This is a genomic window from Nocardioides sp. NPDC006273, assembly GCF_040613495.1.
In the GTDB taxonomy this organism is placed as follows: Bacteria; Actinomycetota; Actinomycetes; order Propionibacteriales; family Nocardioidaceae; genus Nocardioides.
Genome location: NZ_JBEXSD010000015.1, coordinates 1 through 93,626, shown reverse-complemented (window position 1 = coordinate 93,626; position 93,626 = coordinate 1). Strand labels below are relative to the sequence as shown.

Below are 93,626 nucleotides of genomic sequence, written 5' to 3'. Positions count from 1 at the left end.
ACTTCGGACTGCGTGGCACCGGCGAGCACTGCGGTGATGACCAGACGACGCTTCGACATGGCTGAGCCTTGGCCATCTCGCCCATGCCGATGTCGCGCGACACGCTATGCCGATGTCTCGAGACACCCCATTCCGATGTCCTGAGACTGGACACTGTCAACCCGACAGCGAGTTCAGGCTCGGAGATCATCAGATCTTCGAGCCTGAACCTGTTTTTGGCCGAGTAGTGTCGACCACATGAGCTTCGACACTCGCAACGGCACCCGCGGCGCCAGGCAGCCCACCGCCAACCCCCTCCTGAAGCTGGGTAACAGGCTGATGATGCTCCGGGCCCGCAAGAGCACCGGCACCACCGCCGGGATGCGGCTGCTCGTGCTCACCACGATCGGCAAGAAGAGCGGCGAGCCCCGCTCGTCGCCGCTCGCCTGGTTCCCCGGCGACGACGGCACCTGGCTGGTGGTCGCCTCGGCAGGCGGCGCGGTGAAGAACCCGGCGTGGTATTACAACCTCGCCGCCCACCCGGACCGCGTCACCATCCAGCTCGGCGGTGAGACGATCCCCGTGGTCGCCGAACAGCTCCACGGCGAGGAGCGCGCACGAGCCTGGGCGGAGATCGTCGACTCGGCCGCCAACTTCGGGAGCTATGAGGAGAAGACCGACCGCGAGATCCCGGTCATCCGCCTGACCCGCGTCTGAGTTCGATCCTCCTGGGTTCAATTGTGGCGTACGGCATGCGAAACTGCCCCTCATGACCAACGACCCCGCCGACAAGCTCGCCGCGCCGTCGTTCGGCTTCAGGAAGAAGCGTGGGGGGACGAAGCCGACCGCCGCCAAACCCGAGAAGTCTTCGGCTCAGCAGAGTTCTGCGGAGAAGACCCAGGTGCTGGAGAAGACGGCGCCGACCGTCGTCGCGCCCGAGCCGTCGGCGAAGGAGGCTGTCGAGAAGTCCGCGCAGAAGCAGAAGGCTTCAAAGTCTCAGAAGCCTCCGAAGCCGGTGCGGGAAACGAAGGCCAAGACCCCTCCAGCGCCCAAGGCGACCAAGGACCCGAAAGCGCCGAAGGCCCCGAGCCAGCGGCGGCTGAAGCTCGCCACCCCGACCGGCATGTCGGCGGCGGTCATGATCGGCGCCATCGTCGGGGCGTTCATGACCCTGGCCATCTGGTTCAGCGGCACCGTGAGCCAATGGACGCGCGGCACCTCGTCGCTCGGCGACACGGGCGCGATCGTCCTCATCACCGTCTTCGTCCTCGCGGTCGTCGTCGGCGGCTACCTCCTCCGCCTGGCCGGCGCCCGCTCCCCCTTCACGATCAGCTTCCTCGGCTCAGCGCTAGTCGCCGTGGTCTCGATGCTCTTCCTCACCGAGCTCTTCGACAACGCCTGGGCCGTGATCATCGCCGTGACCCTCACCGCCGCCGCGTACGCCCTGTCCTACTGGGTCACCACGACCTACATCGACTGACAACCCCCACGCCGAGGCGTCACCCGCGTCGGCCGAGGCGTCACTCCCGTCGGCCGAGCCGGCACCGTGATGCCATCTCGGCCGACGTACGTGACGTCTCGTCAGAGGCTGGCGGCTACGAGCTCGGCGATCTGGACGGTGTTGAGCGCAGCGCCCTTGCGGAGGTTGTCGTTGGAGATGAACAGGGCGAGGCCACGGTTGTCCGGGACACCCTCGTCCTGACGGATGCGACCGACGTAGGAGGGGTCTTTGCCGGCGGCGTGCAGAGGCGTGGGTACGTCGCGGAGCTCGACACCGGGGGCGTTCGCCAGGATCTCGGTGGCGCGCTCGGGGGTCAGCGGCGAGGAGAACTCGGCGTTGACCGCGAGCGAGTGGCCGGTGACGACCGGGACGCGGACACAGATCCCCGAGACCCGCAGGTCGGGCAGGGCGAGGATCTTGCGGGACTCGTTGCGGAGCTTCTGCTCCTCGTCGGTCTCGTTCAGACCGTCCTCCACCAGCGAGCCGGCGTAGGGAAGGACGTTGTAGGCGATCGTCTCGACGTACTTGTCCGGCTCCGGGAACGCGATGGCGGACCCGTCGTAGGCGAGCTCACGGGCCTTGTCGCCGGCCGCCACGATGCCGTTGACGAGCTCCTCGACGCCGGCGACGCCGGAGCCGGAGACGGCCTGGTAGGTCGACACGATGAGGCGCTCGAGCCCGGCTTCGTCATGGAGCGCCTTGAGCGCCGGCATCGCCGCCATCGTGGTGCAGTTGGGGTTGGCGATGATGCCCTGGCGGGCCTCGATGACCCCGTCCATGGCAGACGGGTTGACCTCGGAGACGACCAGCGGGATCGACGGGTCCTTGCGCCAGGCAGAGGAGTTGTCGATGACGATCACTCCGGCGTCGGCGAACTTCGGCGCCAGCGCCTTCGAGGTGGCGCCGCCGGCGGAGAAGATCGCGATGTCGAGGCCCGACGGGTCGGCGGTGGCAGCGTCCTCGACGACGACCGAGCGGTCACCGAACTCGATGGTCTTGCCGGCCGAGCGCGCCGAGGCGAAGAGCCGAACCTCGCCGAGCGGGAAGTTCCGCTCGAGCAGGATCTGACGCACGGCGACGCCCACCTGCCCGGTGGCTCCCACGATTCCAAGATTGATGCTCATCGGCCGGTCCCTCCGTAGACGATGGCCTCTACGTCGCTGTCGAGGCCGAATGCTCTGTGTGTGGCGCGCACTGCGCGGTCGAGGTCGTCGGTGCTGACGAGCACCGAGACGCGGATCTCCGAGGTCGACACCATCCTGATGAAGACTCCCTCGGCGGCGAGCGCGGCGAAGAACCGCGACGTGATCCCCGGATGCGTACGCATTCCCTCCCCGACGATGGAGAGCTTGCCGATCTGCTCGTCGGTGATCGGGTCGGCGAAGCCGACCTTGCCCTGGATGTCGCTCAGCGCCGCCCGGGCCAGCTTGACGTCCGTGCGCGGGAGCGTGAACGAGATGTCCGTACGCCGCGTCTCCTCGGCCGACACGTTCTGCACGATCATGTCGATGTTGATGCCGGCTTCGGCGAGGGTGTCGAAGACGCGGGCCGCCTCGCCCGGCTCGTCGATGACCCCCACCAGGGTGATCTTGGCTTCGCTGCGGTCGTGGGCGATGCCGACGATGTCCGGGACGTCGGCGCCGGTCTCGGCCCCGTAGGAGACCTTCTCGACGTCTACATCGCTGAACTTCTCCGCCGCGGCCTGCACCGCCCGGTCGACCTCGTCGTCGGCGACGACGACCGAGACCCGCACCTCGGAGGTGGAGATCATCTGGATGTTGACCCCGGCCTGGGCGATCGCGGAGAAGAAGTCGGCGATCTTCTTCGGCTGGGTGCGCAGCCCGGCCCCGATCAACGAGACCTTGCCCATCCTCGGCTCCGTGCTGACCCGCACGAAGCCGACCTCGGCCTGCGCCAGCTCCAGCGCCTTCACGGCGCGCTCGACGTCGTCTCGGGGCAGAGTGAAGGTGATGTCGGTGCGCTCGGTGCCGGCCGCGGAGGCGTCCTGGACGACCATGTCGACGTTGATCCCGACCCCGGCGATGATGTCGAAGACCTTCGCGGCGGCGCCGACCTGGTCGGGCGCGTCGACGACGGTGATCTTCGCCTGGCTGCGGTCGTAGGCGATGGCCGCGACGATCGGAGCCTCCATGCCGGCATCCTCGAGAGCCTGCGGGTCGCCATGGGGCGAGACCGCGTCGATGCTGCCCTTGACCACGGTGCCGTTGAGGGTGGAGAAGGAGGAGCGTACGTGGATCGGCAGGCTGTGACGCCGGGCGAACTCGACGGACCGCAGGTGGAGAACTTTGGCTCCGGAAGCGGCCAGCTCGAGCATCTCCTCGAAGGCGACCACGCTCAGCTTGCGTGCCGTCGGGACGATCCGCGGGTCGGCGGTGAAGACGCCGTCGACATCGGTGTAAATCTCGCAGACGTCGGCGTTCAGCGCCACCGCCAACGCGACGGCGGTGGTGTCGGTGCCGCCCCGGCCCAGCGTGGTGATGTCCTTGGTGTCCCTGGAGACGCCCTGGAAGCCGGCCACGATCGCGATCGCACCGTCGTCGATCGCTGCCTGGATCCGCTCCGGGGTGATGCTGAGGATCTTGGCGCGCCCGTGCTGCGCGTCAGTGATCAGGCCGGCTTGCGACCCGGTGAACGACCGGGCCTCGTACGCCAGCCCGCGCTCGTTCGCGACGTCGTTGATCGCCATCGCGAGCAGGGCCATCGACTGCCGCTCGCCGGAGGTGAGCAGCATGTCGAACTCACGCGCATGCGCGGTTGCGTCGGGCGAGACCTTGTTGGCCAGATCGATCAGCTCATCGGTGGTATCGCCCATGGCGGAGACGGCCACGACAACGTCGTGGCCTTGTTCTTTGGTTGCGACCACCCGTTGAGCCACGCGCTTTATGCCCGCAGCATCCGCGACCGAACTGCCACCGTACTTCTGAACGACGATTCCCACGCCGGGAGAGTCTACGTTGCCGGTGCTGACGTCTTCTCCAGCATCTCATCTGCGGCAGCCAGGTCCTCGTCCTCACCGGTGAACGGCTCGGAGTCGAGACGGTCGTGGGCGACCACGGTGAGCAGCGCGTTGAGCACCGCCCCGGCCAGGTTTCCCCAGTTGTTGACGTAGCTGAACTGCCACCACCACAGCGCCTCGTCGACGTCACCGAGCCGGTAGTGACGCAGGCCGTACTCCAGATCGGTCACCAGGCTGGCGACGTCGTCGGAGATCTGGCTGTCGACCACGTCGGGGCTGTAGGGGTCGAAGACGAAGCTGTAGGTGTCGATGTCCCCGAACATCCCGGCCAGCCCCATCCGGAGCTCGTCGACATCTGCTTCCATGCCCACGTCGGGCTGGAACTCCTCGCGAGGCTCGAAGTCCTGCTGGGCGCCCAGCCGCGCGCCCGCCAGCAGGATCTGGCTCACCTCCAGCAGCAGCATCGAGACAGCGCTGCCACCATCGCCGTCGGCAGCGATCGCGCGCACCGAGAGCAGAAAACTCTCCACCGAGTCGGCGATGCTGGTGGCGAAGTCCTTGTCGGTCAAGTCGTTCGTCATGACGGCCCCTTTCCGGAGGTCCATTGAATCGTCAGGCTACCTCCGAAGTCGCGGCCTGACGAGGGTAAAGAGTCGGCTCTTATCAGGGCTTAAGGGTCTACTCGGCGGCTCTGCGCCCGGCGAACGCGCGCCCGAGAGTGACCTCGTCGGCGTACTCCAGATCGCCACCGACCGGAAGACCGCTGGCCAGACGGGTGACCTTCAGGCCGAGCGGGCTCAGCTGACGGGTGAGGTACGTCGCCGTCGCCTCGCCCTCGAGGTTGGGATCCGTGGCGAGGATCACCTCGGTGATCCCCGGATCGTTCAGCCGCTGGACCAGCTCGCGGATGCGCAGCTGGTCGGGACCGATCCCGTCGATCGGACTGATCGCACCGCCGAGCACGTGATAGCGCCCGCGGAACTCACGGGTGCGCTCGATCGCGACGACGTCCTTGTATTCCTCGACCACGCACAGCACGGACTGCTCGCGACGCGGGTCGCGACAGATCCGGCACGTCTCCTCCTCGGAGACGTTGAAACAGACCGAGCAGAACTTCACCTTCGCCTTGACCTCGTTGAGGATCGCGGCCAACCGATGTACGTCGGCAGGATCAGCCTGGAGCAGATGGAAAGCGATCCGCTGGGCGCTCTTCGGGCCTACGCCCGGCAACCGTCCCAGCTCGTCGATGAGGTCTTGGACCACACCCTCGTACAACTTGGTTATCGCCTGTCTCTAGCAGTGCTTGATTCAGCTGTGTCTATTTCAGAAGCCGAGCTTGAACGGCGGCTCTCCGCCGGCGCCACCGCCGAGGCCACCCGCGAGCGGGCCCATCGCCTCACCGGCGAGATCGTCGGCCTTGCTCTTCGCGTCGCGGTAGGCGGCGACGATCACTGCGCCGAGGTCCTCCAGGTCATCGGGGCTGCTGCCGTCGAACTCGCCCTGCTTGATCTCCACGCCGACCAGCTCGCCGGTGCCGGTGAGCTTGACGGTCACCGCGCCGCCGGCGACGGTGCCGTCGACGATCGTCTCGGCGAGCTTCTCCTGGGCGTCGACGATCTGGCCTTGCAGGGCCTGGGCCTGCTGCATGATCGCGTTGAGGTCGAAGCCGCCTTCGCCGCCGAGGCCTTCGAGTGGGTTCGTCATCTGTGCCGTCCTAGTTGTGTGGGATCTCTTCGATCATCGTTGCACCCAGCTCCTGAGCGAGCAGCGCTTCTGCGCCCATCGCGGCCGGGCCGTCGTAGGCCTGATCGTTGGGGTTCACCGCAGCGTCGGCCTCCGCGAGGCGAGCCGCGGTGTCGTCGACCGGAGGCTCGTAGTCGGCCGCACGCGTCGGCCGGATGGCCTCCCGAGCCAGCGCGATCGCTCCTGGGTCGGCCGGCTGCGCCGCGGACTGCTCCGGCGGCGCCGGCGGCTGGTCCGGAGGCGGCGCCGGCGGCTGGTCCGGAGGCGGCGGCTCGGCGGCCCAGTCGGGCGGTGGCGCCTGCTCGTTCCAGGACGCCTCCTGGGGCTGCTGAGGCTGCGCTGGCTCCCGGGGCTGGCTCGGCTGCGGCGGCGGGGCCTGGCGCTGCGGAGCGCTCTGGCCGCCACCGGCGACGATCGCCTCGATCTTCGGCTGGATGCCGATCACGTTGACCAGCGCCTGCCCGAGAACCGGTTCGTGGCCGCCGGTCGCGAACCGGTCACGCAGGCCCGGCGACGCGAACCCGAGAGTGAGCACGCCGTCGCGGAAGTCGACGACCTGGGCGTTCTGGCCCACGAGCGACCACGTCGCCCGACGCAGACCCTTGGTCTGGGCGATCACGTCGTCCCACAGGCGCCGGATGTCTATGCTGCGCATAGTCACTCCCTCGCTCGGCTCGAGACCAACACGGTCGCTCGGGGAAGGGGGCTGTGTTGGTCTCGACACGCCTCCGCCGCCCTCGCTTCGCTCGGGGGCTCCCTCGCTCGGCGCGTCCGGACGAGCAAGCTCGCCGGACGACCTCACTCGGTCGCCTAGCGGCTCCGGCGGCTCGACCGACGCAGGAGCGGGCGCAGGGGTTGGCTCGGGGGCCGGTTCAGGAGTCGGGGCGTACGTCGGGGCGGGTTCGGGCTGCGAGGGAGTGACCGGCTCGTGCCCCGGCGCGCCGACGGACGGCTTGAGCACCGGCCGGTCCTGGGCTGGCGCGGCCGCTGCCGGAGGCGCGGTCACCGTCGGCGTACCGCTGATCTCGATCCGCCTCTCCAAGCGGTCCAGCCGGGCCGCGAGGCCGTCGGCACCGTCGGCCGCGGGGAGCAGCACCCGGGCACAGATCAGCTCGAGCAGAAGTCGGGGCGCGGTGGCGCCGCGCATCTCGGTCAGGCCGGTCGCAACCGCGTCGGCCGCTCGAGACAGATCGTGCGGCCCGAAGCGACCGGCCTGGGCGACCAGCCGCTCGCCGCCGTCCTCGGAGACGTCGATGAGGCCGGTCGCGGGCGCGTCCGGGACCGCCTTGACGATGACCAGGTCACGCAGCCGACGCAGCAGATCCTCGGTGAACCGCCGCGGGTCCTGACCGGTCTCGATGATCTTGTCGATCACGCCGAACACGGCAGCGCCGTCGTGGGCGGCGAAGGCGTCGACGACCTCGTCCAGCAGCGAGTCGGGGGTGTAACCGAGCAGCCCGGCGGCCATCTCGTACGTGACCCCGCCCTGCCCAGAGCCACCCAGCAACTGGTCCATGACCGAAAGGGTGTCGCGCATCGACCCACCGCCCGCGCGAACGACCAGCGGCAATGCTGCCGCATCGACGGCGATCTTCTCCTCCTCGCACAGGCGCGCGACGTATTCGCTGACCACCTTGGGCGGGTAGAGACGGAACGGATAGTGGTGCGTACGCGACCGGATCGTCGCGATCACCTTCTCCGGCTCGGTGGTCGCGAAGATGAAGCGGAGGTGCTCCGGCGGCTCCTCGACCAGCTTGAGCAGGGCGTTGAAGCCCTGCGTCGAGACCATGTGCGCCTCGTCGATGATGTAGATCTTGTAGCGCGACCTCACCGGAGCGAAGAACGCCTTCTCCCGCAGGTCACGGGCGTCATCGACGCCACCGTGCGAGGCCGCGTCGATCTCGATCACGTCGATGCTTCCCGGGCCCCCGCGCGCCAGGTCACGACAGGACTCGCACTCCCCGCACGGATCCGCGATCGGCGCCCGTTCGCAGTTGATCGCGCGGGCCATGATCCGCGCCGCCGTCGTCTTCCCGCACCCCCGCGGCCCCGAGAAGAGGTATGCATGGTTGACCCGGTCTGCCGCGAGCGCATTGCGCAACGGACCGGTCACATGCTCCTGTCCGATGAAATCGGCGAAGCTGTCCGGCCGATAGCGGCGGTAGAGAGCCAACGGTGCGTCCACCCCATGAACCCTAACGACCGTCACCGACAGTCGGTAGCCGCCGGGCGGCCCTGCAGCGGACGAAGCCCGCGAAGTGGACACTTTGGGCCCTCGGTCCTGCGCCTACCGAGCCCATATCGACCACTTCCCGTCGGATGCGAAAGAGCCCGTCGGAAGGGGAAAGGGCATGAAAAGGCCCCCCACGTACCCGACAGAGCTCGCTTATCCTTGCTGCCTTCCGGCCCTGGGGAGATTCGACAAGATGTCGCCACATGGGGGGTTGTCGGAGAGTCTAGACGAGTCGCCGCGCGGATCCCAAAGCGGTGTCCCGAGCTTGTCGAGGAGGTGACACGCCCACTTCCGCCGATTTCCCCCGGCTCCCACAGCCGCGTAGGATCCCTCACGGATCTGTCGCCTAGTGGCCTATGGCGCACGGCTGGAATCCGTGTTGGGTGCAAGCCCTCGGGGGTTCGAATCCCCCCAGATCCGCCAGCAGGAAACCTAGGTTGACCTGCAAGAACGCCGGCCGAAGCGCGAGCTTCGGCCGGCGTTCTTCATTCGGCGAGCGACTCAGTCCAAGATGGCGTACGCCTCGACCTCGACGAGAAGCGGCGCGCGAAGCCTTCGACAGCGAGCCGTGACCGGCTACATCGAACCCTTGCGCCGCGAGAACAACGGCCGCAGGACCAAACCGAGACCGAGCGCCCCGCCGCCCGCGATCCCCCACCAGATCGCGTTCTCGCGGACGGCGGCGAGCGGGTCGACCTTCTCCCGAGCCATCGGCGCCTGCTCGGTCTCCGGCGCCGTGGCGGCTTCCTCGACGGGCGGCCGGGTGAGCGCGGCGTAGGCGTTGACCACACCGGCGCCCCAGTAGCGCCCGCCCTGACCCTGACGGCCAGACGTGGTGCTGTAGAGCCGGTCGATGACCTGCTCCGCGCTCCAGCCCGGGTTGGTCGACCAGATCAGTGCGAGCACGGCCGAGACCTCGGCGGCGGCGAAGGAGGTCGTGATCGAGTCGACCCAGCACGGTTGACCGAAGAGAGTCGTCGACGGGGCACCGTAGGTCGGAGCGGTGACATCCGTCCTGGAGTTCGGTAGCACCTTGAAGTCCGGGTCGGAGGCCCACGTGCCGGACGCGCTGACCGTCACGATCGAGTCGTTGGCGTTGGGGAACGCCTTGGACGCGACGTCCAGCGGGTCCGAGTCGGTGACGACCTCGGACCAGTCCGAGGCCATCACCACGATGGCCCCCTTCTTGACGAGCGCGTCGACGGCGGTGTCCAGCCCGGGCGCCCCCTGCGTCGCGGGCAGACCGATGTCGACGATCAGCCCCTTCGCGTTGCCCTTGGCCAGCGAGCCCAGCTCGGCCACCATCTTCTTGGCCTCGATCGTCGACTTCTCCTGGCCGACCCTGAGGACCGGGTGGTCGCTGAGCCTCGCCTTGGGCGCGATCTGGGAGATCAGACCCGCCGCCACGGTGCCGTGGTATTCCGGCGCGTTGCGGCCGAAACCGGAGTCGACCACCGCGACGCGGATCCCCTGGCCCTGCTTGCTCACCTTCTGCGCCTCCGCGATCCGCATGATCGCGAACGGGGCGACCTGCTCCGGCACCGGCGCGGTCCGCGTCTCCGCCTTCTGCGGGGTGCCACCCCCGGTGTTCTTCGCATAGGCGGAGCATTCCGCCCGCTCCTCCGCCGCGTACGCGGGCCCCGGGCTGCCCAGAAGCGTCAGCCCGCCGGCGATCGCGGCCAGGGCGACCCCGCGACGTACGAGCGTCACTGGGTCACGCACTGGTCCGCCTTGACCTCATCGCTGTTGGGCGGGCACAGCGCCAGCTCGGTCGAGAGCGCAGCACCGCTGGGGAGCAGCCGCAGCCACGTGCCGGGGACGATCGGACCGGAGTCGAAGCTCAGGCCGAGCCGACCGACCGTGGTCGGACCGTCCAACGTGTTGGCGGTGCCGCGGGCATCGATCAGATAGGGCGTCCCGCTCTTCTTGTCGAGCTTCTCGCTGTTGGCGGCGTAGACGAAGGCACCCTTTCCGGGATCGACCCTTGCCTCTGTGAGGCTGTCCGCCCCGGGCGGCGTTGCCGGCCACGCCCTCTCACCTGGCTCGATGCCGAGCCGCACCGTCGTGTCGGCGCCGGTCTCGAGCAGGGCGCAGGCCGCGCCCGTCGCCGGGTCGACCGTCGACCTCGGCCAGAATGTGGTCGCTTCCAGACGGTCACCGTCGATGTTCGGCTGCGAGTCCAGCTGCTGAAGGTTGACCTTGTCACCGAAAGCGATGTCGTAGACCTCGCTGGCGAAGTCCTCTAGACGGATCCAACCGGTCTCCGTCATCAGATAGTCCTTGGCCAGGTAATTGCCCTTCGTCCCGATCGGGTAGTCCTCGCCCTCGACCGTCTGTCCCGACTTGGTGAAGGCGCTCCCGAAGGAATCACCGGTGAGGGCACCGCCCGCCGGGAAGAGATTCACCCAGGACTGAGGCACCCTGGGAGCAGAGATCGGCCCCGTGAAGATGCGGTCTGCGTACGTCTCGGCGTCGCCTTCGATCTTGTAGCTGTAGGCCTGCGTGCCGCCGTCGACGTCCGTGCTTTCCGCGACGAGATAGGTGCCTTCTGCGGTCTGCACCAAGAAGCCGGATTGAGCGGCCTGCCGCACGTCGGGTTTGGCTGAGATGTTCAGGAATGTGCCTGCATCGTCAGCCGTGCACGCGGTCCAACCGGTGTTGATGAAGTCGGACGTCAGCGGCAGCTCCTCCGGAACGTTGGGCCCGCCGAGGCCGATCGTGCCCTTGGGGAACTCCTTGTCGATCTCCTCCTGGTCGATGACCTTGGACTTCTCCTCCAGGTCGAGACCGAGGATGAGCTGGGCGCTGGCGAGGTTGACGACCGGGTACAGCTTCCTGTCGTTCTCTGGGCCGGTGACGACGTACCGCGCCCCGCCCTTGGTCACGATCAGACCGGGCTGGTCTGCCCAGCCCGTCGCGGGCCGGGGAGAGAGGAAGTGGGCGACGGCGCCGCCGGCGATGAGCAGCACCGCGAGGATGACACCGCCGAAGACCGAGCGCCCCGGCCGGGCCGGCTCCACCTCGCGCCCACCAGGGGCGCCGGAGAGGAACGCGGAGACCAGCCGGCGGCGGCTGAAGGCATGCGCCTCTACGAGGTCCTTCTTGCTGGCCATCAGAAACCAGCCACCGCGGCGCCGAAGAGGCCCGAGGCGAGCACCATCAGCGGCAGCATCGCGAGCAGGCAGATCGTCTCGGCGAGATCGGCCAGCCGGCCACGCCGGATGGACCCGACATCAGGAACCAGCGTCAGCACCAGGAGTACGCCGCCCGCCGCCGCGAGCACGACTGCGGTCGTCGGCCGCCACGACTCGTGGTAGACCAGCAGCGCGGCCCCGATCGAGAGCAGACCGGCGATCCCGGAGGAGAGGCCGACGAGCACCTCGGAGCCGGTCCGGTACTGCCGAGTGCGCAGCATCAGCACCACGCACGCAGCCAGCGCCACCAGCGTGCCGGCGAGCCCGAGCTGAACCACGACCGGCGTGGTCAGCACGACCAGGACGCCGACGGAGAGCGCGATCGCGACCAAGATCTCGTGGGCGACCTTGGCGTCGACCCGGACCTGATCCTTTCTGATCTCGTCGGGGTCGAGGTTGATGTCCTCGTCGGAGTAGAGCTGAGGGACGTCGGTCTTGGTCGTGCTCAGCGCGAGCCACGGGAAGAAACTGCCGGCCAGCACCACGACCACCAGGACGATCCCGAGCACCACGCCGGCGCTCCAGCCGGTCGCACTCAGCAGCAGACCGGCGACCAGGAAGACACCACCGACGAGCGCGCCCGGCATCGCCAGTATCCGGGACTCGCCCAGGCCGAGGAAGCCGATCGCGGAGGCGAGCATCGCGCCCGCTCCGGCGATGGCAAGCGGCACCCCGACGCCGTCGCTCGGGCCGAAGGCGGCCGAGCCGATCAGGAAGCCGGCGACCGCGCCGTAGATCTCACCGATCCACACCGCGGCGATCGCGGCGTCGTTCTCGGCCTCGAGCCGGGAGAGCACGATCGCGCCGCCGGCGAGGACGATGCCGATCACGGCGGCGGCGACGCCGGCGAGCATGGACGGCGACTGGGTCCACAGCGCGCCGGCACCGAGCAGCAGCAGCAGCGCGGCGGCCAGCAGGGACGTACGACGCCCGGCCTCCGGCTTCCACGGAGCCATCTCGCTCTCGACGACGTCCGTCATCGCCTCGACCACGTCGTCGTAGACCCGCGGCGGCTTGTCGTCGATCCCGGCGCTCACGGTGAGGACGCCGCCGTCCTCGACACCCTGTGGGATCAGACCGAGGTCACCGGTCAGCTTGCGACCGTCGGCCAGCACGACGCGGTAGCCGGCATACGCCGTCTGCGGGTCGAGCAACCCGACGCTTCGCGCGAGCTCGGGGACGAGCTCAGCGACCGGCACCGAGCCCGGCAGCACCAGATCCATCCGACGGGTGCCGGAGGCGACAGTGACCCGTACCAACCCCGTGGGCGCCACCTGCGCCTGCGTCATTTCACGAACTCCTCGCGTCGTGCCTGTACCCGGGACGAACCGACCGAATGTCCCGAGCGCTAGGGCTACATCGCGCCCGCTGAGTCAGACAGCGAGCATCAGCGCTGACTTTGCCATAAAACCAGCGACGAGGGGACCGGTGCCCTGCACCGATCCCCTCGTGTTGCGTGTGTTGACGGACTCAGCCGCCGAAGCCAGCCGCGCCACGGCGGTCGGCGTCGTGCATGTCCTGCTGCGACTGGCCAACGAACGCCGCGCTCTGTGCGAGCGACTGCTGGATCTCGGCAACCGCACGGTCCCACTTGGCCTGAGCCTCGGCGTAGGCGTTGGCCGCCTCACCGGTGAACTCGGCCTTGAGCTTGTTGATGCGGTTCTCGAGGCCGGAGAGCTCGGCATCCATCCTCTTCACGCCGTTACTGAGCGTGTCGATGATGTTGGCCATGTCTCCGTGATTGACCTTGATCTCTTCACCCATGTCAGTTCCTCTCAGAGTCTTGTGAAATGCGGGATCTGACCGGGTGGTCAGCCACCCATCTTGAACGAGATGCTGTCCATGCTGGAGCTGACCGACTGGGTCGCGCCGGCAACATCCTCGTCAGCCCGGGTACCAGCCTTGCGCGCCTCGGTGAGACCGTTCGTGAGCTCGTCGAGAGCGTTCGTGATGTCCCGCGACTTCCGCTCCCACGTGTCGATGAGCTTGCCGAACGCGTTGCCGCCCGCTCCGTGCCATCCCTTGCCCTGACCGGCCTTGGCCTCGCTGGCGGTCGACGCACTGATGCTCTGCAGCTTGCCCTTGGTCTCAGCGATGTCGTTGACGGCGACGTTGATCGCCTGGCCTTGCTTCATCTCACTGCTCATGGTGCTGTCCTTCCACCGGCGGAACCGGTTTCCTAGGTTGATACCTGATGGAGCCCGGCTCCCGATGGGCTCCCCCGAGGTCCGGACACTGTGTTCATACCCCGTCTCCGGAGTTCTAAACAGAAAACTCTGAACTTTTTTGGCGACCGCGCTGTCTAACCGCGGAACCCCGACTCCCACAGGTGCCGGAAGAACCCGGAGGAGACCACGAACGCGGCGATCACGGCCGCCCCGCACAGTGACTCCGCCCAGTCTGCCCGCGCCGCCCACTTCGCCGAGCGCCAGCCCCGGCCGGTCGCGATCGCCGCGACGATCACCGCAAGACCGATCAGCACGACGCCCAGACCGAACCAGGAGACCAGCTCCGGGTCGGCCCAGCGTACGAAGGCATGGACTCCGACCGCCAGCGCAATAACGCCAGCGATCCGCAGTACGCCACGAGGCAGCCAGTAGCGATAGCTGCGAGCCGAGAGCAGGATCACGAAGGCGCCCGCCAGCATGATCACCCAGGCGCCGACCCGGTCCACGTCGGCGGTGGCGGTCGCGACCAGGCCTGGCCCGCTCACCGCCACCACTGCGAGGATCGCCCACGAGGCTGCTGCCAGCGTCCGGGTGCCGCGCTCGGCCACCTGGGTGACCTCGCCGAACGGGACGGTCGCCGTGCTCGAGCTGGTCTTGGCTCGCGCCGACCAGGCGGTCACCGACAGCTTGGAGACGTCGAGGAGATAGGAGTCGGGCACGTCCACGGCGTACGAGGGCACGATCCGCGCCGCGAGCGCCGCCGCAGCGAACAGGATCGACCACGGCACCTGCGGGGAGGTGCCGAGCAGTGCACACAACGCGGTCACGACGAAGACCGCAGATCCGGTGAGGGTCCAGACCTTGAGCGGAGCATCGACGTCGTTCACGAGCGACCGCGAGATCGTCGCGACGATCGCGGCGCTCAGTCCGGCAACGCCGACGGCCATCGGCAGCGTCTCGGGCGCGGGGTCGATGGTGATGACGAAGGCAGCACCGGCAGCGAAGGCGGGGGCGACGATCGACCGGCGCGCTGCGTACGGCCCGGTGGGGAGGATGCCGATCAGTGCCCCGAGCCCGAGCAGGGCGGCGGTGGCCGGCTGCTGCCAGCCGTCGGCCTGGGCACCGAACCCGGCGGCGGCCACGGCCAGCAGGGTGGCCAGCCCGACCCAGTAGAACGAGAAGCTGCCCGCGCGTCTCGGGGCGACCGACTCCACGATCTCGGGACGCGAATAGGCCTGCGTCGGCGGCGAGTCGGCGGCCAGCAAGGCACCCGAGGTGATGCCGCGTGAAGCGAGCGAGGCGTCCGGGACGAGCACGTCTCCACGCCGGTCGCGCAGCACCGGCGGCGCGGGAAGACCGACCGCTGTGGCGTACTCCCGGGCCAGGTCCGAGGCGTGCGCGTCAGAGGGGACGACGATGTCGACCACACCGGCCGTGCCGTGGACCGTGACCGCCAGACCGCCGGCTGCGAGCGCCGGCGGGGCGGCATCGGCCGTCTGAGTGGGCATGACACCTCCCGGATACGTGAAGACCCTGTGACAGAGTTCCACATCGGAAGCTCCACCGCCCGTTTTACCCGACCGGCACGGTTAAAGGTAGTGGCCGGGGTGTGGGCACTCTAAGATCCAGACCACCTGCGGCATCCGGGCCCGCGGGCCGCTGAACCACTCCCAGGGGGACATGTGACTATCGCTGCGACAGCCGGCGGTACCCGCACCGAAGAGCCAGAGGTCCCCGAGGGGGAGCTCGCGCTCAACCCGCCGCCGGCTATCGAAGAGGGCGAGGGCGTCGGCGGCATCCTGATGAACGCCATCCCCATGCTCGGTGGTCTCGGGTCGATCGTGCTCATCGCGACGATGCAGTCCGGAGCGGGCGGCTCCCCGCCGATCCAGCGCTACATCGCGGCCGGCATGTTCCTGTTCGCGACCCTCGGCTTCATCTTCGTGCAGATCGACCGTCAGCGGAAGCAGAAGCAGAAGCAGGTCGGCGGGCAGCGTACGGACTACCTGCGCTACTTGGCCGGGGTCCGGCAGTCGGCGCGCAAGGCCGGCGAGCAGCAGCGCAAGGCACTGACCTGGCACTACCCCGCACCGTCCTCGTTGCCCGCGATCGCCGAGGAGCGCAGCCGGCTGTGGGAGCGCTCGAACACCCACAAGCGCTATCTCGACGTCCGCTACGGCGTCGCGCACCAGCCCCTCGCGCTGACCCTGGTGCCGCCGCAGCAGACCCCGATCGACCAGGTCGACCCGGCCTCGGCGAGCGCGCTGCACCGGCTGCTGACGGTCCACCGGGTCCAGCCCGACCTGCCCGCGGCGACCAACCTTCGCGGGTTCGACAAGATGGAGATCTGCGGCAACGAGGACCAGGCCCGGGCGCTGGCTCGCGCCCTGATCTGCGGGATGACGGCCTTCCACTCCCCGGAGCAGCTGATCGTCGCAGTGCTCACCTCCGAGCGCAACCTCGCCGAGTGGGACTGGGTCAAGTGGCTCCCGCACGCGCAGAGCGGCCGCGAGGTCGACGCCGTCGGTCCGCGCCGGATGGTGGTCACCAACATCAACGACCTCGGCGCCCTCCTCCCGACCGAGGTCGGCGAGCGCGCCCGCTGGGGCACCGACGACCGGATCCCTGTTCCGCAGGTCGTGGTCATCGTCGACGGCGGCTCGGTCCCGCCCGGCAACCACGTGCTCCCCGACGACGGCATCCAGGGCGTCACCGTCATCGACCTGCCGACCCACTGGGACGAGCTCTTCGACTCCAGCCGGGTGCGGTTCCTGATCGATGACGAGGAGCCCGACGAGAACAACACCGTCCCCGGCTACCAGGTGCGCGTACGCATGGACCCGGTCCGGCTGCGCGTGGACCAGATGACCATGGCCGACGCCGAAGCCTACGCCCGTCGCCTCACCGCGCTCTACACCGTGGCTCCGGAGGGATCCGACGCCGCCGCGGAGACGCCGCAGGACACGGAGATCGCGGCGCCGAAGGACTACATGGCGCTGCTCGGCCTGGGGGACGTACGCTCCTTCGACCCCGACGTCGCCTGGCGCCCTCGCGCCAACCGCGACCGCCTGCGCGTGCCGGTCGGTGTCGGCGACGCCGGCCAGCAGATCCACATGGACATCAAGGAGTCTGCCCAGCAGGGGATGGGGCCGCACGGCCTTGTCATCGGTGCGACCGGTTCCGGTAAGTCGGAGTTCCTCCGCACCCTCGTCCTCGGTCTGGTGCTCACCCACCCTCCCGAGGTGCTCAACCTGGTGCTGGTCGACTTCAAGGGTGGTGCGACGTTCGCCGGCATGGCGGGCATGCCGCACGTCTCCGCGGTGATCACCAACCTCGAGGGCGAGCTCACCCTGGTCGACCGTATGCAGGACGCGCTCTCCGGCGAGATGACCCGCCGCCAGGAGCTGCTGCGCGAGGCCGGCAACTTCTCCTCGCTGAAGGACTACGAGAAGGCGCGTACGCAGGACCCGTCGATGGACCCGCTGCCGTCGCTGTTCATCGTGGTCGACGAGTTCTCCGAGATGCTCTCGGCCAAGCCCGAATTCATCGACCTGTTCGTCGCGATCGGTCGACTGGGCCGATCCCTCGGCATCCACCTGCTGCTCGCCTCGCAGCGCCTCGAGGAGGGCCGCCTGCGCGGTCTCGACTCCCACCTCTCCTACCGCGTCGGCCTGCGTACGTTCTCCGCGCAGGAGTCGCGGACCGTGCTCGGCGTGCCGGACGCCTACGAGCTCCCCGCGATCCCCGGCCTCGGCTACCTGAAGCCCGACCCGACCAATATGCAGCGGTTCCGGGCGGCGTACGTCTCCGGGCCTCCTGCTGCGGGCTCGCGGGTCCGCCGCGACGAGGGCGGCAAGCTGCAGGGCATCTACCCCTTCTCGATCGCCGAGGTGAAACAGCTGGCGATGCCGGCCGAGGAGGAGGACGAGCGCCCGGCCGCCCCGGTCGTGGGAGCGGACGGCGTCGAGAAGTCGATGCTCGACATCGCCGTCGACCGGATGACCGGACACGGCACCCCGGCCCACCAGGTCTGGCTGCCGCCGCTCGACATCCCCGACACGCTCGACACGCTGATGCCCGACCTGACCACCTCGCCCGAGCTCGGCCTGCACTCGCCGGCCTGGAAGCGGCTCGGCGGTCTGGTCGTGCCGCTCGGCATCGTCGACAAGCCGCGTGAGCAGCTGCGGGACACGCTCACCCTCGACCTGCGCGGGGCCGCCGGTCACGTCGCGGTCATCGGTGCGCCGCGCACCGGCAAGTCCACGACGCTCCGCACCATCGTCACCTCGATGTCGTTGACCATGACGCCGCAAGAGGTGCAGTTCTTCGTGCTCGACTTCGGCGGCGGTACGTTCGCACCGCTGGCCAAGCTCCCGCACGTCTCCGGTGTCGGCACCCGTTCCGAGCCCGACATCGTACGTCGAGTCCTGGCCGAGGTCTCCGGCATCATCGACCGCCGCGAGGCCTACTTCCGGGCGCAGGGCATCGACTCGATCGAGACCTACCGCACCCGTCGTGCTCGCGGCCAGGCCGATGACGGCTGGGGCGACGTGTTCCTCGTCATCGACGGTTGGGGCACCCTGCGCGCCGACTTCGACGACCTCGAGTACGCCATCCAGGAGATCGCTCCGCGTGGCCTGACCTTCGGTGTCCACATCGTTGCCGCGGCCGGCCGCTGGGCCGAGTTCCGCTCCTCGATGCGCGACATCTTCGGCACCAAGCTCGAGCTGCGTCTGGGCGACCCGATGGACTCCGAGCTCGACCGCAAGATCGCCGCCTTGGTGCCGACCGGGCGTCCGGGTCGAGGCATCGTGAAGGAGAAGCTCCACTTCCTCAGCGCGCTGCCCCGGATGGACGGCGACGGCTCCCCGACGACGCTGGGCGACGGCGTCGACGACCTGATCTCCCGGGTCTCCGCCGCCTGGCAGGGACCCGCCGGGCCTAAGCTGCGGCTGCTGCCGGAGCGGATCACGATCGAGCAGATCCGCGAGCAGGCCGGGGTCACCGAGGAGAAACCCGGCAAGCGACTGCTTCTGGGCATCAACGAGAAGGAGCTGGCACCGGTCGGCCTCAATTCCGAAACCGAGCCCCATCTGCTCGTCTTCGGCGACGGCCAGTCCGGCAAGTCCTCGATGCTGCGCAGCATCGCCCGCGAGATCATGCGGACGCACACCCCCAAGGAGGCGCAGATCGCGGTCGTCGACTACCGGCGGTCGCTGCTCGGCGAGATCCCCGAGGACTACCTGGTCGGCTACCTCACCTCGGCAACGCAGGCGAACCCGACGCTGAACGACCTAGCGGCATACCTGACGAAGCGGATCCCGGGCCCCGACGTCACCCCTGAGGAGCTGCGCAACCGGTCGTGGTGGTCGGGCGCGGAGCTGTTCGTGCTCGTCGACGACTACGACCTCGTCTCGACTCAGCAGGGCTCGCCCCTGGCTCCGCTGCAGCCACTGATGGCTCAAGCCGGCGACGTCGGTCTGCACGTCATCCTGGCCCGCCGCTCGGGTGGCGCTTCGCGCTCCCTCTACGAGTCGGTCATCCAGTCCATGCGTGACCTGGCGATGCCAGGCCTGCTGCTCTCCGGCAACCCGGACGAGGGGCCGCTCGTCGGCAACCTGAAGCCGGTCCCGACGCTCCCGGGCCGTGGCCGGCTCGTCACCCGCGACCGCGGCGTCGAGGTCATCCAGCTGGCATGGAGCGAGTCCTCGATCTGATCTGTTTCGGCGAACGCCCGCACTTCGTCGGCTTGAAGAACGGCCCGCGACCCTCGCGCCGGGTCGCGGGCCGTTCTTCGTTGGCGTCACTCATTTGCTCCTGAGGTGGCCAAGCTGTTGACGCCGTTCTTCAGTGGCTTCAGCGCAGTGCTCTTGACTCCTTCAAGACCCGGCATCTTCCACTTCTGAACAGAGAACTCGTTCTTGCCGCCCATCATCACCAGAGCAGTTCCCTGGTGGGTGATGATCGACTCGAGGAGGCCGTTGGGGTCTGGGCCTTCATGCAGCAGGCCCCAGACAAGGTCCTCCTTTCCATCACCATTGACATCGCTGACCATCGGGCGGGAGCCCGCCCAGACGTCACTGTTGAGGGAGTGGTGGGCAATGGGGTCAGCCAACGTCCATGAGGTTGCCTGAACAAAAGTCTTCGATGACGATTCATAGTCGTACACAGCGATGGGGTCACCCTGGTCATCGCCCTGGTATTCGATCAACTCATCGCGCCCATCGCCATCCAGGTCGGCGAAGAGGGCAGAATGGGCACTGGTGTGCTCCGCAAAGACCTCCAACGTCTCAGCGGGTATCGCGACCTTTTCGAACGATTTCCCGTCGGAGATCAGCATCTGGCCCACGATGACTCCAGGTTCGCTGGGTCCGCTACCGAAGGAGATGTCTGCTCTGCCGTCTCCATTGACGTCGCCTGCCGCGAAGTAAACCCCAGTGAAGGACCCAGTCCAGTTTCCAGTCAACCAGTCCTTTGCCTTGGACCACGTTCCGTCCTTCTGGCTGAGCGACACGGTGAAGTGGTACTTGAGGTCCTTGAGTTTCGCGACCTCCTCCGGATCGGCAGGAAGTTTCTTTCCGTTACCCACGGAGACAACGGCGATGTCAGCGCGCTTGTCACCGTTGAAGTCATCGCAAAGGATCGCGAAGCGCCGTCCTGAAACCGGCACTTGTACGGATCCGTTCTTATGAGCCTCGTTGTTCGACTCAACGGTGATGTTGGACCCGCGACCAGAAACCGTGACGGCATCCTCGATGCCATCACCGTCGATGTCGCCCATCAACATCCCGTACTGGCCTTTCAACTCCTTGGCCGCACGAAAGCTCTTACTTGAGGAGGAGAATTGAACGATTGGCTCGAAAGCCAACCTTCCATTAAGTCCGCCGAACTCGCTTCCGAAGACAAGGTCACCGTTGCCGTCACCGTCGAAGTCGCCGGTGACCAGAGCCCTGGCCTTCACGGGCGTGTCCTCGGTGAGCTTCAGCGTGACGCCAGTGGCCACACCACCCGCGACGAGCACCACCGCTGCTGCGGCTGCAGCGAACCACCATCGGCGGCGGGCACGTTTGAGAGTCACCGTAGCCCCGGACGAGAAGCCCATCTGACGCCCGGCCATGGCAGCGAACCGGTCCCTGACCCTCACTGCATCGGAGGTTCGTTGGGAAGGGTCCTTCGTCAGCAGACCGCCCTCGCCAGAGAGCAGATCGTTGGCCTGCAGCGTGAAGTCATCCCGTCCGGGCAGGGTCGGGATCGACTGGGAGCCATGGGCCATCGCGGTCTCGACATCGTTCGCCCCGGCAAAGGGAACCGTCCCGGTGACCAGTTCGTAGAACAGGCAGCCCAACGAGTACAGGTCGCCCGCTGGGGTGGCCGGTGCACCCATCGTGCGCTCAGGGGAGAGGTAGTCCCATGCGCCGGAGTGTATTCCGGGCCTGGCCGTCGCAGAGTCTTCGGTAAGGGTGGCCGCAAAGCCCGAGAGATAGACGTACGGCGGGGTGTTGCCGTCTCGAAGAAGGACGTTCGAGGATCGTACGTCGCCGTGCACGACTCCGATGTCCGGCGAGTGGATCGCTGCGAGGCCGTCGGCGATCTGCGCGCAGATGTCGGCCGCCATCGAGCCGGGGAGGCGTCCACGGGCTTTCAGCAGCGATCCGACATCTCCGCCATCGGCAAACTGAGAAACCAGGAACGGGGCACCATCGTTGGTGCGCCCGTTGGTGTAGACCCCCATGATATGGGGTGAGTCGAGCTTGGCCATCAGGGTGGCCTGCTTGTCGAACCGAGTCACGAACTCGGGGTCACGGGCGCTCTGTCCGAGAAGCACCTTGATCGCGACCGCACGGTCGAGGCGAGTGTCCATCGCCTTGTAGACAACGGCGTTCTCGCTGGACGCCACCTGCCGCTCGAGCCGATAGGGCCCGATCATCCCCCGGACGTTCGCCTGTGGCGAAGGAGGTGGCGGTGGGGGCGGCGGGCTGCTGGGCCGAGCGACCCGGGGCCGGATCGTGGTCTTGTCGGAGTCGTCGATAGTCGGACGCTCGAACGACGGCGGCCGCTGCGACGAGGCGTCGGTGCCGCCGACGTCAGTCCTGTCCGGATCCGAACTCTGTCCGTCGGGCGGGTTGTTGGCGGGATCGGTCATCCGAGAGTACCTCCCATGAGGTTGCGCTTATCTACTTCGTCCGGTGATTCTTTCCACGTCGCGAAGGTGCGCACCGTGAAGTTTCCGTCCTCCCCCGCAATCGCCCCATAGAACTTGTACGGTCCGCTGGACTTATCGCGGGTGACTCCGACGACGTCGATCAGGCCGTCCCCATTCAGATCAGCCAGAGTTGCATCGAACGATGTCGGATGGTCAAACAGGTCGCTGGGGGAAGGGATACGGCCCCGGACGGCCTGCTTGAACGACGCCAAGTCTTCGTCCCAGGAGCCGACCACGATATCGCTCCCAGAATTGTCGCCAACGCCTTCTATCACCAACTCATCCCTACCGTCGCCGTTGACGTCCCCAGCCAAGAACGCGTTGGCCTGCCCCGAGCCTGTCTCCACCAGAAAGTGGTTGAACTTTCGGGTAACCGAGAACTCTTTCGCCATCGGCACCCCGGTCACCCCGTTTCCGACATAGATCCTCAACGTTGACGTGATCTCACGCTCCCGTGATGTCTCCGCCCGCAGCCCGTTTCGATTCATCAGGACCATGTCGGCCTTGTGGTCGCCATTGAAGTCCCCGACGGCAGCTCGCTGTCTATCGTCGTTGGAGTATTTGGCGAACAGCTCCGGCGCCTCAAACCCCGAGCCGTTGTTTCGGTAGTAGTAGATCCGGCCCTCGCCAGCCAAGAAACCCAGGTCGCTGCGTTGAGGATCCGGATGTCCGTAGTCCACGGACATGAACAAGTCGTCAGAGCCGTCGCCGTCGAAGTCTTCGACCCCCATGTCGTAATAGAAGTCGGAGTCTTCCATCTTGGCATTCAATGCCGCCAGGGATGGGGCATCCACGTGCCCATCGAAGGTTCCGCTGACCTTCATGCCGTCGGCATCCCGGACAAGGGTCACCATCGAGTTCTCGTCGTTTCCGTGGAAGTCGCCAACGAGTGCGAAGACATCCAACGCTGGCGCCTCCGGCGTCAACTGCGGACTGTCCACGTTCACTGGCTTTGACGGAGTTAGGCTTCTGCCGTCCGACTTCCAGGTGATGACGTCGACGCCGTTGCCACTCTTGTTGGGGATATCAGTGACCACGTCTCCGAACTTGTCGCCGTTCACATCCGCGTAAGCAGCCCCCTTGACCGTCGGCACGATGGGCTCAGGCCCGTGCTCGACCCAGGGCTGAGTGATGGCCAAGGCCCCACCGACCCCGAGGGCGGCCACGCCGAGCATCGCTGCGCCGACTCGGAGCGGGGTGATCTTGGAGGGACGCGCCTGCTCCTCGATCAGGATGGCTTCAGCCTCCGTGGGCGGACGGATGGCGGCGACGAGGATGGGCATCGGGTTCGGGTCGGTCATCGATGGAGCCGGCTGGAGCTGCGGCGGGGAGGTGATCTCCCGGAGCTTCAACAGGTCGTCCTTGAAGACATCAGCGCTCTGGTAGCGGCTGCGACGGTCCTTCGCCATCGAGAGCTGCAGGATCCGGTTGGCCGCCTTGGTCCAGTCGTCGGAGCCGACGAACTGCGGGATCGGCGCGTTCTGGTGGGCCATCGCGACCTGCACGGCCGCCCCCGAGTAGGGGATCTTGCCGGTCAGCGTGAACCACAGCATGCAACCGGCCGCGTAGATGTCTCGTGACGGCTCTGGTGAGATCGGTCGGCCCTGCGCGTCGCGCTCGTCGCGGATGTATTCGGGCGCCAGGTAGTTCCACGTGCCGGTGATCCCGCCGGCAGACGAGTCGGAGGACGAGGTCGCGATCCCGAAGTCACACAGGAAGGCGAACGGGTCGAGAGGGCTCGCCGGGTTGCGTACGAGCACGTTGGACGGCTTCACGTCCTGGTGGATGATCCCCGCCTGGTGGGCGTCGTGCAGCGCCCCGGCGACCTGGGCGTTCACCAGGCAGGCCAGGTGTGGCGCCAAGGGTCCGCTGCTGCGTACGAGTCCGGTCACATCACCGCCCTTGATGAACTGGGTGACGATGAACGGGCTGCCGTTCTGCTCGCCGATGTCGTAGATCGCGATGATGTGGGGCGACCTGATCTGCGCGAGGGTCTGACCCTCGCGGACGAACATGTCGATGAACTGCCGGTCGGCGAGGTGGGCGTGCACCATCTTCAGCGCGACCTGGCGCTCCAGCTTGGTGTCGAAGGCGTCGTAGACGACGCCCATGCCACCTTCGCCAAGAATGCGATCCAGGCGGTAGTGGCCGAACAGTGCCCCGGGATGGAGCGTCGTCATACGTGAACCTTTCGGTAGTCGTTACCGCATGACTTCTGGCTCATGCTTGCGAAGCGAGAGCGAGACAGCAACGAGAAGAACGATGGACATGGCCGTCATGATGGCCAGCGCGAGGAACCAATGGCTGGGTAGGTGATACCAGATCGGGTCGACGCGGTCAGGCTCATTTCGGTCCCGGGACAGCATGTTCATGGTCAGGGTGGTGCCGATCCCACCGAGTCCCCAGCGCGCCGGCATGAACCAGGAGAACCAGTTGGCGGGTGACCCTAGCAGCGAGAAAAGCGTGCCCCCGAACACGATCTGGAAGATCGCGTACACGACCAGCATCGACATCGTCTGCTCCGACGTCCTGACCGCGGCGGAGATCAGCAGGCCCACGATCATCGAGGTGACTCCGAGGAAGATCACCGGAATCGCCAGCTCCAGGATGGTCAGCGGGCCGAGCACGAGGCCCTTGTCGGGCAAGCCACGGATGGAGCAGGCGATGAGGGTCATCACCAGACACTGGACCGCCGTGATGGCACCGAGAACGAGGACCTTGGAGGCGAGGTACGCCGACCGGGACAGCCCGACCGCACGTTCTCGCTCGTAGATGGACCGTTCCTTGATGAGCTCGCGCATCGAGTTGGCGCAGCCGGTCAGACAAGCGCCGACGGCGAGGATCATCGCGATCACGCTCGCGGTCGTGTTCGGGATGATGTTGCCGAGCTCGTCCGGTTTCAGCGGGAGCAGGTCCTCGTCGGGCTGGATGATGAGCGACACCAGTCCGAGCACGATCGGCAGGGCGGCCATCTGGAGGACCAAGCCGCGGTCGGCGGTGATCACCGTGAGGTAGCGGCGTACCAGCGTGGTGACCTGCTGCAGCCAGGACTGGCCCTTCTGGCGCTTGGCCGCGGCGGCCACCGCGGCGTGGGCCGGCGGAACCGCATCGACATCGGCGACGTACCGCTGATACTCGGCCGACCTGTGCCACTTGCCGCCCCAGTCGGCGTCACGATGGTTCTCGAAGTCGGCGAAGACGTCGGCCCACTCGTCTCGGCCGAAGAACGGCAGCGCGCCCTCCGGGGGACCGTAGTAGCCCATCGCCCCACCGGGAGCCATGACCAGCACGCGGTCGCACAGGTGCAGCTGGGCGACGGAGTGTGTGACGACCAGGACCGTACGCCCATCGTCGGCGAGGCCACGGAGCAGCCGCATCACGTCCCGGTCCATGCCCGGGTCGAGACCGGATGTCGGCTCGTCGAGAAGGATCAGAGACGGCTTGGTGAGGAGCTCGACCGCGACCGAGACCCGCTTCCGCTGGCCGCCCGACAACGACGTGATCTTCTTGTCGGCGTGGACGTCCAGCTTGAGCTCGCGCAGGACCTCGCTGATCCGCTGCCGTTGCTCATCGTCGGAGACCTCCGCAGGAAATCGCAGCTTGGCGGCGTAGTGCAGACCCTCGTTGATCGTGAGGTCCTGGTGCAGGATGTCGTCCTGCGGCACCAGGCCGATCCGCTGGCGTAGCTCGTCGAACTCGGCGTAGAGGTTGCGGTCGTCGTACTCCACGACTCCCTCGGTCGCCGGCTGGTAGCCGGTGAGGGCCTTGAGCAGGGTGGACTTCCCCGATCCCGACGGGCCGATGACGCCGACGAGAGACTTCTGAGGAGCCCGAAAGGAGACGTCGCGCAGGATCTGCTTGCGCTTCTCGCCCTTGCCGACGACCACCGAGAGGTGACGGGCGAGGAAGTCGACCTCGCCGGTGTCCTGATGGGCGATCAACATGCCCTGATGGAGGCGGAGAGTGGTGTGGCCGACGCCGAGGATCGATCCCGGCTGCAACGGCGCGGTGTAGCCCTTCGGCATCCGGGCGCCGTTGATGAAGGTGCCGTTCCCGGCGCCGAGATCGCGCGCCATCACGGTGGCGTCAGCGTTGGTGATGATCTCGACGTGGTGCCGGGAGACGAGAAGGTCCCCCGCGATCACCAGGTCGTTGTCGGCGGAACGACCGACCCGGATCGCCTGACCCGGGACGAGCGGGCGGGGCGGGATCGGGACGGTTCCCTGGTGGGCACGACGGGCGGCCTCCGCTGCCTCGAGGACCTCGACGTCCCCGTCCCCCGCCATCATGGTGACCAGGTCGTTGCTGCCCGCTGACGGCGGCGGAGGAGGAGGAGTTGGACCTGACGGTGCGACCGCAGGTGGCGGGGGTGGCACGGGTGCGGCGACCGGAGCCGAGAGTACGTCCAACCGAACCCCTGGTTCGGCAGCGTCCTCCGCTCCGCCGAACCAGACGACCATCCCAGGGACCAGGTCGACCCGCTCTCTGGCCGGAACCCGGTCTCCGTCGACGTAGGTGCCGTTGGTGCTGCCGACATCGGTCAGGATCCACCCGCCCGAGGCGTACGCCACCTCTCCGTGACGCCACGACACCAGGCCGTCCGGCAGCGTCAGGCCCGCCTCGGGGTCGCGACCGACCGTATAGCTGCCACTGGCGAGGCGCCGCTCCTGACCCCGGACCTTCACCACGAGCTCTGTCGTCATCGGATCTATTTCTCCAGCAGCTTCGCCAGGTCGACGTCGTACTCGAACTCGGGTTTCACACCGTCGACGGAGGCGATCCGGACCGTCAGGCCGATCTCGCGGTCGGCGACCACGACCAGGGTGCAGTTGGCCTCCCCGCCCACCTCGAGTGGCATCCCACCTGGGCAGTCGACCTCCTTCGGGCGCAGGCCTATCTTGTCGGCGATCCCGTCGGAGACTGCCTCCTCGACGGTCTTCTCCGAGACGCTCGGACCGCCGCATGCGGTCAGCACGTACGCAGCCACCGACGCCACGACGAGCGCCGCCGCTCCACGTGGACGGAGCACTTGCGAGATGAACATGGTCATCGTTGACCCACCTTCCGAGATCGGACTCAACAGTAAAGCCCACTCGGCTCGAGGGTGATCAGACACGAGAAGCTGGCGTAGTCATCCTTGAACAACGGCGTGACCACCTTGCCCGGCTGGAGGCCCTTCGGGCTTCCAGCGAAGACGGCGGGATACCCGTTGAGGGAGACCGCCACGACGTCAGCGAAGTGGTCGCCGTTGACGTCGGAGGTGATGACCGAGGCCCAGGCGAAGGAGTTGACCGGCGACGCGTTCCGCTGCACGGCCTTCCACTTCTTGCCGGTCAGGCTGTAGACGTCGAACCAGCCGTACCTGCCGAGGTGGACCCACTCGTCGATGCCGTCGCCGTTCACGTCTGCGGCGATGCCGCCTAAGGCGTCGTTGTCGCCGTTCGCCGTCTGCCGTTGCTGATAGTTGATGTCGGCGGCGTCGATCCCGAGGGCCGCTCCCTCCTCGAAGCGTTTCCCGTCGGACAGCAGGGCTGTCCCCGAGTACCTCCCGACCTTGGAGGGCGCGTCCAGCCTGTAGAGCAGATCCGTCTTCTCGTCCCCGTTGAAATCACCGACGTGGAAGGCGTACTGCGGGATCGCGTCCCGGTCGGCAGGGACCTGCGTCTCATAGGCCGTGGTCGGGGTCCCCCATCGCCCGTCGTCCTCCTGGAGAGCCACGCTGACCTGGACGCTCGTCTTGTCCTCGGAGCGTACGGCGAAGGCGACATCGTTGCGGCCGTCACCGTCGAAGTCGCCGCAGTAGGCACCGTCGATGCGCTCCGAGTCGAGCTCTATCTGTTGGGACTTTCCCGTCTGAAGATGAAGTCCGTAGGTCTGCGGCCCGTCGAACGAGTATTCGTTCGGGGCTCCGATGTCCGCCTTCTCATCACCGTCGACGTCGCACATGATGCGGCCGCCGCTCGCAAACCTGTAGCCCCACGACGCCCACGCCCCGGGCTTCTGCTGCACGAACTTCTTCCCACCGTCCGAGAGGTAGAACCGCCGGTCCTTCTCGTTCACGGCGACGACGAGATCGCCCTTCCCGTCGCCGTTCACGTCGCCCATAATCGGACCCTCGACGGGGATCTTCTTCGGCTTGGGCGGGGTCTCGGCCTTCGGCGCACCGTCGTCGAAGACGACCATGGTCAGCACCAGGACCACCGCGACGACGATCGCGACGGCCGCACCGGCGAGGCCGAGGACCTGACCGCCGCGGTTCCGCTTCGTCGTGCGGACCTGCTGCCAGGACGGCACCTGCTGCGTCGCCGCCTGCGGCCCCGTCGGGGGCGCCTCCTGGGGCATCGTCGGCGGCGGCGACCACTCCGCTGCCGCGGCCCCGGCGACGTCGATCCGAACGCCGTCGTCGATGCCCCCGATCATCACGGACACGCCCGGAGCGAGGGTGACCGACGGGACCCGCTTCCCATCGACGTACGTCCCGTTCGTGCTGTTCAGATCGGTGAGCACCCAGGTGCCGTCGACGGAGGCGATGGAGGCGTGCCTGGAGGAGACCAGCTCGCTGCTCACCAAGAGGTCGACGCCTTGCTTGCGCCCGAGCGTGTAGGCGCGCCCCCGCTCGAGGCGCCACTCCCGACCTTGCGCCTTCAATACCAGATCAGTCATGGCCCCCCGGCTCTCGACGCGTCGGTCACTTCTTAGTCGGCGACCACTCGACGATGGTCGAGACGAGCGGCGCGACCTGACCGGACCGAGGACGTACGCTGTCGACCTTCTTGTCGCTCACCGTCACCGTCGGGTTCATCACGATCGGCACCACGATCGAGTCTCTGACCAGTGTCTTCTCGATCTCGACGCGAACGTCGCGGGCCTCGTAGGGGTCGGCGGTGCGGGCCAGCTCGCTGATCAACCGGTCGCGGTCGCGATCGCCGCCACCGGTCGCGTTCCGGCTGCCCTTGCTCCCCCACTGAGCCTCGATCTCCTCGGGGGTCTGCGGGATCGGGATGCGGATGAGGACGGCGTCCCACTTGTTGCCGGAGATCAGCTTGTCGGCCGAGGACACACCGCAGTCGGTGGTTGACCAGCCCTCGTCGTCGACGACGTTCGCGATGGTGTCGTAGGCACCCGAGGCGAACGGGCTCGACTTGTCGTAGGCGACACACACCCTGGCTCCGCGGGGGGCGGTCGCGTCTGCGGAGGCTCCGAACTTCGTGGAAAACCCAGAGTCCTCCGTGGCGATCTGATAGCTCTCGCCGCCCGGCGGGAAGAGCACGACGTCGGTGGCTTCGTACGCCTCGGCCCAATCGCCCGCACCGCCCTCGGCGATGTCGCCGCGGGGCACTGCTCGCAGGAAGGACGTGCGGCTGTTCTTGCGTTTGAACAGGCCACGGTCGGTGCGGAGGATCAACGCCCACATGGTGCCGTCGTTGGCGTTCGCGACGCCGTAGTCGCGGCGCTCGAGGTCGCGCACCTGCTTGCGGTTGGCCTTGGTCGGGGTGACCTGGACGACGTCGACCTTCTCGCCGAGGCTGCCCAGGGCATCGGCGCTCGCCGGGGTGAGGCGTACCTGCTCGTACGTCGGCCTGGCCTCACCCGCGTACTCCGGGTTGGCCTCCAGGTCGACCTCCTGCCCGCTCTCGCCGGCAGCGATCTTCGAGATCCGGTAGGGCCCACTGGAGAGCAGCGCCTCCTCGGACGCCTTGCCGTCCTCAGCGACCGTGAACGCGCTGTTCCACGCCTCCGCGATCTTGGTCAGCTTCGCGGTGTCGGACTCCTCGATCGCGGTCTCGACGACCTCCTTGGCCTCGATCGGGTCCTCGATCTTGAGCGCCTTCTGCCCGACGACGTGCGCCGGGACGGCGACGTCGAGAGCTGTACGCCAGTCGACCACCGGGACCACGAGCGGAACCTCGATGGCGCGCGCGCCTTCGTCTACCTCGGGGATGTAGGCGCTCTTGGTCAGCCCGGTCGACACCGCGCCGAAGTCGACCCCGCCGTCCGGGCTTCCCTCCTTCGGAGTGCGGAAGTAGCCCGAGGTCGCCGCCCAGGCGAGCATGAGGTCGGCCGTGTCGACCGGCACTCCGTCGGACCAGTTGGGCTCAGCCAGGTCGTAGCGCACCCGAGGCTGCTCGCCGCCCTCAATCGTGACCTTGCCGAAGGTCTCGTCCATCTCGACGGTGTCGGTGACCAGGGTGCCGAAGGCTCCACGGGTCAGCGAGGCGATGTCGAGATTCCCGTCGGTCGCGTTCGCCTTGCTCGCCGGATTTGTGCTCGTCAAGGACTCGGTCCACGCGACGGTGACCTCTGTGCCCTCCTCCACCGAGGCCGGGAGGTCACCCGAGCAGGCGGTTGCAACGAGCGCCAGGCTGGCGACGGAAACGAGTCCTGCTCGACGACGTGCCTCAGAATGCACCTTGAAGTCCCCTCTCCGAGACAACGAACGCCCAGATCCTAACGAGCGCCCGCGGAGACCGGCTACCTACGTGCCGGTCTCCGCCGAACAGGTTGTCGTGAGTCAGCCGGCGGGGATCTCCACCTGCTCCTTGAACTCGGCGATGGTCTTGTCCGAGCCGATCACCTTCGCGCCGGAACGCTCGTACTCGACGACGTACGTGTCGGCCTTCTCGTCCACCTCGTAGGCGATCCATCCGGTGTGCTCACCGCCGTCGCGGCGCGCCACGTCCTCGAACGGCGTACGCTTCGCAGCGGTCAGCTCCGCGGCCACCTCGTCGGTGTCGGGTGACCAGAAGTCCGCCCCGTTGTCCCAGGAGATCTGGAAGTTCCCGTCCTGGATCAGGCCGCCGAACTCCTTCCCGGGAGTGACCTTGACCTGGAGCAGCACGATCTCCCCGCCTTCGGCGATGAGCTCGGCCTCCTCCGTCGACTGGAAGTCCCGTACGGCGGAGATGACCTCGATCGTGTCGCCCATGTCGGGGTCCTCGAGCGTCTTCCCGATCTTCACCTCGACCTCGTCGCCTGCGGGCGCTGCCGCGGAGGATGCGGACTCGGACGCCGACGCACTCGTCTCGGTCTCGACCGCAGCGTCGTCCTTGCTGTCATCGGAGCCGCAGGCGGTCAACGTGAGCGCCAGGCCGAGGCTGAGGCCGCCGGCGGCCAGTCGAGCGGTCCGGACGGTGGTGCGAGTGCGCATGAAGAGTCCCTTCAACAAGTGGCTGTTCCCGAGATCGAGAGGTATGCGTCACCTTGGCAAGCCCGCCCCGCGCCGGTCGATCTTTACTTCGGCGTGTCGCATGGTGATGTCCGCTACACCGTCGTCGCCGGCGTTCCGACGCCTCACGTGGAGGAACAAGATCTCGGCTCATGCGGTCACGAACCAGTCCGCGTCTAGCTACTCGCCCGCCTTGGCAATCCACTCCGGGTTGATCGCCAGCGCGGTGATCTGGACGTCCTTGGTGGGAAATCGACGTCCTTCAGGGCCGCCTCGAGCGACGCGGACGATTTCCAGGTGGCCAGATCGGAACGCACCAGGCTCACGTCCGTCAGCTCTGTCCAGACACGAGTTGGAAACGGTCTTGGCTCCCAGGAGACATACGCCGCACACGGTGGATCTGGCCTGCTCCTCGCAGCCGGCGGCCTCGTCATGCTCGCCGCGTCTTTCGCCCTCAACTGGCACTTCGACACCGGCACCCGGGACCTCCGCAACGCCCTCATCCGCCGCGGGCCCGTACGCGCCCCGAAGGGGGAAGCGCTACCGCCTCGCCGCCAGCTACAACCGCCGTGGCAAACAGACCAGCTCACCCACAAGCTGACTCGCCCTCCCATAGCGGCGCTGCGTCGTACCTGTCGAAGTCCTTGTACGCCACGACGCTTCTCGACCGCAGGACCTTCAGAGCGCGGTGCCTGGACTTTTTGAGCACCTCGATCTCCTCGGCGGAGAGCGCGTCGAGATCGACGACAGGCGGCTTCGTCCTGTTGTAGAAGCGGTAGCAGCAGACGATCACCGCGACCACCAGTGCCAGGCACATCCACACTGGCACCACCATCGGCAATCGAGGATAGATCTCCGCGTCGACGCGGTAGACCATGACGAGCGTGGCAATGACCGGAGCCGCAATCAAGACTGAGATGGCGAATGGCGTCCGCGGCCATTGTCGGTGCGGCTGCAGCATCCAGGGCACGAAGAAGTAGAGCAGAGCCAGGCCACCCATGGCCGACCCAGCGCTGGCCCACCCGATCAGGAACGTCTCGCTGTAACCTTGCGACCCACCTCCCGCGAAGAGGATGGTCATGATGAGCGGACCACCAAGCAGTAGCGCAACGATCCATGGGAGCACTTTCGCCCCCACCCTTATCGCTACCGGCCGCCGCTCCCGTCGGGATGCCTCATGCAGCTCGATGAACGCAAAATCACGAACTACTTGATTGAGCTCCTCGAGATCGAACCCCTGGAACCCATATCGCCCGGTAGCCCACTCCTCAGGCGACAGCGCAGCAGCCTTCGGCACTACTCAACCTCCATCCGTCGCAGTGTGCCGTGACGAGCCGCCCGAAGCACGCTCGGCAACGTCATGTTCTTGGTCACTCACCCTGCTTGTCACTTGCATCGAAACTCCCGCCAGCCGACACGCCTCGCTCCGTTCGTCGTACATTGCAGCTCGAACCTTTGCTGTGCCAAGTCGTCGAACCCGGCGACGGCATCGACCGCTGGTGTCGGGTCTGCGGTTACCGAAGGCCTCGCTCGGGGCGCAGTGGTCCGTCGACTGGCCCACCTCACCGTAGCCACGGTCGCGGCCGGGCTCAGGGTCGTGTGAAGCACGGCCAACAACGCCATCCGCGCCGAAGGAAAACGCTACATGACCTGCTGAACAGGTACGGCCGAACGGTCCACTAGAGTGTGGGCCCGATCGCCTTGGGGATACGGAGATCTGATGAGCACTGGCGCTATCGCCGCACTGCTAGTCGGCGTTGCCCTGCTGATCCTCCCGGCTTGGCTGGCCTGGTACCTGGCACGCCGCCAGCGGCGTGTGCTGGCCTGGCCCCACGCCCAGGCGACCATCCGCAGCGCTCATAAAGAGACTTACCGGTCCTCGTTCATCGAGTCGAGCACGACGGAGACGTACGTCCACGCCCGCTACGAGTACCGGGACGCCGCTGGCGTCCAGCACGTCGGTGAGGTCGACCATCTCCACGACGGGAAGGTTGGCGACATCATCGAGATCATGTACGACCCCGCCGACCCCGACTCCAGCGCCATTGTCCACGGTGGCTCCGTTGGCGGTCGCATCATCAACTACGGCGCAATCTTCATGATCTTCGGCGGCGGCGGTATCTTCCTCATCTTGGCATCCCTCGGCGTCGTCTCGATGTAGGGGCACCGACGCTACGGCACCCGCCGCGGGGATCCGTGCAGGACAATGTACCGTCGTTGCCCCTGTTCGTGCCGACGTCTCGGCCGGTGACTAGGGTGTAGCCCTCGGCCCTCGGCCCTCGGGCTGAATCGCCCCAGGTTTCATGGACTCTCGGTTACTTGGATCCGGCCCCAGTGAGGACCGGGTTTCAGGGTACTGGTTGGTGTCGGTGGTCTCTCGGTAGGACGCCTCGTGCTCGGCTGGTGGGACGTGACCGATCTCGCCGTGGAGTCGTTCCGTGGGATGAACGCCTCCATTAGACCGGGGCGATTCACCCCAACGGTCCCCGAGATTCCGAGCGGCAACACCGTACGGGTCCTAGCCATGCTGCGCCCCACTGCCCCGCCGATCGAATGGACCTTCGCCCGCGGCGCCGCGACCTGGCATGACAAACGGGCGGGGGCCCTCGTGCTTCTGCACGAAGGCCCCGGCCCACACCGCTTGAAGGATCGTCCCTAGCCCTGAAACTCGCGCTTACGTCCGAGCAACGCGAACCACAACACCAATCCAGCCACACCGGCGACCAAGAACCAGACCTCGGCGACCACTGTCATCAGTGAGCCTTCACCGAGGCTCGGTACTCCGATCACGACCCGGACCAGCGCACCAAGCGAAAGGACCAGCAGGATCGCGCGCTTGACCGGAGCCCAGCGCCCCACAATGACGGATGGCTGGCTATCGGATAGGTGCCCGATCAGCCCGCCCACGATGAGCAAAAGAATCCCGAACACAATACTCAAGATGACGGTGGGAGCATCTGGGGTGTCAAGCCCGGAGACGGACGGCACCACCGTCACGGTGAAGGACTGGATCCACAGCACATGCAGCAATCCAAAGACCACACACCAGATGGACAGCCACTGGCCGACCTTTTTCTGGACCTTTCGATTCTGAATTTTTCGACTATCCGTTTTCAATTCTTGGAATCTCTCCAGCGTAGCGAGGAAATACATAGATCTATCAGCGACTTCTGCCCGGCAGTCCACTCCGGGTTCTCGTCCCGGGGGAGGCTGATCAGCGACGCCACGAACTCGACAGCGCGCTTACGCGAACTACCAGGAATAGGGCTCAGGTACGTGACGGAGTTGTTGATGAACTCCTGGCCTTCGACACGGACGGCCGTCCTCTCCTCGTAACGAAGAATCCGCGGATCACCGAACAACTGCTCCGCACTTCGCTGATCGATCAGCGACCGGACGTACGAATCGAGCGATGCTCCACCCTCTGCTCGCTTGATCCTGGCGATGATCGATGCCGGCATGAGGAAGGTGCCTTCCGGTGCATCGACCGGGGCGTAGAACCCGACCGCCCCGCTCTGCTTCATCCCTTCGAACGCCTCCGCGACAAGGCGCTTCATGCTGGTGTACATCGCCGGCTGATGAGCCCGCATGAACTGCGTCTTCAGGCTCTCCAGCATCGAATCCATGCTCTCGGACGTGACGTCGCGTTTGGACCACCCCTCAGGAACATCGATCACGAAGTCGGGGTCCTTCGCCATCCCGAGCTGTTCGCGCAATCCCATCGAACTCATGACGTCTCGACCTCCCACGAATCCTCAGCCATGCCGTCAGGCACAACCCCAACAAAGACGGACCCGTCAGGTCGCTCGACCCAGATCGTGTCCATGAGTGTCTGCAACCCCGGGAGGACGTTCGCGAGCACTGCCCCGAAGGTCGGTTCAACCGTCAGCACGACGGCCGCAGTGCCGTCATAGAAGATCAGATCGATGGCCTGGATGTCAGTGGCACTGCCCTCAGACTCGATGCGCGTCTGTGGCGTGAACTGAAGACCGGCGCCCAAGTGCTTGCTCTCGATCACATGCAACGCAGCGCCATCCTTCGACCCCCACGTCGGCACCGAGTCACTCGTCAGGAGCATCACCCGGCACATCACGGCGACCGGGCCGAGCACGGGCCAGACCTGGAAAGTGGCCGCAGCATCCATGAGTTGGGCCTCGTCGAACGCCCGGCCCAGGAGATCGCGCACATCGTCAGGGGAGGTCGGCACACCGTCCCACCGCTCCACACCGACAACGGCACCCAGCGCTGACTCAGCCTGCCGCACCCATTCGGCCTTCTCCTCTGGGGAGATGTCGGCTTGAATCGGGAACCAGCCAGGGGCCGAGAAGTCGTCCAGCCCTCGCACTGTCCAGATCTGACCCGGGGAGTTGGTCACCATCATCAGAAGACCACACCCAAGCCCTGATCGATCGCTTCAGGAAGCTTGATATTGGGCATCCCTAGGTTTCCGACCCACCCATTGAGCGAGTTCAGGTTGCCGACACCAGTCGAGACACCCTGCACGATGCCCATATGTGCGACGCGTTCGGCGAGGCCGAAGGACAACTGGCTAGTCGTGTACAGGCGAAGATTGTCGTCAACCACGCCCGTGAGTCCCCTGGCGCTACCCGTGCCCAAGAATTTTCCGACCGCGCTCAGCCCGCCTGAACGCCATGCGCCGACGATGCTGTCGTCGGCGATACTCAACAGTGGCTTTCCGATAGCGCCAGACCCCGAGAACATTCCCTTGAAGGCTGCGACGCCTCCCAATTTGGTGCCGTGACCAAATCTCGACAGGTTCCCGAGTTTCCCGACCGGAATGATGGTTAATGCGGCTAGTGCTAGATCACCCCAGTTAGCTTCGCCATTCGCCATCTGCATGGCGGTCACGGCCGTGGCAGCCACTCCGATCGCAACACCGAGCCAGATAAGAGCGCCGATCCCGGTGAACAGGGCGGCGATCGCAACGATCGTCCCAACGACCTTCAGTACATCGGCCCAGTCTGACCAGGCGCTGTCCTCGATGCTGCCCGCGGTCTTGTCCTCGATACCGTTTGCTGCCGCCTCGAAGGCGTTTTCCCAGGTGTCGTAGTGCGTGTCGAACTCAGTCGCTTTCTCGACGAAGTCTTGGTAGGCCTGGGCCTTCGCCTGATTCTCAGCAGCCTCTTCCTTGTCGGTGCCGCCGATTCCGAGCAGGCCGCCTTCTTCCTCGGTCTGGCTGTCGTCTTTGTCCCCCGGCAGGGAGATGTACTGGCTGTACTTGTCCTGCGCTTCGGTCACAGCCGTCTGGATCTTCGGCTGAACATCCTCGAGGGCGTCGCCGTAGGCCTTGATCACCGGACCGACCGGCTTGTAGAGCTCCCCAGCCTGCTTGAGCGTCTCGTGGGAGTCGCCGATCGAGTCACGAAGGGCATTGATGGCTTTGCCCTTCATCGACTCGCCACCCAAGGCGTTGTCGGCGATGTTCTGCAAGACGAGGGCGCTGTTGAGCATCATGTCGCCGAGCTCTTCGATCTTCGTGCCGCGCTTGCTGATTGCCCCGGGCTCACCGTCGACGGGCCTGATCGTGCGTCCCTTGGGGGACGGTTCCATAAATGTCACTGTCGTCTCCTACCCGCTCAGCCGGCCTAGGCCCCGGCCTTCTCGGCCTTTACCTCTGGGACGGACAGCTGGATCGCGGTGTCGGTGTCCCACTTCTCAACGTTCTCGATCACGCCCTTGATGTGCTCGAGAACGTCGTTGAGGCTGTCCTTGAGCTCGTCGCGCTTGTGATTCCACCGGTCCTCGAAATCTTCCGCGGCCTCGCGGAGCTCGTTGCGCCCATAAGGGTCGCCGATGGCATCTTCGAGGTCGTCCGCGTTGTTCTCTGCGTCCTCGAACTCTTTGGTGATCTTGCCGAGCTCGTCCTTGACGGTGTTGAGCTGAGCGAGGTCGATGTAAAAGTCCATACGAAAGGTCTGCTTCTCCCTAGACGAAACAGTGGGCTGGTACGAAATCCGTTTCTATGGCAGGGCGCAGACGTGATCGCCTGCGCCCCACCATAGAACCCGGCGGATCAGCCGCCGGCGAGCTGCGAGTCCAGGTCCTGGATCGCGGTGGCCATGTCACGCAGAGCCTGAGCCATGTCCTCGACACCAGCGATGGCGTCCTTCAGACCCGTGGTCATCTCCGAGTAGCCGTCCTGGAACTTGCCCGACGCCTTCTCCGTCTTGAACCCGTCCTGAACGAGCTCGTCGACGTAACCCTGGCACTCGTCCAGCGCGGACTCGATCGTGTCCTTGCCCTGGTCGAGCTTGTCGGCGGTGCCGGTCATCTCGTCGTATGTTGCCCCGAAGTCACTCATCGATCATTCCCTTTCCCGCAGTTTTCATTTCAAGACGCCCCGTCAGCGGACGCGCCGGTGGCAACCGTAGGCCACTCTCTTCTTCCCTGTGAAGGGTAAAAACGGATTCGTTGCCTCGTTCATACGTCGTTCTCGTTGTCGCTCGCCAGAGGCATCTGCATGGTCACTGTCCGACCGGCCTGGACGAAGATTCCACGACCCGCTGGGAAGTCGGTGCGCTTGAGCTTTCCGAACGGAACCTTGAACAGCGTGTCGCCGTCGTAGGTGTCCGGTTTGAGCACGATTCCCTGGCGGGCGGCCTTCCACTCACCCATGACACCCGAGCCGCCGCCGGCGCGGGTGACGTCGGCGTCGCCGACGAAGAGGTGGTCGGAGTTGTTGATCGCCTGCAGCAGGGCCCGCATCGGGCGGTCGGCGGGACCGTCCGCCAGATGAGTCATGTCCTCGGCGACGATCATGATGCGACCGGGGAAGGACTCGTCGGCGACGATCTCGGCGAGCTCGGTGACGAGCGTCTTCTCGTCGTCGGGGCGGGTGGCGCTGCGCACCCAGGGCCGGAAGTCGCCGAGCATGGCGCGACGGCTGCCGAGGTGGAACAGCTTCACCTCGGGGTCGAAGCGCTCCATGGACTCCACGAGCGCCTTGAGTACGTTGGTCTTGCCGGACTGCGGCGGGCCGGTGACGATGAACGAACCGATCGGCTCGAAGCCGCGAGGCGCCAGGGTGTCGTCGGCGATGCCGAAGACGGGCTGGCCGTCGACCTGCGCGGGAAGGGACCGGCTGGAGACCTTCGTGGGCAGGGCGCCGATCTCGCCGACCTCGGGAGCACCCTGAGCACGCAGCTGGGCGACGAGCTCGTCGAGAGCCTTGGTCTGCTCGGCGACGTTGGTCGTGCCGCCCAGGACGGCGAGCTGCACCTCGGCCTTGTCGACGACGGCACGGCCGGGCGCCGACTGCTCGTTGAGCACGTCCTTGGGAGCTCCGACCAGGACGTACTGGCTCGGGTCGGAGAGTCGCATGACGACGCGGCGCGGGATGTTGGCGAAGACCGCGGTCGGCACCGAGCCGCTGCGGTCGGCGGTGATCACCGCGTGGACGCCGAGCGGGCGGCCCTCGCCGAGGACCCGCATGAAGGACTGGTAGAACGGCGCGCGGCCGGCGGCGATCTCCCACTCCTTCTTGAACTCCGGATAGTTGTCGATCAGGAGCAGGATGCGCGACATCGACGGGTCCGCGATCTCGCGGTACTCAGTGAGGTTGGCGGCCGAAGCCTTGGAGAAGAGCTCGGAGCGGCGGTCCATCTCCCGCTCGAGGGTGCGCATCAGACGCTGCAGACGCTCGGCGTCGTCGCCGTCGATGATCGAGCCGACGTGCGGAAGACGCTGGATCGCGCCGAGCGCCCCGGAGGCGAAGTCGAGACCGTAGACCTGGACCCTGCCGAGCTCCGGTCGGGCGCCGGCGGCGGTCGCGATCGTCTTCAGCATCGTCGACTTACCCGACCCCGAGGAGCCGAAGATGAGCAGCGAGCCGTCGCGGTCGGGAGCGAAGTAGATCGCGTTCTGCTGCTGCCGCTCCGGGATGTCGGCGAGCCCCAACAGGATCTGGCCGTCACCCTCCAACGGGAGGTCGCGCATGTCGACCACGGTCGCCAGGTCATCGAGCCATGGACGCCGCGGGGTCATCAGCCCGGCGCTGGCGGATGCCTTGATCAGGGTGGCCACGATCCGCTTCTGGTCGTTGGGGCCAAGGTCCTCGTCGTGCGAGTCGCTCTCCGGCGGACGCTCCGGCTCCCACTCGGTGATCGAACCGAACTTGAGCTCGGCGACCTTCACGTCGGCGGTGACCACCTCGTCGTCGCGCGTCCAACCGCCCGCATACGCCGACTGGAACGGGGTCAGCCGACCCGGCCCGGTCTTCGCGATGCCGCGGCCCGGCAGGGACGGCGGGAAGGTCCCGGCGATCGGGTCGTCGACGACATCCTTGGAGTCGGTCTCGTCGGCCATACGCAGCGCGACACGAAGGTTGGTGTTGGCCCGCAGGTTGTCCTTGATGACACCGGCCGGACGCTGCGTCGCCATGATCAGGTGGATGCCGAGCGAACGGCCTCGCTGCGCGATGTCGACGACGCCGTCGACGAACTCCGGCACCTCGCCGGCCAGAGCGGCGAACTCGTCGATCACCAGCACCAACGCGGGCGGGCACTCCGGGTCCTGCCGCTTCTCTAGCTCGAGAAGGTCCTTCGCCTTCTTCCGGTTGAAGAGGTGCTCGCGATGGTGCAGCTCGGCCTTGAGGCTGGTCAGCGCACGGCGTACGAGGTGAGGGCTCAGGTCGGTCACCAGACCGACACAGTGCGGCAGGTCGATGCAGTCGGCGAAGGCCGAGCCGCCCTTGTAGTCGACGAAGAGGAACGTCACCCGGTCCGGCGAGTGGGCCGAGGCGATGCCGAGCACCCATGCCTGCAGAAACTCGGACTTACCGGCACCGGTGGTGCCGCCGACGAGGGCGTGCGGGCCCTGCGTACGCAGGTCCAGCGTCATCGCGTCCGAGGCACCCTGGCCGATGATGGCGCGCAGGTTCCCCGCCTTCTTCAGCCGCGGCCGCGGCCGGTCGGAGCGGTCGATGATCGAGTTGTTCTGCCGCCAGCGCTCGATGATGGAGTGCGGGTCCTCGGCGACCTCGTTGCCGACCAGGGAGAGGAAACCGACCGAGTTCGGCAGGTCGGAGGAGTCGTGGACGACGGTGCTTGCGTCCACGACCGGCGCGAGCCGCTTGGCGAACATCTCCATGTAGGCGTTGGAGACACCCTCGACGGTGACGCCCTGGAAGAGGTCGCCGTTGCGGACCAGTCCGACGGTGGCGCGCTCCAGACCGTCGCTGACGTCGAGATAGCTGCGGCACACCGCCGGCAGCGCCTCGACGGTCGAGGAGAGGAACACGGCATGTACGCCGACATCGGCACCCCGCTCGAGGACCTGGACCAGGCGGGCCCGGTCCACGGGTGCGTCGTTGGTGACGAAGACGATGATCGAGACCTGGACCCGTGCGTTGGTCTCCTCGCCGGCCCGAGCGACGTCGGTGCCGTACTGCATCGGGTTCCACTTCTCCGGGAACGGGCCGCGGTGCTCTGCGGTCCGTCCGGCGCGCATGATGTATTCCTCCAGCGCGCTGAGCAGGGCGTTCGCCGTCGGCGCGGAGTCGGCCAGCGGCATGTCCTTGAAGCGGTTGGTCTCGGAGGTGGTGTGCGGCAGCCACTTGAGCCACTCGAACTCCTCGACCCAGTCGGGGTCGGCGAAGGCGACGCTGACGACCTCGTTGGGAGCGTGCAGGCCGAAGAGCTGCACCGCGATGCCGCGCATCGCGTCGGCCGCCGGACCAGCCGGACCGGCGACACCCACGGAGCCCACCGCGGGAAGCGACTCCAGCAGCGGCACGTCGTCGACGTACTTGTAGCGCTCCTTCAGACGGTCGATGCGCTCGATGTAGTCGGGCAGACCGTTCTGGGTGTCGCGCTCGGCGATCGAGTTGCGGGACAGGGCGCGCGTGGTGCCGAGGCGTACGGCCAGGAAGTTCCAGTGCTCCGGACGCCGGGTCCACAGCCGCGGGCCGAGCTGCATCGCCTGCTCGAAGACCTCCGCGACCGGCGGGACCTCCTCGTTGCGGGCGAGCTCCTCCTCGGGCTTGCTGCGGTAGAAGACCTCTTCCAGCTTCTCGAACTGCCGCTCGAAGAGCTGGATCTCGTGGTCCTGCTTCGCGCCGGCCTGGCGGTGCTGGTTGAGGTAGTTTCCGATCGCCATCATCGGCGTCATGATGACCAGCAGCAGCGCCCGGGCGCGGCCGGTCATCGCGTAGATCGAGAGCGCCATGATGATCGGCGCGATCAGCACGAACCACGGGAACAGCTTCTTCTGCATCTCGGTCGGCATCCACGGCGGCGGGTGCTCGGTGCCGGGATAGCGGACGTCGACCCGCGGGCTGCGGTTGAAGAGCAGGCCACCACCGCGCTCCAGCACCGGGTCCTCGACGGCGGAGAGGAAGTCTGCCGAGAGCTGCATGACCAGCGTGGTGCCGCCGATGACGACGGGGGTGTCCGGCGCCAGACGTACGCGGGAGACCTGGGTGCCGTCGACGACGACGCCGTTGGCCGAGTTGAGGTCGACCAGCTCGACCGAGCGGTCCACCTCGATGCGGGCGTGGCGCTTGGAGACCATCGGGTCGGCGAGCACGATCTCGTTCTCGGGGCCACGGCCGATCGAGGCGTGACCGGTGGTCAGCGGGAACGCCTGCCCCCGCACCGGACCGTCGATCGCGCGCAGTACACCGACGCTCTTGCGGCGCGAACCGGTGATCTCGTTGTCCGGGCCCATGTTGACGACCGCGGCCGCGAAGCCGGACCCGATCGGCGCATCGCCGATGGGTACGTCGGGTTCGAGGGGCTCCATCCGATCGGCGGTCGGCGGGGCGACTGCCAGCGTCAGGACGTCGTGCTCACCCGCGATCACGGAGCGCGCCGGGTCGGCGTCGGCGATGTGCCGAGCGACGTCGCCCGCCGTCGCCGTGGAGTCGGCGGTGACGATCACATCCGCAGGCGCTACACCAGGCCGATGCAGAGTGAGCTTGACCTTCATCCTTCGTTCCCCTCGTCAACGTGCCTAGAAAGCGTGCCGCGCGATCGTGCGGCGGCGGTGGCGGTCACCCGCGACGCACCAGGGCGGACCGGTCGCCGAAGCGGATCATCGCGCCGACCGGGGCGAGCACCGGCTCCCAGGCGTTCAGCCGCCGGGTGGCGCCCTCGTGGATCACCACGGTGCCGTTGGTCGAGCCTCGGTCGGTGACCTCGACACCGTCGCCGCTGGGGCGCAGGGACAGGTGGGTCTTCGAGACCGACACGTCGATGATCGAGACCGTACGCGCCCCGAGCGTGTTCTCCGTCAGGGCGGGGTCACGGCCGACCAGCACCAGGCCGGACACGGGGATCCGCTCACCGGAGTCGACCTTGAGCATGATGCCCCGAGGGCGCGCCTGCCACTGAAGCTGCTGGCCGCCGGTCGTAGGCGCAGGGGTTTGGCCCGGGGCGGGGGTCGGCATGGGATTCGGGGTGGGACTCGGGGTGGGGTTCGGCGCCGGAGTCGGGGTCGGGAGCGGGAGCGGAGCCGGCGTGGGAGTCGGAGCCGGGCTGGGAGTCGGCGTCGGAGGCGGCGGCACCGTTTGACCCTGGTTGGGCGTCACGGCGCGCGAGGGCGGGATCGCCGGCGCCACCGGCTTCGGTGCCACCGGCCCCGACTGCGGGGTCGCGAGCGCCCCGCCGGGCGAGGCCCCGGGCTCCTCAGGCCTCGCCTTCGGGCGGGAGACGCCGAGCACGCCGGCACTGACCCGGCCCGAGGGACGGTAGCTGCCGGCATCCTGCGCGTTGGGGGTGCTGAGCGAGGGCAGCGACTTCCGCTCCGCGACGGGCGCAGCCGCGACCGTCTTCCGAGCGATGCGCATCCGCTTCTCGTCGTAGGGGTCGAGACCCTCGCGCACGTCGACCATCCACATCTCGGCGACCTTGTCGTGCCAGCCGCGGCTCCGCTTCTCCTTGTCGAAGAGAGGCGAGGCCAGGAAGACGATCGGCGCGATCGGGATGATCCCGGAGCCCCACAGGACCAGTGCCCGGAGGAAAGACCGGCCGACTCCCGGTCGCTCGAGGGTCTTGACGTTGATCGAGCGGATCCCGGCGAGGGACTTTCCCAGCGTGACCCCACGGCGGCCGTGCATGACGATCTGGACGATGACGAAGATCAGGGTCAGCAGGATGGTCGTACCGCCGGCGATGGCCGCCAGCAGGAAGTCGGGGTGGCTCAGGAACCGGGCGAAGCCGAACTTTCCCTGGGCCAGCTTCAGCAGCAGCGGGAACGTGAAGACGAGGTAGGGGACCTGCAGGATCAGGTAGCAGGCGATGTCGACGGCGGCCGCGATCGCGCGACGGCCCAGCGGCGCATCCTTCAGTCCGAGCGAGGCGGCGTACGCAGGATCCGGCTTGCCATCAGCGGTGAGACCCTCGATCCGGTCGTCATTTTCGGCGACCTCCCATATCTCCACCGCAAGAGCTCCTCACGCCCGATGTCCGAGTCCCGATGTCCGAGTAACGCCGCGCATATCAACGACGCCAGCAGGCTACCGGAATGTCCCGGTCCGGGCGCGATGGTGTCTGGCAGGATCGACGTATGTCAACACCCTCGGGCACGACCGGGAGCCGTGAGCGCATCATCTTCTCGGACGGCAGCACCGCCGATCTCGTACGAAAGCCGGACGGCTGGGCCATCGATATCGACGGCGTCGCGCAGTCCCACCTCGGAGACCCCGCGCAGCCGCCGAAGCTCGCCTCGATCCGGTGGATGCTGGCTGCGCTCGGTGATCAGGCACCTCGTACGACCGCAGTCCTGGGCGGCGCGCTGCTCGCGCTCCCCCGCGCCGTCGCCCACCGGTGGCCCGCGACCACCCAGACGGTCGTCGAGCTCGAACCCGCCTTGGTCGAGCTCACCAGGTCCCGGTTCCCGTTGCCCGCCGGGATCACCATGGAGACGGCTGAGGCGCGCTCGTGGCTGGAGGCCCACCCGGGCTCGGAGCACGACGCCATCGTCATCGACATCTTCGTCGGCAACCGGATCCCGCCGGCCTTCACCTCGCTGGAGTGCATGACGGCGGCGCGGAGCGCGCTGCGCGAGGAGGGTCGGCTGGTGCTGAACTCCGTCGCCGGCCCCGAGCTGCTCTTCACCCGCCGTGAGCTCGCCACGCTGCGTACGGTCTTCGAGCATGTCGCGATGATCGTGCAGGGCTCCGCGCTCGCGGGCGCAAGGTTCGGCAACGCCACGCTGATCGCCTCGGCGCGCCCGATCGACGGCGAGGCGATCCGCTCGGCGCTGGCCGGCGACCTGTCGAAGGGCGCGCTGGTGACCGACCTCGACCCGATCATCGACGGAGCCTCCCCGATCAGCGACGCCGACCAGCTCTGGTCCCCGGAGCCGAACCTGCCCGACGCGAGCGCCGCGCTTCGGCTCCTCGAGCAGACCCGCCAGGCCGTCGACACGCTCAGATCAGCCGTGGAATGACCTTCCGCCCTCTTTGTCTAGCGAGATTCGGCCCTATCGCTCGGCAGATACCAGTGCAGGCATCGTCAGACATTTCTTTTACCGAAACCGGCTTGTAACGTTCAAACAACCTGCCGGCGACTTGCGGGCGGGATGCTCGATGCGCAGGACAAACCACGATGTAGACCATCTATCCGTTGCAGGGGGGACCTCGATGGAAACACTCACCGCGACAAAGCCTGAGGCGAACAGCTCCACGAAGCAGCACAGCCTCAAGTTCCGGCACGCCAGTGCCCTGACCAAGCTCATGGACGAGCGACAGGACCTGCGCGGTGTTCACGTGTTCGCCGACTTCGTCGACGACTCGGTGCGCTGGTCCGCATGACCGGCGTCTGAAGATCCTTTGCGTAAGGCCCGGCCGATGACGGCCGGGCCTTCGCGCTCTTCTGGGGTCGGCTAGACGCTCCGGTGGACGACCCGCCCGCCGACCGTGGTCAGCACGACCCCGCCGTGGGCGATCGCGGCCAGGTCGCCGACCGAGGCCCGGAGCGGATCGATGTCGAGCACGGCCAGGTCCCCGCGAGACCCGGGCGCGACCGTGGGTTGGCCGTCGACCGAGGCCGCCAGGGCCTCCTGAGCGGTCAGCGCCTGCTCCGGGTGCCACGGCTCCTTGCCGTCACGTGAGCGGCCGACGGCGGCGGAGATGGCCAGCCACGGATCGAGCGGCGCGACCGGAGCATCCGAGCCGAGCGTCACCCGCACGCCCTCGTCGAGCATCCAGCGGGTCGCGAAGCAACGATCCTCCCGCCCCGGCCAGACGCCTTCGGTCATCTCGCGATCGTCGAGGATGTGCGCCGGCTGCACCGACGCGGTGATCCCGAGCCGAGCCATCAGCGGCAGGTCCTCGCGGCGTACGAGCTGGGCATGCTCGATGCTCCCGCGGGCACCCGTCGCCGCGTACGCCACCAGAGCCTCCGACACCGCCCGGTCGCCGATGGCGTGCGTGGCCACCTCGAGGCCGGCCGCGTGGGCCTTCCCCAGAAGTCCGCGCAGCTCGTCCGGCGACTGGTTCGGCGCCCCGCAGCTGTCCGGGTCGTCCGCGTACGGGTCGCAGCACCACGCTGTCCGCGTGCCGAGCGAGCCGTCGCTGATGATCTTCAACGGCCCCATCGTCAGCCGGTCCTCGCCGGGGAGCAGCGGGTCGCCGGCACGCAGGCCCTCGGCGATCGCCTCATCGAGCTGATCGGCGTAGGTCGCGACCCGGATCCGGACCAGGTCGCAGCCGGAGGTCCACCGCGACCGCCAGTCTTCGAGCCGGACACCGACCTCGAAGTCGGTCATCCCGACGACCCCGAGCGCGGCGGTGCGACTCAGCATCCGACGGTAGGCCGCCGGAGTGCTCCCGCTGGACTCGAAGAGCTCCGCAACCCGCGGATAGGTCTCGAACCACTCCGTCTCCTCCACCATGCCCTCGCGATGCGGCAGTTCCACGGCATCGAGTGCGGCGGTGTTCATCCAGGCGTGGTGGAAGTCGTGGTTGACCAGGATCGCGGGTACGCCACCGGTCGCCGAGTCCAGCTCGGCGACCGTGCCCCAGCGGTCCCAGGTGCCTGCCGAATGGCCCATCCCGACGATCGCCTCGCCCGGCTCCCCCTGCCGATCGAGAGCGCGCGCGGCCGCTGCCACCCGCGCGAGCGCCTCGGCGGGCGAGCGGGTGCCGTAGAGGTCCAGCCGGCTGGCCCGGAGCGTCCACTGGCTGAGGTGGGTGTGGGCGTCCCACAGCCCCGGCACGAGCCAGCGGCCGCCAGCGTCGTACGCCTCGACGCCGTCCGGTCTGGACAGGCCTTCTCCGACCGCCGACACGACACCGTCGGCAACGAGAACGTCAACCACCCCGGCGGGCGCGTTCGCCCGGGGTGAGAGCGGAACGATGCGTACGTTCCGGAGGAGAAGGTCGGGCATGAGCAGACGATAAGGATTCTGCCCGTCCCCGAGCGAATCAGAATCAGCGCCGCTTGAAGATTCCCCTGACGAGCTCTCTTGCGGCGGTGCGCGCGGCCTGCCGGAACGCTGTGGAGTTCACCACCGTCTCGACCACCGATTCGTCGCCGCGGGAGCGAGATCGCGAGCCCGAGGGCTTCTTCGGAGCGCTCTTCTTCGCCGCCTTCGCTTCCGCCTTCTCTGCTGCCTTCTCTGCCGCCTCGGCCTTTTCGGTGGCCGCCGCGGCCTCCTTCTTCGCCTCGAGCTGATCGACGGCAGACTCGACCTCGACGGCAGCGGTGTACTTCGCCGCCAACGGCGACCCCGCCACGGCGGCTTCCATCGCGGCAGCCTCCACCGGAGCCATCAGCGACTCGGGCGCCCGCAGCCGCGTCCAGGCGACCGGCGTCGGCGCGCCGCGCTCGTTCATGACGGTCACGATCGCCTCGCCGATCCCGAGCGTCTGGATGACGGCGCCGAGGTCGTCGTAGGACGAGGTCGGGTAGGTGTTGACGCTCGCCTTGAGCGCCTTGGCGTCGTTGGGCGTCGCGACCCGCAGCTGGTGCTGGACCCTGGACCCCAGCTGACCGAGCACGTCGTCGGGGACATCGGTTGGCTTCTGGGTGACGAAGAAGACCCCGACTCCTTTGGAGCGGATCAGCCGGACCGTGGTGGTGATCTGGTCGAGGAAAGCGTCGGAGGCGTCGTTGAAGAGCAGATGAGCCTCGTCGAAGAAGAAGACGAGCTTCGGCTTGTCGATGTCGCCGACCTCAGGCAGCGCCCGGAACAGCTCGGCGAGCAGCCACATCAGGAAGGTCGAGAAGATCGCCGGCCGATCCTGCAGGTTGGGCAGCTCGAGCAGCGAGATGACCCCGGCGTCCCCGTCGTTGCGGATGAAGTCGGTGACGGCGAAGGCCGGCTCCCCGAAGAACTCGTCCGCGCCCTGGTCGGAGAAGGCGATGAGCGTACGCAGGATCACCCCTGTCGTCGCGGACGAGAGGCCGCCCAGGTCCTTGAGATCGGCCTTGCCCTCGGCCGAGACCAGCCACTGCAGCACCGCCCGCAGGTCGTCGAGCCCGATCAGCTTCAGCCCGGCCTTCTCGGCGTAGTGGAAGACGAGCCCGAGCGAGGACTCCTGGGTCTCGTTGAGTCCCAGCACCTTGGCCAGGAGCGTCGGGCCGAAGGCCTCGACCGTCACCCGGACCGAGATGCCGGTGCCCTCCCCGCCGAGGGCGAAGTATTCGACCGGGAAGCCGCGCGCCTGCCAGGTCTGCCCGACCGACGCCGCCCGCGCTGACAGCTTCTCGCTCGACTCGCCTGGGGCGGCCAGTCCGGAGAGATCGCCCTTGATGTCTGCGGCGAACACCGGCACCCCGGCCGCAGAGAGCTGCTCGGCAAGCAGCTGAAGGGTCTTCGTCTTCCCCGTGCCCGTCGCGCCCGCGACCAGGCCGTGCCTGTTCAGCATCCCCAGTGGGACGCGGATCGGCGTCTCCGTCAACGTCTCGGCGTCTGCCATCAGCACCCCGAGCTCGAGGGCTGCGCCCTCGAACCGATAGCCGGGTCCGACCGCTTCCGAGAGTGCAGCAGCATCCGTCATGGGGTGACTCTATGACTTCGTGCCCGGCAGGGCGCCGAAGCGAGCGCCGTTCCAGTGCGTGTCCGGCAAGGCGGAGGAGGGAGGCGGCCCGGTGTTGGCCGTCGACCGACGACAACGCGGCCGGGCGCGGATCTGAACGAAGTGGCCCGGGGCGGCGCGCAGCCGGCGATCTCCTGTCGGGCACGGAGTCATGTGTTGGTATTTGTTCTTGGGGCGATACAGTCACGAGGGTGATCTTCAAGCGTGTCGGCGACTCTCGCCCCTACCCTGACCATGGTCTGACGACCAAGGGGTGGGCTGCGCTGCCTCCTCGGACGGTTCGCCTCGACGAGCTGGTGACCACCAAGGACACCCTCCAGCTGGTGGCTCTGCTCAACGAGGACTCGACGTTCTTCGGCGACCTCTTCGCCCACGTCGTCGAGTGGAACGGCGAGCTCTACCTCGAGGACGGGCTCCACCGGGCGCTCCGGGCGGCGCTCCAGCAGCGCAACGTGCTGCACGCCCGCGTGCACAGCCTCGGTTAGAGGCACACCAGCGGTTAGGCTCGGCGGCATGCTCGATTCGGCCCTCACGGGACTTCGTACCTTCATCATCCTCGCCGTCCTCGCGGTTGCGGTCGCGCTGGCCGGTGCCTGGGGATGGAGGTCGATGACCGCACCGTTCCCGCAGAAGGTCGACGTCGGGCCGTGCGTGGACACCCCGGTGAAGAAGGGCTCCGAGGTCTATCCGTCGCAGGTGGTCGTGACCGTGCTCAACGCGAGCACTCGAGCCGGTCTCGCCACCCGGGCGATGACGGATCTCGTCGATGCGGGCTTCATCAAGGGCCGGACCGGCAACGCTCCCCGCGGCACCAAGCTGAAGACCGTCGAGGTGTGGGCGCCCGACAAGGACGCTCCCTCCGCCGCGCTCGTCGCGAGCTGGCTCGGCGACGCGAAGATCGTCGAGACCAAGTCCGACATCCCCGGCATCGTGGTCATCACCGGCGAGAAGTTCCCCGACGTCACCGGCGGCGACAAGACCGTCAACGCCAAGGCCGACGCGACGATCTGCAGCCCTCCGGTCGAGTAGGACGCGTACGGGCTCAGCGCAGCCAGCCGGCCAGGCGACCCTTCCGGCTGACCATCTCGAGGCGGCGTTCGGCCTGCTCACGCTGGTGACGTGGCACCACGACCAGGATGACGTCGCGGGAGCGGAGGACGGTGGTGCTCTCCGGGACCAGGCTGTGGCCGTCGCGGATCAGCAACGACACCGATGATCCGGCGGGCAGCCGGAGCTCGCTGATCTCGACACCATGGAGGCGTGACTCGCGCGGGATCCGGAGCTGGATGAGGTCGGCCGCGATCTGCTCCAGCGGCGCGACGTCGAGGTCGAGGGATCGCGGATCGTTGGGACGGCCGACCCCGAGCACCCGGGCGACCCAGGGCAGCGTCGGTCCGGTCAGCAGGGTGTAGACGACGACCATCACGAAGACCAGGTCGAAGAGGTCCTCGGCACCGTCGACGCCCGCGGCGAGGGGGATCGTGGTGAGCACCACCGGCACCGCGCCGCGCAGACCCGCCCAGGAGACGAACGCGGTCTCCCGCCACGTCATCCGGGAGACCACCGTGCTGACCAGCACGGACGCGGGCCGGGCGAGGAAGGTCAGGATCAGCCCGGCGGCGAGCGCGAGGCCGATCGTCCGGAGGTCGATACGCCCCGGGGAGAGCAACAGACCGAGCATCACGAAGAGCCCGATCTGGGCCAGCCAGGCGACTCCCTCGGCGAAGGACCTGGTGGCCCCGCGGTGGGGCAGGTCGGTGTTGCCGAGCACCAGCGCGGCCACGTAGATCGCCGCGAACCCGGAACCGTGCAGCCACGCCGATCCGCCGTAGGCGAGGAAGGCCAGCGTCATCACGGCCAGCGGGTAGAGGCCGGCGGAGGGCAGCGCGGCCCGTCGCATCAGCCAGGCCCCTCCGAAGCCGACGAGCAGGCCGACCACGATGCCCAGCAACAGCTCGCCGATCACGATGCCGGCCACGACGATCGGAGGGTTCTCCGCGATCGCGCCGCTGGCGATGAGCGTCACGATCACCACGGTCGGGGCGTCGTTGAGCCCCGACTCCGCCTCGAGGACACCGGTCAGCCGTTTCGGCAGCGGCACCACCCGCAGCACCGAGAACACCGCGGCCGCATCGGTCGGCGAGGTCACCGCGCCCAGCAGGAAGGCGAGCTGCCAGGGCAGCCCGAGCAGATAGTGCGCACCCACCGCGACGATCCCGATCGAGACCACCACCCCGACGGTGGCCAGCATCATCCCGAGACCGAAGGAGGGACGTACGTCCTTCCACGACGTCGTCAGACCACCTTCGGCCAAGATCAGCGCCAACGCCCCGAAGCCGAGCGCGTGGGCGAGGGCAGCGTCGTCGAACCGGATCCCGAGCACCGACTCACCGAGGAGGACACCCATCAGCAGGTAGATCAACAGCGACGGGAGCCCGGCCTTCGTCGACACCTGCACCGCGAGGATCGCGAGCAGCGTGACCAGGGAGCCGATCAGCACGAACATGTCGAGCTGATGGACGTCAAAGCTCATGAGACTGTCGCTCGCTGAGGCTCGCTCATGTCGTGGGTCCCCCTATGACCTCTGGGACTGCATCTTAGTGTTCCCTCTATGGATCGCCTGACTGTCGCCCGACGCGCGAACGTGCCTCCCTTCCACGTGATGGACATGCTCGAGCGGGCGGCCCAGCGGCAACGGACGTACGCCGATCTCATCTCGCTCACCTCAGGACAGCCCTCCACGGGCGCGCCGCAGGCGGTCAGCGCCGAGGCGGTGCGGCTGCTGCAGAGCGGCGACCCGCTGGGCTACACGCCGGCGACCGGCATCCTCGAGCTGCGCCAGGCGATCGCGGGCCACCACCGGGCGTGGCACGGGATCGAGGTCTCCCCCGACGACGTCGTCGTGACCACGGGCGCCAGCGGCGGCTTCCTGGCGACCTTCCTGGCAGCGTTCGACACCGGCGACCGGGTGGCGATGGCTCGGCCGTCCTACCCCTGCTACCGCAACGTGCTCGCGGCCCTCGGCTGCGAGGTCGTGGAGATCCCGACCGGTGCGGCCGAGCGTTTCCAGCCGACGGTGGAGCAGGTGCGAGAGCTGCACGAACGGATCGGCCTGAAGGGCCTCGTGGTGGCCAGCCCGGCAAACCCGACCGGCACGATGTTGCTCCCTGCGGAGCTGGCGGCGCTGGCGCGCTACTGCGAGGAGGCCGGCATTCAGCTGATCTCGGACGAGATCTACCACGGCCTGACCTACGGCGACGGTGGCCGTGGCCGCAGCGCGTGGGAGACCTCGCGCGATGCGGTCGTGTTCGGCTCGTTCTCCAAGTACTTCTCGATGACCGGCTGGCGCATCGGCTGGCTGCTCGCCCCAGCCCATCTGCGACGTGCGATCGACGTCTTGGTCGGCAACTTCACGATCTGTCCACCAGTCCTCGCCCAGCACGCGGCGATCGCGGCGTTCACCCCGGACGCCTACGCCGAGCTCGACTCTCATGTGACGCGCTACGCCACCAACCGCGGCGTCCTCCTCGACGGGCTCGGCTCGCTCGGGGTGACCGAGATGGCGCCGGCCGACGGGGCGTTCTACGTGTACGCCGACGTCAGCCGTTGGACGGACGACACCATGTCGTGGTGCCACCAGATCCTCGACCGCACGGGCGTCGCGATGGCTCCGGGAGTCGACTTCGATCCCGTCGAAGGGCACCGCTTCGTACGCCTCTCCTTCGCCGGCTCCACTGCCGAGATCGAGCAGAGCCTCGACCGCCTCTCCGACGTCCTTCGCTAGGACGTCGCGATCGATTTTGAGAAAGTTCACGATTTTACGTTTAGGAACGACGCGAGCGGGGTAGGACCATCACAGAGACCTGTCCGAGGAGGGATATGTACGGCGAGAGCGACGTGATCCGTCGTCGGGTGAGCCGTCTGCGAGAGCAGGCGGACGACATCCGAGTGAGTGCCGACAAGCTGGTGGTGCAGGCGGAGTCCGTGCCGTGGCACGGTCGGGCCGCCGAGTCCCTCCGTGGACGGATGAAGGAGCGAGCCACCGCGCTGCGAAGCGTGGCCGAGCAGCATGACCGCGCGGCCGACACCCTGGCCAAGCATCTCAAGCAGGTCGACCTGTTCAAGGAACAGATCGCCGAGGCCGAGGCTCGCGCCGGGGTGCTGGTCGCTGAAGGCGAGCTCGACGGATTCGAGGCCCCTGAGCCGGGCCACAAGGACTGGCTGGAGGTCACCCTACGATGACCACGATCGACCTGGGTCCCGCGCCGAGCGCGCCGACCGAGCCGTGGGCGGGCGTGCCTCGCCGCGTCGGCCTGACCCTTCCCGAGCTCACCCACGCCTGCGCGAGCATCGGTGCGCCGCTTCCGTTCGAAGTCGCGACACACCGCGACGAGGGGCTCGACGCCCGGCTGGGGCGTACGCGCTCGGCAGCCGAGGCCGAGGCGCTGGCGCGCGCTGTCGCCGGCTTCGGCGAGGGCAGCACCTCGCTGCAGCGGCGCGACCTCCTCGACCCCGACGGCACTCTCGACTCCGGGATCGCCGGCGCCCTCGGGCTCTTGGCCACCCCGGAGGTGGTCATCGACCTCGATGTCGTCGTCGACGGCTTGCGGGGCCGTGCCTGGCACCGGCAGAAGGGCGAGGCGGCCGCCTCTCTGGCCACCGTGGACGGGCTCGTCTTCGAGCTCTCCTGGTATCCCTCGGCAGCCTGGTCGACCGAGCTCGGGCGCACCGCCACGCTGCCGGGCGACACCGCCCGGCTGACCTCGGCCGTGCCCGAGCAACTGGAAATCCCGTTTGCGACCGCCGATGCGGTCTTCGAGGCGCTGCGCACCGGACGCGGCGACCTGGTGCCGGTGCTGACCGCGGGCGACGTCGTCGTCGCGAGCGCTCTCGAGGCGCTGTCCAACGAGACCCACGGCCGCCTGCGCGCCGTCGTCGCGACGACCGCCGACCCGGAGAACCCGCTGATCGGCACCGTCTCCTGGACGCTGGTCAACGACGGCTGGCGCTCGATGCGTACGGTCTCGCTCGATGGAGAGCTGACCCTGATGATCACCAGCGTGGAGCCGTCCGAGCTCGCCGCAGAACTTGCCCCTGTCCTCGCGGAGGTGGTCCGATGAGCGAGCGTCAGCGAGCGACCAATGGACCTATCATCGGGTCGCGTCCGTACTCTCGCGCTTGCGCTACGGAGGTGGCCCGATGAACGACTCAGCCAACAACCCGGTCAACGATCCGATCGACCGCCTTGGCCCGCTTCCCGGTGGCGCCCCCGACTCGGTGGCACCACCCGCGGGCCCGGAGGAGAAGTACGAGCAGATCCTCGGCCTGGCCGGCTCCATCGGCGACGCCGGCGCGCAGCTGCGCGAGTGGGCCGAGCTCGGCGCTGAGATCCTCGCCGACGACGACGTCACCGACTCCGCCGAGCTCTCTCCGAAGACCTGGGAGCCGGCCGAGGAGGAGATCCGGTCGGTGACCTCCGAGAAGGGTGGTCTCCTCGAGCTCGGTCAGGCGCTCGACGCCGACGCGCTCTCGGTCCGCGCGACGGTGCAGACCTACCGCTGGATCGACGAGCTCCAGGCCGCTGCCCGCAGCACGCTGGGTGCCATCGCGGCCAACGCCCTCGACTACCTCGCGCCCGAGGTCGAGCTCGGTGGGTCGCTGGTGTCCGCCGGCCTGATCGAGACAGACGCGCTCGACCGCGAGGGCGTCACCGCCTACCTCGGCGAGCTGGCGCAGGGTCATCCCGAGCTGATGGACCACATCGCCACCTGTGGTGGGCTGCTCGAGTCGCTCGAGCTGCGTTCGCTGCTCACCGCCGACTTCCCGCGCGGCGACGACGCCGGTGCGGCCGCTGCAGGGGCGCTGCGGGCTGCCGGCATCGACGTGTTCGCGGCCGATGCCGGGCACGCACTGCGTGATGTCGGAGGGGCCCTGGCCCCCGCCGAGGAGGACGACCCGGCCGGCGACGTCACCGCGGACACTCCGGCCACCATCGAGGAGCTGATCCGCACCCTCGAGGCGACCGAGACCGGGGTCGCGGTCCAGCAGACGGCCCCCGGTCGCTACATCGCCTATCTCCCGGGGCCCTACACCGGCAGCCGCCGGCTGCGGCTCGTCTCCGGTGACCTCTCCGCCTACATCACCACCGCATCGCGGACCATCGAGGAGTCGGTCGAGACCGGCGCCCACGTGATGCTCGTCGGCGCCGCGGCAGGTGGCACCGCGGCGGCGGCGATCGCCGCGGCAGCCGGGGCTGCGTACGTCGTGGACCAGGTGGTCACGGTCGGCGCTCCGGGCGCGGCAGCGCCGCGGGTCCCGGAGAGCACCCGGGTGCTCTCGCTGGAGGATCGCTCCGACCCGGTCGCGCTCCTCGGCGGGCTCATCAATGCAGGGGTCGGACACCGGTTCACGGTCGTCTACGACGGCACTGCGGCGGAGAGTCACTACATCGCCGGTGGGCGGGCGGCAGACAACGCCAGCCACGAGGAGCTCCGCGACGAGATCAGCCGCATCCGCACGCTGGGATACCTTGCCTGACGATGTCGGATCGATAGGGTGTGTGGCACCGCCGCGCCATCCTGATCCGGCTTGACGGATACCGGATACGTACGCGGTGGGCGCTCTGACACCTACTCGATCGGTCCCCGTGAAGTCCATCGTCGTACACGCCGGTCTCCCCAAGACCGGCACCTCCGCCGTTCAGGCCTTCCTCAACGCCAATGGGGAAGTGCTCACGAAGGCCGGCATCTTCTACCCAGCGCACACCGTCGACAAGAACGGCATCAGCGCCGGCAACGCCGGATCGCTCATGGAGCGTTCGGGCCACCTCTTCGTGGCCTCGTCGCGGGAGGTGGCGAGGACGCTCGAGGAGTTCGAGGCAAGCGGCTGTCACACCCTTCTCCTCTCCTCGGAGGCCTTCCTCCCCGAGCTGCGCGGGATCGCCGAGCTGCTGCCACCGCAGGCCCAGTTCGTCCTGTACGTCCGTGACCCCCTCGCGTTCCTGGAGTCCGACTACAACCAACGGGTCAAACGGATCGGCCATCTGGAACCTTTCGCGGCGGAGCCGGATGGCTACGGCGGATGGCTGGGGCACGAGCACCTCTACAACGCGCTCGACTCCGAGGCGGTGCGCTCCCGGCTCGTCCTGCGGCCCTACCTGCCCGAGCTCTTCGCCGGGGACAACCTGCTCACCGACCTGCTCGACACGGCCGGGATCGACACCGCCGGACTCGGTGACCTGTGGCTGCAGAAGGTCAACCTCTCCTACTCGCTGCACGCTCTGGAGATCAAGCGCGCTCTCAACGCCCTGCCGCTCGGGCCCCAGCTGCAAGAGCGCCTCGACGTCCATCTCCAGTCCTGCCCGCTCGGCCCGATGACCTACACCCTGATCCCGCCCTCCGACCACGAACGGCTGCGCAAGATCGCCGACGACGAGCTGCGCTCGCTGGCGCTGCGCTACGACATCGACTCCCTCGAGCCCATGCGCGAGCTGTTGCAGGAGAAGTCGCCCAAGCCCTTCCACCCGCAACAGCTCACCGTGGACGAGGTCGACGCCGTCGTCCGGCACATCGCCACCGTCGGGAAGCACCTCACCCGCCGGATCGCCCAGATCCTCGTCGAGCACCCCGAGATCGAGCTGGCCTATCCCTCCCTTCGTGGCTCCTTCGCCGCTGCTGCCGCGGCACTGGACGATGAGGTCACAGCACCGAAGCGACGTCCGTGGTCCCGCTGGTTGAGCCGCCGGAGCCGCTAGGCGGAGGCGTGTCGAAACCAACACAGTTGGCGACCGTGTTGGTTTCGACACGCTCGCTGGCGCTCGCGGCTCAACCGGCGGGCTAGGCCAGATCGGCAACCACGATGGTGTGGTTGTCCGGCTCCCCGGCGGCAGCGACCGCATCCGCGACCGCATCGGCGACCTCCTGCGGACCGGCCTCGGCGGTGATCAGGGCGGCGAGGTCGTCGACCCAGGAGTGGACGCCGTCGGTGGTCAGCACCAGCCGGTCGTCGGGCAGCAGGTCGAGGATGATCTCGTCGGCGACGACGCCGGGGAGGAGCGCGCGGTTGAGCACAGACCGGTGCTCGTGCGAGCGCGCCTCGTCGGCGGTGAGCTGGCCCGCCTCGACCATGGCAGCGACCACCGTGTGGTCATGGGTGGCCTGGCGTACCTCGCCGTCTCGCACCAGGAAGACCCTGGCGTCGCCGATGTGGGTGATCCGCGCGGTCGAGCCGTGCAGGTCGACGGCGGTCAGGGTGGTGCCGGCCTTCGAGGCGTCGCGGGCGACCTCGGCGATGGCGTTGGCCAGACCCCCGGCGGCGTACGCGGTCAGGGCGGCGCCAGCGAGGTCGTCACGTCCTCCGAAACCGTCGGCGACGGCGATCAGCTCCGGGGTGAGCAGGACGGCGTCCTGCTGGGTGGCGCGGCCACCCTGCTCGTGGCTGACGCCGAACTCTGCGTGCAGCCTGTCGGTGGTAGTGCTCATCGGTCGTGCCTCGTTCCTCAATCCGTGGACGAGGGCGGAGACCATGGTGCGGCGCGTGGCGGTGTCGGCCTCGACCTGGCGCCAGTAGGTCTCGACCTCGACCGCCGCACGAGCAGCGGGCATGTCGAGAACCTCGCGGATCCGGGCCAGCGGCATCCCGACCAATCGCAACGACGCCACCAGACGGGCGCGTTCGACCTGGTCAGGAGCGTAGCGGCGATAGCCGGACGAGGCGTCCACCTCGGCAGGCAGCAGCAGACCGAGGTCGTCGTACAACCTGAGTGCCTTCGGCGTCAGCCCGGTCGCCCGGGCGAAGTCGCCGATGTTCACCAGCCCCTCCAGGCGGCTCGTGGTCGCTCGCTGACGCTCGCTCATGGTCACCATCCTCCCCGGTGAAGGTCACCGGTGAAAGCAGATTGGTGCTTCCCCTTGGGGCAATCTCAAGTCCCGTGTGCGGACGTTGGAGCGGCCGGATAGGTTCACCTCCATGAAACTGCGTGCGCGTGCACTTGAGCTTCTCGTCTTCACCGTCGGTGCCGGCACGTTGGGGTCCGAGATCGCGGCGGCTCGACTGCTGGCACCGTGGTTCGGTGACTCGACGATCGTGTGGGCCAACACGATCGCGACGGTGCTGGTGGCGCTGGCAATCGGTTACGCAGTCGGCGGCCGGCTCGCCGACAGGAACCCACACCCTGCCGGGCTCGCCAAGGTCGTGCTCATCGCAGCCCTCCTGCTAGCCGCGGTGCCGTTCGTGGCCGTCCCGTTCCTCCCGCTCGCGGTCAAGGCCGTCGACCAGCTCAGCATCGCGACCTTCGCGGGCTCGCTGGTCGGCGTCGGCGTGCTGCTCGCGTTCCCGCTGTTCCTGCTCGGCATCGCCAGCCCCTACGCCGTCCGACTGAGTGTCGAATCGGTCGAGGGCGCCGGCCACACGGCCGGACGCCTCTACGCGATCTCGACGGTGGGCTCCTTGGTCGGCACCTTCGCCGCTTCGCTGCTGCTCATCCCGGTCGTCGGGACGCGGCGTACGTTCTTGATCTTCGCTCTTCTCATGGCCGTCTGCGCGATCCCGCACCTGGTCAAGCGCCGGATGGTGGCCGCTGTCATTCCCGCGGTGATCCTGGGCCTGATCGCGCTGCCGACCGGGTCGATCAAGACGCTGACCAGCAACGGCGGCGAGGTGATCTGGGAGAAGGAGACGGAGTACCAGTACGCCCGAGTGGTCGAGTACGACGACGGCAGCCGCTACCTCGAGCTCAACGAGGGCCACGCGGTGCACTCCGTCTACAAGGAGGGCGAGTGGCTCACCGGCGCCTACTGGGACGAGATGCTCTCGCTCTCGTACGCCGGCGCGGAGGCCCCGAAGTCGGTGGCGATCCTGGGCTCGGCCGCCGGGACGACCGCGCGCCAGTTCGGCCACTTCGCCCCCGAGACCCGGGTGGACGCCGTCGAGATCGACGAGGACGTCACCGAGGTCGGCCAGGAGCTCTTCGACCTCGAGGACCAGCCGAACCTCCACCTCCACACCGCCGACGCCCGCCCGTGGCTGCAGAAGCAGACCCGGAAGTACGACGCGATCATGGTCGACGCCTACCACCAGCCCTACATCCCGTTCTACCTGACCACCAAGGAGTTCTTCGCGCTGGCGAAGTCCCACCTGAACCCGGGCGGGGTGCTGGTCGTGAACTCAGCCCACCCGGAGGGCTCCACAGCGCTGGAGAGGGTCCTCACGGCAACCCTGCGTACCTCGTTTGGTGAGGCGGTGTGGCGGTCGGACTCCGGCCCCACCAACACCCACCTGATCGCGACCGTCGACCCGGAGGCCGACCCATCCGCCAGCCTCACCGCCAACGCCGAGTCGCAGCCCGCCGACCTGGCCGGTGCCCTCACCGACTCTGCTGCTCGGATCGAGCCGGCGCTGCGGGGCGGGAAGGTCTACACCGATGACGTCGCGCCGGTCGAGTGGCTCACCGACCTGAGTCTTCTCGAGGTCGCCTGACAGTCGGTAGCGAGCTTGCGAGCTGCCGGCGTCGTCAGGTGAGATCGAGCGAGCGCGCGGCTGAGCTTGCGAAGCCGCGTCCGCGTGTCGAGATCCACTGGAGGGAGACACGACCTCCCCAATGGGTGTCTTGCGCAGACACCCGACGCAGACCTGGTTGGGCGCCACCCGGCTGAGCCGCCGCGGCGGCAGCACGTGCCAGGTGCCCAGCCTGCGGCCGCACATGGTCAGGACGTACCCGTTGCTCCTCTTGGCCGAGCGAAGGTGCCAGAAGCTGCCCCGGTCGGTCCGGTAGACCAGCGGGTCTTTGGCCAGGATCGGCTGCCTCCCGCTGGTTCTCGGGCTGAGTCTGTCGTCTACGAACACGAATTCCCCCCAAGGAATGTCGATGGCTCTCGTCGTTGAGTGCCTCGAGACGCCGGTCTCCAGCGGGGGCCAGGCGCCCAACGCCCCGAGGCTTGTTCGACCATAAGTCCACTCGTTGCAATGGGTCAAGGCTGAAAGGCTGGGGCTATGCGGCTATTCGGGATCTGTACGCCTCAGTAACGTGTTCTCCTATGAGTAACCCCCGTCCGCGCGGCCTGCCGAAATACCTCCACGTGGCCGACTACCTGCGGGCCCAGATCGACGACGGCACCTACCTGCCCGGCGAGCGTCTACCGACGGAACCCGAGCTGATGGACACCTTCCCCTACGACCGCGCCACGATCCGGCGAGGTCTGGCGGTGCTCCGCAACGAAGGCCTGATCACCAGCGAGCAGGGCCGTGGCGTCTTCGTACGCGACGCCACCAAGACCCGCTACGACCTGATGAGCATGCTGATCACCGACCCCAGCCACCCGGCGAAGCCGGACGCGGCCTACCACCAGCCGCCGCGCGGCCCGGACGACGGCATCTCGGTCGAGCACTCCTACGAGGTCATCGCTGCCGGCGAGAAGCTCGGGGAGGCCTTCGACCTCGACCCGCGCAGCGAGCTGCTCAGCACCACCTTCACGTTCTACATCAGTGGTGACACCGCCGAGTATCGGACCACGGCCTACATCCCCTATCCGCTGGTCGTCGACACCCCGCTGGCCACCCCGTCCGACGACTGGCCGCAGCCGCCGATCAAGGACCTGCTGGCCACGGTCGGGGTCAAGGTCACCACGGTCGCGATGGACATCGAGTCACGCATGCCGACACCGCAGGAGACCTTCGACCTGCAGATCCCCGACGGAACCCCGGTCCTCTCCGACCGACGCCGCTTCCTCGCCGACGACCGGGTCGTGTGCGTCACCGACTCCGTCGGGGTCGCCGACCGGATCGTCTACGGGCTGGATCTCAAACTGCAGTGACAGGGTTGGCAGCGGTCACCTAGCAGTGTCGGCGAGGCCAACTATTCGTCGTCGAGCTGCCAGCCGGCTTCCTCGAGAAGCATCCTGGCCTCACGAACATCCTGCGACCCCCAACAAGCCTGTCGTGTGCAGCAATCGCCTCACGCAGGAGTTCATGTCCGTCACCGCCGAGCACGTCCTCCAGCACCATCGCCAAGTTGCGGTCTGACAAGTCGTCATACACAGCGGCGAGCTGTCGCAGCACGTCGTCGAGGATCTGCTGCTGCTAGACCCTGACCACGGAGCAGGTTCACCGGCCCCCGCAGAGACCTCGGTAGCACCATCCTCACCAGCCATTCAGAAATCCGAGCTCATGCTCTTCGACCGCACAGAGTACGGGGGCCTGGGGAGTGTCAGGCGCACCTGGTGTGCTTGGCGCTCCCCAGGTCAGCGGTCGGCACGTCGCCTCATCACTGAGTCCACGTGCGCCAAGTGAACCGATAACAGTTTGCTACCGCATCAAACGCGGTATCCATCCTCGACGTCGGTGGGCCTCGCCACCGCCGTGGTCGAGACCCACATCCCCCACGGCCCCTGGAGCACCTTGTAGACGTACGTGTTCGGCGTCTCCTCCATCTTGCCCAACTCTCGGTCTTGAACGATTCCGTGAACGGCTCGACCTGCGTTACGCGAGGTCGTGGACGAACTCGCTCAGCTGGGTGAGGTTGCGGCACTCGCGCATCTCGATGATCGACCCGTAACGGGTCGCCTCGGAGTCACCGGTGTCCCACTGCGTACGGACCTCGGGGTTGAGCCAGTGGGCGTGGCGGCTCGACTCGGCCATCGCGCGCAGCGAGTCGACGGCGAGGTCGGAGTAGTTGGAGCGGGCGTCGCCGAGGATCAGCAGGGACGACTTGGGGCCGAGGGCGTCGGCGTGGCGCTCTTGGAAGAGGGAGAAGGCGCGGCCGTAGTTGGTGCGCCCCATCCGGGCCGAGTGCTCGGTCGCCTTCGTCAGCTCGGTCATCGTGTCGACCAGGTCGGCGCCGGGCTTGAAGTAGGACGTGACCTCGTGGATCTCGTCGACGAAGGTGAACGCGCGGACCTTGCCGAACTGCTCGCGCAGCGCGAAGACGAGCATCAGCGTGAAGGTCGCGAAGTTGGACACCGAACCCGACACGTCGCACAGGATCACCAGCTCGGTGCGGTGCGGCCGTTTGGGCCGGTAGCGCAGGTCGACGGGGACGCCACCGGTGGACATCGAGGACCGGAGCGTACGCCGCAGGTCCACCGCTCCTCGCCGGCGCGCGTGGTGCTCCTGGGTGAGCCTGGTCGCCAGCCGGCGCGCCAAGGGATAGATCTCGCGGCGGAGTGCCTCCAGGTCGGCCCGCCGCGCATGCAGGAAGTCGAGCTTCTCGATGGTGGGGCGTACGGCGATCTTGGCGATCTGCTCGGGGCCCTTCTCCTCCGCGATCCGGCGGCGGGCGTCGGCCTCGACGAGACCGCTGAACCGATCCACGCGCCGAGTCCCGGCGCGCGCCGCCTCCTCCTCGGTCCAGCCACCCTGCTGAAGCCCCTCGATGAGCCGCGAGGTGAGCTCGTCGGTCGAGAGCCGGCGCAGCGCGGTGTAGGACGACCACGAGCTCAGGCCCGGGCCACGGCCGGGCATCGCGCCGAAGCGCGCCACCGCCTCGGCGGCCAGCTGCCGGAGCATCTCGACGTCGTCGGCCTCCAGCGCCTCAGCCAGCCGCGAGGTGAACTCCGAGAGCGCCTCGGGACCGTCCTTCGCCACTCCGGCGGCCTCGGCCGCGGCGTCCATGCCCGAGCCGATCATCCGCGGGAAGTAGAGCTCGAAGAGCCCGTCGAAGGTGGCGCGCTGGTTGGCGCGCTTGACCAGGGTCGCGGCGTACGCCTCCTTGACCTGCTGGCGATCGTTCCAGCCGATCAGGCCCAGGGCGGTGACCGCGTCGAGACCCTCAGAGAGGGACACCGGCAGCCCCGCTCCCCGAAGCGCTTCGAGGAACTCGATGTGCCGGTCGAGGAGGGTCACCTCTTCAACCGCAGCTCTCGGACCGCGCGGTCGACGTCGGAGGAGTGCTTGAGGACGACGCCGAGGGTGTCGGCGACGGCCTTGTCGGAGAGATCGGTGATCTCGAGCGCGATCAGGGTGCGCGCCCAGTCGACCGACTCGGCGATCGAGGGTGACTTCTTCAGCTCCAGCTCGCGCAGCCGGCCGATCACGGAGACGAGCTGACGTGCCACCTTGTCGTCGAGGCCGGGCACCTGGGAGAGCACGATCTCCCGCTCGCGGTCGGCGTCGGGATAGTCGAGGTGGAGATAGAGGCAGCGTCGCTTGAGCGCCTCGGAGAGCTCCCGGGTGGCGTTGGACGTGAGCACCACGAGCGGACGCCGGGTCGAGACCATCGTGCCGAGCTCGGGGATGGTCACCTGGAAGTCGGAGAGCACCTCGAGCAGCAGACCCTCGACCTCGACGTCGGTCTTGTCGACCTCGTCGATGAGCAGCACCGTCGGCTCCTCGCGGCGGATCGCGGTCAGCAACGGCCTGGTCAGCAGGAACTCTTCGGAGAAGATGTCGCCGTGGGTCTCCTCCCAGGCCTGACCATCGTCCACTGCCTGGATGCGGAGGAGCTGCTTCTTGTAGTTCCACTCGTACAGCGCCCGGGCCTCGTCGAGACCCTCGTAGCACTGCAGCCTGACGAGCTCCGCGCCGGTCGCGCGGGTGATCGCCTTGGCCAGCTCGGTCTTGCCCACGCCGGCCGGTCCTTCGACGAGCACCGGCTTCTCCAGTGCCCCCGCGAGGTAGGTCGTCAGCGCGGTCGAGTCGTCCGCGAGGTAGCCGACTTCTCCCATACGGGTGACGGCCTCGGCGGGCGAGGAGAACCAGGAAGACGTACGCGAAGGCATGACGCGACACTAGCGAGTCTGATCCTCGCCCGCTCCCGGCGTCCGGGATGGGACGTACGTCACACCGCACCCGAACCCCGACATGGACCGTCACCGTGGCGCCCCTCCGTCGTTGGGAAAAACGTGCACTCGGACACGCCGCGACCACTGACGTTCGTCGTCGTCGCCATGAAGGTATGCGCGCTGACGGCGCTGGCAACCTTCTGTCTGGTTGCCCTCGCCCAGCAGTCCGAGCCTCGGTCGCTGGCGAAGAGGGAGCAGCCCGAGCTCGCCACGATGCTCGAGCAGCACAACTGCCTGGCTCCCCCGACGATCGCGCCCTGGCGCCGGGAGAGCGCCATCATCCGCTCACCGCTCGGCGAGCTGAAGCACGTCCCTCTCGACGTCGGTCACCTGATCGAGGAGGGCAAGGCCGACGGTGAGCTGATCGCCTTCTGCGCAGACCCGGCTCCCTAGGCCGGGTCAGCTGGCCTGGGCGAGCGTGTCCGCGAACAGCCCGAGCACACGGTCCAACGCGGCCCGGTCCCCCTCGACCTCGAGTCCGGCCTCGGCGATCGCCGCGTCCACGGGGTAGCCCATGAACACCACTCCGGTCCAGGCCGTCGAGTCGCCCGCGATGGTGACGTCCGCGTCCTCGAGGCCTCCCTCGGCGAGATCGAACTGGTTGCCGTTCCAGATCAGCCGGAACTGCTGCGGGTCGGCCTCGGGTCGGCGTGCGTCCGTCAGGTCCCAGGCGACGCTGATCGGCTCTGGGGTGACCGCACTGCCCGGAGGCACCATCGTGCGCATCGCCACCATCACGCCGCTGGGTGTCATCCCGGCGGACATGATCGGGAAGCGTGTCGAGCCGTGGGCCCAACGCCCGAGTGCTCCGAGGATCGACTCGAGCTCGCGACCCCAGGGCGTGAGGGCATAGGCCGTCGTCTTGGTGATGTAGCCGAGCTCGGTCTCCACCACGACCCCGGCGTGCTCCAAGAACTGCAGCCGGTCCTTGAGCTCGGCGGTGTCGACCCCGATCACGGAGGACTCCAGGTCACGTGCCGTACGCGGCCCGAACATCAGCTCGCGCACCACGATCAGGCTCCACCGATCACCGATCAGGTCCAGAGCGTGGGCAGCCGCGCACGCGTCTCCCAGGTCCCCGTAAGTCAGGTTCAGGGTCACGTCGATCCTCTCCGAGTCGTTCGAACCCATCAAGCGTAGTGAGCCTCGACTCAGCGTCGTCAGTGCCAGAGGTCCCGGCGTACCGGCGACGTGGCGCGCCTCGGTCCTAGGTGATGGCGGCGTACGCAGCGGCCACCCGCTCCACGGCCCGCCGGTCGCCCTCGACGCCCATCGCTCCGATCGGCGCCCCGGCGAAGACCACCTCGGCCCAGGCCGACGAGTCGCCGGTGACCGTGGCTTCGGGCGCTTCGTCGGCGCCCTCGGTCAGCACGAAACGATCCTCGTCCCAATGCAGGGCGTAGCGGCGTACGCCTGCGGCGGGACGCCGCTCGTCGTGCAGCTCGATCGTGATCCGGACCGGGCCACCGCCCGACGCTGCGAGGTCAGCGTAGGGCGCCATCGTGCGCATCGCGACGATCGCCCCGTCGGGGGTCATGCTGCCCTCCGGCACCGGGAAGGCGGGCGAGCGCTGCGCCCAGCGCCCGAGCGAGCGCATCACGTCCTCCAACCCCTGGCCCCACTCGGTCAGCCGGTAGACGCGGGTCTGGCCGAGATCGTCGAGCTGTGCCTGCTCGACGACGCCGCTGTCTCGTAGCGCCTTCAGCCGGGAGGTGAGTACGGCCGGCGTGATCCCGACGACCGCCGAGGCCAGGTCGGCGAACCGCCGCGGACCGAGCATCAGCTCACGCGCGATCACCATGCTCCACCGGTCCCCGATGACGTCCATCGCGTGCGCTGTCGCGCAGGCATCGCCCAGGTCGGCGTACGTCTGCTTCTTCGGCATCGATCCTCCGCACTCTCTTCACAAGAGTATCAACTATGTTTAACATATCGCCAGGGAGTCCGCCCGGACGCCCGCCACCGAGGAGATCAGATGAGCACGACGATCGCACTGCCGACCCGAGACCGCGCCCGGTCCCATGCCTTTCTCCGGGACGGCCTCGGCCTCGACACACCGGGCGAGGCGGCCGAGGACGGGGTCCCCGAGCCGCTGCGCGCGACCCTCTCGGACTCCTGCGAGGTGATGATGATCCCCACCGGCGGGTTCAAGTGGGTCACCGGTCAGCTCGGGGACGAGCCGATGGAGGCGGCGACCCTGCCCGCACCGGAGGGCCTGAAGCAGTGCCTGGTCACCATCGAGCTCGGCTCGCGCGACGAGGTCGAGGCTCGTTATGCAGCAGCCATCGAGATGGGGCGCGGTGTGCTCGAGCCGGAGGCGGCACCGTGGGGCGACTACCGCGCGCTCGTCGCAGACCCCGACGGACACCTGTGGCAGCTGACGTCTCACTGAGACCGGACGTGTCGCCCTTAGAATCTCCGTATGGCCGGAGACGACACACGCATGCTGCTGCTCGGGGCAGTGGCGCTGTTCGAACCCGTCAACGGCTATCAGATCCGGCGCGAGCTGATGTCGTGGCAGGTCGACCAATGGGCCAACATCAACCCGGGCTCGATCTACCACGCGCTGACCTCGCTCACCGAGAAGGGCCATCTGACCAGGCACGATCTGGTCGACAACGGGCGTCCGGTCGCGGTCTACGAGATCAGCGCCGGCGGCCGGACGGAGCTGGAGCGCCTGGTCAGCCGCTCGCTGCAGAGCGTCGACGTCTACAACGGCGTCTCCTTCTATGCCGCGTTCTCGCTGGTGCCGCTGCTGGAGCGGCCGACCGTGACCCAGCATCTGAGCGTCCGCCTGAAGACCCTGGAACGCACGATCAAGGAGCTCGACGCCGCGGTTCTGGCGAATCCCCACATGGCGCCGCCGCACACGGTCGCCGCGCTGCGGCTCCAGCTCGACAAGCTCCGCTCGGAGCGGGTGTGGCTGGTGGAGCTTCTGGACGACGTACGCAGCGGCAAGCTCTTCTTCGCCGGCGACGCGCCCGGCTGGGCACCTGCCGACGACGACCCGGGATGGCAGATGGACGCCGACCGCAAGCGCTACCGGGAGATGCTGCGCGGCTGAGCCGGGTCCGCTCGGATCGAAATCGGTTTGACAACTGCGGGATCAAAATTGAACACTCACGATATTCAAATTTGAATTGCTCGACAAAACCGAGTGCTCGTCGTCAGTGGTTCGTGCTTGTCTGGGACCTGCACGCACAAGGGAGTGACAAATGATTCACGCACGCGGCCTGAGGCACACCTTCACCTCCGGCCATGGCAAGCAGAAGAAAGAAGTCGTCGCGGTCGACGGAGTCGACCTGGACGTCGAAGAGGGCGAGGTGGTCGGCTTCCTGGGCCCGAACGGCGCAGGCAAGACAACCACGCTTCGCATCCTCACCACCCTCCTCAAGCCCACAGCCGGCACGGCCACCGTGGCCGGCTTCGACGTGGCCACGCAGTCCGTCGACGTCCGCAGGAGCATCGGCTACTGCTCCCAGGTCGGATCGACCTTCTCGGGGGCCTACGCCGGCGACGAGGTCGTCGACCACGGCATGCTCTACGGGATGTCCAAGAAGGACGCCGTCGCCCACGGGCAGGCGCTCTTCGAGAGGCTCCAGCTCGAAGGGCTCTGGCGCCGCAAGCCGCGCAACATGTCCGGCGGGCAGAAGCGCCGCCTCGACATCGCGATGGCGCTGATCCACGCCCCGAAGCTGGTCTTCCTCGACGAGCCCACCACCGGGCTCGACCCGCAGGCGCGGGCCAACCTGTGGGACCACATCGCCTCGCTGCGTACCGACCATGGGGCGACGGTCTTCCTGACCACCCACTACCTCGACGAGGCCGACACGCTGGCTGACCGGCTCGTGGTCATCGACCAAGGCCGCATCGTCGCCAACGACACCCCGGAGAACCTCAAGGCCGCCGTCTCCGGCGATCTGGTCTCCCTGGAGGTCGCTGGAGACGAGCAGGTGGCGATCGCGCGCGACAAGCTCGCCTCGATCTCGGAGAGCGTCGAGGTGGACGATCGATTCGTCAGCGGCCGGGTGCCGCGGGCCGGTAAGGCCGTCCCCGGACTGCTCCGCGATCTGGAGTCGAGCGGCGTCTCGCTGGAGTCGATCGAGGTCGCCCGACCGACCCTGGACGACGTCTTCCTGACGCTGACCGGCCGCTCGCTGCGCGACGCCGAGGCAGGCGCACCCGAGGCCGACTCGGCCGCAGAGATCCAGGAGGTGAAGTGATGACTGAGTTTCAGCAGCCTGTCCTCAAGTCCGGGTTCTTCCGCGAATCGATGGTCGTCTTCAACCGGCAGCTGCGGATGAATCTCCGCAACCCGGCCTGGGTGCTCATCGGAGTGATGCAGCCGATCCTCTACCTGCTGCTCTTCGGTCCTCTGCTCGAGCCGCTGATCGAGCAGCTCGGTGGCAACGCCTACAACTGGTTCGTCCCCGGCATGCTCGTCCAGCTCGGCATCTTCGGCGCGATGTTCGCCGGCTTCTCGCTCATCGGCGAGTGGCGCGAGGGTGTCATCGAGGCCGAGCGGGTCACCCCGGCGTCGCGCGGCGCGCTGCTGTTCGGTCGCCTCTACCGCGACCTGCTGCAGATCCTGGTGCAGGCGATCATCCTGGTCGCCCTCGGCCTGCTGATGGGTATGGACTTCAAGCCCGTCGGGATCCTCGTCGGGATCGCGATCACCGTGATGATCGGTGGGGCGGGAGCCGCGGCCTCCAACGCGTTCGCGCTGCTCGTGAAGAGCGAGGACGTGATGGCGCCGGTGACCAACATGCTGCTGATGCCGATCCTGTTGCTGTCGGGCATCTTCCTGCCGATGAGCTTCGGCGCCCAGTGGCTCCAGACGCTGGCCGACGTCATCCCGACCAAGCACATCGTCGACGCGGTTCGCGCCTCGTTCTTCGGTGACCTCGGGATCGCCGACATCGGCTGGGGCGTCGGCTGGACGGCCGTGCTGTTCGCACTCGCCGTCTGGTGGGGCATCTCCACCTTCCGCAAGGAGAACGCTTAGGGATCGTGCGGGTCGTTCTCAGTAGCGACTCAGCGAGGGGTGGCAAGGTAGGAGTGTGAACAGCCCTGCCACCCCTCGCGATGGGTCCAGCGACGGCCCGGGCGACAAGCCGCACGTGCTGGTCGTCGACGACGACAAGGCCGTGCGGGAGTCGCTGCGCCGGTCGCTGGAGTTCAACGGCTACGTGGTCGCCCTGGCCGGCGATGGTGCCGAGGCGCTGGCCGGCATCGCCAACCACGGCCCCGACGTGGTCGTGATGGACGTGATGATGCCCCGGCTCGACGGCATCGAGGCCACCAAGGCGCTGCGGGCAGCCGGCAACGACGTCCCGATCCTGGTGCTGACCGCCCGCGACGCCGTCGGCGACCGCGTCGACGGCCTGGACGCCGGGGCCGACGACTACCTCACCAAGCCGTTCGCGCTCGAGGAGCTGCTGGCCCGGCTGCGCGCGCTGCTGCGCCGCGCGGCCCCGATCGGCGAGGACGACGAGGAGACGCTCCACTTCGCCGACCTGTCTATGAACACCACCACCCGCGAGGTGACGCGGGGCGTGCGGGCCATCGAGCTCACCCGCACCGAGTTCACGCTCCTGGAGATGTTCCTGCGCCGGCCCCGCCGCGTACTCGACCGGTCCTTCATCCTCGAAGAGGTGTGGGGCTACGACTTCCCGACCACGGCCAACTCGCTGGAGGTCTACGTCGGCTACCTGCGTCGCAAGACCGAGGCCGAGGGCGAGGCGCGGCTGATCCACACCGTACGCGGCATCGGCTATGTCCTGAAGGAGCCGTGAGCGGCCCGTGACCAGCCCGATCACCACCGCCGCCGGGTCGAGCTACCGCGGCTCCTTGGCGGGCCGGGTCACTCTCTTGACCACCATGGTGGTCGCCGGCTCGATCGCGATGATCGCGATTGGGCTCTACTTCGTCGTACGCATCCAGCTGCAGGCCAACATGGACGAGTCGCTGCTGAGCCGGGCGACGGCAGCGGCGGAGAATCCGTTGCTGATCCGCAACACCCGCACCGGGCAGACCGTCCCGACCTGGGTCCTCAACGCCAGCGACATCCAGGTCGCGGAGGTGAGCGACCACGACTACTGGTCGCCGACACAGGAGAGCTTTCCTCGTCCCGGCCCGCCCGAGGTGAAGGTCGCCACGAGGGATGTGCCGATGATGGTACGCACCATCGCGACCACGGACGGCGACTTTCGGGTGGTGACGGTGCCGATCTCCGGCAGCAAGACAGCGCTGATGCTGGCACAGTCGCTCGAGCCGCAGCACGAGATGTACAAGCGGCTCGGCTTCGTCGTGCTCTTGTTCGGCGCGGCAGGAGTGGTCGCAGCGTCGTTCGCCGGGTGGGTCGTCGCGGCGGGCGGTCTGCGTCCGGTGCGACGGCTGACCGCCTCGGTCGACCGGATCGCGACCACCGAGGACCTCACCCCGCTCCCGGTCGAGGGCGACGACGAGATCGCCCGCCTGGCCACCTCCTTCAACCGGATGCTCTCAGCGGTCTCCGCATCCCGCGACCGCCAGCGGCAGCTGGTGGCGGACGCCTCGCACGAGCTGCGTACGCCGCTGACCTCGCTCCGCACCAACGTCGAGCTCCTCACCCAGGCCGATGCCTCGATCACGGGCGAGCAGCGGGCAGACCTGCTCGGTGACATCCGCGCCCAGATCGAGGAGCTCACCAACCTGATCGGCGACCTCGTCGAGCTCGCGCGCGACGCGCCCGCCGAGCCGACTCTCGAGACCGTCGATCTCTCCGAGATGGTGGACCGGGCACTCTCCCGCGTACGTCTGCGCGCGCCGTCGGTCACGTTCACCGAGGAGCTGGCGCCGTGGTGGGTCATGGGCGACACCAGCTCGCTGGAACGCGCGATCACCAACCTCCTCGACAACGCCGCCAAGTGGTCGCCGGAGTCGGGGACCGTACACATCGGCCTGCGCGACGGCGAGCTCACCGTCGACGACGAGGGCCCCGGCATCGCCGAGGACGACATCCCTTACATCTTCGACCGGTTCTACCGCTCGACCGAGGCCCGCTCGATGCCCGGATCCGGACTCGGGCTCGCTATCGTCCGGCAGGTCGCCGAGCGCACCGGCGGATCGGTCTCGGCCGCCCACTCGCCGCACGGCGGCGCACGCATGATCATGCGCCTGCCCGGCTCGGCCACACCCCGGCCCACCGAACCGCCCACGGCGGTGCTGAACAATTGAGGGTTGACCCGATGAAGTACGCCGTCCTGGCGCCAGCGTTGCTGGCGCTGCTCTCGCTCGCCGCCTGTGGGGCCGAGGAGCCCGACTCGCCTTCCGCGTCCGCGTCGGCGTCGGGTTCGGACCACTCCTCGCAGGAGACGTTCAACCCGTGCGACGGGCTCGACATCGCCCCCGTCGAGAAGGCGCTCGGCGCGCAGCTCCGCGTCGAGAAGGGCACCTCGGCGGCACCCCGCTGCGCACTCCTTCCCGAGGACTCCGGCGGGACTGCGTACGAGCTGAACTACCTGCCCTTCAAGGGCACCCTCGCGGAGGCGTGGAAGACGATGGACGTGCAGTCCGGGGACGTCAGCCAGCCCGAGATCAAGGGCGCCGACGACGCCCGGCTGGTCAAGCAGCAGGGCGTCAGCTCTTACGCCGTCACCGGCTTCGTCCAGAACGGGAACCTGATCCAGAGCTTCAACTCCGTCGACCTGGAGCCCTACGACGGCGATGCCATCGACCGTGCCGCCGAGGCCCTGCTCGAGCAGCTCAGCGCCAACGCCCCCTAACGAGGCGTCAGGCCCGTCGGCCGAGACGTCACGCGCGCTGGCCGACACGTCACCCGCGTGCCGACTCGGCCGACCGGAGTGACGCCTCGGCCGACGTACGCGCCGTTTCGGCTAGTGCTTCTTCGTCTCGCGCCAGGAGCGCTCGAAGGGGAGGCGCCAGGCGTGCGGGGCGATCAGCTGATGGATCGAGTTGGGACCCCAGGAGCCCGGAGCGTAGAGCCGCACCGGCGGCGGGTTCTCGAGGAGCGGCTGGGAGATCTCCCAGAGCGTCTCGATGCCCTCGGCGGTGGTGAAGAGGGTGTGGTCGCCGCGCATGGCGTCGTGGATGAGCCGCTCGTACGCCTCGAGGACGCCGGTCGAGGAGGTCGTGTCCTGTGTGGAGAACTGCATGGACAGCTTCTCCAGCTTCATCCCCGGGCCGGGGCGCTTGCCGTAGAAGGAGAGCGACATCTTCGACTGGTCGGCCAGGTCGAAGGTCAGGTGGTCGGGACCCTGGGTGCCGGCGCCGGAGTTGGCCGGGAACATCGTCAGCGGCGGCTCCTTGAACGCGATCGAGATGATCCGCGCGCCCTCGGCCAGCTTCTTGCCCGTGCGCAGGAAGAACGGCACGCCTGCCCAGCGCCAGTTGTCGATGATCACCTTCATCGCGATGAAGGTCTCGGTGTCGGAGTCGTCGGCGACCTCGTTCTTGCCGCGGTAACCGGAGTATTGACCTCGGACGACGTTCTTCGGCTTCAGCGGCTGGATCGAGCGGAAGACCTTGTTCTTCTCCTCGCCGATCGGGTCGGGAGCCAGCGAGGTCGGCGGCTCCATCGCCATGAACGCGAGCACCTGCATCAGGTGGGTCACGACCATGTCGCGGTAGGCGCCGGTGCTCTCGTAGAACGCGGTGCGACCCTCGAGGCCCAGGGTCTCGGGGATGTCGATCTGGACGTGATCGATGAAGTTGCGGTTCCAGATCGGCTCGAAGAGCCCGTTGGCGAAGCGGAAGGCGAGGATGTTCTGCGCCGCCTCCTTGCCGAGGAAGTGGTCGATCCGGAAGATCTGCTCCTCGGAGAAGACCTCGTGGATCTTCGCGTTGAGCTCCTTGGCCGACTCGAGGTCGGTGCCGAAGGGCTTCTCCATGATGATCCGGGCGCGTTCGACGAGGTCGGCCTCCTCGAGCTGACGGATCACGTCCTGAGCGGCCCTGGGTGGGACGCTGAGGTAGTGGAGGCGGCGGATGTCGTTGCCGGCGCCCTGAAGCTTCTTCTCGGCGAGCTTCACGGCATCGGCCAGGGCGTGCGGGCCTTCCTTGGTCGAGACGTAGGAGAGCATCCCGCCGAAGGTCTTCCAACGCTCGTCGGTGATGTCACCCTTGCCGAACTCCTCGCAGGCCTCACGGGCGAACTCCATGAACTGCTCGTCGGACATCTCCTCCAGCGAGGTGCCGACGATCTGAGCGTCCGTCATCAGCCCGGCCTCGTTGAGTCTGAGCAGGCCAGGCAGGAGCTTGCGGCGTGCCAGATCACCCGTCGCACCGAACAGCACGATCACATGTGGCAGGGCTTTGTCATCGATGGTCGCCATGATGTCTCCCACGGTAGTCCTCGTTTTATGAACGTTCCAATAGACAGCGGCCGCAGTCTCGACGTGTCGCCGACTTTTCACCTGTTTGGTCATCTGTCGAGGGAAGCGCGCACTCGATCGGCCTTCAGCCTCGCCTCGGCCGCCTCTTCGGCGACGTCGGATCTGACCGTGATTCCCCCGCCGGTGCCGATCTGCCAGGTGCGGGTGTCGTGGGTCGTCAGCGTGCGGATGACGACGCCCAGGTCCGCCGGTCCGTCGCCGGAGATCCAACCGAAAGCCCCGGCGTACGCCGCTCTCGGCCCTCCGAGATCCCGCTCGGCGCGCTCGATGACCTCCATCGTGCGCAGCTTGGGCGCGCCGGTCATCGACCCGGCGGGGAAGAGCCTGCGCAGCGCCTCGATCGTGCTGATCTCGTCCCGGAGGCGACCTCTGACCGTGCTGACCAACTGGTGCACGCTCGGGTAGGACTCGACCCGCATCAGGCCGGGCACCTCCACGGTCCCCGGCTCGCAGACCATCGCCAGGTCGTTGCGGAGCAGGTCGGTGATCATCAGGTTCTCGCTGCGAAGCTTGGGGTCGGTCCGCAGATGCTCGGCGTTGGCCGCGTCCTCCTGCGCCGTGGCCCCTCTCGGCGTCGTCCCCTTGATCGGCCGGGTCTCGATCGTCCGGTCGGCGTCGATCAAGGCATACCGCTCCGGGCTCGAGCTCAGCAGCCATGCCGAATGGCCGGCGACGTCGTGCTGGAGGAACCCTGCGTACGGGGCGGGGTTGATGCTTCGCAGCCTCAGGTAGGTCTCCACCGGGTCGGCCTCGGCGTGGACCGTCGTGCGGTAGGTCAGGTTGGCCTCGTAGGTGTCGCCGGCCCGGAGGGCCTCTTGGACCTGGTCGAAGGCGGCGATGTAGGCGGCATGTCGGGGTGGTCCGGGGACAAGCTGCCCATTACTGACGGGTAAATGGGCAGGTTGCTCCCGGACCACCCCGACATGGTCGAACATCCGAAGATGCGACGGTCTCATCCAGACAGCGTCGGGGAGTTCCTCCGAAGGGGTCGCGGGGAGATCGGGTCGACAGGCGTAGCCGAGGTAGCCGAACCACTGCTCCCCCGCCCCCACCTCACGCTCGAGGACCTGCCAGATGTCGTCCCCGACCACCTCGGAACGGCCGCCGGCGTGACGGAGCACCTCGCGACGCACGGCCGAGTAGGTCAGCGAGACGTCGTCGTCCTCCAACCAGCCGATCAAGGACCGACTGCCCGACCAGTCCCGCCCACCGCCACCGTCCAGCCAGACGCAGCGAGGGTGGGCACGGGCCACCTCGGCGAAGAGCTCCTCGACGCTCACCGCGCCCCCGCGCTCGGCCGCCGCAGGAAGTTCGCGACCATCGCAGCCCCGTGCTGGGAGAGCACCGACTCCGGGTGGAACTGCACCCCTTCCAGCGGCAGTGACCGGTGACGTACGCCCATCACGACCCCGTCCTCGGAACGGGCCGTCACCTCGAGGACATCGGGCACAGACACGGCGGCGAGCGAGTGGTAGCGGACGGCCTCGAGCGGCACGGGAAGGCCCGCGAAGACCCCGATCCCGTCGTGCGTCACCCGCGCGACCTCGCCGTGCGCCGGCTCGATCCGGTCGACGACGCCGCCGTAGGTCGTCACCAGACCCTGCATCCCCAGACAGACGCCGAGGACTGGCCGACCGGCCTCCAGGAGCACGTCCCGTCCGACCGCGAAGTCCGCCGGATCGGCAGGGTGGCCGGGACCGGGCGAGAGCACCACATGGGTGTAGCCCCCGAGGTCCCCGACCTTCACCTCGTCATGCTCGACGACGTCCGGCATCTCTCCGGTGACCTGCGCGATCATGTGGACCAGACTCCACACGTAGGAGTCGTGGTGGTCGACCACGACCACGCGCGTGCTCATTGGGCGAGCAGATCGCTGACGACGTCGTGGATGAGGTCGTAGCCGCGCTCGGTCAGGACCGACTCCGCATGGAACTGGATGCCGGCGTAGTGCGGCCCGGAGATCGCGTGGATGTCACCCGTCTCGGGATCAGCGTCCACCGACACCCCCGCCGGCAGCTCCGTGGACCCCACCCGCCCGACGAAGGTGTTGTAGAAGCCGACTCGCTCGCGACGGGGCCGCCCACCGAAGCCGAGACCGACCCGGGTCTGCGTGCCCTGGAAGACGATGTCCTTGTAGTGCAGCCCGATCCCGAGCTGGTGGCACAGCGCCTGATGTCCGAGGCAGACCGCCAGGAACGGCTGGCCGGTCTCGAGCAGCGACGCCACCGCGGCGCGCAGCTTGGCCATCTTGGGGTCCTCGTCGTCGCGCGGGTCGCCCGGCCCGGGCCCGACGATGACGAGATCTGCCCCCGTGAAGGCACCGTCCGAATAGTCCTCGTGCCGCACGACCGAGGAGGTCATGCCGAGCACCCGGAGGACGTGGCGCAGCATGCGTACGAAGTCGTCCTCGCCGTCGAGGATCACCGCGTGCTTACCGGCGAGGTGGGCCGAGGGCTCCTCGTCGCCCTGGTCGGTCAGCCAGAACGACGACAGCCGGCGGTTGCGGGCGGCCAGGGTCAGCAGCAGGTCCTCGTCGTTGACCAGCTCGGAGACGTCCTGCGCGAGCGCCGGCGCGGCCGGCACCAGCCCGAAGGCCGACAGGATCCCGCCGGCCTTGGCGTGCGTCTCGGCGACCTCGTACGCCGGGTCGGAGTCCCGCACCAGGGTCGCCCCGGCGCTGACCTTGAGCTCGCCGGTCAGGGACACGTCGGCGGTGCGGATGACGATCGGGCTGTCCACGGTCGGGGCGCCGGACTCGTCCCGGCCGAGCAGGGCGAGCGCGGCGGCGTAGTAGCCACGGCCCTCCGGCTCGTACTTCTTGATCATCCGGCACGCGTTCTCCACCGGCGAGCCGGTGACCGTGGCGGCGTACATCGTGTCGCGCAGGATCTCGCGCGGGTCGCGCGCCGAGCGACCCGCCAACAGATACTCGGTGTGGATCAGCCGCGACATCGGCTTCAGGAACGGCCCGAGCACCTGGCCGCCCTGGTCGCAGATGTCGCACATCATCTTGAGCTCCTCGTCGACCACCATGAAGAGCTCGTAGACCTCCTTCTGATCCTTCAGGAAGTCGGTCAGCTGCCCCTTGAGGTCGTGGGCGATCTTCTCCGGGCTGCCCTCGAGATCCCGCGGCAGCCGGAACGTGCCGGAGATCGGGTTCATCCGGACGTCGCCGCCATGGACGCTCACGTGGCGCTCGGGCGAGGCGCCGATGAGGTAGCGGTCGCCGGTGAAGAAGCAGTAGGTCCAGTAGGCCCCGCGCTCGCGCTCCAGTAGACGGCGCAGCACGGTGAGCGCGCGCTCGTGGTTCCAGTCGTCGAGCTGGGCCCGGTAGTGACGGCCGATCACGAAGTTGGCGCCCTCGCCCTGGCCGATCTCGTCCTCGATGACGGTCTTGACCAGGTCGGCATAGGTGTCGTCGTCCACGTCGAACCCACCGCGGTCGGTGAACTCGACCGGGACGTCCGGCAGCGCCTCGATCACCTCGGCGACGGAGAACTCCCACTCGCGCTCCACGTCGACGACCACGAGCGGCGTGCCGTCGTCGTGGGCCTCGAAGCCCCGCTCGCTCACCTGCCGGAACGGCACCGCGAGCAGCCGATCGGCCACCTTGCCCGGCTCCGGGGTGCCCTCTTCGAGAGGTACGTCGAGCAGCGACTCGACCACCGACCGCGTGCCCGCCAGCATGCCGACCGTGTCCCGGTCACCCGCCCGCGAGGAGCGTCGGATGATCGCCCACGCCTCGTGCCCCGTGATCTCTTCGATCGCGGTCCGGGCGGGGCTGTTGGTCGTCATGGGATGAGCCTAATCCGGTCTGTTCCGTGAAACCCAGTCGATTCAGATCGTGATCGTCCGTAGCCTCCACGGGTGGGCGTCAACGACTTGAGCAACGAGGAGTTCGAACGGCTCTACGGGCCGTGGGCCTCGCACACCCCGGCCGACGTGGCCGCCCTCTTCGAGGGCTACCCGGGCACCTGGTGGGTCGCGGGCGGTTGGGCGATCGAGGCGTTCACCGGCGTACGTCGCGCGCACGAGGACACCGACACCTGTGTGCTCCGCAGCGAGCTCGCCGTGCTCCGCAAGCATCTGGCGGGACACTTCGACGTATGGGCGGCCGGCACCACGGCGCTGCGTCCGCTGCTTCCCGACGACGATCCCGACGGCGCCGCGGACGATGTCCTCTGGGAGACCGAGGGTCAGGCCTGGACGCGGCGGAGCGCTCAGGATCCGTGGGAGTACGACCTGCTGCTCAACCCGGGAACCGCCGATGAGTGGGTCTACCTGCGTGACGAGTCGATCCGGATGCCGATGTCCGAAGCGGTCTGGGAGCGCGACGGGATCCGTTATCTGCAGCCCGAGGTCCAGCTCCTCTACAAGGCCCCGGGGCTCCGTACGAAGGACCATCTCGACTTCGACAACACGTTGCCGCTGCTCGAGGACCGCCGGCGCCGCTGGCTGCTGTGCGCGCTCGAGCAGACCTTGCCCGACCACCCCTGGATCGCGGCTCTCTAGGTCGCCAGCCATCGCCGAGTCGGCGCGTTAGAACGCGCCGACTCGGCGATCGATCTGGTCAGATTGCGCCGATTCGGCGATGGGTCGTCAGGAGACCGTGGTCAGCAGCTGGGTGGCTCGGGTGAGGACGACGTAGAGGGTGGCGCGGCCGGTGGCCGACTCGCGCTCGATCTCGTCGGGGCTGACCACGACGATGCCGTCGAACTCGAGGCCCTTGGTGTCCAGGCCGGTGAGGACGACGATGCGGTCCTCGCCGGAGGGCACCGAGGTCGGGTCGTCGGCGGAGGCAGCGGCGGACGGAGCGTCAGCTGCGAACTCCGACCAGGACGCCAGCCACGAGTTGACCTCGGCGCGCCGCGCGGCCGGGACCACGATGCCGATGGTGCCGCCGACCTGCGCCGCGATCTCACCGACCGCCTCCCGGGTCGCCTTCTCCAGGTCGACCGCATGCTCGATGACCTGCGGCTCGACACCGGTGGAGCGGACCGCGGTCGGCAGGTCGGCGTCGAGGCCGACCCGCTCGGCGTAGGCGGCTGCGAAGTCGTAGATCTCGGCCGAGTTGCGGTAGTTCGTCGACAGGTGGAACGCGTGGACGGGCTTGCCCTCCAGCGCCTTGGCCCGCTCCGCCTCGGACTCGGCAGGGACCGGCCACGAGGACTGGGCGGGGTCGCCGACGATGGTCCAGGAGGCCGTACGCCCCCGGCGACCGACCATCCGCCACTGCATCGGGGTGAGGTCCTGGGCCTCGTCGATGAGGATGTGGGCGAACGGGTCGTCGTCGATGCGGTAGGTCGGCGGACGCCAGCCGCGGCCGGAGGCGAACTCACGGTCGGAGGCGGTCATCAGCTCGGCGATGTCGATGCCGCCCTGGTCGGCGTCACGCTCGTCGGCGACCTGCTCGGGCACATCGCCGAGGGCGTAGCGGAGCTCGTCGAGCAGCGGGATGTCCTCGATGGCCAGCTCCGCGTCGGTCAGCCCACGTCCGGCCCACGATTTCAGGAGCAGCTGCTGCTCGTCGTACGTCAAGATCCCCTCGGAGACGCGGGAGAGGAACTCGGGCTCGCGCAGCCAGCCAAGCACCTCGCGCGCCTCCAGCGCCGGCCACCAGGCGGCGGCGAACTCGAGGAAGGCGGGGTGGTCGAGCATCTCGTCGTTGAAGGCCTCGCGACCACGCTCGCGACCGCGGTCGCCGCGTACCTGACGCCAGAGGAGGTCGAGGAGCAGCTGAGGTACGCGGCGCAGCTGCTGGTTGCGCCGGCCCTGGCTCATCAGCTGACGGCGCAGCTCACCGAGGCGCTTCCCGTCCAGGCGCAGCGAGTCGTCGCGGTAGAAGACCTTGAACTCGCGAGGCGATCCCGGCGCCTGCTGACGCGCGGCGCGCCTCAGCACCTCGGCCATCCGCGAGGACCCCTTGACGTCAGCGACCGCAGGGTCGTTGTGCCAGGTCGCGCGTACGCCGTCGACGACCTCGCCCAGCGAACGCAGCGCCACGGCGGTCTCGCCGAGAGATGGCAGCACGCGCTCGATGTAGCGCATGAACACGCCGCTCGGGCCGATGATGAGCACGCCGCCGGACTCGTAACGGCGGCGCTCGGTGTAGAGCAGGTAGGCGGCCCGGTGAAGAGCCACGACGGTCTTGCCCACGCCCGGACCACCGGAGATCGTGGTCACGCCCTTGCCCGGTGCGCGGATGGCCTTGTCCTGCTCGGCCTGGATGGTCGCGACGATGGAGTGCATCGTGCGGTCGCGGGCCCGGCTGAGCTGAGCCATGAGCGCGCCCTCGCCGACGATCGGCAGGTCGGCGCCGGAGCGTTCGAGAGCGTCCGCGTCGAGCAGCTCGTCCTCGACACCGACGACGTTCTGGCCCTCGGACCGAAGCACCCGTCGCCTGATCACCGACCGCGGTTCGACCGCGGTGGCCTGGTAGAAGACGGCGGCGGCCGGGGCCCGCCAGTCGATCAGCAACGAGTCGCGGTCGGCGTCGCGCAGACCGATGCGGCCGACGTAACGCGGCGCCGAGTCGATCTCGGGGTCGATGTCGAGGCGGCCGAAGACCAAGCCCTCGTGAGCAGCATCGAGCTGCGCGATGCGTCGCGCCGCCTGGTAGGCGAACGCGTCGCGCTCGACCAACCCGCCTTCGTGCCCCAGACGGCCGCGGTCGCGGCCCTCCTTGGCCAGCTCCTGCGCAGCGCGCGCCGACTCCGTCAGCTGGAGGTAGACGCGATCTACGAAGCTCTGCTCCTGAGCGATCTCGCGCTCAGCCAGCTTGTCGTTCAACTGGATGTTCCCCCGTCAAAAAGATCCACACCCGCCGTGCGCCCCCCATGGCGCACGGCAAGGAGACAACTCTACCCCCGACGAGGGGATCAGCGGCACACGCGGGTCATCTAGTGATCGGGGCGTGCTGACGTCCGCGACGCCGGTGGTAGCCGACGGTCAGCACCGCGAGCAGCGGCCCCCAGGCGAGCAGCGGAAGATAGCAGACGACCAGGAGCGCCTTCTGCCAGGTCTCCGGCCACATCCAGTCGAGGGATCCGTCGCCGACCTGGTCGACGAACCTCACCGCGGCGAGGCTCCACATGTAGGTGAGGGCGAGCGCGCCGAGCATCGCCGGGACGGTGGCCACCAACCGGGGCACCGCCCGGCCTCTCAGGACGGGCACCCAGCCGGGCACGACCTCGCCCCAACGCTGCACCAGTCCCAGCGCCAGCAGCGCCAACACCTCCACGAAGAGCGAGAGCCCCACGAGCTGGATCCGCTCCATGGTCGTCAGCATCGCGAGGCCGCCAGCAGCGGTGACCGGCAACCCGATCACGAAGGCGACCCGCCACAGGCCGGACGGCAGTGTCAACATCGCGATGACGTGGGCCAAGACGCGCTGACCATGCGGCGGAGGTGGTGGGGCGAGGGTCGTTCGGGTGTCGAGTTCGGCCATGTGTCCAGCGTCGCGGCGGCGTACGCCGGAGGGATCCCGCAGCCGGGGGAACCCGCTCCCCCGCGCGGGGGACAGCGCGACTGGCGGTTACTTCTTGCGGGTCAGGAAGGCGGTCATCGCCTCACGGGCCTCGTCGGAGCCGAAGAGGCGGGCGGAGAGAGCGGCCATCTCCTCGCCGCCGGCGTCGATGTGCTCGACCAGGCCACGGACCATGAGGCGCTTGGTCTCGCGCAGACCCTGCGGGGAGCCCTCGAGCAGCGACGAAGTGATGGCGGCGACCTCGTCGTCGAGCGAGGCGGCGGGGACGGCGGCGGTCAGGATGCCGATGCGGGCGGCCTCGGCGGCGTCGAACTTGTCGCCGGTGAGGAAGTAGCGGGAGGCCGCGCGGGAGTCGATCCGGGGCAGGATCGAAAGGGAGATCGCGGCGGGCGCCAGACCCAGGCGGACCTCGGTGAGCGCGAAAGAGACGGTGTCGGCGGCGATCGCGATGTCGGCGGCGGCCACGAGCCCGAGACCACCCGCGCGCACCGGTCCCTGGACCTTGGCCACGACGGGCTTGGTCAGGGCGACGATGGTGCGCTGGAGACGTACGATCCCGCGGGTGCCCTCCTCCATCGGCACCGTCGCGGCCTCGGAGAGGTCGGCGCCGGAGCAGAAGACGGTGCCCGTGGCCTGAAGCACGACCGCCTTGACCGAGGAGTCCTTGTCGGCCGCGCGCAGGGCCTCGAACAGCTCCGTGACCAGCTGGCGAGAGAGCGCGTTCCGGTTGGCCGGCGAGTCGAGGGTGATGGTGGCGACTCCATCGGCGACGTCGAGGTGGACGAGCTCAGCGGGGGTTTCAGGCGACTCAGTCATGGGGAGACCATACGGTGCTTAACTGGTCGTGTGGACCCGGTCCTGGATGCATTCGCCGCCATCCCGCGAGAAGGCTTCCTCCCTCGCGAGATGCGTGGCAACGCGGGCTTCGACCAGCCGCTTCCCATCGGCCACGGACAGACCAACTCGCAGCCACGGACGGTGGCCGACATGCTCCGTCTCCTCGAGGTCGCGCCGGGCGACGCGGTGCTCGACGTCGGCTCGGGCTCGGGCTGGTCCACCGCGCTGCTCGCCCACCTGACCGGTCCCGAAGGGAGCGTCATCGGTGTCGAGCTGGAGCCGGCCCTGGTCCGGTTCGGCCGCCGAAACCTGGCCGCGACCGACCAGCCGTGGGCCCGCATCAAGCGGGTGAGACCCGGCGTCCTCGGGTGGCCTGAGAACGCTGCGTACGATCGCATCCTCGTCTCCGCCGAGGCCGAGGTGCTGCCGCCCGAGCTGGTGGACCAGCTCGCTGCGCCCGGTCGGATGGTGATCCCGGTCGCCGGGCTGATGACGCTGGTGGAGCGGTCCGCGACAGGCGAGGTGCGAATCAGCGGTCATGGCTGGTATCGCTTCGTGCCGCTGCGGGAGCGTTAAGGGCCCGCGAGCTCGTTCTGCTCGTCCGGCCCATCCTCGTCGGGCTTCGGCACCGAACGCAGGGTGCCTGGCGGAAACGGGGGTGGCGGCTTGGTCGGCGGGAGCGGTTGGCTGAACTCGTCATGGCGACGGATCCGCCGCGCCGTCTTGCGGAGCCAGGACGGGTCCATGACGATCTCGTGGGTGTTGCCGTCGGGGCCGTCGAAGGTGACCGCGACCGTCTCGAAGCCCTTGTGGCGCTGCATGAGGGCATAGCTCGCGTAGGCGCGCCGGTCGGCCTCGGTCAGCTCGACGTCGTCGGTGAAGAGGGTGAGCAGCGCGCGCGGCCACAGGTGACGGGCGTAGACGACGTTGACCTCGATCGAGATCACCACCATCAGCGCGGCGATGTAGAGGAACGCGACCAGGCCGAGGACCAGCGCGAAGGTCTGGTTCATGCCGCTGGTCGGGGCGAGCACGTTCGTGACGAACTCCGCGCCGAAGTACTGCAGCACCTGCCACAGCAGCGCGAACGTGAACGCACCCGGCAGGGCGTGCGCGAGGGAGTGGTCTCGGGTCGTGGCCATCCTGAAGACGACGCACAGCATCCCGGTGACGATCACGACGGTGCCGAGGATGACCAGCCAATAGCCGATGTCGACCGCCTTGAAACCGAGGAAGTCGGTGCGGCTCAGCACCAGTGACAACGCACTGACCGAAAGGATGGCGAGACCGCCGGCGGCGAGCATGAGCAGCGCGCGTACCCGCAGGAAGATCGGGTTGGGGCGGCTGTTGCGCGGCACCGACCACGCGGTGTTGACGGCGTTCTGGAGCGACAGACCCAGACCGAGCGCGCCGTAGAGGGCAGCCACACCACCGATGATGATCGCGCCGGTCGAGCCGGTCAGCTCCTTGCGCCCGAGCTGGTCGCCGATGATCGGGAACTGCGCCAGCGCCGTGTCGAGCACCGCCTCCTGCAGAGCCGGGTTGCCCTCCAGCACGAAGCCGAGGATCGAGGAGGCGAGCAGCAGGATCGGGAAGACCGAGATGAAGGCGAAGTAGGTGATGATGGCGGCGAGGTTGTTGCCCTGGTCCTCGTAGAACTTGTAGATGACGGCCAGGGGAAACGCGACCGGCGTGAACCGGCGCTGAGCCCGATCCATCTTCCCCGCCACCCCAGCCACATGGTCAGGCTAACCCCTGCATGACCCGATAGATTGCACTTCGGTCAGTCAGCAGGTCTGCGCCTTCGAGGAGATGAGCCAACAGATGTCCAACTTCGGCCCGCCACCCGGTCCACCCCCGGGCCCGCCGTCCGGGCCGCCGCCAGGCGCACCGCAGGACCCCCCTCGTGGACCGAGCGAGCAGCCCCAGGCCCCGCCCTGGGCGCAGCAGTCGTACGTCCCCTCCGGCCCGCCGCTGGCGAGCTGGGGCCGGCGGGTCGCCGGTGCGCTGATCGACATCGCGCTGCTGTTGCCGTTCTACCTGGTCGCCGGCGTGGGAGGCGGGTTGTCGCAGGAGTCCGGCATCTTCATCACCGCCTTCGGGCTCCTGGTCACCGTGGTCGGCTGGGTCGGGTTCATCGGCTTCGCCGTCTGGAACCACGTCCTCAAGCAGGGGCGCACCGGCTACACCATCGGCAAGGGCGTCGTCGGGATCAAGCTGGTCCGCAAGACCCCTCCCGCCACGGATGGGCAGGCCACGAATGGGCAGGCCACGATCAGCGCGCCGCTCGCGGCGCTCCGGCAGGTGCTCCACATCCTCGACGGGTTCTGCATGATCGGCTACCTGTGGCCGCTGTGGGACGACAAGCGCCAGACCTTCGCCGACAAGCTCGTCGGCACCCTGGTCGTCGTGGAGCCGCGTTCTCAGGGGTGATCGGGTTCAGGCGTGTGCGCTGACATTTGCGTCCCGTTGTGGCCATACTCGGCCCATGTCAAACTACGGCCCGCCCCCTGGCTCACCCCAGGACCCCTCCGGCCAGCCCACACCGCCGGTGCCGCCGCCGGCACCGCCCTACGGTCAGCCCAGCGCTCCGCCGCCTCCTCCCGCGCCGGGCTACGGCGCCGCTCCTGGTGCTCCCACCGGCTACGGCGCCGCCCCGGGCGGCTACGGCTATGGCGCCCCGACCCCGCCGTACGCCTCTTGGGGTGCACGCGTGGGTGCCTTCATCATCGACGGTCTCATCGGCACGGTCGCCATGATCCCGTTCTATGTCGGCTACGGCCTGCTCATCGGCGGGGCCGCTGCGGGCGGTGTCTCGGAGTACGACCCGAACACCGGCCTGTACACGTCGGCCGGCGAGCCCAACGGGGCGCTCATGGCCGTCGGCGGGATCCTCATGTTCATCGGCTTCCTCGTGTCCCTTGCCTTCCTGTTCTGGAACTACGGCCTGAAGCAGGGCAAGACCGGCTACACGATCGGCAAGGGCGTCCTCGGCATCAAGGTCGTCAAGGAAGCCGACGGCCAGGTCCTCGGCACCTGGTTCTCGATCGGCCGTCAGTTCGTGCACATTCTCGACAGCATGGCCTGCTACATCGGCTACCTGTGGCCGCTGTGGGACGACAAGCGGCAGACCTTCGCCGACAAGATCCTCACCACGATCGTGGTCGTCGAGCCGAAGAAGTAGAGACAGACGTACGCATCAGGGCCGGTCGCTCACGCGACCGGCCCTGAACCATTTCGCCGTGATCAGTAGGACTTCGGGAGTCCCAGAGTGTGCATCGCGATGTAGTTGAGGATCATCTCCCGGCTGACCGGGGCGATCCGGCCGAGGCGGGCGGCGACGAGCTGGTTGGCCAGGCCGTACTCCACCGTCAGGCCGTTGCCGCCGTGGGTGTGGACCGCGGCGTCGGTGGCGTTGCAGGCGACCTCGCCGGCGGCGTACTTGGCCATGTTGGCGTACTCCCCGGCCCCCGCGTCGTCGCCGGCGTCGTAGAGCGCGGCGGCTTTCTGCCACAGCAGGCGGGCCTGCTCCAGCTCGATCTTGACCTTCGCGAGCGGGTGCGCGATGCCCTGGTGGGAGCCGATCGGGGCGTCCTTCCAGACCGACCGGGACCCGGCGTAATCGACGGCCTTGGCCAGCGCGTAGCGCGCCATCCCGCAGGAGAGGGCGGCGCCCATGATCCGCTCTGGGTTGAGACCGGCGAAGAGCTGCCAGATGCCGCCGTCCTCGTCACCGACGAGGGCGTCGGCGGGGAGACGTACGTCGTCGATGAAGAGGGTGAACTGCTTCTCCGGCGCCTCCCAGGCCATCGGGATGACCTGCTTGGTGAATCCCTCGGAGTCGGTCGGGACCACGAAGAGGGCCGGCTTGAGCTTGCCCGTCTTAGCGTCTTCTGTGCGGGCGACGATGAGGACTGAGTCGGCCTCGTCGACACCGGAGATGAAGGTCTTCTGGCCATTGAGCACCCAGCTGTCGCCGTCACGCTTGGCGGTGGTGGTGATCTTGTGGGAGTTGGAGCCGGCGTCGGCCTCGGTGATCCCGAAGGCCATCAGCAGGCTCCCGTCCGCGATGGCAGGAAGCCAGCGCTTCTTCTGCTCGTCGGTGCCGCAGCGGCCGATGATGCTGCCGCAGATCGCCGGGCTGACGACCATCATCAGCAGCGGAGCACCGGCGGTCCCGGCCTCCTCGAGGACCGCGGCCAGGTCGCCCATGCCACCGCCACCGCCGCCGTACTCCTCGGCGATGTTGACGCCGAGGAACCCGTTGCGGCCCATCTCGAGCCACATCTCGGTCATCTTGCCGCCCTCACGGGCCTGCTTGGCGACGAAGTCGTGACCGTACTTCCCGGCCAGCTTCGCCACCGCCTCGCGTAGCGCGGTCCGCTCCTCGGGCTCAGTGAACGCGGTTGCGGTCATGATGTCTCCTCTTCCGTGGTCTCGACAGGCTCGACCACAGCTAGCGTGTCGCCGGCGGCGACCTGGGTTCCTGCTTTGACGTTGATCTGGGTGAGTACGCCACCGGTCGGTGCGGTCACCGTGTGCTGCATCTTCATCGCCTCCAGCACCAGCAGCGGCTGGCCCTCGGTGACACTGCTGCCGGTCTCGGCGAGCACGCTGACGACCGACCCCGGCATCGGCGCCAGCAGACTTCCGGGCTGGGTCTGCGTGGCCGGGTCGATGAACCTCGGGCGCTTGACCAGCGCGGTGTGCCCGTTCGGTGAGTCGACCTCGATCCGATCCCCGTCGATAGCGATCTCGTACGCCGTCCGCAGTCCGAGACGTTCGAGAACGACGCGGTCCGGACGCGCGTCGAGGACAGAGAATCCATCGACCTGGTAGCCATCGCGGGTGCCGTACCACTCGACGATGAGGCCGTCTTCGGAGTCATTCTCGAAGACCGTCCGCTGCGGCTGGTTGGTGACGTTGCGCCACGCGACCGGGACCCCGGGCCGACGGGTGCGTTCGGCCAGTGCGACCGCCGCGGCCACCGCTGCGCCAAGGTCCCCCTTTCCTGGGCGAACGAATTTTCGTTCGTCCAGTAGGGAGGTGGTGACCTGGCCGCTGACGAACTCCTCCGACTGGAGGATCTCGACCAGCTGCTCCCTGTTGGTGCGCAGTCCATGGACCTTCGCCGTACGCAGCACCCCGACCAGCCGCCGGATCGCCGCGTCTCGCGTCGGCGCGTGCACGATCACCTTGGCCAGCATCGCGTCGTAGAACGTGCTCACCTTCGAGCCCGACGTGTACCCCGCGTCGATCCGGGCGTCGCCAGAAAACGCCAACTTCGTCAAGACGCCCGACTGCGGCTGATAGTCCGCAGCTGGATCCTCGGCATACAGCCGCACCTCGATCGCCCACCCGTTGGTTGAGCCGCCGGAGCCGCTAGGCGGAGGCCCCGATGAATTCGGCACAGTGAAACCAACACCTTCCGCCACCGCGATCTGCAGTTCCACCAGATCCACCCCGTGAACCAGCTCGGTCACCGGGTGCTCCACCTGAAGCCGCGTGTTCATCTCCAGGAACCAGAAGCGCTCCGAGGCCGCGTCGTAGAGGAACTCGACGGTCCCCGCCCCGCGGTAGTCGATCGCCGCGGCAGCGTTCCGGGCGGCCTCGTGGAGCGCCGACCGGACCGCATCGGGCAGCAGCGGAGCCGGAGACTCCTCGACCACCTTCTGGTGGCGACGCTGCACCGAGCAGTCGCGCTCGCCGAAGACGGCGACGTTCCCCGCACCGTCGCCGACGACCTGGACCTCGACGTGGCGGCCGGCCTCGACGTACGGCTCGACGAAGACGGTCCCGTCCCCGAAGGCGGACGCGGCTTCGGCCTCGGCTTTGGCGATCTCGGCGCCGAGAGCGTCGAGTGAGCGGACGATCCGCATGCCGCGGCCACCCCCACCTGCGGAGGCCTTGACCAGCAACGGCAGGTCGGATTCGACCGGCGAAGCCGGCGCCTCCAACACCGGGACCCCGGCGGCGGCCATGATCTTCTTGGCCTCGATCTTGGCGCCCATCTGCTCGATCGATTCGGGCGCGGGTCCGATCCAGACGAGACCGGCAGCCTCGACCGCGCGAGCGAAGTCGGCGTTCTCCGAGAGGAACCCGTAGCCCGGGTGGATCGCGTCGGCACCGGCCACCTTGGCGGCCTCGATGACGAGGTCGCTGCGGAGGTAGGTCTCGGCGGGGGCGTTGCCGGGGAGGCGTACGGCATGGTCCGCCTCCGCCACGAACGGCAGGTCCGCGTCAGCGTCGGAGTGGACCGCGACGGTCTCGATCCCGAGCTTGCGGGCGGTGCGGAAGACGCGCGACGCGATCTCCGCGCGGTTGGCAACAAGCAGTCTCTGAATCACGGAAAGTCTCCAAGGATGAGGTGGTGTGCTGCCAGAAGTGCGTCCTGGCGCACCTTTGACAGCACACGGCGACGGGCCGGCTCACATGCGGAAGACGCCAAAGTTCATCGCCCCCTCGATCTCCTTGGTCGCGATGGCAGAGAGGCAGAGACCGAGAACGGTGCGGGTGTCGCGCGGGTCGATGACCCCGTCGTCGTAGCCGAGCCCGCTCAGGAACATCGGCAGCGACTGCTCCTCCACCATCGACTCGACCATCTCCTTGACGCCCTTGAACCCCTCGGCGTCGAAGATCTCGCCCTTCTTCTCCGCGGACTCGCGGGCGACGATCTCCATCACGCCGGCGAGCTGGGCCGGCCCCATCACCGCGGACTTGGCCGAGGGCCAGGTGAACAGGAAGCGGGGGTCGTACGCGCGGCCGTTCATGCCGTAGTTGCCGGCGCCGTAGGAGGCGCCCATGATCACGGTCAGGTGCGGCACGGTGGAGTTGGAGACCGCGTTGATCATCATCGCGCCGTGCTTGATGATGCCGCCCTGCTCGTACTCCGTGCCGACCATGTAGCCGGTGGTGTTGTGCAGGAACAGCAGCGGGGTGTCCTTCTGGTTGGCGAGCTGGATGAACTGCGCCGCCTTCTGGGCCTCCTCGCTCATCAGTACGCCGCGCGCGTTGGCGAGGATGCCGATCTCGTAGCCGTGCAGCCGGGCCCAGCCGACGCAGAGCGACGGCCCGTAGAGAGGCTTGAACTCGTCGAAGGACTGGTCGTTGTCGGGGCCAGGCCCGTCGACGATCCGCAGGATCGCCTCACGCGGGTCGAAGGGCTCCTTGAGGTCGGTCGGGATCAGATCGAGCAGGCCGTCGGGGTCGAGCTCGGGCTCATAGCTCGCCTTCGGCTCGGGACCGTGCTTGCGCCAGTTGAGCCTGGCCACGACCCGCCGCGCCTGGCGGATGGCGTCGTGCTCGTCGACCGCGAGGAAGTCGGAGGAGCCGGAGATGCGCGAGTGCATCTCGGCGCCGCCCAGCGACTCGTCGTCGGTGTCCTCGCCGGTGGCCATCTTGACCAGCGGCGGGCCGGCCAGGAAGACCTTCGCGCCCTCCTTGACCATGATCACGTAGTCGCTCATGCCGGGGACGTACGCACCACCGGCCGTGGAGTTGCCGAAGACCACCGAGATGGTCGGCTGCTTGCGGGCCGAGGCGCGGGTGAGGTCGCGGAAGCCCTTGCCGCCCGGGATGAAGATGTCCTTCTGGGTGGGCAGGTCGGCGCCGCCGGACTCGGTCAGGTTGATCGTGGGAAGACCGTTCTTCTCGGCGATCTCGGCCGCCCGGAAGGAGCGCTTGAGGGAGTAGGGGTTGAGCGCCCCACCCTTCACCGTCGGGTCGTTGGCGACGATCATGCACTCCACGCCCTCGACCACCCCGACGCCGGTGATGATCGAGCCGCCGACCGGGAAGTCGCTGCCCCAGCCGATCAGCGGCTGGGTCTCCAGGAACGGGCTGCCCTCGTCCAGCAGGAGCTCGATCCGCTCGCGGGCGAGGAGCTTGCCGCGGGCCTTGTGGCGGGCGACGTACTTCTCCCCTCCGCCGGCGGCGGCCTTGGCGAGCTCGCCGTCGAGCGCCTCGATCTTCTCGAGCATGGCGCTTCGCCGGCTCCGGTGGTCGACCGGCTCCCGGTGGTCGAGCTCGTTGAGACCACCCTCAGAAGAAACATCAGCAGAAGTGCTCATCGTGTGTACCCCAACAGCTTGGCGGCCAGGTCCGTCATCACTTCGGTGGCTCCTCCTCCGATAGGCAGGATCCGGGCGTCGCGGTAGTGCCGCTCGACCTCGGTCCCGTGCATGTATCCCGCCCCGCCGTGAAGCTGGACGGCTTGGTCGACGACCCAGGTGCAGGCCTCGACCGCGGTCTGCTTGGCCAGCGCCGCCTCGGCGATCGTGGCCTGGGTCGACCCCTCGCGGTCGTAGCGCGCGACCACGGCGTGGGTGTAGGCCTTGGCCACCTCGACCTGCCGGTGCATCTCGACCAGCTTGTGGCGTACGACCTGGCGCTTGATCAGCGGCTCACCGAAGGTCTGGCGCTGGCGGCAGTAGTCGGCGGTGAGCGCCAGGCAGCGGGCGGCGGTGCCGTAGCCCTGCACGGCCAGCGCGATTCGCTCGGTCACGAACGCCTCGGCGATGTAGACGAATCCGGCGTTCTCGTCGCCGACGAGGTTGGCCGCGGGGACGCGTACGTCCTCGAAGGCGAGCTCCGCGGTGTCGGAGCAGTGCCAGCCCATCTTGGCGAGCTTGCGCGTGACCGTGAACCCACCGGTGGTCGAGCCTGTCGAGACCCTTTTGTCGATCACGAGCAGGCTGATGCCGCCCGCGCCCGCCCCGCCGGTGCGGACCGCGGTGGTGACGAAGTCGGCACGGCAGCCGCTGGTGATGAACGTCTTGGCACCGTTGACGACGAACTCGTCGCCGTCGCGGACCGCCGTTGTACGCAGGTGGGAGACGTCGGAGCCGCCGTCTGGCTCGGTGATGGCGAGGCTGCCGATCTTCTCGCCGGCCAGGGTCGGCCTCACGTAGGTGTCGATGAGGTGAGGCGAGCCGTGGTGGGCGATGTGCGGCAGCGCGATGCCGTGCGTGAAGAGGCCCGCGAGGAGGCCGGAGGAGGCGCCCTCGGACATCATCCCCTCGGTCACCGCGACGGTGTCGGCCAGCCCGCCGCCCTCGCCGCCGACGGCCTCCGGGAACCCGATCCCGAGCAGGCCCTGCTTCGCGGCGGCCTTGTGGACCTCTCGCGGGATCTCCTGGTTGTCCTCCCATACCTGCAGGTCAGGGAAGACCTCGCGGCGGACGAACTCGGCGCCGAGCTGGAAAAGGTCGTCGCTCACAGGAACTCCTCCGGAATGTCGACGAATCGGCTCCGGGCCCACTCGCCCAAGCCTTTCGCCTGCGGGTCGAACCGCGTCGAGGCGGCCACGCCATCCCCGAGCAGGTCGCGGATGACGATGTTCACCCCGCGCAGGTGCGGCAGCGGCGTGATGTCGATGGCGAGGCCCTCGGCCTCCGGCAGCAGCGCCCGCACCCACGCCGTTGTGACGGTCTCCAGCAGCCACTCGACGGCCGCCTCCGGCCGCCCCTGCGGAACCCAGAGCCCAAGATTCGCATCCCCACCCTTGTCCCCGGACCGCGCATAGACGACCTCCCCCAACGGCCGCCGAGACACCCCCGACAGCCGAGGCGTCACCCCCGTCGTTCGAGACGTCACGTCTGGTGACGTGTCGGCCGACGTACGTGACTTCTCGGCCGACGCGGGCGACTTCTCGGCATAGGCGAGAGGGGACGGGACCTCGTAGGTCGACCCGTCCGGGAGGTGGACGGTCTCCGTGGCGCGGTCGCGCCGGACGTACGCAGCCTTGTAGACCCCGAACGGAGACGGCCGTCCCGGGGGCGCGGTGACGTGGAAGCCCGGATAGGAGGCGAGCGCCAGCTCGATGGCCGGCGCCGTCAACGCACGGCCGACGGCGTCGGCATCCGCCGCCCGGGCGTTGAGCCGCAGGATGCAGGCGGCACCCTCCTCGGTCGGCGAGTCGGGGGCGGGGATGCGGTAGGTCGACCAGGTGTAGTCCGGGCCGATCGGGAGCTCGGCGTCGAGCTGGTCGCGCAGCCAGGCGGCCTTGGCGTCGATGTCGGGGCCGGTGAGCACGAACTCGGCGGAGTTGCGGTAGCCACCCAGCGAGTTGACGGCGACCTTGAGCGTGGCCGGCGGCGGGGTGCCCGTCACACCCGAGATCGCGACCCGGTCGATCCCCACTTCCGCGAGCCGGATCGAGGTCAGGTCGGTGGTGACGTCGGGACCGAGGTAGAGCGGACCCTGGATCTCGTAGAGCAGCTGTGCGGTGACCGTGTCGACCGTGACCGTGCCGCCGGTCTCGTCCTGCTTGGTGATGACCGAGGAGCCGTCGGCGGCGATCTCGGCGACCGGGAACCCCAACGGGCGCGCTCTGGCCTGCGGCGACATGGTCAGGAACCCGGAGAAGTTGCCGCCGGTGGCCTGGGTGCCGCACTCGATCACGTGGCCGGCCACGACCGCACCGGCGAGTTCGTCGTAGGAGTCGCGCTTCCAGCCGTGGTGCGCGATCGCCGGCCCGACGACGACGCTCGCGTCGGTCACCCGGCCGGTCACGACGATGTCGGCGCCGGCCTCGAGGGCGTGCGCGATCCCGAAGGCACCGAGATAGGCGTTGGCGGTCAGGGCGTCGGGATGAGAGTCGAGCCGACCGCGAAGATCGTCGCCGTCGACATAGGCGACCTTGGCCTTGGTCCCGAGCGCCTCGATCGCCTTGGCCAGGCCGGCGGGGTTGAGGCCCCCGGCGTTGGAGACGATCTTGACCTCACGCTGAAGAGCGAGGTCGAGGCAGTCCGCGATCTGACGGAGAAAGGTCTTGGCGTAGCCCGTGGTCGGGTCCTTGATGGTGTCCTTGCCGAGGATGAGCATGGTGAGCTCGGCGAGGTAGTCGCCGGTGAGCACATCGAGCCGACCGCCCTCGAGCATGTCGCGCATCGCCGAGAACCGGTCCCCGTAGAAACCGGAGCAGTTGCCGATGGTGATCACTGCTTGGGCCTCCCGCCGCCTGCAGGTCCGGCGAACGCCTGGGCGATGCTCAGCCACTTCTCGGCGTCGTCACCGGTGGTCTCCAGCGCGGTGTCGTCGCGGTGGATGCGCTGGGTGACGAGCCGAGCGAAGTCGTACGCCGGCCCGCGGACGCTCTGCGCCGCATCCTCAGGCCCCCACTCCCAGACCTCGCCGGACGGCGCGGTGAGCGAGACCCGGAAGGGGTCGCTCGGCGGGGTCAGGCCGTGGACGCCGTAGGAGAAGTCGCGGGTGCGGGTGCCGAGGTGGCACACGTGCTTGATGCGGTCGCTGGGCTCGTAGGCCAGCCCGAGCGCCTCGCGCACGTCCAGGCCGTGGGCCCAGGTCTCCATGAAGCGCGCGGTCGCCATCGAGGCCGGCGACATCGGCGGCCCGAACCAGGGCAGCTTCTTCCCCTCAGGGACGTTCGCGAGCGCGCCGGCGAGCTCGCCGCGTACGCCGTCCCAGTGCTGCAGCAGCTCGGTCGCCGGCATCATGGCCATCGCCAGCGCGGCCTCGTCGACGTAGCCCTCGGGGTCCTTGAGCGCCTCGGTGACCAGCTCGTCCCAGGCCGTGCTGTCACCGGCCACCCATTCGGTCGCGGCGAGCGCGGCCTCGTCGGTCCAGGCCAGGTGGGCGATCTGGGCGGCGACATCCCAGCCCTCGGCCGGCGTCGGCTCGCGCCAGCCCGCCTCGCTCAGGCCCGCGACCACCTGGCGCAGCTCGAACCCCTCCATGGAGAGGTCCTCGAGAAGTGAATCCAGCAGGCTCATTGCAGCTCTCTTTCCAGGACCTCGGCCCAGTGGTCGAGGATCCGCTCGCGTCGGGAAGCGTCATCGTTGATCGTGTCAGCCAGCCCGAGGCCCCGGACCAGATCGAGCGTGGCCTGCACGAGCTCGCGCACGCCTGGCTTCTTCTCGTCCACGCCGAGCAGCTCGATCGCGGCTCGGTGCAGCTCGCGGCCGATACGCTGCTCGAGCGGTCCGACGGCGGCGGCGAGCTGCTCGTCGGTGCGCGCCGCGACCCACAGCTCGAGGGCCGCGGTGAAGACCGGCGAGGTGACCTGCTCGGCGAGCATGGCGAGCACGTGCCGCGTGCGTCGGCCGCCGTCAGGAAGCGCTCTAGCCGCCTCCTTCAGCGCCTCACCCCGGGCCTCGGTGATGTGCTCGACAGCCGCCACGACCAGGTCGTTCTTAGCAGGAAAGTGGTGCAGCTGGGCGCCACGAGAGACCCCCGCCCGCTGGGAGACGAGCGTTGTCGAGGTGCCCGCGAAGCCCCGCTCGGCCAGCAGCTGGACGGTGGCATCCAGAAGCCGCGCCCGCATCGCGCGGGTGCGCTCCTCCTGCCGAAGCGGAGCCCGAGGCGGTTTGTCCTGAGGTACGCGGGTGGCCTGGCTCACAGGCAGGCACTCTTCCGCGCCAGAAACAAACAGTCAACCCTGACTGTATATTTCTGAGACGGGTTCGCGGCAGGCGGAAGCCGAACGTCCGGAACCGCTCCTAACGTGAGAGTCATGGCTATCGCACGCAACCCGAACCTCTGCATCGACTGTCCCGACCCGGTGGCCCTGGCCACCTTCTACGCCGACCTCCTCGGCTGGGAGGTGAAGGTCAACGACCCGGAGTGGACCGAGGCCCACGGAGATGGCGGCGCCATCGCCTTCCAGGCCGTCGAGAACTACCGGGCCCCCGAGTGGCCCGGACAAGACGTGCCCCAGCAGACACATCTCGACTTCGATGTCGATGACCTCGATGTCGGCGAGAAGGCGGTCTTGGAGTTGGGCGCCACCAAGCACGAGGTCCAGCCCGGCAAGACCTTCCGTGTCTTCCTCGACCCCGCCGGCCACCCGTTCTGCCTCTGCCAGGCCTGAAACCCGCGCCCGCCGAATCGGTAGAAATGGCGGGCCGAGAATGTAGTTGTGGGCTCCCCCGACGTCGGTGCGCAGACCTCGGCGTACGTCATGGGACGGCGGACCTACCAGAAGATGGCCGAGTTCTGGCCGACCC

The 93,626-nt window shown here is 68.1% G+C and carries 79 protein-coding genes, 1 tRNA gene, 1 other RNA gene and 1 pseudogene; 29 read left to right on the top strand and 53 right to left on the bottom strand.

What is annotated here, in order from left to right:
• Positions 1–237: 237 nt before the first annotated feature.
• On the top strand, positions 238–696 hold the full coding sequence (locus tag ABZZ22_RS09295) for a nitroreductase/quinone reductase family protein (protein ID WP_354929674.1): 459 nt from the start codon (positions 238–240) through the stop codon (positions 694–696).
• A gap of 52 nt (positions 697–748) precedes the next feature.
• Positions 749–1,459: a hypothetical protein gene (locus ABZZ22_RS09290; protein WP_354929671.1), complete on the top strand. Its 711-nt coding sequence runs from the start codon at positions 749–751 to the stop codon at positions 1,457–1,459.
• A 101-nt stretch (positions 1,460–1,560) separates the two neighbouring features.
• On the opposite strand, the gene ABZZ22_RS09285 is transcribed toward ABZZ22_RS09290, so the two are convergent.
• The 8 genes and pseudogenes from ABZZ22_RS09285 to ffs form a co-directional block, all read right to left on the bottom strand.
• Positions 1,561–2,604, bottom strand: coding sequence for an aspartate-semialdehyde dehydrogenase (locus ABZZ22_RS09285; protein WP_354929668.1), 1,044 nt, complete (start codon positions 2,602–2,604; stop codon positions 1,561–1,563).
• Positions 2,601–3,059, bottom strand: coding sequence for an ACT domain-containing protein (locus ABZZ22_RS09280; protein WP_354929683.1), 459 nt, complete (start codon positions 3,057–3,059; stop codon positions 2,601–2,603). The genes ABZZ22_RS09285 and ABZZ22_RS09280 overlap by 4 nt, the downstream gene beginning before the upstream one ends.
• Before the next feature lie 60 nt (positions 3,060–3,119).
• Positions 3,120–4,439, bottom strand: a pseudogene (locus tag ABZZ22_RS09275) (aspartate kinase); the annotation flags it as partial.
• 11 nt (positions 4,440–4,450) lie between these two features.
• Complete coding sequence (locus ABZZ22_RS09270; RefSeq protein WP_292649743.1) at positions 4,451–5,038, bottom strand: DUF5063 domain-containing protein; 588 nt, start codon at positions 5,036–5,038, stop codon at positions 4,451–4,453.
• A gap of 97 nt (positions 5,039–5,135) precedes the next feature.
• On the bottom strand, positions 5,136–5,732 hold the full coding sequence (recR, locus tag ABZZ22_RS09265) for a recombination mediator RecR (protein ID WP_292649744.1): 597 nt from the start codon (positions 5,730–5,732) through the stop codon (positions 5,136–5,138).
• Between the two features lie 48 nt (positions 5,733–5,780).
• Positions 5,781–6,161 carry a YbaB/EbfC family nucleoid-associated protein gene (locus ABZZ22_RS09260; RefSeq protein ID WP_354929663.1) on the bottom strand — a complete coding sequence of 127 codons (381 nt, stop codon included), beginning with the start codon at positions 6,159–6,161 and terminating at the stop codon, positions 5,781–5,783.
• A 10-nt stretch (positions 6,162–6,171) separates the two neighbouring features.
• Entirely contained in the window at positions 6,172–8,385 is a 2,214-nt protein-coding gene (locus ABZZ22_RS09255; RefSeq protein ID WP_354929660.1) for a DNA polymerase III subunit gamma and tau, read from the bottom strand.
• Between the two features lie 170 nt (positions 8,386–8,555).
• Positions 8,556–8,646, bottom strand: an RNA gene (gene ffs / locus ABZZ22_RS09250) — signal recognition particle sRNA small type.
• 122 nt (positions 8,647–8,768) lie between these two features.
• Here ffs and ABZZ22_RS09245 point away from each other — a divergent pair.
• A tRNA-Ser gene (locus ABZZ22_RS09245) sits at positions 8,769–8,856 on the top strand.
• A gap of 153 nt (positions 8,857–9,009) precedes the next feature.
• Here the strand turns inward: ABZZ22_RS09245 and ABZZ22_RS09240 are convergent.
• The 6 genes from ABZZ22_RS09240 to ABZZ22_RS09215 all read right to left on the bottom strand — a co-directional run bounded on the left by ABZZ22_RS09240 (position 9,010) and on the right by ABZZ22_RS09215 (position 15,303).
• Positions 9,010–10,155, bottom strand: a complete 1,146-nt coding sequence (locus ABZZ22_RS09240; RefSeq protein WP_354929657.1) for a S8/S53 family peptidase — start codon at positions 10,153–10,155, stop codon at positions 9,010–9,012.
• Positions 10,140–11,546 (bottom strand): type VII secretion protein EccB, encoded by a 1,407-nt coding sequence (locus ABZZ22_RS09235; RefSeq protein WP_354929654.1) that lies wholly within the window; start codon positions 11,544–11,546, stop codon positions 10,140–10,142. The genes ABZZ22_RS09240 and ABZZ22_RS09235 overlap by 16 nt, the downstream gene beginning before the upstream one ends.
• Positions 11,546–12,916, bottom strand: coding sequence for a type VII secretion integral membrane protein EccD (eccD, locus tag ABZZ22_RS09230; RefSeq protein ID WP_354929651.1), 1,371 nt, complete (start codon positions 12,914–12,916; stop codon positions 11,546–11,548). The genes ABZZ22_RS09235 and eccD overlap by 1 nt, the downstream gene beginning before the upstream one ends.
• 181 nt (positions 12,917–13,097) lie before the next feature.
• Positions 13,098–13,391 carry a WXG100 family type VII secretion target gene (locus ABZZ22_RS09225; protein WP_336736347.1) on the bottom strand — a complete coding sequence of 98 codons (294 nt, stop codon included), beginning with the start codon at positions 13,389–13,391 and terminating at the stop codon, positions 13,098–13,100.
• Between the two features lie 47 nt (positions 13,392–13,438).
• Positions 13,439–13,774 carry a WXG100 family type VII secretion target gene (locus ABZZ22_RS09220; RefSeq protein WP_354929647.1) on the bottom strand — a complete coding sequence of 112 codons (336 nt, stop codon included), beginning with the start codon at positions 13,772–13,774 and terminating at the stop codon, positions 13,439–13,441.
• 155 nt (positions 13,775–13,929) lie between these two features.
• Positions 13,930–15,303 carry a hypothetical protein gene (locus ABZZ22_RS09215; RefSeq protein ID WP_354929644.1) on the bottom strand — a complete coding sequence of 458 codons (1,374 nt, stop codon included), beginning with the start codon at positions 15,301–15,303 and terminating at the stop codon, positions 13,930–13,932.
• Positions 15,304–15,477: 174 nt separating this feature from the next.
• On the opposite strand from ABZZ22_RS09215, the gene eccCa reads away from it, so the two are divergent.
• Positions 15,478–19,512: a type VII secretion protein EccCa gene (gene eccCa / locus ABZZ22_RS09210; RefSeq protein ID WP_354929641.1), complete on the top strand. Its 4,035-nt coding sequence runs from the start codon at positions 15,478–15,480 to the stop codon at positions 19,510–19,512.
• 86 nt (positions 19,513–19,598) lie between these two features.
• Here eccCa and ABZZ22_RS09205 read toward each other — a convergent pair whose 3' ends face one another.
• From ABZZ22_RS09205 to ABZZ22_RS09170, 8 genes are all read right to left on the bottom strand, one after another.
• Positions 19,599–21,938: an FG-GAP-like repeat-containing protein gene (locus ABZZ22_RS09205; protein ID WP_354929638.1), complete on the bottom strand. Its 2,340-nt coding sequence runs from the start codon at positions 21,936–21,938 to the stop codon at positions 19,599–19,601.
• On the bottom strand, positions 21,935–24,178 hold the full coding sequence (locus ABZZ22_RS09200) for a protein kinase (protein ID WP_354929635.1): 2,244 nt from the start codon (positions 24,176–24,178) through the stop codon (positions 21,935–21,937). Before ABZZ22_RS09200 ends, ABZZ22_RS09205 begins: the two co-directional genes overlap by 4 nt.
• A 21-nt stretch (positions 24,179–24,199) precedes the next feature.
• Complete coding sequence (locus ABZZ22_RS09195; RefSeq protein WP_354929632.1) at positions 24,200–26,701, bottom strand: ATP-binding cassette domain-containing protein; 2,502 nt, start codon at positions 26,699–26,701, stop codon at positions 24,200–24,202.
• Positions 26,702–26,706: 5 nt separating this feature from the next.
• The gene (locus tag ABZZ22_RS09190) at positions 26,707–27,048 is read right to left on the bottom strand and encodes a DUF4333 domain-containing protein (protein WP_354929629.1); all 342 of its coding nucleotides are present in this window, start codon (positions 27,046–27,048) and stop codon (positions 26,707–26,709) included.
• 26 nt (positions 27,049–27,074) lie between these two features.
• A complete protein-coding gene (locus tag ABZZ22_RS09185; protein WP_354929626.1) occupies positions 27,075–28,661 on the bottom strand; it encodes an FG-GAP-like repeat-containing protein in 1,587 nt (528 codons plus the stop codon).
• A 25-nt stretch (positions 28,662–28,686) separates the two neighbouring features.
• Complete coding sequence (locus tag ABZZ22_RS09180; RefSeq protein WP_354929623.1) at positions 28,687–30,273, bottom strand: ABC transporter substrate-binding protein; 1,587 nt, start codon at positions 30,271–30,273, stop codon at positions 28,687–28,689.
• 237 nt (positions 30,274–30,510) lie between these two features.
• Positions 30,511–31,146 carry a transcriptional regulator gene (locus ABZZ22_RS09175; protein WP_354929620.1) on the bottom strand — a complete coding sequence of 212 codons (636 nt, stop codon included), beginning with the start codon at positions 31,144–31,146 and terminating at the stop codon, positions 30,511–30,513.
• 604 nt (positions 31,147–31,750) lie between these two features.
• Positions 31,751–32,461 carry a hypothetical protein gene (locus tag ABZZ22_RS09170; protein ID WP_354929617.1) on the bottom strand — a complete coding sequence of 237 codons (711 nt, stop codon included), beginning with the start codon at positions 32,459–32,461 and terminating at the stop codon, positions 31,751–31,753.
• A 423-nt stretch (positions 32,462–32,884) separates the two neighbouring features.
• On the opposite strand from ABZZ22_RS09170, the gene ABZZ22_RS09165 reads away from it, so the two are divergent.
• The gene (locus ABZZ22_RS09165; RefSeq protein WP_354929614.1) at positions 32,885–33,325 is read left to right on the top strand and encodes a DUF3592 domain-containing protein; all 441 of its coding nucleotides are present in this window, start codon (positions 32,885–32,887) and stop codon (positions 33,323–33,325) included.
• Between the two features lie 494 nt (positions 33,326–33,819).
• On the opposite strand, the gene ABZZ22_RS09160 is transcribed toward ABZZ22_RS09165, so the two are convergent.
• The 8 genes from ABZZ22_RS09160 to ABZZ22_RS09125 form a co-directional block, all read right to left on the bottom strand.
• On the bottom strand, positions 33,820–34,281 hold the full coding sequence (locus ABZZ22_RS09160; protein WP_354929611.1) for a hypothetical protein: 462 nt from the start codon (positions 34,279–34,281) through the stop codon (positions 33,820–33,822).
• On the bottom strand, positions 34,278–34,895 hold the full coding sequence (locus ABZZ22_RS09155) for a hypothetical protein (protein WP_354929608.1): 618 nt from the start codon (positions 34,893–34,895) through the stop codon (positions 34,278–34,280). Before ABZZ22_RS09155 ends, ABZZ22_RS09160 begins: the two co-directional genes overlap by 4 nt.
• Positions 34,892–35,428, bottom strand: coding sequence for a hypothetical protein (locus ABZZ22_RS09150; protein WP_354929605.1), 537 nt, complete (start codon positions 35,426–35,428; stop codon positions 34,892–34,894). Before ABZZ22_RS09150 ends, ABZZ22_RS09155 begins: the two co-directional genes overlap by 4 nt.
• Positions 35,429–35,544: 116 nt before the next feature.
• Complete coding sequence (locus ABZZ22_RS09145) at positions 35,545–36,735, bottom strand: hypothetical protein (protein WP_354929602.1); 1,191 nt, start codon at positions 36,733–36,735, stop codon at positions 35,545–35,547.
• Positions 36,736–36,770: 35 nt separating this feature from the next.
• Positions 36,771–37,091: a flagellar protein FlgN gene (locus ABZZ22_RS09140; protein ID WP_354929599.1), complete on the bottom strand. Its 321-nt coding sequence runs from the start codon at positions 37,089–37,091 to the stop codon at positions 36,771–36,773.
• Between the two features lie 107 nt (positions 37,092–37,198).
• Complete coding sequence (locus ABZZ22_RS09135) at positions 37,199–37,486, bottom strand: WXG100 family type VII secretion target (RefSeq protein ID WP_141791345.1); 288 nt, start codon at positions 37,484–37,486, stop codon at positions 37,199–37,201.
• 119 nt (positions 37,487–37,605) lie between these two features.
• The gene (locus tag ABZZ22_RS09130) at positions 37,606–42,111 is read right to left on the bottom strand and encodes an FtsK/SpoIIIE domain-containing protein (RefSeq protein WP_354929596.1); all 4,506 of its coding nucleotides are present in this window, start codon (positions 42,109–42,111) and stop codon (positions 37,606–37,608) included.
• 64 nt (positions 42,112–42,175) lie between these two features.
• Complete coding sequence (locus ABZZ22_RS09125; protein WP_354929593.1) at positions 42,176–43,564, bottom strand: RDD family protein; 1,389 nt, start codon at positions 43,562–43,564, stop codon at positions 42,176–42,178.
• A 125-nt stretch (positions 43,565–43,689) separates the two neighbouring features.
• Between ABZZ22_RS09125 and ABZZ22_RS09120 the strand changes: the two genes are divergently transcribed.
• Together ABZZ22_RS09120 and ABZZ22_RS09115 are read left to right on the top strand one after the other, a co-directional pair.
• Entirely contained in the window at positions 43,690–44,574 is an 885-nt protein-coding gene (locus tag ABZZ22_RS09120; protein WP_354929590.1) for a fused MFS/spermidine synthase, read from the top strand.
• A gap of 193 nt (positions 44,575–44,767) precedes the next feature.
• Positions 44,768–44,938 carry a hypothetical protein gene (locus ABZZ22_RS09115; RefSeq protein ID WP_292651278.1) on the top strand — a complete coding sequence of 57 codons (171 nt, stop codon included), beginning with the start codon at positions 44,768–44,770 and terminating at the stop codon, positions 44,936–44,938.
• 71 nt (positions 44,939–45,009) lie between these two features.
• Here ABZZ22_RS09115 and ABZZ22_RS09110 read toward each other — a convergent pair whose 3' ends face one another.
• Both ABZZ22_RS09110 and ABZZ22_RS09105 read right to left on the bottom strand, forming a co-directional pair.
• Positions 45,010–46,515 (bottom strand): amidohydrolase family protein, encoded by a 1,506-nt coding sequence (locus ABZZ22_RS09110; protein WP_354929587.1) that lies wholly within the window; start codon positions 46,513–46,515, stop codon positions 45,010–45,012.
• Between the two features lie 43 nt (positions 46,516–46,558).
• The gene (locus ABZZ22_RS09105) at positions 46,559–48,130 is read right to left on the bottom strand and encodes a helicase HerA-like domain-containing protein (RefSeq protein ID WP_354929584.1); all 1,572 of its coding nucleotides are present in this window, start codon (positions 48,128–48,130) and stop codon (positions 46,559–46,561) included.
• A gap of 230 nt (positions 48,131–48,360) precedes the next feature.
• Here ABZZ22_RS09105 and ABZZ22_RS09100 point away from each other — a divergent pair, with 230 nt between their 5' ends.
• Positions 48,361–48,654 (top strand): type II toxin-antitoxin system VapB family antitoxin, encoded by a 294-nt coding sequence (locus ABZZ22_RS09100; RefSeq protein WP_045551249.1) that lies wholly within the window; start codon positions 48,361–48,363, stop codon positions 48,652–48,654.
• A 28-nt stretch (positions 48,655–48,682) separates the two neighbouring features.
• Entirely contained in the window at positions 48,683–49,198 is a 516-nt protein-coding gene (locus ABZZ22_RS09095; RefSeq protein WP_354929580.1) for a LytR C-terminal domain-containing protein, read from the top strand.
• Positions 49,199–49,211: 13 nt separating this feature from the next.
• Here ABZZ22_RS09095 and ABZZ22_RS09090 read toward each other — a convergent pair whose 3' ends face one another.
• Positions 49,212–50,702: a potassium/proton antiporter gene (locus ABZZ22_RS09090; protein ID WP_354929577.1), complete on the bottom strand. Its 1,491-nt coding sequence runs from the start codon at positions 50,700–50,702 to the stop codon at positions 49,212–49,214.
• 78 nt (positions 50,703–50,780) lie between these two features.
• On the opposite strand from ABZZ22_RS09090, the gene ABZZ22_RS09085 reads away from it, so the two are divergent.
• The 5 genes from ABZZ22_RS09085 (at position 50,781) to ABZZ22_RS09065 (ending at position 55,922) form a co-directional block, all read left to right on the top strand.
• Complete coding sequence (locus ABZZ22_RS09085; RefSeq protein ID WP_354929574.1) at positions 50,781–51,953, top strand: pyridoxal phosphate-dependent aminotransferase; 1,173 nt, start codon at positions 50,781–50,783, stop codon at positions 51,951–51,953.
• 95 nt (positions 51,954–52,048) lie between these two features.
• The gene (locus ABZZ22_RS09080; RefSeq protein WP_354929571.1) at positions 52,049–52,411 is read left to right on the top strand and encodes a hypothetical protein; all 363 of its coding nucleotides are present in this window, start codon (positions 52,049–52,051) and stop codon (positions 52,409–52,411) included.
• Positions 52,408–53,289 carry a hypothetical protein gene (locus ABZZ22_RS09075; protein ID WP_354929568.1) on the top strand — a complete coding sequence of 294 codons (882 nt, stop codon included), beginning with the start codon at positions 52,408–52,410 and terminating at the stop codon, positions 53,287–53,289. Before ABZZ22_RS09080 ends, ABZZ22_RS09075 begins: the two co-directional genes overlap by 4 nt.
• Positions 53,290–53,368: 79 nt before the next feature.
• Positions 53,369–54,706, top strand: a complete 1,338-nt coding sequence (locus ABZZ22_RS09070) for a hypothetical protein (protein ID WP_354929565.1) — start codon at positions 53,369–53,371, stop codon at positions 54,704–54,706.
• 109 nt (positions 54,707–54,815) lie between these two features.
• Complete coding sequence (locus tag ABZZ22_RS09065) at positions 54,816–55,922, top strand: hypothetical protein (RefSeq protein WP_354929562.1); 1,107 nt, start codon at positions 54,816–54,818, stop codon at positions 55,920–55,922.
• An 82-nt stretch (positions 55,923–56,004) separates the two neighbouring features.
• Here the strand turns inward: ABZZ22_RS09065 and ABZZ22_RS09060 are convergent, their stop codons facing one another.
• Positions 56,005–57,024, bottom strand: a complete 1,020-nt coding sequence (locus ABZZ22_RS09060; protein WP_354929560.1) for a MerR family transcriptional regulator — start codon at positions 57,022–57,024, stop codon at positions 56,005–56,007.
• Between the two features lie 112 nt (positions 57,025–57,136).
• Here ABZZ22_RS09060 and ABZZ22_RS09055 point away from each other — a divergent pair, with 112 nt between their 5' ends.
• Complete coding sequence (locus ABZZ22_RS09055; protein WP_354929558.1) at positions 57,137–58,645, top strand: fused MFS/spermidine synthase; 1,509 nt, start codon at positions 57,137–57,139, stop codon at positions 58,643–58,645.
• Between the two features lie 557 nt (positions 58,646–59,202).
• Positions 59,203–59,979 carry a GntR family transcriptional regulator gene (locus ABZZ22_RS09050; protein WP_354929555.1) on the top strand — a complete coding sequence of 259 codons (777 nt, stop codon included), beginning with the start codon at positions 59,203–59,205 and terminating at the stop codon, positions 59,977–59,979.
• 664 nt (positions 59,980–60,643) lie between these two features.
• On the opposite strand, the gene ABZZ22_RS09045 is transcribed toward ABZZ22_RS09050, so the two are convergent.
• Positions 60,644–62,005 carry a VWA domain-containing protein gene (locus ABZZ22_RS09045; RefSeq protein WP_354929552.1) on the bottom strand — a complete coding sequence of 454 codons (1,362 nt, stop codon included), beginning with the start codon at positions 62,003–62,005 and terminating at the stop codon, positions 60,644–60,646.
• Positions 62,002–62,880: a MoxR family ATPase gene (locus ABZZ22_RS09040; protein ID WP_354929549.1), complete on the bottom strand. Its 879-nt coding sequence runs from the start codon at positions 62,878–62,880 to the stop codon at positions 62,002–62,004. The genes ABZZ22_RS09045 and ABZZ22_RS09040 overlap by 4 nt, the downstream gene beginning before the upstream one ends.
• Positions 62,881–63,003: 123 nt before the next feature.
• On the opposite strand from ABZZ22_RS09040, the gene ABZZ22_RS09035 reads away from it, so the two are divergent.
• On the top strand, positions 63,004–63,336 hold the full coding sequence (locus ABZZ22_RS09035; RefSeq protein ID WP_354929547.1) for a hypothetical protein: 333 nt from the start codon (positions 63,004–63,006) through the stop codon (positions 63,334–63,336).
• Positions 63,337–63,342: 6 nt separating this feature from the next.
• Here ABZZ22_RS09035 and ABZZ22_RS09030 read toward each other — a convergent pair whose 3' ends face one another.
• Both ABZZ22_RS09030 and ABZZ22_RS09025 read right to left on the bottom strand, forming a co-directional pair.
• A complete protein-coding gene (locus tag ABZZ22_RS09030) occupies positions 63,343–64,044 on the bottom strand; it encodes a winged helix-turn-helix transcriptional regulator (RefSeq protein WP_354929544.1) in 702 nt (233 codons plus the stop codon).
• Positions 64,045–64,150: 106 nt separating this feature from the next.
• Positions 64,151–64,828 carry a helix-turn-helix domain-containing protein gene (locus ABZZ22_RS09025; protein WP_354929541.1) on the bottom strand — a complete coding sequence of 226 codons (678 nt, stop codon included), beginning with the start codon at positions 64,826–64,828 and terminating at the stop codon, positions 64,151–64,153.
• A gap of 90 nt (positions 64,829–64,918) precedes the next feature.
• Here ABZZ22_RS09025 and ABZZ22_RS09020 point away from each other — a divergent pair, with 90 nt between their 5' ends.
• The 7 genes from ABZZ22_RS09020 (at position 64,919) to ABZZ22_RS08990 (ending at position 70,709) form a co-directional block, all read left to right on the top strand.
• Positions 64,919–65,335 (top strand): VOC family protein, encoded by a 417-nt coding sequence (locus ABZZ22_RS09020; protein ID WP_354929538.1) that lies wholly within the window; start codon positions 64,919–64,921, stop codon positions 65,333–65,335.
• A 30-nt stretch (positions 65,336–65,365) separates the two neighbouring features.
• The gene (locus tag ABZZ22_RS09015; RefSeq protein WP_354929535.1) at positions 65,366–66,007 is read left to right on the top strand and encodes a PadR family transcriptional regulator; all 642 of its coding nucleotides are present in this window, start codon (positions 65,366–65,368) and stop codon (positions 66,005–66,007) included.
• A gap of 151 nt (positions 66,008–66,158) precedes the next feature.
• Complete coding sequence (locus ABZZ22_RS09010; protein ID WP_354929532.1) at positions 66,159–67,166, top strand: ATP-binding cassette domain-containing protein; 1,008 nt, start codon at positions 66,159–66,161, stop codon at positions 67,164–67,166.
• Positions 67,166–67,948 carry an ABC transporter permease gene (locus tag ABZZ22_RS09005; RefSeq protein ID WP_354929529.1) on the top strand — a complete coding sequence of 261 codons (783 nt, stop codon included), beginning with the start codon at positions 67,166–67,168 and terminating at the stop codon, positions 67,946–67,948. The genes ABZZ22_RS09010 and ABZZ22_RS09005 overlap by 1 nt, the downstream gene beginning before the upstream one ends.
• Positions 67,949–68,063: 115 nt before the next feature.
• On the top strand, positions 68,064–68,738 hold the full coding sequence (locus tag ABZZ22_RS09000) for a response regulator transcription factor (RefSeq protein WP_354929680.1): 675 nt from the start codon (positions 68,064–68,066) through the stop codon (positions 68,736–68,738).
• Between the two features lie 7 nt (positions 68,739–68,745).
• The gene (locus tag ABZZ22_RS08995) at positions 68,746–70,161 is read left to right on the top strand and encodes a HAMP domain-containing sensor histidine kinase (RefSeq protein ID WP_354929526.1); all 1,416 of its coding nucleotides are present in this window, start codon (positions 68,746–68,748) and stop codon (positions 70,159–70,161) included.
• An 11-nt stretch (positions 70,162–70,172) separates the two neighbouring features.
• Positions 70,173–70,709, top strand: coding sequence for a hypothetical protein (locus ABZZ22_RS08990; protein ID WP_354929523.1), 537 nt, complete (start codon positions 70,173–70,175; stop codon positions 70,707–70,709).
• A 111-nt stretch (positions 70,710–70,820) separates the two neighbouring features.
• On the opposite strand, the gene zwf is transcribed toward ABZZ22_RS08990, so the two are convergent.
• From zwf to ABZZ22_RS08970, 4 genes are all read right to left on the bottom strand, one after another.
• Positions 70,821–72,278: a glucose-6-phosphate dehydrogenase gene (gene zwf / locus ABZZ22_RS08985; protein WP_354929520.1), complete on the bottom strand. Its 1,458-nt coding sequence runs from the start codon at positions 72,276–72,278 to the stop codon at positions 70,821–70,823.
• Positions 72,279–72,367: 89 nt separating this feature from the next.
• Positions 72,368–73,618 carry an anthranilate synthase component I family protein gene (locus tag ABZZ22_RS08980; protein WP_354929517.1) on the bottom strand — a complete coding sequence of 417 codons (1,251 nt, stop codon included), beginning with the start codon at positions 73,616–73,618 and terminating at the stop codon, positions 72,368–72,370.
• Positions 73,615–74,196 (bottom strand): aminodeoxychorismate/anthranilate synthase component II, encoded by a 582-nt coding sequence (locus ABZZ22_RS08975; RefSeq protein ID WP_354929514.1) that lies wholly within the window; start codon positions 74,194–74,196, stop codon positions 73,615–73,617. Before ABZZ22_RS08975 ends, ABZZ22_RS08980 begins: the two co-directional genes overlap by 4 nt.
• Positions 74,193–76,133 carry an anthranilate synthase family protein gene (locus ABZZ22_RS08970; protein ID WP_354929511.1) on the bottom strand — a complete coding sequence of 647 codons (1,941 nt, stop codon included), beginning with the start codon at positions 76,131–76,133 and terminating at the stop codon, positions 74,193–74,195. Before ABZZ22_RS08970 ends, ABZZ22_RS08975 begins: the two co-directional genes overlap by 4 nt.
• 72 nt (positions 76,134–76,205) lie before the next feature.
• Between ABZZ22_RS08970 and ABZZ22_RS08965 the strand changes: the two genes are divergently transcribed.
• Entirely contained in the window at positions 76,206–76,850 is a 645-nt protein-coding gene (locus ABZZ22_RS08965) for a hypothetical protein (protein ID WP_354929508.1), read from the top strand.
• A gap of 87 nt (positions 76,851–76,937) precedes the next feature.
• On the opposite strand, the gene ABZZ22_RS08960 is transcribed toward ABZZ22_RS08965, so the two are convergent.
• The 3 genes from ABZZ22_RS08960 to ABZZ22_RS08950 form a co-directional block, all read right to left on the bottom strand.
• The gene (locus ABZZ22_RS08960) at positions 76,938–79,127 is read right to left on the bottom strand and encodes a UvrD-helicase domain-containing protein (protein ID WP_354929505.1); all 2,190 of its coding nucleotides are present in this window, start codon (positions 79,125–79,127) and stop codon (positions 76,938–76,940) included.
• A gap of 106 nt (positions 79,128–79,233) precedes the next feature.
• On the bottom strand, positions 79,234–79,785 hold the full coding sequence (locus tag ABZZ22_RS08955) for a hypothetical protein (RefSeq protein ID WP_354929502.1): 552 nt from the start codon (positions 79,783–79,785) through the stop codon (positions 79,234–79,236).
• 87 nt (positions 79,786–79,872) lie between these two features.
• Positions 79,873–80,640: an enoyl-CoA hydratase family protein gene (locus ABZZ22_RS08950; protein WP_354929499.1), complete on the bottom strand. Its 768-nt coding sequence runs from the start codon at positions 80,638–80,640 to the stop codon at positions 79,873–79,875.
• Positions 80,641–80,670: 30 nt separating this feature from the next.
• Between ABZZ22_RS08950 and ABZZ22_RS08945 the strand changes: the two genes are divergently transcribed.
• Positions 80,671–81,237, top strand: a complete 567-nt coding sequence (locus ABZZ22_RS08945) for a protein-L-isoaspartate O-methyltransferase (RefSeq protein WP_354929496.1) — start codon at positions 80,671–80,673, stop codon at positions 81,235–81,237.
• On the opposite strand, the gene ABZZ22_RS08940 is transcribed toward ABZZ22_RS08945, so the two are convergent.
• Positions 81,234–82,400: a YihY/virulence factor BrkB family protein gene (locus ABZZ22_RS08940; RefSeq protein ID WP_354929493.1), complete on the bottom strand. Its 1,167-nt coding sequence runs from the start codon at positions 82,398–82,400 to the stop codon at positions 81,234–81,236. The genes ABZZ22_RS08945 and ABZZ22_RS08940 overlap by 4 nt on opposite strands.
• Positions 82,401–82,485: 85 nt before the next feature.
• Here ABZZ22_RS08940 and ABZZ22_RS08935 point away from each other — a divergent pair, with 85 nt between their 5' ends.
• On the top strand, positions 82,486–83,094 hold the full coding sequence (locus tag ABZZ22_RS08935; protein ID WP_354929490.1) for an RDD family protein: 609 nt from the start codon (positions 82,486–82,488) through the stop codon (positions 83,092–83,094).
• A 55-nt stretch (positions 83,095–83,149) separates the two neighbouring features.
• Positions 83,150–83,845, top strand: a complete 696-nt coding sequence (locus ABZZ22_RS08930; RefSeq protein ID WP_354929487.1) for an RDD family protein — start codon at positions 83,150–83,152, stop codon at positions 83,843–83,845.
• A gap of 62 nt (positions 83,846–83,907) precedes the next feature.
• On the opposite strand, the gene ABZZ22_RS08925 is transcribed toward ABZZ22_RS08930, so the two are convergent.
• From ABZZ22_RS08925 to ABZZ22_RS08895, 7 genes are all read right to left on the bottom strand, one after another.
• Positions 83,908–85,077, bottom strand: coding sequence for an acyl-CoA dehydrogenase family protein (locus ABZZ22_RS08925; protein WP_354929484.1), 1,170 nt, complete (start codon positions 85,075–85,077; stop codon positions 83,908–83,910).
• The gene (locus tag ABZZ22_RS08920) at positions 85,074–87,008 is read right to left on the bottom strand and encodes a biotin carboxylase N-terminal domain-containing protein (RefSeq protein WP_354929481.1); all 1,935 of its coding nucleotides are present in this window, start codon (positions 87,006–87,008) and stop codon (positions 85,074–85,076) included. The genes ABZZ22_RS08925 and ABZZ22_RS08920 overlap by 4 nt, the downstream gene beginning before the upstream one ends.
• Positions 87,009–87,089: 81 nt before the next feature.
• Positions 87,090–88,640: an acyl-CoA carboxylase subunit beta gene (locus ABZZ22_RS08915; RefSeq protein WP_354929677.1), complete on the bottom strand. Its 1,551-nt coding sequence runs from the start codon at positions 88,638–88,640 to the stop codon at positions 87,090–87,092.
• 86 nt (positions 88,641–88,726) lie between these two features.
• Positions 88,727–89,878, bottom strand: coding sequence for an acyl-CoA dehydrogenase family protein (locus tag ABZZ22_RS08910; protein ID WP_354929478.1), 1,152 nt, complete (start codon positions 89,876–89,878; stop codon positions 88,727–88,729).
• Positions 89,875–91,602: an acyclic terpene utilization AtuA family protein gene (locus ABZZ22_RS08905; RefSeq protein ID WP_354929475.1), complete on the bottom strand. Its 1,728-nt coding sequence runs from the start codon at positions 91,600–91,602 to the stop codon at positions 89,875–89,877. The genes ABZZ22_RS08910 and ABZZ22_RS08905 overlap by 4 nt, the downstream gene beginning before the upstream one ends.
• Positions 91,599–92,393, bottom strand: a complete 795-nt coding sequence (locus tag ABZZ22_RS08900) for a TIGR03084 family metal-binding protein (protein ID WP_354929472.1) — start codon at positions 92,391–92,393, stop codon at positions 91,599–91,601. Before ABZZ22_RS08900 ends, ABZZ22_RS08905 begins: the two co-directional genes overlap by 4 nt.
• On the bottom strand, positions 92,390–93,019 hold the full coding sequence (locus tag ABZZ22_RS08895; protein WP_354929469.1) for a TetR family transcriptional regulator: 630 nt from the start codon (positions 93,017–93,019) through the stop codon (positions 92,390–92,392). The genes ABZZ22_RS08900 and ABZZ22_RS08895 overlap by 4 nt, the downstream gene beginning before the upstream one ends.
• 114 nt (positions 93,020–93,133) lie before the next feature.
• Between ABZZ22_RS08895 and ABZZ22_RS08890 the strand changes: the two genes are divergently transcribed.
• Positions 93,134–93,490: a VOC family protein gene (locus ABZZ22_RS08890; RefSeq protein WP_354929466.1), complete on the top strand. Its 357-nt coding sequence runs from the start codon at positions 93,134–93,136 to the stop codon at positions 93,488–93,490.
• Positions 93,491–93,626 lie beyond the last annotated feature (136 nt).

Excerpts from the sequence above, each read along its gene's own strand:
- ABZZ22_RS09010 (WP_354929532.1), top strand. The coding sequence starts at position 66,159 with ATGATTCACGCACGCGGCCTGAGGCACACCTTCACCTCCGGCCATGGC.
- ABZZ22_RS08970 (WP_354929511.1), bottom strand. The coding sequence starts at position 76,133 with ATGACGACCAACAGCCCCGCCCGGACCGCGATCGAAGAGATCACGGGG.
- ABZZ22_RS09070 (WP_354929565.1), top strand. The coding sequence starts at position 53,369 with ATGAACGACTCAGCCAACAACCCGGTCAACGATCCGATCGACCGCCTT.
- ABZZ22_RS08890 (WP_354929466.1), top strand. The coding sequence starts at position 93,134 with ATGGCTATCGCACGCAACCCGAACCTCTGCATCGACTGTCCCGACCCG.
- ABZZ22_RS09080 (WP_354929571.1), top strand. The coding sequence starts at position 52,049 with ATGTACGGCGAGAGCGACGTGATCCGTCGTCGGGTGAGCCGTCTGCGA.
- ABZZ22_RS09260 (WP_354929663.1), bottom strand. The coding sequence starts at position 6,161 with ATGACGAACCCACTCGAAGGCCTCGGCGGCGAAGGCGGCTTCGACCTC.
- ABZZ22_RS09050 (WP_354929555.1), top strand. The coding sequence starts at position 59,203 with ATGAGTAACCCCCGTCCGCGCGGCCTGCCGAAATACCTCCACGTGGCC.
- ABZZ22_RS09015 (WP_354929535.1), top strand. The coding sequence starts at position 65,366 with ATGGCCGGAGACGACACACGCATGCTGCTGCTCGGGGCAGTGGCGCTG.
- ABZZ22_RS09135 (WP_141791345.1), bottom strand. The coding sequence starts at position 37,486 with ATGAGTGACTTCGGGGCAACATACGACGAGATGACCGGCACCGCCGAC.
- ABZZ22_RS09090 (WP_354929577.1), bottom strand. The coding sequence starts at position 50,702 with ATGAGCTTTGACGTCCATCAGCTCGACATGTTCGTGCTGATCGGCTCC.
- ABZZ22_RS09110 (WP_354929587.1), bottom strand. The coding sequence starts at position 46,515 with ATGCCCGACCTTCTCCTCCGGAACGTACGCATCGTTCCGCTCTCACCC.
- ABZZ22_RS09295 (WP_354929674.1), top strand. The coding sequence starts at position 238 with ATGAGCTTCGACACTCGCAACGGCACCCGCGGCGCCAGGCAGCCCACC.
- ABZZ22_RS09130 (WP_354929596.1), bottom strand. The coding sequence starts at position 42,111 with ATGAAGGTCAAGCTCACTCTGCATCGGCCTGGTGTAGCGCCTGCGGAT.
- ABZZ22_RS09175 (WP_354929620.1), bottom strand. The coding sequence starts at position 31,146 with ATGCGCACTCGCACCACCGTCCGGACCGCTCGACTGGCCGCCGGCGGC.
- ABZZ22_RS08935 (WP_354929490.1), top strand. The coding sequence starts at position 82,486 with ATGTCCAACTTCGGCCCGCCACCCGGTCCACCCCCGGGCCCGCCGTCC.
- eccD (WP_354929651.1), bottom strand. The coding sequence starts at position 12,916 with ATGACGCAGGCGCAGGTGGCGCCCACGGGGTTGGTACGGGTCACTGTC.
- ABZZ22_RS08900 (WP_354929472.1), bottom strand. The coding sequence starts at position 92,393 with ATGAGCCTGCTGGATTCACTTCTCGAGGACCTCTCCATGGAGGGGTTC.
- ABZZ22_RS08950 (WP_354929499.1), bottom strand. The coding sequence starts at position 80,640 with ATGACTGAGTCGCCTGAAACCCCCGCTGAGCTCGTCCACCTCGACGTC.
- ABZZ22_RS09055 (WP_354929558.1), top strand. The coding sequence starts at position 57,137 with ATGAAACTGCGTGCGCGTGCACTTGAGCTTCTCGTCTTCACCGTCGGT.
- ABZZ22_RS09270 (WP_292649743.1), bottom strand. The coding sequence starts at position 5,038 with ATGACGAACGACTTGACCGACAAGGACTTCGCCACCAGCATCGCCGAC.
- ABZZ22_RS09115 (WP_292651278.1), top strand. The coding sequence starts at position 44,768 with ATGGAAACACTCACCGCGACAAAGCCTGAGGCGAACAGCTCCACGAAG.
- ABZZ22_RS09205 (WP_354929638.1), bottom strand. The coding sequence starts at position 21,938 with ATGACCGATCCCGCCAACAACCCGCCCGACGGACAGAGTTCGGATCCG.
- ABZZ22_RS09190 (WP_354929629.1), bottom strand. The coding sequence starts at position 27,048 with ATGACCATGTTCATCTCGCAAGTGCTCCGTCCACGTGGAGCGGCGGCG.
- ABZZ22_RS09235 (WP_354929654.1), bottom strand. The coding sequence starts at position 11,546 with ATGGCCAGCAAGAAGGACCTCGTAGAGGCGCATGCCTTCAGCCGCCGC.
- ABZZ22_RS09075 (WP_354929568.1), top strand. The coding sequence starts at position 52,408 with ATGACCACGATCGACCTGGGTCCCGCGCCGAGCGCGCCGACCGAGCCG.
- ABZZ22_RS09290 (WP_354929671.1), top strand. The coding sequence starts at position 749 with ATGACCAACGACCCCGCCGACAAGCTCGCCGCGCCGTCGTTCGGCTTC.
- ABZZ22_RS09155 (WP_354929608.1), bottom strand. The coding sequence starts at position 34,895 with ATGAGTTCGATGGGATTGCGCGAACAGCTCGGGATGGCGAAGGACCCC.
- ABZZ22_RS09220 (WP_354929647.1), bottom strand. The coding sequence starts at position 13,774 with ATGAGCAGTGAGATGAAGCAAGGCCAGGCGATCAACGTCGCCGTCAAC.
- ABZZ22_RS09060 (WP_354929560.1), bottom strand. The coding sequence starts at position 57,024 with ATGAGCGAGCGTCAGCGAGCGACCACGAGCCGCCTGGAGGGGCTGGTG.
- ABZZ22_RS09085 (WP_354929574.1), top strand. The coding sequence starts at position 50,781 with ATGGATCGCCTGACTGTCGCCCGACGCGCGAACGTGCCTCCCTTCCAC.
- zwf (WP_354929520.1), bottom strand. The coding sequence starts at position 72,278 with ATGGCGACCATCGATGACAAAGCCCTGCCACATGTGATCGTGCTGTTC.
- ABZZ22_RS08925 (WP_354929484.1), bottom strand. The coding sequence starts at position 85,077 with ATGACCGCAACCGCGTTCACTGAGCCCGAGGAGCGGACCGCGCTACGC.
- ABZZ22_RS09040 (WP_354929549.1), bottom strand. The coding sequence starts at position 62,880 with ATGCCTTCGCGTACGTCTTCCTGGTTCTCCTCGCCCGCCGAGGCCGTC.
- ABZZ22_RS09165 (WP_354929614.1), top strand. The coding sequence starts at position 32,885 with ATGAGCACTGGCGCTATCGCCGCACTGCTAGTCGGCGTTGCCCTGCTG.
- ABZZ22_RS09020 (WP_354929538.1), top strand. The coding sequence starts at position 64,919 with ATGAGCACGACGATCGCACTGCCGACCCGAGACCGCGCCCGGTCCCAT.
- ABZZ22_RS09005 (WP_354929529.1), top strand. The coding sequence starts at position 67,166 with ATGACTGAGTTTCAGCAGCCTGTCCTCAAGTCCGGGTTCTTCCGCGAA.
- ABZZ22_RS08990 (WP_354929523.1), top strand. The coding sequence starts at position 70,173 with ATGAAGTACGCCGTCCTGGCGCCAGCGTTGCTGGCGCTGCTCTCGCTC.
- ABZZ22_RS09195 (WP_354929632.1), bottom strand. The coding sequence starts at position 26,701 with ATGACGACAGAGCTCGTGGTGAAGGTCCGGGGTCAGGAGCGGCGCCTC.
- ABZZ22_RS09105 (WP_354929584.1), bottom strand. The coding sequence starts at position 48,130 with ATGACGGATGCTGCTGCACTCTCGGAAGCGGTCGGACCCGGCTATCGG.
- ABZZ22_RS09095 (WP_354929580.1), top strand. The coding sequence starts at position 48,683 with ATGCTCGATTCGGCCCTCACGGGACTTCGTACCTTCATCATCCTCGCC.
- ABZZ22_RS09285 (WP_354929668.1), bottom strand. The coding sequence starts at position 2,604 with ATGAGCATCAATCTTGGAATCGTGGGAGCCACCGGGCAGGTGGGCGTC.
- ABZZ22_RS09140 (WP_354929599.1), bottom strand. The coding sequence starts at position 37,091 with ATGGACTTTTACATCGACCTCGCTCAGCTCAACACCGTCAAGGACGAG.
- ABZZ22_RS09185 (WP_354929626.1), bottom strand. The coding sequence starts at position 28,661 with ATGACTGATCTGGTATTGAAGGCGCAAGGTCGGGAGTGGCGCCTCGAG.
- ABZZ22_RS09225 (WP_336736347.1), bottom strand. The coding sequence starts at position 13,391 with ATGGGTGAAGAGATCAAGGTCAATCACGGAGACATGGCCAACATCATC.
- ABZZ22_RS09025 (WP_354929541.1), bottom strand. The coding sequence starts at position 64,828 with ATGCCGAAGAAGCAGACGTACGCCGACCTGGGCGATGCCTGCGCGACA.
- ABZZ22_RS09200 (WP_354929635.1), bottom strand. The coding sequence starts at position 24,178 with ATGACGACGCTCCATCCCGGGGCACTGTTCGGCCACTACCGCCTGGAT.
- ABZZ22_RS08975 (WP_354929514.1), bottom strand. The coding sequence starts at position 74,196 with ATGAGCACGCGCGTGGTCGTGGTCGACCACCACGACTCCTACGTGTGG.
- ABZZ22_RS09215 (WP_354929644.1), bottom strand. The coding sequence starts at position 15,303 with ATGCCCACTCAGACGGCCGATGCCGCCCCGCCGGCGCTCGCAGCCGGC.
- ABZZ22_RS08930 (WP_354929487.1), top strand. The coding sequence starts at position 83,150 with ATGTCAAACTACGGCCCGCCCCCTGGCTCACCCCAGGACCCCTCCGGC.
- ABZZ22_RS08915 (WP_354929677.1), bottom strand. The coding sequence starts at position 88,640 with ATGCTCGAGAAGATCGAGGCGCTCGACGGCGAGCTCGCCAAGGCCGCC.
- ABZZ22_RS09145 (WP_354929602.1), bottom strand. The coding sequence starts at position 36,735 with ATGGAACCGTCCCCCAAGGGACGCACGATCAGGCCCGTCGACGGTGAG.
- ABZZ22_RS09120 (WP_354929590.1), top strand. The coding sequence starts at position 43,690 with ATGTCAACACCCTCGGGCACGACCGGGAGCCGTGAGCGCATCATCTTC.
- ABZZ22_RS08955 (WP_354929502.1), bottom strand. The coding sequence starts at position 79,785 with ATGGCCGAACTCGACACCCGAACGACCCTCGCCCCACCACCTCCGCCG.